This is a genomic window from Microbulbifer maximicatervae (SeqCode), from assembly GCF_056232625.1.
Genome location: NZ_CP174324.1, coordinates 4531373 through 4646715 on the forward strand (window position 1 = coordinate 4531373; position 115343 = coordinate 4646715).

The 115343-nt window shown below is 49.3% G+C and carries 96 protein-coding genes (2 of these 96 running past the window's edge); 48 read left to right on the top strand and 48 right to left on the bottom strand.

What is annotated here, in order from left to right; all coding sequences use genetic code 11:
* A protein-coding gene (gene radA, locus ACJJI6_RS19790; RefSeq protein WP_444896030.1) for a DNA repair protein RadA crosses the window boundary here: on the top strand, positions 1 to 480 show its 3' portion. Its footprint begins 915 nt before the window's first position; 480 of the gene's 1395 nt are visible here — the last part of the coding sequence; its start codon lies off the left edge, out of view; its stop codon occupies positions 478 to 480.
* Between the two features lie 82 nt (positions 481 to 562).
* On the opposite strand, the gene ACJJI6_RS19795 is transcribed toward radA, so the two are convergent.
* The 4 genes from ACJJI6_RS19795 to ACJJI6_RS19810 all read right to left on the bottom strand — a co-directional run bounded on the left by ACJJI6_RS19795 (position 563) and on the right by ACJJI6_RS19810 (position 5769).
* A complete protein-coding gene (locus ACJJI6_RS19795) occupies positions 563 to 1669 on the bottom strand; it encodes a YHYH protein (protein ID WP_445355615.1) in 1107 nt (368 codons plus the stop codon).
* 52 nt (positions 1670 to 1721) lie between these two features.
* On the bottom strand, positions 1722 to 1976 hold the full coding sequence (locus tag ACJJI6_RS19800) for a hypothetical protein (RefSeq protein WP_475711844.1): 255 nt from the start codon (positions 1974 to 1976) through the stop codon (positions 1722 to 1724).
* A 396-nt stretch (positions 1977 to 2372) separates the two neighbouring features.
* Positions 2373 to 3431 (bottom strand): AraC family transcriptional regulator, encoded by a 1059-nt coding sequence (locus ACJJI6_RS19805; protein ID WP_475711845.1) that lies wholly within the window; start codon positions 3429 to 3431, stop codon positions 2373 to 2375.
* A 736-nt stretch (positions 3432 to 4167) separates the two neighbouring features.
* The gene (locus ACJJI6_RS19810; RefSeq protein WP_444896033.1) at positions 4168 to 5769 is read right to left on the bottom strand and encodes an AbgT family transporter; all 1602 of its coding nucleotides are present in this window, start codon (positions 5767 to 5769) and stop codon (positions 4168 to 4170) included.
* 315 nt (positions 5770 to 6084) lie between these two features.
* On the opposite strand from ACJJI6_RS19810, the gene ACJJI6_RS19815 reads away from it, so the two are divergent.
* Positions 6085 to 6786, top strand: a complete 702-nt coding sequence (locus tag ACJJI6_RS19815) for a glutamine amidotransferase-related protein (protein WP_475711846.1) — start codon at positions 6085 to 6087, stop codon at positions 6784 to 6786.
* A 573-nt stretch (positions 6787 to 7359) separates the two neighbouring features.
* Complete coding sequence (locus tag ACJJI6_RS19820; RefSeq protein WP_475711847.1) at positions 7360 to 10347, top strand: TonB-dependent receptor; 2988 nt, start codon at positions 7360 to 7362, stop codon at positions 10345 to 10347.
* A gap of 83 nt (positions 10348 to 10430) precedes the next feature.
* Here the strand turns inward: ACJJI6_RS19820 and ACJJI6_RS19825 are convergent, their stop codons facing one another.
* Positions 10431 to 10748: a hypothetical protein gene (locus tag ACJJI6_RS19825; RefSeq protein ID WP_475711848.1), complete on the bottom strand. Its 318-nt coding sequence runs from the start codon at positions 10746 to 10748 to the stop codon at positions 10431 to 10433.
* Positions 10749 to 12289: 1541 nt separating this feature from the next.
* Here ACJJI6_RS19825 and ACJJI6_RS19830 point away from each other — a divergent pair.
* From ACJJI6_RS19830 to ACJJI6_RS19840, 3 genes are read left to right on the top strand one after another with little or no spacing between them, the layout of a single operon-like run.
* Positions 12290 to 13417 carry an HlyD family secretion protein gene (locus tag ACJJI6_RS19830; RefSeq protein ID WP_475711849.1) on the top strand — a complete coding sequence of 376 codons (1128 nt, stop codon included), beginning with the start codon at positions 12290 to 12292 and terminating at the stop codon, positions 13415 to 13417.
* A gap of 2 nt (positions 13418 to 13419) precedes the next feature.
* Positions 13420 to 16152: an ATP-binding cassette domain-containing protein gene (locus ACJJI6_RS19835; RefSeq protein ID WP_475711850.1), complete on the top strand. Its 2733-nt coding sequence runs from the start codon at positions 13420 to 13422 to the stop codon at positions 16150 to 16152.
* On the top strand, positions 16142 to 18259 hold the full coding sequence (locus ACJJI6_RS19840) for an ATP-binding cassette domain-containing protein (protein WP_475711851.1): 2118 nt from the start codon (positions 16142 to 16144) through the stop codon (positions 18257 to 18259). Before ACJJI6_RS19835 ends, ACJJI6_RS19840 begins: the two co-directional genes overlap by 11 nt.
* Positions 18260 to 18900: 641 nt before the next feature.
* On the opposite strand, the gene ettA is transcribed toward ACJJI6_RS19840, so the two are convergent.
* Complete coding sequence (ettA, locus tag ACJJI6_RS19845) at positions 18901 to 20565, bottom strand: energy-dependent translational throttle protein EttA (RefSeq protein ID WP_444911565.1); 1665 nt, start codon at positions 20563 to 20565, stop codon at positions 18901 to 18903.
* 180 nt (positions 20566 to 20745) lie between these two features.
* Here ettA and ACJJI6_RS19850 point away from each other — a divergent pair, with 180 nt between their 5' ends.
* From ACJJI6_RS19850 to fnr (ACJJI6_RS19870), 5 genes are all read left to right on the top strand, one after another.
* Positions 20746 to 21852, top strand: coding sequence for an enoyl-CoA hydratase/isomerase family protein (locus ACJJI6_RS19850; RefSeq protein ID WP_444907209.1), 1107 nt, complete (start codon positions 20746 to 20748; stop codon positions 21850 to 21852).
* A 72-nt stretch (positions 21853 to 21924) separates the two neighbouring features.
* The gene (mmsB, locus tag ACJJI6_RS19855) at positions 21925 to 22830 is read left to right on the top strand and encodes a 3-hydroxyisobutyrate dehydrogenase (RefSeq protein WP_475711852.1); all 906 of its coding nucleotides are present in this window, start codon (positions 21925 to 21927) and stop codon (positions 22828 to 22830) included.
* A gap of 397 nt (positions 22831 to 23227) precedes the next feature.
* The gene (locus ACJJI6_RS19860) at positions 23228 to 23926 is read left to right on the top strand and encodes an OmpW/AlkL family protein (protein WP_444896042.1); all 699 of its coding nucleotides are present in this window, start codon (positions 23228 to 23230) and stop codon (positions 23924 to 23926) included.
* Between the two features lie 123 nt (positions 23927 to 24049).
* Positions 24050 to 25432 (top strand): oxygen-independent coproporphyrinogen III oxidase, encoded by a 1383-nt coding sequence (gene hemN, locus ACJJI6_RS19865; RefSeq protein ID WP_475711853.1) that lies wholly within the window; start codon positions 24050 to 24052, stop codon positions 25430 to 25432.
* A 73-nt stretch (positions 25433 to 25505) separates the two neighbouring features.
* On the top strand, positions 25506 to 26231 hold the full coding sequence (gene fnr / locus ACJJI6_RS19870) for a fumarate/nitrate reduction transcriptional regulator Fnr (RefSeq protein WP_444916193.1): 726 nt from the start codon (positions 25506 to 25508) through the stop codon (positions 26229 to 26231).
* A gap of 52 nt (positions 26232 to 26283) precedes the next feature.
* On the opposite strand, the gene ACJJI6_RS19875 is transcribed toward fnr (ACJJI6_RS19870), so the two are convergent.
* Positions 26284 to 27348 carry an adenosine deaminase gene (locus tag ACJJI6_RS19875; protein ID WP_475711854.1) on the bottom strand — a complete coding sequence of 355 codons (1065 nt, stop codon included), beginning with the start codon at positions 27346 to 27348 and terminating at the stop codon, positions 26284 to 26286.
* Positions 27349 to 27607: 259 nt separating this feature from the next.
* Here ACJJI6_RS19875 and ACJJI6_RS19880 point away from each other — a divergent pair, with 259 nt between their 5' ends.
* From ACJJI6_RS19880 to ACJJI6_RS19895, 4 genes are all read left to right on the top strand, one after another.
* A complete protein-coding gene (locus ACJJI6_RS19880) occupies positions 27608 to 28474 on the top strand; it encodes an SDR family oxidoreductase (RefSeq protein WP_475711855.1) in 867 nt (288 codons plus the stop codon).
* A 217-nt stretch (positions 28475 to 28691) separates the two neighbouring features.
* Positions 28692 to 29414, top strand: coding sequence for a fumarate/nitrate reduction transcriptional regulator Fnr (fnr, locus tag ACJJI6_RS19885; protein ID WP_444896046.1), 723 nt, complete (start codon positions 28692 to 28694; stop codon positions 29412 to 29414).
* Between the two features lie 400 nt (positions 29415 to 29814).
* Positions 29815 to 30477 carry a putative adhesin gene (locus ACJJI6_RS19890; RefSeq protein WP_444907215.1) on the top strand — a complete coding sequence of 221 codons (663 nt, stop codon included), beginning with the start codon at positions 29815 to 29817 and terminating at the stop codon, positions 30475 to 30477.
* A 362-nt stretch (positions 30478 to 30839) separates the two neighbouring features.
* Positions 30840 to 31541: a putative adhesin gene (locus ACJJI6_RS19895; protein WP_444896048.1), complete on the top strand. Its 702-nt coding sequence runs from the start codon at positions 30840 to 30842 to the stop codon at positions 31539 to 31541.
* Positions 31542 to 31609: 68 nt separating this feature from the next.
* On the opposite strand, the gene ACJJI6_RS19900 is transcribed toward ACJJI6_RS19895, so the two are convergent.
* Together ACJJI6_RS19900 and ACJJI6_RS19905 are read right to left on the bottom strand one after the other, a co-directional pair.
* Entirely contained in the window at positions 31610 to 32053 is a 444-nt protein-coding gene (locus tag ACJJI6_RS19900) for a SpoIIAA family protein (RefSeq protein WP_282931190.1), read from the bottom strand.
* 29 nt (positions 32054 to 32082) lie between these two features.
* Positions 32083 to 32658 (bottom strand): hemerythrin domain-containing protein, encoded by a 576-nt coding sequence (locus ACJJI6_RS19905; RefSeq protein ID WP_444896049.1) that lies wholly within the window; start codon positions 32656 to 32658, stop codon positions 32083 to 32085.
* Between the two features lie 480 nt (positions 32659 to 33138).
* On the opposite strand from ACJJI6_RS19905, the gene ACJJI6_RS19910 reads away from it, so the two are divergent.
* From ACJJI6_RS19910 to ribA, 13 genes are all read left to right on the top strand, one after another.
* Positions 33139 to 33627 carry an outer membrane beta-barrel protein gene (locus ACJJI6_RS19910; protein ID WP_475711856.1) on the top strand — a complete coding sequence of 163 codons (489 nt, stop codon included), beginning with the start codon at positions 33139 to 33141 and terminating at the stop codon, positions 33625 to 33627.
* A 152-nt stretch (positions 33628 to 33779) separates the two neighbouring features.
* Positions 33780 to 34274 (top strand): porin family protein, encoded by a 495-nt coding sequence (locus ACJJI6_RS19915; RefSeq protein WP_445355629.1) that lies wholly within the window; start codon positions 33780 to 33782, stop codon positions 34272 to 34274.
* 219 nt (positions 34275 to 34493) lie between these two features.
* Positions 34494 to 35762: a serine hydroxymethyltransferase gene (glyA, locus tag ACJJI6_RS19920; RefSeq protein WP_475711857.1), complete on the top strand. Its 1269-nt coding sequence runs from the start codon at positions 34494 to 34496 to the stop codon at positions 35760 to 35762.
* Positions 35763 to 35915: 153 nt separating this feature from the next.
* A complete protein-coding gene (nrdR, locus tag ACJJI6_RS19925; RefSeq protein ID WP_108734577.1) occupies positions 35916 to 36383 on the top strand; it encodes a transcriptional regulator NrdR in 468 nt (155 codons plus the stop codon).
* Positions 36380 to 37525 (top strand): bifunctional diaminohydroxyphosphoribosylaminopyrimidine deaminase/5-amino-6-(5-phosphoribosylamino)uracil reductase RibD, encoded by a 1146-nt coding sequence (ribD, locus tag ACJJI6_RS19930; protein ID WP_413663386.1) that lies wholly within the window; start codon positions 36380 to 36382, stop codon positions 37523 to 37525. Before nrdR ends, ribD begins: the two co-directional genes overlap by 4 nt.
* Positions 37525 to 38187 (top strand): riboflavin synthase, encoded by a 663-nt coding sequence (locus ACJJI6_RS19935; RefSeq protein WP_108734575.1) that lies wholly within the window; start codon positions 37525 to 37527, stop codon positions 38185 to 38187. The genes ribD and ACJJI6_RS19935 overlap by 1 nt, the downstream gene beginning before the upstream one ends.
* A gap of 78 nt (positions 38188 to 38265) precedes the next feature.
* Positions 38266 to 39387, top strand: coding sequence for a bifunctional 3,4-dihydroxy-2-butanone-4-phosphate synthase/GTP cyclohydrolase II (gene ribBA, locus ACJJI6_RS19940; protein WP_413663385.1), 1122 nt, complete (start codon positions 38266 to 38268; stop codon positions 39385 to 39387).
* Between the two features lie 77 nt (positions 39388 to 39464).
* Positions 39465 to 39935 carry a 6,7-dimethyl-8-ribityllumazine synthase gene (gene ribH, locus ACJJI6_RS19945; RefSeq protein WP_108735355.1) on the top strand — a complete coding sequence of 157 codons (471 nt, stop codon included), beginning with the start codon at positions 39465 to 39467 and terminating at the stop codon, positions 39933 to 39935.
* A 69-nt stretch (positions 39936 to 40004) separates the two neighbouring features.
* Entirely contained in the window at positions 40005 to 40448 is a 444-nt protein-coding gene (gene nusB, locus ACJJI6_RS19950) for a transcription antitermination factor NusB (RefSeq protein WP_282931196.1), read from the top strand.
* Between the two features lie 10 nt (positions 40449 to 40458).
* Positions 40459 to 41400, top strand: coding sequence for a thiamine-phosphate kinase (gene thiL / locus ACJJI6_RS19955; protein ID WP_444907218.1), 942 nt, complete (start codon positions 40459 to 40461; stop codon positions 41398 to 41400).
* A gap of 42 nt (positions 41401 to 41442) precedes the next feature.
* Positions 41443 to 41931: a phosphatidylglycerophosphatase A family protein gene (locus ACJJI6_RS19960; RefSeq protein ID WP_413663383.1), complete on the top strand. Its 489-nt coding sequence runs from the start codon at positions 41443 to 41445 to the stop codon at positions 41929 to 41931.
* An 18-nt stretch (positions 41932 to 41949) separates the two neighbouring features.
* Positions 41950 to 42585: a retropepsin-like aspartic protease family protein gene (locus ACJJI6_RS19965; protein ID WP_444925963.1), complete on the top strand. Its 636-nt coding sequence runs from the start codon at positions 41950 to 41952 to the stop codon at positions 42583 to 42585.
* 17 nt (positions 42586 to 42602) lie between these two features.
* On the top strand, positions 42603 to 43220 hold the full coding sequence (ribA, locus tag ACJJI6_RS19970; protein WP_475711858.1) for a GTP cyclohydrolase II: 618 nt from the start codon (positions 42603 to 42605) through the stop codon (positions 43218 to 43220).
* A gap of 50 nt (positions 43221 to 43270) precedes the next feature.
* Here ribA and ACJJI6_RS19975 read toward each other — a convergent pair whose 3' ends face one another.
* Together ACJJI6_RS19975 and pulA are read right to left on the bottom strand one after the other, a co-directional pair.
* Positions 43271 to 43945, bottom strand: a complete 675-nt coding sequence (locus tag ACJJI6_RS19975) for a M35 family metallo-endopeptidase (protein ID WP_475711859.1) — start codon at positions 43943 to 43945, stop codon at positions 43271 to 43273.
* 786 nt (positions 43946 to 44731) lie between these two features.
* Positions 44732 to 48058 carry a pullulanase-type alpha-1,6-glucosidase gene (gene pulA, locus ACJJI6_RS19980; RefSeq protein ID WP_475711860.1) on the bottom strand — a complete coding sequence of 1109 codons (3327 nt, stop codon included), beginning with the start codon at positions 48056 to 48058 and terminating at the stop codon, positions 44732 to 44734.
* Between the two features lie 590 nt (positions 48059 to 48648).
* Between pulA and rsgA the strand changes: the two genes are divergently transcribed.
* The gene (rsgA, locus tag ACJJI6_RS19985; protein WP_475711861.1) at positions 48649 to 49767 is read left to right on the top strand and encodes a ribosome small subunit-dependent GTPase A; all 1119 of its coding nucleotides are present in this window, start codon (positions 48649 to 48651) and stop codon (positions 49765 to 49767) included.
* A 39-nt stretch (positions 49768 to 49806) separates the two neighbouring features.
* Here the strand turns inward: rsgA and ACJJI6_RS19990 are convergent, their stop codons facing one another.
* The gene (locus tag ACJJI6_RS19990; protein WP_108734565.1) at positions 49807 to 50124 is read right to left on the bottom strand and encodes a DMT family transporter; all 318 of its coding nucleotides are present in this window, start codon (positions 50122 to 50124) and stop codon (positions 49807 to 49809) included.
* Positions 50106 to 50375 carry a hypothetical protein gene (locus ACJJI6_RS19995; RefSeq protein ID WP_475711862.1) on the bottom strand — a complete coding sequence of 90 codons (270 nt, stop codon included), beginning with the start codon at positions 50373 to 50375 and terminating at the stop codon, positions 50106 to 50108. The genes ACJJI6_RS19990 and ACJJI6_RS19995 overlap by 19 nt, the downstream gene beginning before the upstream one ends.
* 43 nt (positions 50376 to 50418) lie before the next feature.
* Here ACJJI6_RS19995 and ACJJI6_RS20000 point away from each other — a divergent pair, with 43 nt between their 5' ends.
* On the top strand, positions 50419 to 52467 hold the full coding sequence (locus ACJJI6_RS20000) for a TonB-dependent receptor (protein ID WP_475711863.1): 2049 nt from the start codon (positions 50419 to 50421) through the stop codon (positions 52465 to 52467).
* Between the two features lie 91 nt (positions 52468 to 52558).
* On the opposite strand, the gene ACJJI6_RS20005 is transcribed toward ACJJI6_RS20000, so the two are convergent.
* From ACJJI6_RS20005 to ACJJI6_RS20025, 5 genes are all read right to left on the bottom strand, one after another.
* A complete protein-coding gene (locus ACJJI6_RS20005) occupies positions 52559 to 54409 on the bottom strand; it encodes a DUF885 domain-containing protein (protein WP_475711864.1) in 1851 nt (616 codons plus the stop codon).
* Positions 54410 to 54549: 140 nt separating this feature from the next.
* Positions 54550 to 56466, bottom strand: a complete 1917-nt coding sequence (gene dxs, locus ACJJI6_RS20010; protein WP_475711865.1) for a 1-deoxy-D-xylulose-5-phosphate synthase — start codon at positions 56464 to 56466, stop codon at positions 54550 to 54552.
* A gap of 95 nt (positions 56467 to 56561) precedes the next feature.
* Positions 56562 to 57455, bottom strand: a complete 894-nt coding sequence (locus ACJJI6_RS20015) for a polyprenyl synthetase family protein (protein ID WP_444942577.1) — start codon at positions 57453 to 57455, stop codon at positions 56562 to 56564.
* A 15-nt stretch (positions 57456 to 57470) separates the two neighbouring features.
* Positions 57471 to 57785 (bottom strand): exodeoxyribonuclease VII small subunit, encoded by a 315-nt coding sequence (locus ACJJI6_RS20020; RefSeq protein WP_413663362.1) that lies wholly within the window; start codon positions 57783 to 57785, stop codon positions 57471 to 57473.
* A gap of 50 nt (positions 57786 to 57835) precedes the next feature.
* Positions 57836 to 59323 (bottom strand): PQQ-dependent sugar dehydrogenase, encoded by a 1488-nt coding sequence (locus ACJJI6_RS20025; RefSeq protein WP_475711866.1) that lies wholly within the window; start codon positions 59321 to 59323, stop codon positions 57836 to 57838.
* Positions 59324 to 60119: 796 nt separating this feature from the next.
* Here ACJJI6_RS20025 and ACJJI6_RS20030 point away from each other — a divergent pair.
* Positions 60120 to 60689, top strand: coding sequence for an HNH endonuclease (locus ACJJI6_RS20030; protein ID WP_475711867.1), 570 nt, complete (start codon positions 60120 to 60122; stop codon positions 60687 to 60689).
* A 52-nt stretch (positions 60690 to 60741) separates the two neighbouring features.
* Here the strand turns inward: ACJJI6_RS20030 and ACJJI6_RS20035 are convergent, their stop codons facing one another.
* From ACJJI6_RS20035 to ACJJI6_RS20060, 6 genes are all read right to left on the bottom strand, one after another.
* Positions 60742 to 61752, bottom strand: coding sequence for a D-alanine--D-alanine ligase (locus tag ACJJI6_RS20035; RefSeq protein ID WP_475711868.1), 1011 nt, complete (start codon positions 61750 to 61752; stop codon positions 60742 to 60744).
* 4 nt (positions 61753 to 61756) lie between these two features.
* On the bottom strand, positions 61757 to 62698 hold the full coding sequence (mepA, locus tag ACJJI6_RS20040) for a penicillin-insensitive murein endopeptidase (protein ID WP_475711869.1): 942 nt from the start codon (positions 62696 to 62698) through the stop codon (positions 61757 to 61759).
* A 76-nt stretch (positions 62699 to 62774) separates the two neighbouring features.
* Complete coding sequence (gene hisC, locus ACJJI6_RS20045; RefSeq protein WP_444915501.1) at positions 62775 to 63848, bottom strand: histidinol-phosphate transaminase; 1074 nt, start codon at positions 63846 to 63848, stop codon at positions 62775 to 62777.
* Positions 63845 to 64885, bottom strand: coding sequence for an FHA domain-containing protein (locus ACJJI6_RS20050; protein WP_475711870.1), 1041 nt, complete (start codon positions 64883 to 64885; stop codon positions 63845 to 63847). Before ACJJI6_RS20050 ends, hisC begins: the two co-directional genes overlap by 4 nt.
* Complete coding sequence (locus tag ACJJI6_RS20055; protein ID WP_475711871.1) at positions 64876 to 66174, bottom strand: S1C family serine protease; 1299 nt, start codon at positions 66172 to 66174, stop codon at positions 64876 to 64878. The genes ACJJI6_RS20050 and ACJJI6_RS20055 overlap by 10 nt, the downstream gene beginning before the upstream one ends.
* Before the next feature lie 110 nt (positions 66175 to 66284).
* On the bottom strand, positions 66285 to 68066 hold the full coding sequence (locus ACJJI6_RS20060) for a trans-sulfuration enzyme family protein (RefSeq protein WP_475711872.1): 1782 nt from the start codon (positions 68064 to 68066) through the stop codon (positions 66285 to 66287).
* An 883-nt stretch (positions 68067 to 68949) separates the two neighbouring features.
* Here ACJJI6_RS20060 and ACJJI6_RS20065 point away from each other — a divergent pair.
* Together ACJJI6_RS20065 and ACJJI6_RS20070 are read left to right on the top strand one after the other, a co-directional pair.
* Positions 68950 to 69141: a hypothetical protein gene (locus tag ACJJI6_RS20065; protein WP_475711873.1), complete on the top strand. Its 192-nt coding sequence runs from the start codon at positions 68950 to 68952 to the stop codon at positions 69139 to 69141.
* Positions 69142 to 69183: 42 nt separating this feature from the next.
* Complete coding sequence (locus ACJJI6_RS20070; protein ID WP_475711874.1) at positions 69184 to 69681, top strand: hypothetical protein; 498 nt, start codon at positions 69184 to 69186, stop codon at positions 69679 to 69681.
* On the opposite strand, the gene ACJJI6_RS20075 is transcribed toward ACJJI6_RS20070, so the two are convergent.
* From ACJJI6_RS20075 to ACJJI6_RS20085, 3 genes are all read right to left on the bottom strand, one after another.
* Positions 69662 to 72223 carry a protein kinase domain-containing protein gene (locus ACJJI6_RS20075; RefSeq protein WP_475711875.1) on the bottom strand — a complete coding sequence of 854 codons (2562 nt, stop codon included), beginning with the start codon at positions 72221 to 72223 and terminating at the stop codon, positions 69662 to 69664. The two genes, ACJJI6_RS20070 and ACJJI6_RS20075, sit on opposite strands and share 20 nt — an antisense overlap.
* Positions 72224 to 72349: 126 nt before the next feature.
* Positions 72350 to 74935 carry a protein kinase domain-containing protein gene (locus ACJJI6_RS20080; RefSeq protein ID WP_475711876.1) on the bottom strand — a complete coding sequence of 862 codons (2586 nt, stop codon included), beginning with the start codon at positions 74933 to 74935 and terminating at the stop codon, positions 72350 to 72352.
* A gap of 107 nt (positions 74936 to 75042) precedes the next feature.
* Positions 75043 to 76017 (bottom strand): FHA domain-containing protein, encoded by a 975-nt coding sequence (locus tag ACJJI6_RS20085; RefSeq protein WP_475711877.1) that lies wholly within the window; start codon positions 76015 to 76017, stop codon positions 75043 to 75045.
* A gap of 711 nt (positions 76018 to 76728) precedes the next feature.
* On the opposite strand from ACJJI6_RS20085, the gene ACJJI6_RS20090 reads away from it, so the two are divergent.
* Positions 76729 to 78123, top strand: a complete 1395-nt coding sequence (locus tag ACJJI6_RS20090; RefSeq protein ID WP_475711878.1) for a cytosine permease — start codon at positions 76729 to 76731, stop codon at positions 78121 to 78123.
* A 48-nt stretch (positions 78124 to 78171) separates the two neighbouring features.
* Here ACJJI6_RS20090 and ACJJI6_RS20095 read toward each other — a convergent pair whose 3' ends face one another.
* From ACJJI6_RS20095 to ACJJI6_RS20105, 3 genes are all read right to left on the bottom strand, one after another.
* Positions 78172 to 78735: a YceI family protein gene (locus ACJJI6_RS20095; protein ID WP_108734532.1), complete on the bottom strand. Its 564-nt coding sequence runs from the start codon at positions 78733 to 78735 to the stop codon at positions 78172 to 78174.
* 12 nt (positions 78736 to 78747) lie between these two features.
* Positions 78748 to 79353: a cytochrome b gene (locus ACJJI6_RS20100; RefSeq protein ID WP_475711879.1), complete on the bottom strand. Its 606-nt coding sequence runs from the start codon at positions 79351 to 79353 to the stop codon at positions 78748 to 78750.
* A 134-nt stretch (positions 79354 to 79487) separates the two neighbouring features.
* The gene (locus ACJJI6_RS20105; protein WP_413663348.1) at positions 79488 to 80156 is read right to left on the bottom strand and encodes a hypothetical protein; all 669 of its coding nucleotides are present in this window, start codon (positions 80154 to 80156) and stop codon (positions 79488 to 79490) included.
* Between the two features lie 570 nt (positions 80157 to 80726).
* Between ACJJI6_RS20105 and yihG the strand changes: the two genes are divergently transcribed.
* On the top strand, positions 80727 to 81629 hold the full coding sequence (gene yihG, locus ACJJI6_RS20110; RefSeq protein WP_444934191.1) for a 1-acylglycerol-3-phosphate O-acyltransferase, YihG family: 903 nt from the start codon (positions 80727 to 80729) through the stop codon (positions 81627 to 81629).
* A gap of 52 nt (positions 81630 to 81681) precedes the next feature.
* Here the strand turns inward: yihG and ACJJI6_RS20115 are convergent, their stop codons facing one another.
* Positions 81682 to 82119, bottom strand: coding sequence for a host attachment protein (locus ACJJI6_RS20115; RefSeq protein ID WP_413663346.1), 438 nt, complete (start codon positions 82117 to 82119; stop codon positions 81682 to 81684).
* Between the two features lie 315 nt (positions 82120 to 82434).
* Here ACJJI6_RS20115 and ACJJI6_RS20120 point away from each other — a divergent pair, with 315 nt between their 5' ends.
* From ACJJI6_RS20120 to ACJJI6_RS20130, 3 genes are all read left to right on the top strand, one after another.
* Entirely contained in the window at positions 82435 to 82863 is a 429-nt protein-coding gene (locus ACJJI6_RS20120; RefSeq protein ID WP_282931225.1) for an Hsp20/alpha crystallin family protein, read from the top strand.
* Between the two features lie 74 nt (positions 82864 to 82937).
* Positions 82938 to 83354 (top strand): CBS domain-containing protein, encoded by a 417-nt coding sequence (locus tag ACJJI6_RS20125; protein WP_108734525.1) that lies wholly within the window; start codon positions 82938 to 82940, stop codon positions 83352 to 83354.
* A gap of 272 nt (positions 83355 to 83626) precedes the next feature.
* Positions 83627 to 84202 (top strand): PhnA domain-containing protein, encoded by a 576-nt coding sequence (locus ACJJI6_RS20130; protein ID WP_475711880.1) that lies wholly within the window; start codon positions 83627 to 83629, stop codon positions 84200 to 84202.
* A gap of 146 nt (positions 84203 to 84348) precedes the next feature.
* On the opposite strand, the gene ACJJI6_RS20135 is transcribed toward ACJJI6_RS20130, so the two are convergent.
* The gene (locus tag ACJJI6_RS20135; protein ID WP_444911533.1) at positions 84349 to 84591 is read right to left on the bottom strand and encodes a DUF6868 family protein; all 243 of its coding nucleotides are present in this window, start codon (positions 84589 to 84591) and stop codon (positions 84349 to 84351) included.
* 233 nt (positions 84592 to 84824) lie between these two features.
* Here ACJJI6_RS20135 and ACJJI6_RS20140 point away from each other — a divergent pair, with 233 nt between their 5' ends.
* From ACJJI6_RS20140 to fghA, 3 genes are all read left to right on the top strand, one after another.
* A complete protein-coding gene (locus tag ACJJI6_RS20140) occupies positions 84825 to 85838 on the top strand; it encodes an AraC family transcriptional regulator (RefSeq protein WP_413663343.1) in 1014 nt (337 codons plus the stop codon).
* A gap of 174 nt (positions 85839 to 86012) precedes the next feature.
* Entirely contained in the window at positions 86013 to 87146 is a 1134-nt protein-coding gene (locus ACJJI6_RS20145; protein WP_475711881.1) for an S-(hydroxymethyl)glutathione dehydrogenase/class III alcohol dehydrogenase, read from the top strand.
* Positions 87147 to 87160: 14 nt separating this feature from the next.
* Complete coding sequence (gene fghA, locus ACJJI6_RS20150) at positions 87161 to 88018, top strand: S-formylglutathione hydrolase (RefSeq protein ID WP_475711882.1); 858 nt, start codon at positions 87161 to 87163, stop codon at positions 88016 to 88018.
* A gap of 137 nt (positions 88019 to 88155) precedes the next feature.
* On the opposite strand, the gene ACJJI6_RS20155 is transcribed toward fghA, so the two are convergent.
* A complete protein-coding gene (locus tag ACJJI6_RS20155) occupies positions 88156 to 88593 on the bottom strand; it encodes a hypothetical protein (RefSeq protein ID WP_413663340.1) in 438 nt (145 codons plus the stop codon).
* 412 nt (positions 88594 to 89005) lie between these two features.
* Here ACJJI6_RS20155 and ACJJI6_RS20160 point away from each other — a divergent pair, with 412 nt between their 5' ends.
* Complete coding sequence (locus ACJJI6_RS20160) at positions 89006 to 91213, top strand: S9 family peptidase (RefSeq protein ID WP_413663339.1); 2208 nt, start codon at positions 89006 to 89008, stop codon at positions 91211 to 91213.
* A gap of 71 nt (positions 91214 to 91284) precedes the next feature.
* Here ACJJI6_RS20160 and katG read toward each other — a convergent pair whose 3' ends face one another.
* The 11 genes from katG to ACJJI6_RS20215 form a co-directional block, all read right to left on the bottom strand.
* Positions 91285 to 93558, bottom strand: a complete 2274-nt coding sequence (katG, locus tag ACJJI6_RS20165) for a catalase/peroxidase HPI (RefSeq protein ID WP_475711883.1) — start codon at positions 93556 to 93558, stop codon at positions 91285 to 91287.
* 375 nt (positions 93559 to 93933) lie between these two features.
* A complete protein-coding gene (locus ACJJI6_RS20170; protein ID WP_475711884.1) occupies positions 93934 to 96282 on the bottom strand; it encodes a DNRLRE domain-containing protein in 2349 nt (782 codons plus the stop codon).
* Positions 96283 to 96370: 88 nt separating this feature from the next.
* A complete protein-coding gene (locus ACJJI6_RS20175; protein WP_444911528.1) occupies positions 96371 to 97012 on the bottom strand; it encodes an Lcl C-terminal domain-containing protein in 642 nt (213 codons plus the stop codon).
* Positions 97012 to 98595: an ethylbenzene dehydrogenase-related protein gene (locus tag ACJJI6_RS20180; RefSeq protein ID WP_475711885.1), complete on the bottom strand. Its 1584-nt coding sequence runs from the start codon at positions 98593 to 98595 to the stop codon at positions 97012 to 97014. Before ACJJI6_RS20180 ends, ACJJI6_RS20175 begins: the two co-directional genes overlap by 1 nt.
* 292 nt (positions 98596 to 98887) lie before the next feature.
* Entirely contained in the window at positions 98888 to 99490 is a 603-nt protein-coding gene (locus tag ACJJI6_RS20185; RefSeq protein ID WP_444911526.1) for a glutathione S-transferase N-terminal domain-containing protein, read from the bottom strand.
* An 83-nt stretch (positions 99491 to 99573) separates the two neighbouring features.
* Complete coding sequence (locus ACJJI6_RS20190) at positions 99574 to 99825, bottom strand: HP1242/YdcH family protein (protein WP_282931240.1); 252 nt, start codon at positions 99823 to 99825, stop codon at positions 99574 to 99576.
* Between the two features lie 315 nt (positions 99826 to 100140).
* Positions 100141 to 100893: a TetR/AcrR family transcriptional regulator gene (locus ACJJI6_RS20195; protein ID WP_444896086.1), complete on the bottom strand. Its 753-nt coding sequence runs from the start codon at positions 100891 to 100893 to the stop codon at positions 100141 to 100143.
* A gap of 145 nt (positions 100894 to 101038) precedes the next feature.
* Positions 101039 to 102058 (bottom strand): cytochrome d ubiquinol oxidase subunit II, encoded by a 1020-nt coding sequence (gene cydB / locus ACJJI6_RS20200; RefSeq protein WP_475711886.1) that lies wholly within the window; start codon positions 102056 to 102058, stop codon positions 101039 to 101041.
* Entirely contained in the window at positions 102055 to 103443 is a 1389-nt protein-coding gene (locus ACJJI6_RS20205; RefSeq protein ID WP_444896088.1) for a cytochrome ubiquinol oxidase subunit I, read from the bottom strand. Before ACJJI6_RS20205 ends, cydB begins: the two co-directional genes overlap by 4 nt.
* 317 nt (positions 103444 to 103760) lie before the next feature.
* Positions 103761 to 104318 carry a GbsR/MarR family transcriptional regulator gene (locus ACJJI6_RS20210; protein WP_282931244.1) on the bottom strand — a complete coding sequence of 186 codons (558 nt, stop codon included), beginning with the start codon at positions 104316 to 104318 and terminating at the stop codon, positions 103761 to 103763.
* Between the two features lie 125 nt (positions 104319 to 104443).
* Positions 104444 to 105397, bottom strand: coding sequence for a DUF1853 family protein (locus ACJJI6_RS20215; protein ID WP_475711887.1), 954 nt, complete (start codon positions 105395 to 105397; stop codon positions 104444 to 104446).
* 263 nt (positions 105398 to 105660) lie between these two features.
* Here ACJJI6_RS20215 and ACJJI6_RS20220 point away from each other — a divergent pair, with 263 nt between their 5' ends.
* A complete protein-coding gene (locus tag ACJJI6_RS20220; RefSeq protein WP_413663327.1) occupies positions 105661 to 106563 on the top strand; it encodes a bile acid:sodium symporter family protein in 903 nt (300 codons plus the stop codon).
* A gap of 211 nt (positions 106564 to 106774) precedes the next feature.
* Positions 106775 to 107692: a glycosyltransferase family 2 protein gene (locus ACJJI6_RS20225; RefSeq protein WP_413663326.1), complete on the top strand. Its 918-nt coding sequence runs from the start codon at positions 106775 to 106777 to the stop codon at positions 107690 to 107692.
* A gap of 80 nt (positions 107693 to 107772) precedes the next feature.
* Here the strand turns inward: ACJJI6_RS20225 and ACJJI6_RS20230 are convergent, their stop codons facing one another.
* The 3 genes from ACJJI6_RS20230 to ACJJI6_RS20240 form a co-directional block, all read right to left on the bottom strand.
* The gene (locus ACJJI6_RS20230; protein WP_475711888.1) at positions 107773 to 110133 is read right to left on the bottom strand and encodes an autotransporter family protein; all 2361 of its coding nucleotides are present in this window, start codon (positions 110131 to 110133) and stop codon (positions 107773 to 107775) included.
* A 152-nt stretch (positions 110134 to 110285) separates the two neighbouring features.
* The gene (locus ACJJI6_RS20235; protein ID WP_413663324.1) at positions 110286 to 111080 is read right to left on the bottom strand and encodes an OmpW/AlkL family protein; all 795 of its coding nucleotides are present in this window, start codon (positions 111078 to 111080) and stop codon (positions 110286 to 110288) included.
* Positions 111081 to 111373: 293 nt separating this feature from the next.
* Entirely contained in the window at positions 111374 to 112303 is a 930-nt protein-coding gene (locus ACJJI6_RS20240) for a LysR family transcriptional regulator (RefSeq protein WP_413663323.1), read from the bottom strand.
* 113 nt (positions 112304 to 112416) lie between these two features.
* Between ACJJI6_RS20240 and ACJJI6_RS20245 the strand changes: the two genes are divergently transcribed.
* The 4 genes from ACJJI6_RS20245 to ACJJI6_RS20260 are packed head-to-tail and all read left to right on the top strand — an operon-like array spanning position 112417 to position 115178.
* Positions 112417 to 112635 carry a hypothetical protein gene (locus tag ACJJI6_RS20245; protein WP_413663322.1) on the top strand — a complete coding sequence of 73 codons (219 nt, stop codon included), beginning with the start codon at positions 112417 to 112419 and terminating at the stop codon, positions 112633 to 112635.
* A 2-nt stretch (positions 112636 to 112637) separates the two neighbouring features.
* Positions 112638 to 113567, top strand: a complete 930-nt coding sequence (locus ACJJI6_RS20250; protein WP_413663321.1) for a sodium-dependent bicarbonate transport family permease — start codon at positions 112638 to 112640, stop codon at positions 113565 to 113567.
* Positions 113568 to 113573: 6 nt separating this feature from the next.
* Positions 113574 to 114065, top strand: coding sequence for a 5-(carboxyamino)imidazole ribonucleotide mutase (purE, locus tag ACJJI6_RS20255; RefSeq protein ID WP_282931253.1), 492 nt, complete (start codon positions 113574 to 113576; stop codon positions 114063 to 114065).
* 12 nt (positions 114066 to 114077) lie between these two features.
* A complete protein-coding gene (locus ACJJI6_RS20260; protein ID WP_413663320.1) occupies positions 114078 to 115178 on the top strand; it encodes a 5-(carboxyamino)imidazole ribonucleotide synthase in 1101 nt (366 codons plus the stop codon).
* A 3-nt stretch (positions 115179 to 115181) separates the two neighbouring features.
* Here ACJJI6_RS20260 and mnhG read toward each other — a convergent pair whose 3' ends face one another.
* Positions 115182 to 115343: the end of a monovalent cation/H(+) antiporter subunit G gene (gene mnhG, locus ACJJI6_RS20265; RefSeq protein WP_413663319.1), read on the bottom strand. The gene runs 183 nt beyond the window's last position; the window shows 162 of its 345 coding nt (coding positions 184–345); the start codon falls outside the window, past its right edge; the stop codon is at positions 115182 to 115184.

A 115343-nucleotide genomic window follows, 5' to 3' on the forward strand; every position in this document is an offset into this window, starting at 1 on the left:
TCGGTGTGGGAGGGCACCCGGCCGCTGTTAGTGGAGTTGCAGGCCCTGGTGGACGATAGCAGTCTCGGCAACCCCCGCCGGGTAGCGGTGGGCCTAGACCAGAACCGCTTGAACATGCTGCTCGCTGTGTTGCATCGCCACGGTGGGGTCTTGGTGGGGGACCAGGATGTCTTTATCAATGTGGTCGGCGGGGTAAAGGTAATGGAAACCAGTGCCGACCTGACACTGTTATTGGCGGTAGTCTCCAGTTTCCGCAACCGTGTCCTGCCCCGGGATCTGGTGGTATTCGGGGAAGTGGGGCTGTCAGGCGAGATTCGCCCAGTGCCTTCGGGCCAAGAGCGTTTGCGCGAGGCCGCCAAACACGGTTTCCGCAAAGCCATTGTGCCTGCAGCCAACCGTCTTAAAAACGATATCGAGGGAATGGAAATGCACTCGGTCAAAACCCTGGCGGAAGCGCTGGCGGTAATTGATATGAGCTGACACTCCAGTTGGGGACAGCTGTTTTGACAGGGGAATACCTTGCGTATTCCCCTGGAGAAGTGAGTTTTCAGAGCCTCCTGCGCTAGGGGCGCCTAGTTGCTCCCTTGCGCTGGTTGTTACCGGGGCCCCGACGAAAATCCTCTGACGGAGTGCCCTTGTAACAGCGCGGGATAATGGGCCAGTCCTCTGTTAGAAAATAGGCATAGGTGCCCTTGGGGAATTCCGGGGTGCGAACCATTCTGCCGTTGCACTCATCCAATGTGCCGGAGCCAGCCACATAGTGGTAATCATCCACAAAGGTACCATCGTAGTAGCCTCCAGGTTCTTTACTGCCCTTGGGGCGTTTCCCGGATTTCACCTGATAACTTGAAGTCATTGCCGCAATCCCGGATTTCGGTTCCCAACCATCGGCATAGGCGTACAGGGCATAAATGGGGAATCCATCGGCAGCCCAGCCAATCAGTGGCGAATGCCTTTCCTTAGATACCCCCAGGCGCTGCAGCAAACCGGTGGGAATGCCGTGATAGTGGTAGGCGCCATTGGGTTGAACGTGGGCGTAGTTATCGTCTACACCCAGTTGAATCGCACCGGATAGGGCTTCGTAGCGCCAGCGCCCCCGATTGCCCAGGTACCATTCCGCAGCACTGGGGTCGAAAGGCACTCCGTTCAGTCCGATACCAAAATTCTGCAACGGAACCGGTGTAGATTGAGCGGCAATTTGGGGAATAGCCGGAACTCGGAAACGGTAGCGCTGCACCTCGATTTCATGGGGATTGCCGCGATTGGGGAAGGTGCCAGTCTTGTGCTCGGAAATACCGTTGGCCTCAATAACGCGCCAGGGCCCTTGAATACTGATACTCACTTCACTAAAGGTGATGGGCGCCTCGGTAGCAGGGACTGTGTGCTGCAGGCCGTCGGATTGTACCACTGTATGTTTGCGAGCGGTGTGGCGTCCACCAGTGGCGCCCCCTCCTGTAGAGCGCGCAGTCAGTTTGCGCTCGGGAACACAAGCTAGGCCATGTGATTGGGGGTGGTTGCGGCAGCGACCACTGACTCGGCCATTGGGCAGTTCCATTGAGCAGCTGGCGCCACTGGACAGGTTTCGACAAGCCTCCAGGGCGCTATCGGGTACGTGAGCCAGCGAGAGAGGCGCAATACTGCAAAGCCCCACAAATAACCACTTCTTCATAATGACATCTCAAGATTTACAGTACCGCTGGCCGGTTGCGATTAATTGGGAGTTACTGTTCTTCATTTTCCATGGGGCGAGGGCCACCTTTGCCCTTGCCGCCGGCAGGTACACAGACCAGCTGCTCAATCTGCGGGGGCATACGGCAGGTGCCCTCCAATGTGCCTCTGGGTGTCTCGACAGTACAGGCGTCTCCCTCTGCCAAGCTGCTGCAGGCATCAATCGCTTCCTGCGGAGGCTGGCGCGGCTGTGCAGATACATTTGTGGCCAGTAAGAGGGCTGCTACTGGGATAAATATTTTTTTCATCGTGTTCTCCTGTCGTAGGCACTTTGAGGGGAGTCCCTGGAGCCTCAACTTCGCTCATTGGGTTTTGACAGAGGTTATTGCTGTCGCCCGAAACTATAGACTCGGGAAATGGCGATTACCGCTCAGCGAAGGGCTGGCTTCTCGGTACCGCCCTGGACTGCCATCGAAAATAGTCGAGGAATGAGTAAGTAATGTGGATAACTTGTAAAGAAGTGTGGGGCTGGAGAGCTCACTTTACGACTAATGATCCAGAGATCTGACAGGCTCTAATTGATCAGTGGTGGAGGTGGGAATTAGGGGGTGAGTAAGTAGGAAAGGCTGGGTATTTAATCAGTCGTGACACAAGCTAAAATCTGGCTTGTGTCACGACTGATTCTGTATTTTTCTGAAGGGGCTTTAACTTTCAGTTTCCAGTGCAGCTTTCGCCGCAGCTTCACTCAACAACCTGCGGCGAACTTTCATTGGAGTGGTACCAAACCAGCGGTCGCAGGCCCGGTTAAATGAGCTCTGCTCCCGATACCCCAGCATATTGGAAATCTGGGCCATAGGTGGCAACTTTCTACTGAGGTAATGTTCTGCGCGTTCGCGGCGAATACGGTCGAGAATATCCTCAAACACCAATTCCCGATCTCGCAACCTGCGCTGCAGTGTGCGCTTGTGCATACCCAGCTGATTGGCGACTTCCTGCAAACTGCAGCGCTTTAGCGGCATCAGGCAATAGATCAGCTGTTCTACCTGGTGAATCAGGTTTGATTCACCTTGTTCCAGTACTTTGTCGATATAAGACTTTAAAAGAGGCCTTAAAACCGGGTTGCACTTCTCGGTCGGTTGGGCCAACTGGCCGCTACTTAGAATCAAGGTGTCGCTAATTTGTGAAAACTGTACATTTGTACCAAAAAAGTTTTCATATTGGTCGTGGAGCGGCTGTTTGGACTTTAAATGAACCGCCTCCAGATTGAACTTTTCACCACATAATATTTGTAGTGCGACAACAGAAACCCCAAGGAGAAATTCCCGGAATAGCTCGAGAGGTAATGGAGAGTCCGAAGGTATATAACTTTCTAAATCATTTAAACAATGAAAAGTTATAAACGTTTGGAGCCCTTTAACTTCCAATTCAACTCGCAGGTTATAAGGAGGGGCGGCGAATTGCTTTACGGCAGCGTTGAGGAATTCCCCGAGGGTCAACGACTGCAATACTGCTGCTCCAAGAGAACTGAGGGCGGCAGCCCCCTGGCTTTTTGCCAGTCTCAATCCGAAATCCGCGCAATTGAGTTGTCGTGCGGCCTTTTCAACAAGGTCAGTCACTTTACTCAACGGGAGATACCCCTCGAGTTTTTCAACCTGCTCGGGGTTAATACCGGCGCTATTAAGCAGTGTTTCCGGGCAGCCGTTTAGCTGGGATACTTGGTCATAAAAGCCGGTTAACAGCTTAGCTCTTATTTGTTGGGTCAATTTCTTCCAAATCCTTCCAAGAACCCAGCCTGATTTAATTATTAGGCGTGCCGGGTCGCAACTTCTATTTGAGCGGAAATATTCAACTGATAGGCGCGCCCGATAATTTTAGGAATCTACAAATAAATGCAAATTCCAGGATTACACATTCCTGGGCATTGTCTGACGGATTTGCAAAACCGTCATATTGGCGAATGCCTGTTTTATTTCGAATTCCTGATATGTATTGTGCGCTATGGATAACTGTTACTGCACTAACTACCACAAAGTGCACACGACTCATCCTGAGAAAATAATATATGAGATTAAAACAAGGCAGCCGAAACTGGCGTAATCCGCCTATCAGTCTCCGCTAAGTATTATTTCAAGGCCTATATTACTTGTTTTTTTTTGTGGATTCGAAGGGCTTTTGGCTTTTGCTCATAATCAAAATGTCACCTAATGAAAAAAAATACCAATTAAAGTTAATACATTGAAACTTTATTCCCTTATGACAGCAAAAAAATTTTTTTGTTTTATGGTGACTCCATATCTGGGAATAATAATTTTTTCTTAATTTATCCACTTTTTTACCCTTGCCTAAAGCTATCTTGAATGACTGGTGATTTCAGGAACGCTTTAACACTTTTTGGGTAGTTACCAGCGGATATAAATGACCATTTCAGAGGTATGGTCATTTTGGGGAGACAAAAAAGCCCGCATAAGCGGGCTCTAGGATTACTGATTAATCAGTGGATTAGCCACCATAGTAGGTAGCTGCACCGGGGCCGACGGGCAGTCCCAGGGCAAAAACCCAGATGAAGAACAGGGCTGTCCATCCGATAAAGAAGAAGATGGAATAGGGAATCATAGTGGCGATCAATGTACCCATGCCCAAGTCTTTCTTATAGCGCGCAGCAAAAGTAATGATCAGGCCAAAGTAACTCATCATCGGTGTGATAACGTTGGTCACAGAGTCACCGATACGGTAGGCCGCCTGGATTACTTCGGGGGCGTAGCCCAGCAGCATCAGCATGGGTACAAAGATGGGAGCTGTCACCGCCCACTGAGCAGAGGCACTGCCCAGCATCAAGTTCACAAAGCCACACATCATGATGAAGAACAGGAACAGTAGTGGCCCAGTGAGGCCGATGCTTTGTAGCGCATCAGCACCTAAAACGGCAAAAATGGTGCCCAGGTTGGTGATCTTAAAGAAGGCGACAAACTGTGCAGCAAAGAACACAAGTACAATGTACATCCCCATACTGTTCATGCTCTTGGCCATGGCATCAATGACATCTCGGTCATTCTTCATGGTGCCGACAACCTTACCGTAAACAAATCCCGGGATAGCGAAGAACACCAGGATCAGTGAGACGATACCCTTAAGGAACGGAGAGCCCGCGACCAAGCCTGTCTCGGGATTACGTAAAACACCCCACTCAGGCACCACCGTCAAAGCGAGTACTGCAGATACGCCCAAAACAGCCAAACCTGCGTACTTAAGGCCGCGTTTCTCGGCGTCGGTCAGGGTGCCAACTTTGTCTTGAGTCAGGTCGACAGATGCTTCACTGGGATCATATTTACCCAGCTTGGGTTCTACGATCTTCATGGTCACCCAGCTACCAACTCCGGTGATCAGGAAGGTACTGACAATCATAAAGAACCAGTTTACTTCCGGGCCCACGGAGTAGGTCGGGTCGATCATATGGGCTGCTGATTCTGTGATCCCCGATAGCAGCGGGTCCACCGTTCCCAGTAGCAAGTTAGCACTGTAGCCGCCAGAGACACCGGCAAACGCGGCGGCCAGGCCAGCGATAGGGTGTCGACCGAGGGAGTGGAAAATCATTGCGGCTAATGGGATCAGTACCACGTAGCCCAATTCAGAGGCGGTATTAGAGATGATACCGGCAAAAACCACTATGACAGTGACTGTGCGTTTGGAAGCCTGGAGTACCAGGCCGCGAACAGCGGCACTTAACAGGCCGGAGTGCTCGGCAATCGCAACCCCCAATAGGGCCACCAAAACTGTCCCTAGAGGAGCAAATCCGGTGAAATTCTTAACCAGACTGGTAACGATCATCCTGAGGCCATCGCCACTCATAAGGTTGAAAACCTCAATAACGCCATCTGGCGCTCGGCCAGCAGCGCCTACCGGGCGGGGGTCGGGGACAGACAGGCCAAAGTAAGAAGCGATACCACTAATGACTATTACGCTAACGGCGAATAGTGCGAACAGTGTGATTGGGTGGGGGAGAAGGTTGCCGAGCCATTCCACTGCATCTAAGAAGCGGATAAAGGCTGTCTTGCGCCCTGGGGGACTATCCTGCCGATCACTCGGGGAGGTTGTTGTGGTCATTGTTGGTCCTCAGTCGTTACTGCAAGCGACCCTAATTGCCTCTGGGCCGCCTTGTAGCCGAAGGGTTGGCTGAAAAATGTGCTAAAGCCGAGATCATACACAAAACTACTTCAGCTAAGAATGCCCAGAGAGAAATGTTGCTCCTAGGCGGCGGGCCAAAGAGCTATCAGGCGACCCGGATAGGTAAAAGATCTATGATGAAAGATGTGCTGTTATGGCGCTTGTCATATCAGGGTAAGTCTTTCTGATAGCGGTCTCAGATGACTGGATATGCCATAATCCCAATACTATGTAGTCAATTCAGCGGTGAAAATAATGAAGATTGGAATTTTAAAAACCGATGATGTGCGCAAAGAGCTTGTCGGCGAATTTGGGGAGTACCCGGAGATGTTTGCCGACTTGTTGCGCGACCAGGACTCCAATTTGGAGTTTAACACCTACGAAGTCCAGCACGGCCAGTATCCCGACCATATAGATGAAGTAGATGCTTACCTGATTACCGGTAGCAAGACAGGCGTTTATGACGACAAACCCTGGATTGCGCCCTTAATGGATTTTGTACGCAAGTTACATGGTGAGAAAAAGCCGACCATTGGTATTTGCTTTGGTCACCAGTTAATTGCCCAGGCACTGGGAGGCCGGGCCCGTAAGTCGGATAAGGGCTGGGGGCTGGGGGTGCACACCTATGAAATGCAGGAGACGCCTAGTTGGATGTCTGAACCCGCCCCCAACTTTAGTCTCTTAGTAACGCATCAGGATCAGGTGGATCAGCTGCCGCTTGGTGGGCGAGTACTGGCTTCCAGTGAGTTCTGCCCAATGGCAATGGTGCAGGTGGATGATCATATGCTTAGCTTCCAGGCGCACCCGGAATTCACTAAGCCCTACTCGAATAGCTTAATGGAGCTTCGACGGCAGGCTTTTGGTGAAGCTGTGGTTGATAAAGGGCAGGAGTCGCTCAAGAACGATATCCATGAAAATACAGTTGCCAGATGGATGTTGGAGTTTTTACGGCAGTAAATTTTTCCCATTAAAGAAAATTGAAAACCTCCATATAGCTATTTTCTATTTCTCATTCCAATAGTGTCTGACCTTTTGAAACCCCGCTTACTAAGTGGGGTTTACGCTCATACATGCATTAAACTGCACCGTTATTCACCTTTGTTCTATATGTCTTAAAGGGCATATAAACTTCTTATAGGATTATATTTTTTAATTTTATTTGAATATAACGATTTAACTGCAAAAATATAATTTTCTCCGGCAACTGGCAGTTATTTTTGCATTCATGTTTATGTTTGTCACTACCTCTAGATTTATATGTCGATAACATGAACTTTTAAGGTTGTTTTAAAAAGTAGTGGGTGTTTAATATGGGGTTCTTCATTTAAAGGTTTTTGTTTAGGGCGGGTATTCAATTAAATAACATACTTGTGCCAGTTTTATTTTTATGGGGGCGTGTATGTATTCTAATTGATTTAAATGGAGGTCTTGGGTGTTCGCAATTAGCTCAGGGAGGATGGATTAATAATTAACACAGCTTTTTAATCTAAAAAAATCTATAAATATTTCTATAAGCAAAAGGATAGGTTTATGAATTTATTTAAAAGGGCAGTATTGGCCAGTGCCATTGGCTTGTCAGTATCTAGCACTAATGTGCTTGCGGCTGGAAATGTAAACGGGGGAATTGATGGAAGGCTTATTGGAGCAGATGGTAGTGAGATTCCTAACGTAACTATTCTTATTGAAAATGAAGAAAATGGCTTCAAAAGGACTATATCAACTGGTGATGATGGGGATTTCAAGGTCAAGTTACCCAGTGGAGTTTATAAAATAACCGCGCAGAAGTCAGGGTACCAACCGGCAGTAATCGAATCAGTACTAGTGTCTATCGGTAGTACAGGTAAATTAAGTATCCCTTTGAGCCAAGGCGATATGGAAGAGGTTTTGGTTGTAGCTGAGGCCTTACCACAAATACGTACAGGAACAGCTGAATCTGCTCTCAATATCAGTTTAGAGGATATTGAGATGTTGCCTGTAGGAAGAAATATAGAATCTGTTGCCTTGCTTGCTCCGGGAACTGTATTGGGGGATAACACATTCAGAGAGGATAAAGATCTTATATCATTTGGCGGAGCCTCTGTCGGTGAGAATGCTTACTATATTGATGGCTTGAATGTTACCAATTTTCGCAATGGCTTAGGTGGTTCTTCTGTACCCTTTGAGTTTTATGATCAGTTTCAAATCAAAACTGGTGGATATAGTGCAGAGTTTGGGCGGTCTTTAGGTGGCGTTTTAAATGCTGTTACAAAGCGTGGAACCAATGATTTTAAATATGGTGTAGTTACTTACTTTGAGCCTGGATCATTAAGGGAAACAAGCCCGGATACATTATCCACAGATGGAACGCTCTATGATCTCAATTCGGAGAATGAACAGTCTAGATATACTACGGACTACTATATAAGTGGTCCGATTGTAGCGGACAAATTATTTTTCTATGCGCTCTATGAACAACAGGAAACTGTTGAAGAGTATAACACTCTCCAGGCCCCAGATACCTTTAATAATAGGGAAGTGGCTGATGACTTTTGGGGAGTTAACTTAACTTGGAATGTGACCGATGATCACATCTTAAGTTATGTTCATTTTTCCGATGAGCGGACTCGAGAAAATAAACAGTCAAACTATGACTACTACAACATGGACAAGCTTGATTATAAAGGCACGATCAGTGATTATCGAGGAGGAGAGAACTGGTTGTTGCGCTACGATGGTCAACTAACTGATAATTTCAGTATGTCTTTGTTATATGGACAAAACGAATATGAGTTAACAACAATTGGAACCACCGATGTTGAGTGCCCTTTTATTATTGATGCTAGTGATGGGGCGCTACCAGGAAATTCGTCTTATTATCCAGGCTGTAATACAAACTCCAGAATTCAAACCGGTGGTGATGAGCGCGAAGCAAGTCGAATAGATTTTGAGTGGGTACTTGGAGATCATACTGTCCGCTTCGGATATGATCGTGAAGATAATTCTTCCTCTTCTGCTGAGACCTATGCGGGCACCGGATTAAGGGATGGAAAAGGGGTCTATTACCGCTATATATCTGCCCTTCCTGACTCCAAGCTTTCTAATGGAGGTATTGTTCCCGATGTGAATGGCGATGGTAGCACGGTTCACTTGGTACGGTATCGAGTAAGCGATGTTTCAGGATCCTTTAAAGTTGAGTCTGAGGCTTTTTATATCGAGGATACGTGGGATATCACTGATAACTTAACCGTCAGTGCTGGGCTTAGGAGTGAGATTTTCTCCAATTACAATGGTGAGGGTGATGTATTTATAGAAATTGATGATCAATGGGCTCCTCGTCTCAGTTTTTCTTGGGATCCTAGTGGCGATGGAGAGACGCGCGTTTTTGGTAACTGGGGTAGGTACCATATGCCTGTTGCTGCTAATACTAACGTGCGTTTATCTGGAGGAGAATTGGGCTTGGAGCGTTACTTCATTTTTAATGGAAGCTATGATCCAGTAACTTATGTCCCCACAGATATTGATGCAGAAGGGATACCTACAACTGAAGAAATAGGTCCTGTTCAGATTAATTCGAGCGGAGAAGTTCCCGATAGCCGACAATTATCTGATCGGGATTTGGAGGCTATGTATCAGGATGAATATATTCTGGGCTATGAAAAGGTTCTCAATGAAAATTGGAGTGTGGGTGTTAAAGCTACCTATCGTGATCTAAAGTCACATATTGACGATATCAGTATTAACCATGCGGTTGACGCATTAGGCTATGCTCATACTGGGGATGCTCATGGTTATGTTCTCGCTAACCCTGGAAGTGATGTAACAATTCCTTATGATAGGTATGGTACCGGTGAGTTGGAGATGACAACTTTCTCTGCTGAATTGCTCGGGTATCCCGAAGCTAAACGAACCTACAAAGAGCTAGAGTTTTCCGTTGATAAAGCCTTTGACGGCGTTTGGGGTCTAACAGCCAGTTACGTGTGGTCTGAAAGTAAAGGTAATACAGAGGGGTACGTTAAATCTGATAATGGTCAGGATGATGCGGGGATTACTCAAGACTTTGATTTCCCTGAAATTATGGACGGTGCCAATGGCTTTCTCCCTAATGATCGCACCCATAAGTTTAAGATATATGGAAGCTATCAGATAATGGAAAACTTACTATTAGGCGCCAATTTCCTTTTGCAATCAGGAAGACCGATAAACTCCTTTGGCAAAGGGCACCCAGATGGCACTCCCTACTATGGCGATACCTACTATTTGACAGATCCAGATGGTAATTTAGTGCGAACTGAGCGCGGTAGTCGTGGCCGGACGAGCTGGGTGAATCAGATTGACTTATCATTAATTTATAACACTGAAATTGGTTTGGCTGATGTCGAGTTAAGGGCTGATGTCTTTAATTTATTAAATGCAGACGCTGAAACAGAAGTTGACGAATTTGCAGAGATTAGCCCCGGATTATCTGACCCTGACTGGGGGTTGAACCAATACTACCAAACGCCCAGATATTTTAGGTTAGGCGCCAGCGTACGTTTCTGATTTCAACTTTAATGGGCCGCCAATGTGGCGGCCTTAACTTCAATAGATATAACTTAAGATAACGCTTCCTATTAATTGGATGGCTAATTGACTCCATATACTGAATCTTCCTCGATCTGAATAATTCTTACCCGGATAGGGTCTTCAATCTGAAAATATCGTCTCGCGCTTTCATCAAGTTGAATGGCCAAAGCTTGAAGTTTTTGGTGTGTTCGATCTGGTCTCTTTAAACAGGATACTTCAATATAGCATTCATCGGGTGTAATTTGATGAGTTGTAATAAAAGTTATATTTGGGTCTTCTTCAGTTTCAAGTTCTTTGGTAATCAATTTTTGAAAAAGCGCAGGGGTTGAGTCCGGGACTAATTTAAGTGAGTTTAAAAAAATCTTGCAGCTGATCATGTATTGATTCCTGCTTAATACAGATGGAGGTGTTTATTACTATCTGCTTTAGGGGTCGGCGTTATGACCTCCAGGTTTCAATGTATAGTTGCCAATAGCTCCAGCCATTCTCCTGCCTGTTTCTATGTTTGGTATGTAGTAAATTATAGGTCAAAAGTGCGATTCTACTGCGGGAAGTAAAGTCATTATAATATTTATAGTGGCTGCAGCATTTTATACATTTCTTTAAGTTGTAATTAAATGTCTGTTTTGCATATTTTGCTTTATCAGCGTGTAGGTTGGTAAGGGAGGAAAGTAGCTTAGATTTCTTTGGGTTTATAACTCTCCCGGACATTGGGGCAGGTTTCGGTGGTGAAGTGTCTTAAGATGTCAACATTGTACTCTGAGTGGAAATCTTCTATTGAGTAGAATCTCTGATTCTAGAGTTGATATATTTAATTTCTAATATTATATGGATTTTAAATGTTGATGGATGTTGGGGTAGATGGCTTTTAGGGGGGGCGATATTTGGTATGTCTGGGAGCAGGTAAGTGAGCTTTATTAGATTAAATACAGTAATGCGCATTTTTACGGGGCAGATAGGCAGCTTCTTAGCTATGGTTGTGCGTTAGGTTATCTGAGTTGGTGAGAGTAGATATTGTGATTATCGTCTGTACAGTAATAGTCAAATGAATAGCCAAGGAAAGTAATCATGCATGCTTGAATGCCGTATTTGTAGTCGATAAATGGGGATGCAAGCTATAGTCTAATCAATCCACTATGCAAGAGAGCTTAGGGTTTGTTGAGCTAGTAAGTTATCAATGCGGTTGGGTTTAGTATAAAAGCTCAAAAGGTCTCTATTAAGGCCATTGGTGTTTATGATAAGCAAGTTTTGATACGAGCCTCGTAGTTCACCTTCAAAGCCATAATTGAAGGGCTAGGACAAAGTACACTTTTACTTTTAATATCAGCGGTTACTGATGCTGAGTTACTTATTTCAATCTATATTTAGTGGTTAATAACAGTACACGATGAGTCACCTATTGATAAGTCTGCATGATTGGGATGGGGTGCAGAATTGATTGACATATTTTATACGGTAAGGGCAGTCATTATGTCCGGGTGTCTATTGATCCTTTTACATTGGAGGTGGAAGGGATAATCAATGGAGGTGAATAGGTTGAAGTTATCACTAGTGGAACCATCAAGAGGAAATAGTTGATTCTATCTATCAAGGATGATTGCGATAACAAAAATAAGAAATCACTTTACTTACAATAAGTTGTATATAAATGCATGTAATAAAGAGCTAATTAAATTCCATCGAGTTTAAGGGGTGAGCGCTATCAAAGGTACAAGGTGGGCTTGATCAAAATAAATTGACTCTAAGATGTGAAAAAATTACCTTTGTTTATCTTGAGTTTTTAAAGAAAATTGTAAAAAGATCAGTGGCAAAGTCAAGTTTCGCGACTTTTTTGCACGATAAATACTAATGGGTTTTTATATTGTCAACGCCTTTTTTTCACACTACTCGTTCTATTACTTCAGACTCTATCCGTGCCTTGGTTGCCGCTACTGCTCTAGGTGTCTTACTTCTGGTGGCATGGGCTATATGGTTCTTCACAGTAGAAGTTACAACCTATAGCGTGACTGAAGATGCGAAATTAGAGCAGGAACAAAATACTGTTCACGTGAGTACCCAACGGGTTGGGCGTGTTGTTCACATTGAAGCAGAGTTGGGAGATACATTAGAGAAAGATGATGTATTAATTAAACTTGATACTTCCGTACTTAATTTGAATTTGCAGGGGGATAGTAAAATATCTGAAAGCCTGCGAGATCAACTAGAATCAGTTCAAAGGGAAAGAGAGTTACTAGATAAAAAGTTCGGTGAAGATGAAAAGGCCCTTAGCGACCAATTGAATTTATTGGAGCAGCAGTACCAACTTCAAATTGATAATCAAGAAATTCAAGCAGATGTTACCGATCGCTATGAGCGATTGTTGCAGAAACAACAAAGCTCCGAATTGGATTATCTGGCTGCAAAACGAACGTACCAGCAAATGGCAATGGCAACTCTAAAAGTGCAAGCAGATATCCATGCTTTAGAGGATCGCCGGGCACAACTGATTAGTGAATATCAGCTTGAATTGAGTGCGTTAGAGCAGCGACATCAGGAGCTTGGTGCCAAGCTTGCAGAAGTAGATACTCGCATTGAGCAAAGCTATCTTGCAGTACGTGAACAGAATCTGCGAGCGCCCATTACTGGCGTGTTGGCCTCGCTAGCAAAAATTCGCGAAGGTGAAGTTCTAGTTAAAGGACAGCAAGTTGCAACGATTCAAGCAGAAGGTGATATTTCTATACAGGCATTTTTCCCACCCGCATTAGCATTGGGGCATATCCAGCCCGGGCAGAAGGCCCAAGTAAAACTGGATGGATTTTCCTGGGCCCGTTATGGGCAATTGGAGGCCCGAGTAGAACGGGTCGCTAGTGCCGTCCAGCAAGGCAAAGTTCTTGTACAGCTATCCTTACAAGGTGAAGCACCGCCCCATCTCCCTTTACTGCATGATTTACCGGCCAGGGTAGAAATTGCCACAGGCAAGAAAACACCATACCAACTGCTTCTACAAAGGACGGGTGAGATACTCTCGGCCAAAGCTCCCGCAGAGACCGTGGAAGAGGGAGCGTAGCAGTGAAAAACAAAAGACGCTGGTTAGTTCCTGAGGTAGTTCAGACCTCTAATATGGACTGTGGTCCGGCTTCCCTGAAGTGCTTGCTCGAAGGTTTTGGTGTAAATACACACTACGGCCATTTGCGCGATGCCTGCCAGACTGATGTAGATGGAACCTCGATAAATACCCTGGAAAAAATTGCGGTAGAGCTTGGGCTAGAAGCTGCCCAGATGGTGGTTCCCGTGGATCATCTCTTATTGAGCTCCACCGGCTACTTGCCGGGATTGGTTGTGGTACGGCTACCAAACGGTAACACTCATTTTGTCGTGGCCTGGAAAAATCATCGCGGTATTGTGCAGGTGATGGATCCCGCCAGTGGTAGGCGCTGGCCCAGCGCACGTCGTTTTTTGGATGAGTTGCATGTTCATACCGCACGGGTGCCCCCTCAGGGCTGGAGAAACTGGGCAGGTGGTGATGATTTTATTGCCCCGCTGAAAGAGCGTATTGCTCAGTTAAAGGTTGGCAATAAAGAGGCCACCACGCTCTGTAAAAAAGCGCTAAAGGATGAGAGTTGGCTCTCGTTGGCATTTCTCGATGCATCTGTTCGAATGCTCTCCTCATTGGTTACGTCCGGGGCGATAAAGCGCGGAACTGAGGTCAGTGGTATGTTGCAGCGGCTGTCTGTTGAATTTACTACAGATACCACCCAAGCATTTTCTTTAGTACCAGAGAATTACTGGTGTACTCGACCGTCCCGTCCCCGTGGAAGTGAGCCTGCAGAGACAATTGAACTGTCGCCGGAGCAGTTGGAGTATAGTGGCGCGGTCATCGTGAGCGTAAAAGGGGTTCGCGATGTCAGTGAAGTCAAACCGAAATCGGAAGCGCTATCCAGGGCTTTGCGGGAGCCACCGGTTCAACCTCTCAGGCAGCTCTGGGGGTTGATGCGCGAAGATGGATTGATTGCGCCATTCACTATATTTATTGCTCTGCTCGGAGCGGTATTGGGGCTGATGTTCGAAGCCTTGCTTTTCCGTGGCCTGATTGATATCCACAGCGAGTTAGCGACAGAGATACAGCGAGCAGGCACGATTGCATTGCTGTTGGTCTTTATGATCACATTAATGCTATTGCAGTTTCCCGCAGCAAAAGTCCAAATGGTGGTTGGGCGCCGTTTGGAAAATCGTTTCCGCATACGGTTTTTAGCGGCCCTACCCAAAATACCTGATCATTTCTTTCAGAGCCGTCCCACCTCTGATACAGCCGAACGCTCACATCGTATTACCGCCTTGAGAGATTTGCCTGTTCTCGGGACGAGTCTCATTTTTAAAATTTTCTCCCTGTTCGCTACTGCACTCGGAATAATCTGGCTTGCTCCAGCTGCCGCTCCTTTGGTGCTAGTCATGTCGGTATTGCAAGTCGCTGTACCCTTGATGTTCCATCCAGTACTCACTGATTACAGTATGAGAGTACAAACTCATGCGGGAGCCCTGGCTCGCTTCTATATGGATGCGCTGCTGGGAGTTATTCCAATCCGTACGCACGGCGCTGGTGAGTCTGTACGGCGTGAGCATGAAAACCTGCTCACTGAATGGATAAGAGCTGGATACTCATCACTGAGTTTTCAGCTCAATAGCCAGGCGGTGCAGCTGTTGATTAATTGTACCCTCAGTAGTGTATTGGTGATTTATTGTGTTAATGCACGAGGGGCAAGTCCCGATCTGCTTTTATTGATTTATTGGGTATTGGCACTGCCACCGCTGGGTGAAGAAATTGCGGGACTGATGCGAAGTTATCCACGGCAACGGAATTTTTTACTGAGAGCCCTCGAACCGCTGCAAGCAGTCACTGAAACAGACACAGAAAAAAGTTCTGCTGATAGTGTGGAATTTTCTCCGGCAAAACCGGTGGGTATCAAGTTTGAGAATGTCAGCGTTAATGCCAGCGGTCGCACTATTCTCGACAGGGTAAATCTGGAAATCAGCCCCGGTGAGCAAATTGCTGTGGTCGGAGCATCCGGCGCTGGCAAGTCGAGCCTTGCCGGATTATTGCTGGGGTGGCACAAACCCGCCAGTGGCCGTGTGATGCTCAATGGTGGAGAGTTGAAGGGAGAATTACTGCATCGTTTTCGCCTTCACTGTGCCTGGGTTGATCCCGCAATTCAGCTGTGGAATAGCAGCCTTCTGGAAAACTTGAGTTACGGCAATAAGCCCGGAGCTCCGCTTTACCCCATTTTACAGCAAGCGGATTTGCTCAAGCTGGTAGCAGCGCTACCGGAGGGGCTGCAAAGCCCGCTAGGCGAAAGTGGTGCCCTGGTCAGTGGTGGTGAAGGGCAGCGCGTACGTCTGGGACGCGCACTTGGCCGCGAGGAAACTGCTTGTGTGATTCTGGATGAACCGTTCAGGGGGCTTGATCGCCAACAGCGGCAGCGCCTGATGAACCGGGTGCGGGAGGTTTGGCAGGGGGTCACCCTGATCTGTATTACCCACGATATCAGTGAAACCCGGGACTTTCCTCGTGTTTTGGTCGTGGACGAGGGCTGCATTATTGAAGATGGTAAGCCCACTGAGCTTCAAGCCCAGGGCGACACGCGCTATACGCAGCTACTGGCAGCTGAAAGCAGTCTCTGGCAAGAGTGTTGGCAGAGTAGCAGTTGGCGTCACTTGCGCATGGCCAGCGGTCAATTGACAGAAGTACAAGGAGTTCCTGGGGCGACACCGGCCTCCCGGTTTACGGAGGTTGCCAGTGAGCAGTAAAGAATTAATGCCCTATTGCTGGCCAGTGTCGCAGCTGGAGGCCGCCTTACAAGCGTTGGCAAAATACAGCGGCTTGGAGCCTGAAGTAGCGGAGCTCAAATCCCTTGGAAGCACCCTGGAGTTGAATGCCAGGTTGCAAGCAGGTGCTGAAGCTTTGGACTTGCAAGTGGAGCAGGTGAGTTGTAGCTACCCAGAGCTGGAAACCATGCTGTTGGGAGCCGCCCCGGCGCTGTTACGGGTTCGCTTTCCCGAGGGGGAATATTTTATCGCACTGTGTGGTGGCAGGGGGCATAAGTTACAGCTGCTCACACCGGCACTGCACCTGGAGAAAGTTTGCCTAGAGCTGGTTATTCAGCAGCTGGCTCGCGAGCTTGAAGGGCCCCGGCGCGAGCGTATCGAACAGTTGCTGGATAGTGCACACATTCAAGGGCGCCGGCGCAAGAAAGCCATGACTGCCCTGCTGCGAGAAAATCTTGCCGGCGTACGCCTGGATGATTTCTGGTTGTTGCGTCAATCCTCTCACCGGTCTTTCCGCCTACAGCTTCGCCAGCGCGGGTTGTATTGGCGCTTTGCCGCCATGCTTGCCTGTCACAGTGCCCAGATGGCTATTTTTCTGTGTAGCTGGTGGGTGATAGGTAGGGCCGTGCTCGAGGGCCATATTGATACGGGCTGGCTATCTGCCTGGGTATTGTTATTGGTGACTCAGGTTCCCCTATCCCTGCTCACGGCTCGGCTGCGAGGTGTGGTCTCCGTTGAGACCGGCGCACTCTTGAAACAGCGATTACTCGCCAGCGCGCTGCGCGTTATTCCCAGTCGTATTCGGAATATGGGGTCAGGTCAGGTATTGGGCAGGGTTTACGATGCGGAGAATATAGAAGCCAGTGCATTACAGGGGGCCTTTTTATTATTGCTAGGCGTTGTAGAACTGTTAATTGCAGCCTCAATTTTACTGATGGGAGCTGGTGGCCTTATCTATGTAGCAATTTTGCCCCTATTTTTAGCGGTTGCATTTTTTCTCGGGCGGGCACAGTACTACGGCCGCAAAGAGTGGACAGCACAGCGTCTGTCAATGACTCACCGTTTGATTGAGAAAATGATCGGTCATCGCACCCGGCTCGCGCAGCAGGCACCTGGCGAGTGGCACCGGGGCGAAGACAGTGAGTTAAATGACTATCTGGAAAGCTCCTCTCACATGGATAACACCATGGTGCGTTTACAGGCTTTTTTGCCGCGCCTGTGGTTACTTTTAGGGGTCGTGGGGCTGGCCCCTATATTTATTAGCGACAGTGTCAGTAGCACCCAACTCGCAATTGCCTTTGGAGGCATGTTGTTGGGATATCGCGCAGTTTCAAAGTGTATGAATGGTTTTTCCAGCGCCTTAAGTGCCGCAATTTCCTGGGAAAAAGTACGTGAACTATTTTCCCTAGAGGATCGCCACTTAAGGGGCAGTGCCGGTTTGGCAATGGCCGCGTCGGCCGGCCAGCAGGATTCCTCGCAGCCGCTGTGTTATTTACGCGATATCCGTTTCACCTACGAGGGAAAAGATCAAGCAGTGTTGGCGGGATGCAACCTCAGCATTTATCCTGGCGACCGGCTTTTACTGCAGGGCACTTCTGGTTCAGGGAAATCCACATTGGCGAATGTCCTCACCGGTATTCAACGACCGGATGATGGGCTGTTACTACTCAATGGCTATGATCGTGCGAGCATCGGTGTTGAATCTTGGCGAAGGATGGTTGCTTCTGCTCCCCAGTTTCATGAAAACCATGTGTTGGGGGATTCATTCTTATTTAATTTACTGATGGGGGATCAGTGGCCGCCCCGCCCGGAGAGCTTGCGTAGAGCTTATATAATCTGCGAGGAACTGGGCCTCACACCGCTTTTAAGGAAAATGCCGGCGGGAATTCTACAGACAGTGGGGGAGATGGGCTGGCGATTATCTCATGGAGAAATGAGTCGATTATTTATTGCCCGCGCGCTGTTACAAAACGCTGAGCTAGTAGTACTAGATGAGAGCTTTGCTGCACTCGATCCTGAGAACCTAAGTATGGCGCTGGCTTGTGTACAAAGAAACTCGAAAACATTAATTGTTATTGCTCACCCATAGCTGATCATGGAAGTGAAGTTTTTATGAAATTTTAGTTTTTTAAGGGATTGCTCAGCCTAGGAGTGGCCCTGTATTGGTGGTGCAGCTCGTAGCTAATTGCAGCGGTAGTAATATGCTATTAAAAATATTTTGATTTGCGGGATTTTTTGAGAAAGCTATTGCCAATAGAAAAGTTAAAAAGGATTGGAAAAAATTTCACTATATGAGATGCAAGGTTTAATGCTTGCTACGTTTGTACCATTTTGGTGGATAATTGGGGTTTTACAAGGTGGTAATTTATCTTTGTTTTTTAGCTGGAATAACGGCAGGAGTTAAGTCGTATTTTGTGCCAAATGAAAAATTTATTTGTGATTGCTCCCCCATAATTATTGATTATTAATGGTGTAATCTAGTGTAATCAGGTTAAGCTTGGTAGCATCCAATGACCTAATTGGATATTTGTTGAGAACAAATTATACGACAGGAGATTTATATGAACATCGAAACTGATATCACTGCTGGACCTGATGGCGGAGCAATCGAGCCACCTCGTCTACAAAATTAAGTTGCTTGATGAATTTATACGAGTTTCAATAATCAGCTCGTATTTATTTCTTCGAAAGTAAAAAAGCCCGCTTTTGCGGGCTTTTTTACTTTTAAAATCAAGTCTTAAGCTTCTTATAATGCATGCGATGGGGTGTTGCATCCTCACCTTTGCGCTGCACAAAGTCCTCGTGGTACTCGGTGTAGTTACCCTCAAAGAATACCGCTTCACTCTCACCCTCATAGGCGAGGATATGGGTGGCAACGCGGTCCAGGAACCAGCGATCGTGCGAGATTACCAGGGCACAGCCGGGGAAGTTGAGCAGGGCTTCTTCTAGGGCGCGCAGGGTTTCGATATCCAGATCGTTGGAGGGTTCATCCAGCAGCAGTACATTGGCGCCCTGCTTGAGGGTATAGGCCAGGTGCAGGCGTCCGCGTTCACCGCCGGAGAGTTCGCCTACGCGCTTCTGCTGGTCACTGCCCTTGAAGTTAAAGCGGCCAACATAGTTGCGCGAGCCCACTTCGTAGTTGTTGATCTTGAGCATATCGTGGCCGTCTGAGATGGCTTCCCATACGGTCTTGCTGTCATCCAGATTTTCACGACCCTGTTCAACGTAGGCGACCTTAACGGTTTCACCCATCTTGATCTCGCCGGAGTCCGGCTGCTCGGTGCCGCTGATCATACGGAACAGGGTGGACTTACCGGCACCGTTACCGCCGACGATACCTACAATTGCGCCCTTGGGCACGCGGAAAGACAGGTTGTCGATCAGCAGGCGCTCGCCGAAGCCTTTGCTCACACCTTTAAACTCAATCACATTGTCGCCGAGACGCTCGCCGGGCGGAATGTAGATTTCGTTGGTCTCGTTGCGGGCCTGGAAGTCCTGGGACTGCATTTCTTCCAGGCGGGACAAACGGGCCTTGTTTTTGGACTGACGGCCCTTGGGATTTTGGCGGGCCCACTCGAGTTCCTTTTGCATGGCTTTGGCGCGGGCCTGTTCGCCGCGCTGTTCTTGCTCCAGGCGCTTTTCTTTTTGTTCTAGCCAAGTGGTGTAGTTGCCTTCCCAGGGGATGCCGTGGCCGCGGTCCAGTTCCAGAATCCAGCCGGCAACATTGTCGAGGAAGTAGCGATCGTGGGTGATGGCAACCACAGTGCCAGTGAAATCGTGTAGGAAGCGCTCCAGCCAGAATACGGATTCCGCATCCAGGTGGTTGGTGGGTTCGTCGAGAAGCAGCATATCCGGGCGGGACAGCAGCAGGCGGCAAAGGGCCACACGGCGCTTTTCACCGCCGGACAGATTGGTTACGTCCGCATCCCAGGGGGGCAGGCGCAGTGCGTCTGCGGCAACTTCCAGGCGGTGCTCCAGGTTGTGGGCGTCCCAGGCCTGGATAATGTCTTCGAACTGTTGCTGTTTCTTGGCCAGGGCATCGAAGTCCGCGTCGGGCTCGGCGTAATCGGCGTAGACCTGTTCCAGGCCGGCGAGGGCGTCGATGGCTTCGCGTACACCGTCCTCTACGTTGCCGCGCACGGTCTTGCTGGCATCGAGTTGCGGTTCCTGGGGCAGGTAGCCGACCTTGATGCCGGGCATTGCGCGGGCTTCGCCGTTAAAGTCCTGGTCGACCCCAGCCATAATGCGCAGCAGGGTGGACTTACCTGCGCCGTTGAGGCCGAGTACGCCGATCTTGGCGCCGGGGAAGAAGGAGAGGGAGATGTCCTTGAGGATCTCGCGCTTGGGGGGCACTACTTTGCCCACCCGGTTCATGGTGTATACGTATTCGGCCATTTGGGGTTCCGTAATGGGTGTTGGAATCGGTCAGATTTTGCGCGCAACTTATCAGTTTGCGTAAAAAGTGCAACCGGGCATGTCTGTGGTAGCCCGCTGTACTCGCGTGTGGCTGACGTCAAATGTGATCTGTGTTTAACTGCGACACTATCTAGTACAAGAGCTATAAGACGAATAAAAATGGATCAGGATTCCCCGGTGTTGTTTTCCCGGCGCGGCGCCCTGGCGATCGCGACACTAAACCTCCCCAAGGCTCTCAATGCCTTAAATTCATCCATGATCGATCTGTTGTCGGCCCAGTTGGACCGCTGGGCTGAAGACACTGAAGTCGCAGCAGTCTGGATCGATGGCAGTGGCGACAAGGCGCTGTGCGCTGGCGGCGATGTGGTGGCGCTGTATCGGGAGTCCGCCGCCTATGGTGAGACACCGGACTACGGATTCACCACCGACTTCTTCTCCCGCGAATATCGCCTGGACTACCAGATTCACACTTACGCCAAGCCCGTCGTGGTGTGGGGCGGTGGCTTCGTGATGGGAGGCGGTATCGGCATTATGGCGGGAGCCAGCCACCGGATTGTGACCGAAACCACTCGTATGGCAATGCCGGAGATTACGATTGGTTTGTTTCCCGATGTGGGGGGCAGCTGGTTCCTGAATCGTATGCCCGGGCGCCTTGGACTTTTCCTGGGGCTGACCGGTGCGCAGTTTAATGGCGCCGATGCCCTGTTTGCCGGTATGGCGGACCGCATGATAGGCCAGGACCAGCGGGAGTCAGTCTTGTCTGCGTTAGCGGGGCTCAGTTTTGGTGAAAACCTGGAAGCCAATCACCAGTTAATTAGCAATTGCCTTAAATCCCAGGAGCTGCCCCTTCTGGAGCGGCCTGAGTCTGCTCTGCGAGAGCATTATGACCAAATCCAGCAGCTTACCGATTTTGCCACCTTGCCAGAGGTTTGTGCCGCCATCAGTGCATACCAGGGTGTGGATAAGTGGTTGCAGCGGGCAGCTGCCACTTTGGCAGGTGGCTCTCCGCTGACCCCCTGGATTGTGTGGGAGCAATTACAGCGGGCTCGACACCTGTCCCTGGCGGATATCTACCGCATGGAGTTGGCACTCGCGGTAAACCTCTGTGCCAGTGGCCACTTCAAGGAAGGGGTGCGCGCGCTGTTGATTGATAAAGACCGCGAACCCCAGTGGCAACCTGACAGCTTGGAACAGATTACACCTGCGCAGGTGGAGAGTTGCTTTGAGGGACCCTGGGGCGGTGAGCACCCGCTGGCCGACCTGTAGATATCGTATTTACCGAGCGTCCCGGGCTGTTAATCGCCAGGGATACCAACAACAAAATAGGGAGTGGCTTTTATGGAAAAGATAGCCTTTTTTGGTTTGGGTAATATGGGTGGCCCCATGGCTGCCAACTTGGCGAAGGCCGGCTATACCGTAGCGGCATTTGATTTGAGCCCTGTTGCTCTGGAACAGGCACAGCGAGACGGCTGCCTGCCCTGTGACAGCGCCCAACAGGCTGTTGAGGGCGCGGATATCGTAATTTCCATGTTGCCCAGTGGCGACGCGGTGAAAGGGCTCTACCTAGGAGAGGCTGGGTTGTTGCAGCAACTCCCGGCCGATACCCTGATTATCGACTGTTCGACTATCTCCGCAGAGGATGCCTGCCTGGTCAGCCAGGCTGCCGGGGAGCGTGGGTTGAGAGCGATAGATGCTCCGGTATCCGGTGGTACAGCTGCAGCACAGGCGGGGACGCTTTGCTTTATGTGCGGCGGGGATGAAGCGGCATTTGATGCAGCGCGGGCCCCGCTGCAGGTGATGGGCAGTAAGATATACCTCGCCGGTGCTGCCGGTGCCGGGCAGGTGGCAAAGATCTGCAACAATCTGTTGCTCGCGATCCATATGACCGGTACCGCAGAAGCTTTACAGCTGGGAGTGGATAAGGGGCTGGATGCCAAGGTACTGAGCGATATCATGCGGGAAAGTTCAGGTAATAATTGGTCCCTGGCTAACTACAATCCCTACCCGGGCACTATGGAGAGCGTGCCTTCGGCAAAGGGCTATTCCGGCGGTTTCAGTGTGGCATTGATGCTCAAGGACCTGGGACTGGCTATGGATGCCGCCTCAACCAGTGCATCCTCTACTCCGATGGGAGCCCTGGCGAAAAATCTTTTCCAACTGCATGGCGCCAGTGAGGAAAACCGGCAACTGGATTTCTCCAGTATTCAGAATATGTTCCGGCGCCCGGCGGGCAGCCTTACTTAGCGCCTGTTTAAAGGCCTTGCACCACAGTCTGGCAATGTCGGCAGTGGTGCAGTTTTGGCCTGGTTTGCTTGCCCTCAACCTTGTCACCTAAAGAAAAAATTTGCGGTAGTTCTCAATTTGGCAAGATCGTATCAAATACCATTGAGTGCTCGGTTCCCTCGGACTTTCTGAGCCGCTATCTTCCCCGCCCCTTCCCGGAAACGGGTCTCCCTTAAACAGCGCAATTATCTTGCTGCTGCACATTCCAATGGATTTTTTTCCAGGTAATTCGGCAGCTTGATTTGGATCAAGCAGCCTCAGGCAGCCAGCGAGTAACCTGTCCGCGACTTGTGATTGTGCCTGGAGGGGGGCCCTTCCTGAGTCGGGAAAAATGCCTAATCGCTTTATGGAGAAGTTAATGAATCGTATAACTGCTTGTGCGACAGCCGCTTTGACCGCCGTACTTTCTGCACCCGCACTGGCCTATGAACAAGGCAGTTTAATTCTGCGCGGTGGCATGGCCACTGTAGCACCCGATGCTAATTCCAGCGTACTTTCCTTGAATGGAACCGGCATCGACCAAACTGGTGTTGATGTGGATAACGGTTCCGCACTGGGCCTGACCGGCGTCTACATGTTCCGCGATCATTGGGGTTTGGAACTGGTTGCCGCAACGCCGTTCAGCCACGATATCGAAGTTGTTGGCGAGGGCCTGGGCAGTTTCAACCTGGGGGAAACCAAGCACTTGCCGCCGACTCTGTTGGTTCAATGGTATCCGATGGAGCCACAGTCCAACATTCAGCCGTATGTTGGCCTGGGTGTGAACTACACCGCTTTCTTTGATGAAGAAATCAGCAGCACCGCCGATAGCGCTTTCGAAGGCCTTGGCGCCACCGGTGATGCAGAACTGTCCCTGGACAATTCATTTGGCCTGGCAGCAGAAGCCGGTATCGATTTTACCTTCGGTGCCGATCAACGCTGGCTGTTCAATATGTCTGTGTTCTGGATGGACATCGAGACCGACGCCAAAGTCAAAGTACCTGGCCTGGGTGAAGTGACTGCCAATGTGGATATTGATCCGCTGGTTTACATGGCTGGTCTGGGCTACCGCTTCTAAAAGGTAGCAATAAATAGGTCTGGGGTAGAGCAGTCACTGTGGTTTTCTGGTCGAAGACCCGGTGGCTGCTTTTTTGTTTGTGTCGGATTTCCAAGCAAACTACCGAACGAGGTGTGAATGAATATGAAGCAAGAGATTAAAAGCCCCGTGGGAGGGTTGTCTGAAGAACTCTTATCCCGTTATAGCGGACCCTGCCCGCGCTACACTTCGTATCCTACCGCCGATCGTTTTCACACATTAAATGGAATTGAGCCCTGGGCAGCACTGCAGGATATTCGTAGCTTGTCCCTTTATGTTCATATTCCTTTTTGCCGTTCTCTCTGTTACTTCTGCGCTTGTAATAAAGTAATCACTCACCAGTATGGACTGGCTTCCAGTTATCTGGATCACTTGCTGCAGGAAGCCCAGTGGTACCGGGATAAGGTGGCTGATGTCCCCGTTACCCAATTGCACTTGGGCGGTGGTACGCCGACATTCTTGAGTGATAGTGATATGCGTCGCTTAATGGGAGGGCTGGCTGAAGTTTTTGATTTGCGCCCAGGCGACGGGGTTGAATACAGTATTGAGGCCGATCCACGTACCCTTGAGTTAGAGACCCTGGATACCCTGCGAGAACTGGGTTTTAACCGCTTGAGCCTGGGGGTGCAGGATTTCGATATCGAAGTTCAGCGTTCAATCAATCGTATCTGCAGTGCCGACCAAGTCACGGAGTTGACCGTAGCGGCGCGTGAGCGCGGGTTTGAGTCCATTTCCTACGACCTGATTTACGGACTACCCAAGCAGGGGCTGAGCAGCCTGCACCGCACTTTGGATAAAGTGCTGGAGCTGCAACCGGACCGCATCGCTCTCTATCACTATGCACACCTGCCACACCGATTTAAGGCCCAGCGCCTGATTGATACGGATTTAATCCCTTCTGCTGCAGAAAAAGTGGCGATGCAGCTGGCGGCTGTAGAGCACCTGGGTAAGGCGGGGTATGAATTTTTGGGGATGGATCACTTTGCCCGTCCTGGGGATGAACTGGCTAAGGCAGCCCATGCCGGTATGCTGCAGCGCAATTTCCAGGGTTACACCCTAATGCCGGCAGATGCTTTGGTCGGTCTGGGGGCATCGGCGATCAGCTACAGTCGCGATGGCTATTGGCAAAATTTACATCGCTTAAAAGAATATACTCAGGCGATTGGAGAAGGAAAATCTGCAGCCTGCCGCGGCTGGTTAATGGATGATGAAGATCATTTGCGCCAGTGGATTATTAGTGAATTAATGTGTCGTTTGCGCCTGGATAAAAACCTTGTTGAACAGCGTATAGGTGCTTCCTTTGAGGAGTATTTCTCTGAGGAATTAGCGCGCTTACAGCCTATGTTTGACGATGGTCTAATTTATCAGGATAACGAAAATATTATTGTTACCGAGGAAGGCCGCTGGTTCGTGAGAAATGTTGCCGCTGCATTTGATATGTATTTGCACAGTCAAGAAACAGATGCGAAATATTCACGTGTTCTATAGCTACCGGCAGGAGACTAACGGCTCGACAGCCGTTACAATTGCGGCAAATTAGTTTACCGACCGGTTTAGTATGATGGATTCCTCTACAGCTGTTAGTTGCGGCAACTGTTCAGTCAGGCGTTTGTGCTTGCCAGCTGGTTTGTGTCAGTCTGATATTGATCGGCTAGAGCAGATCACGCGTCGAAAGAAAATAATTAAAGCGGGGGAGACCCTTTACCGAGCTGGCGATCCATTTGCCAATCTCTATGCAATTCGCTCAGGTAGTTTTAAAACTGTGGTGATTGCCGCAGATGGTGACACTCAGGTCACCCACTTCGCTTTACCTGGGGAACTGCTCGGTCTGGATGCCTACAGTACTCGGGTACATCCGAGTTATGCGGAAGCATTGGAAGACAGCAGTGTTTGCCTGCTGCCTTTTACTCAACTGGAAATTTTGGCCCAGCAGGTGACAGCCCTGCAACAGCAGATTTACAGCATTTTTTCTGAAGAGTTGCGCCAGGAAAATGATATTTTAATGTTGTTGGGCAAGCGCTCTGCCGATACTCGTTTGGCGGCTCTTCTGATTAATATTTCCAGCCGTTACGCTCGCCGTGGATACTCTCACAGTGCGTTTGTTTTATCGATGCCGCGCACTGATATCGCTAATTATTTGGGTTTGACAGCGGAAACTGTCAGCCGGCTTTTCTCGCGCTTTCAGCGAGAAAAATTAATTAAGGTGAGTGGCCGATCAGTTGAGATTATTAATTTAATTGAACTCAGTGAGCTAGCGGGTACTCACTGCGGATATGATGAAGACTGAATTTTGAAATAGTGTCCTGGCTTTATGGTCAGTCAGGACACTACCCAATCCACTAAACTTCAGCAACCGTTTCGATTGCTGATATTGCCTCCGCCCACTTTTCTTTATCTGCCTCTGAAATGTAGCTCGCTTTAAAACTATTCAGGGCCAGTTTTTTAGCCTGCTCTTTAGTCATGCCCAGACTTTCGCTAAGGGCCAGATAATTTTTATTAACGTAACCGCCAAAGTAAGCGGGATCATCTGCATTAACAGTGACACACAGGCCGCGCTCGAGGAGTGACAAAATGGGGTGTTGGCTCATATTGTCGTACACACAGAGTGCGGTATTGGAGAGCGGGCAAACGGTCAGGGGGATATTTTCCGCTTTCAGGCGCTCAATTAGTGCTTCGTCCTCAACGCAGCGAACCCCATGGTCGATTCGGCTCACGTCCAGAAGATCGAGAGCCTCTACAATATAATCGGCAGGCCCCTCTTCACCAGCGTGGGCAACTCTCTCAAGCTCTAGCTCTTTGGCCATAGCAAAAACTTTCTCAAATTTGCTGGGTGGATGACCCAGCTCAGAAGAGTCCAGCCCTACACCTTTTATTAAGTTCAGGTATGGTTTTGCCGCTTCCAAGGTGGCAATTGCTTCTTCTTCACTCAGGTGGCGTAAGAAGCACAAAATAAGGTGACTACTTATTCCCCACTCATTTCTTGCATCATCAAGAGCGCTGTTAATACCCTTGATAACCACACCGATATCAATGCCCCTCTCTGTATGGGTTTGGGGGTCAAAGAAAATCTCTGTGTGGACAACATTGTCTTCACGACAGCGCTTGAGATAAGCCATGGTCAGATCATAAAAATCCTGCTCATGGATCAGGACCGAAGCGCCTTGATAATAAATATCGAGGAAGGACTGTAAATTATGAAATTTATAGGCTGCTTTAATTTCCTCAATACTGGAAAAGGGAATTTCAATATTGTTGCGCTTGCTCAACTCGAACATTAGCTCCGGTTCCAGTGAACCCTCGATATGGAGATGAAGCTCGGCTTTTGGCAGTGCTTTCAAAAAGTTCAAATCGGCAATGGACATAGAAATACCTTGTTGCGGGACTACCTGTGAACGTGAATGCACCTGAGGCTATCCAACATTCCGACTCACAGAAACTGTCTGGGCTATAAAAGGGCGCTAATGGTATCAGGTTACGCCCTCTGAGAATAAAGCTGGCGGAGCTTATTTTACGGCTTACTCTGACTCGCCAGCCCTATTGTTCAGCCGCAGCCAGATTCATCGCCAAAAATACACCGGTCGGTTTACTTAATGCCATTCACGTGTATACTGCACTGAGTAGTTTACATTTTGAGATTGATTAACGGATACTGAGGAGAGAGCAATGAGTAAGGTTGCCTTGATTACCGGGACTTCCACAGGGCTGGGGCAGAGTCTGGCGCTGCAAATGGCTAAGCAGGGGTTTAGGGTCTTTGCCACCATGAGAGATCTCTCCAAGGCCGACCAGCTGATAAATGCGGCTCCTCAGGGGGCGGCTCTCGAAGTGATGGAATTGGATGTAACAGATTCTGACAGTATTCAGAACTGCGTAGATACCATTATCCGGCATGCTGGGCGTATCGATTTATTGATCAACAATGCTGGCGCTGGTTTTGTAAAGACCACTGAACACGCCAGCGAAGAAGAGATACGCTGGGTGACGGATGTGAACTACCTCGGTGTAGTTCGCTGCACTAAAGCAGTCTTACCCCATATGCGCGAAGCTCGTAGTGGACACGTTATCAATATTTCATCAGTGGGTGGGCTAGTTGGGCAGCCGTTCAATGAGCTGTATTGTGCGGCAAAGTTTGCTGTTGAGGGTTATACAGAGGCCCTGGCAAGTTATATTACCCCTGCCTTTAATATTAATTTTACCGCTGTCGAGCCCGGTGGAATCCACTCAGAGTTTGCCAATAATGTGCTTTCGCAGTTGGAGCGGAGCCAGGGGTATCCCGAAGATGAATACCAGGGGGTCTTCAATCAGTATATTGGTGGTATGAGGTCGCGAAGCCCAGAGCAGACAGCTGAGATATACCAGACATCTGACCAAGTAGCCGAGGTGGTTTTACAAGTGGTACAGGCTGAGGAGCCACCTATTCGGGTCAGAACATCCAAGTGGGCCAATGAACTTTGCAATTTTAAGAGCGGTATGGATCAGGATGGCAAAAAACAGCAACGAATGGTAATCGAAAGCTTTTTACCTGAGTTTTAATCTTTTAACTTTTAAAGAAATATAAAAGTTGCTTTTAATGTGAAACTATCTTTTAACTTTACGAATTTAGCACATAGGGCAAGTTACTAACTACCATGTGTGTCGCTTAGTATTATGGAGTGTGTTTAGCAGGACAAGCCGGTTACGAAAGAGTCAAAAAGCTGATTCATGGCCGGTAATAGTATTACTGTCAGTAAAAGAATTTGGTTGCCTAGCTATGACCAAGTCAGCGCAGGCCGTAAGTTGTAGTAACTGTTCAGTCAGGCGTTTGTGCTTGCCTGCAGGGCTGGTGCAGGCAGATATTGACCGGCTTGAACGGGTTACCCGCAAGAAAAAGGTAATTAAAGCGGGTGAAACCTTGTATCGAGCAGGTGATCCATTCCAAAATCTCTATGCGATTCGCTCTGGAAGTGTCAAAACGGTAGTCATTGGTGCAGATGGGAATATCCAGGTAACACATTTCGCCCTTCCTGGTGAGCTGTTGGGGCTCGATGCTTATAGTAGTCGGGTTCACCCCAGTTATGCGGAGGCGCTGGAAGACAGCAGTGTGTGCTTGTTGCCATTTGACCAACTGGAAACCTTAGCTCAGGAAGTTCCAGCACTGCAGCAGCAAATCTATAGCATTTTTTCCGAAGAGTTGCGGCAGGAAAATGAAATCTTAATGTTGCTGGGAAAGCGTGCTGCTGATGCTCGCTTAGCGGCATTGTTGATTAATATTTCCAGTCGCTATGCATGTCGTGGTTACTCCCCCCGTGAATTTGTACTCTCTATGCCGAGAACGGACATCGCCAATTACTTGGGGTTAACAGCGGAGACGGTGAGCCGTTTATTTTCGCGTTTTCAGCGAGATGGACTGGTGAATGTTAGTGGTCGAATGGTTGAAATCCTTGACTTGCTGGCGTTGAGTGAATTGGCTGGAACCCATTGCGGCTACGACTGATAGCCGTACAGGTTTTTCACTTTTCCAATTGATTTTCTGGAACCTAACGCTTCTTTTTTATATCGGCTATTGAGCACGCTGGCGCATAAAGCCTCCTAATTTTAATTTTTATTCCTTGTCTATTTCGGCAGTATCTGGGTCATTTTGGCCAGAATAGCTGCGAATACTGCCGCCTCAAAAGGGTACGATGGTTCTAATTGAGTGCCGCTATTTTGGAAGTGTTTTCTTTTCTCCTTTGTTTAAGAGGGTTTGGCTGTATAGCCTGGATATTTGTAGTTCTCTTGCCTGGTATTTTTTGTATTTCACACCTCTAGCAAATATCCAATAAGCCATAGTAGCCTTTGTCACAGAGCGCTAGTCAGTAAGCCTCAAAAAAATAAGAAGTGAGAGGAAGGGAAGTATGCCTGTCAGAGAATTTGATCTAGTTAAGATTTTTGCAGCGGAAGGAACACAAGTGGGAGATGCTCCCAACCTGGTAATTTCTGCTCACGGTGCAACAACCAAGCAAATTTTTTATCCCAAAGGGCACGGAGGGGATAACCTCTTTTTCTTTTCTCCCCATGGTTATTCTCTAAATGATCCAGGTATTGGTAGCGTCTTGAGTGGCAATGCCAAATATCATGAGTGGGTTGGTAAGGGAAAGGTTTGTCATAACTATACCCTGAGCAAATATCAGGGGTATCACGGGTCAACAACCGGTCAGATTCTAGGCCGCGTTACTCGCCATTTTATTAAAGGTGAGAGCTATGCTGATGTGCAAAAGGCTGTAGATAATGCCCATGAGCACAATGAGAGGGTGCGAAATCTGGATCCCAATAATCCCATGCATCAACCTTATATTAAGAAAGGGGTTAAGCCGGTAATGTCGGCGGACTTATTGACTATTCGCAATAGAGTAAAAATGGATAACCCCACCTTAGTGGATGTTCTAAACATTCTGCATAGAAATAATCTTCACTATGAAAATATCTATTGTTCTTTTTGTCGAAGCGAAGTGAGTTTTAGCAATATCCTTATTGGAACTCCATCCTGGGACAGCAAAATGCAGCGACCAACCACCTAAACGGTGTCTTCTAACTTCGTATTCAATTCTTAAGTAGAGAGAAGATGGTGCCCGTTAAGCTAGAAATGTGAATGCATTTTTATTATGGGTCACCATCTACCAATTTGTTACAGCTCACTTCCTTGAGCTTGCCGGGCCTAAACTGTTTTCCTCAATTCCTCCTTATTTTTGTCATATTTATTTCATACCTCACTTATTTGACTAATACTTAGTCCAAAAAATTTTCCTCTTCGTGACTAATGTCAAAAATCATGCAATAAAACTTGAGTATGGATGATTGGTCATAGTAGGTTGTTAGTACGGTTGTTTTGTTTGGAGGGGTGACCCTCTTATTTCTGTACTCGACGTTAGATAGGTGTCATATGCCTGTTCGTGAATTGGATTTAGTCAAAATTTTTGCACCGGAAGGTACCAATGTTGGGGATGCGCCGTCCCTGGTGATTTCTGCCCACGGTGCCGCAACCAAGCAGGTTTTTTATAATAAAGGCCACGGTGGCGACAACCTGCTTTTCTTTGCACCTCACGGTTACACGTTGGAAGATCCTGGACTACAAGATGTTGTAGATGGGAAAGCAAAAGTTCATGAGCATATTGGCAAGGGTAAGATATGCCGTAACTATATGTTGAAAAAATTCCAGGGGTACCACGGCAGTACAGCCGGACAGATTTTTGGTCGCCTATCGCGCCGATTTATTAATGATGGTGAGAGTTACGCTCAGATTCAGAATGTTGTGGATGAAGCCCATAATCACAATGTGAAAGCTATTCGGAATCAGGCAAGACTGCAGCAATATGACTTAAATGATCCCTTTCAAAAGTCTCTGTATGACGCAAAAGTTGGTGCTTCTTTGTACACCACAAAGATGGAAGCTAACTTCTTGACGATTCGAAATAGGCACAATCAAAAGAGTCCAACCCTGGCTGATGTGCTCAATATTCTGCATCGGAACAACTTACACTATGAGAATATTTACTGTTCTTTTTGCCGTAACGAGTTGAGCGTAGGTAATCTTATATTGGGAACGCCTTCCTGGGACAGTAAAAAGAGGAAGGTGAATACTTAGAAATAAGTAACTGAGTAATTTACGGGTAAAAAAAGGGGGGCGTAAACGCCCCCTTAATCCACTACTTATCAGGAGTGTGTGGAGAAAGCTAATTCCTTTTCAGATTCCTTGTGACCAATACCCGTCTTCCTTGTTTCCTGTAGCCAATCCATGGCCTCTTGTTGCTGTTTGAAATAGCGGACTTCACCGCTAACAAACCAGCTCCCGACTTTTGTGGCTATTTGCTGCCACTCCTCATCCCCAAGTACAGCGACATGCGAGAATTCATTGCCGTGCTTTAAGGCCAGCTTGAACTCATCCCAGATCGCGTGCATCCCCCAGCCCTCGAAATCCCGAAGATCAATCAGCAATTGAACCTGAGGTTTTTTTACCCCTTCCAGAGCATATTCTAATAGTGGTGTTATATGCTCATAATCCTCATGGGTTAACTCACCAATTGCCTTTATGTAAAGGAAAAACTCATCATTTATGCGTTCCATGCCAATGGATATGCCGTGGCGTTTAAACTGCATTAACATTTCCTCCCTGCTGTTTTGGTGACCTAAGCTAATGCCTGCGCGGGCATTTGATGTTGTGTCAGATCTTCGTGCAGGGACTCGTAAATTTTTCTGGTTGCCCTGTCGAAATATCTGCAGCTTAATTCACTGACCTGTTTCTGAATATAAATCCAGTCGGTAGTCCCCAGGTACTGTTCGATCTGTGGGAAAATAGATTTATTTTCCAAGTCCATATGCTTGCGTTGCAGCTTCAGGTAGGTGTTGCAAGCTCCTTGCAGCACTCTCCGTTCAACGGTCGCATCATTGGCAATAGCATAAAATAAAGCGCACATGTGTTTTGTCGCTGCGGCTATATTTTCATGCTGCATTTGCGCTTCGTAAATTGATTCCCTGTCATGTACTGGCTTAGTCAACAGCCGGGAAAATATTAAGTCCTCAACTGGGTGGTGATATCTATCCGGGTACGCCGATAAATAATCCAAAGCATCAAGGATCAGTGACAAGGTGTTTGGATCGCGGTCGCCGCAGCCAAAAAGATCCAGGAGTAATTGCTCAAAGGCGTTGAGCAACTCTTGCATATGTTTATGGTCACAGCACAGTTGTCGGTAGATGGCATTCATCCCAGACCTCCGCGATTTGTCGATGGGTCTATTGTTGCCATATGTACCAATCCAAAGTTGATTTGGATCAAGTGAGGGGGACTTAGTGGGACTCAAGGTGGAATTTACCGCTACCTACTCAGGGGAGGACTGGGGTTATCAATAGGTATGAGGCTGACCATGCCGCTGAATTCCTTGGTTCAACTCTTATCTGTACCTCGTTGTATTTGACCACAAGATAAATTAAACCTATTTTCGAGTAGCCCTTTCTTCAGTTTTTTCCACAAGTACGCTCTTCTGTCGGACCTAGATAAGGGTGTGTTTGATCCTTCATATTTTAATAATTTCTAATGACGTGTTGTTGCACATTTAAGCATGCTGCGATGTTTCCCGTTGTTCAATAAATTTATTGGTGTTGAAGTCGTAGGTTGTCATCGAATTATTCCGCAGCGCCCTATTTGTGTGTCACGACAAAGTTAATGCAACAGGATGGGAGTGTTAATGAAAATAGTTAAGGCTGGTATAGGTGTGCTGGCACTCGTTGTTTCAGCGGGCGCAATTGCCGAGGGCGTCTACTGGGGGGGTGTGGCCGGAATAGCTGATTTTGATTTCAAGGGGGTCGATAATCCACTGAATTTGGGACTGCGAGCAGGTTATGTGCGGGCCTCGGGTTTTGGGGTGGAAGGTGAATATACCAGTTCACTATTAAGTGGTGAGACTGAGGCTTATGGTCGGAATGTGGATGTAGACATACGTACTCTTGCTACTTATGCGACTTACAGAACAGAGGGGGACTGGTACCTGAAAGGACGCCTGGGCCTTCTCTATGAAGACGTTTCTGTTGGCAGCGAAAGTAGTGATGACTTGGGTGTCAGCTTAGGGGCTGGAATTGGTTATAGCCTGAATGAAATTTATCACCTGGAGCTTGAGTACACCGTATTAGAGAAGGATGTCAGTTATTGGTCAGGCGGGTTTAGGCTGAGATTTTAATTGTCCCTTTCCTAAATTTAACTAATGGAGACATCTCTTTTTAGAAGCTCCTAGGTTACATTCTGACTTGTCTAAGTGAACACTTGTGCCAATTGATCATGTCCCTATAATCCCTGCCCTTTGATCAGACTTCGAGATTTAAGGGGAAGATGGTGGGCTTTAATCTCAAGGCAATGGCTGCAGTTACCGCTCTGTTGTGTTCCGCTACCGCTTATGGGCAGGGTGCGTATATCGGTGGCGTTTTCGGTGTTTTGGATGTTGATGCCAGGGGGGAGAGTCCTTTAAATGGGGGGATTCGAGCCGGTTATACCTGGGGTTCTGGCTGGGGATTCGAGGCAGAAGTCACCGACTCTGTCATTGATGGTGAGTTCGACTACTACTGGTACGATTACAACTACTCCCTGGCAACACAAGCTGTTTATGCCACCTACCGCAGCCCGGGCAACATTTATCTGAAAGGTCGTATCGGCTACCTCCATGAGGAGTTGGAGATAGATAATTGGGAGAAAGAGTACTCGGATAACGGGGCATCTGCCGGGCTCGGGGCTGGTTTCAAACTGACCGACGAGGCGACCCTGGAACTGGATTACACCATCATTGAGTCCGACGTGAATTACTGGTCTGGCTCTGTGGTGTACAAATTCTGACCGTCTTTTCAAGGTGGACGGGTTGGTCCCGCCACGTCTCTGCATTTGCGCATTCATGCTGCCCTTGGTGTACAATGCGCGCCTTTCTAAAATGCCCAGAATGCATTGAGCAGTAGGGCCATCCCACGCTGGGAGCCTTTGGTCCTACTCATAAGTCTGGGCGCTGTGGTATCGAGTTTTACAAGCCTCTACTCAAGCCCGCTTTACCGAGGGAACACCATGTTTGATTCATCTGTCACTTTAGCTTCTTACGACCCGGAAATTTGGGAAGCCATCCAGGAGGAAGACTCTCGTCAGGAAGACCATATCGAGTTAATCGCCTCTGAGAACTACACCAGCCCAATGGTAATGGAAGCTCAGGGCAGCAGCCTGACTAACAAGTATGCCGAGGGCTATCCAGGCAAGCGTTATTACGGCGGTTGTGAGTACGTGGACAAAGTGGAAACCCTGGCCATTGAGCGCGCCAAGGAGCTGTTTGGTGCTGACTACGCCAATGTGCAGCCGCACTCAGGATCACAGGCTAATGCGGCTGTTTACCAGGCGCTCTGCGCCCCAGGTGACACTGTACTGGGCATGAGTCTGGCCCACGGTGGCCACCTTACCCACGGTGCCCGCGTTAACTTTTCCGGCAAGATCTACAATGCAGTGCAGTACGGTCTGAACCCGGAAACTGGCGAAGTGGATTACGAGGAAGTTGAGCGCCTGGCGCTTGAACACAAGCCGAAGATGATCGTGGCTGGTTTCTCTGCCTATAGCCGAGTGATGGATTGGGCGCGTTTCCGCGAGATCGCTGACAAAGTGGGAGCTTACCTGTTTGTGGATATGGCTCACATTGCGGGCCTGGTTGCCGCTGGTGAGTATCCCTCCCCAATCTCCCACGCCGATGTTGTGACTTCTACTACTCACAAAACCCTGCGTGGCCCCCGCGGCGGTATCATCCTGGCGCGCGCCAACGAAGAAATTGAGAAGAAGCTCAACTCCGCCGTATTCCCCGGTGGTCAGGGTGGCCCGCTGATGCATGTGATCGCGGCGAAAGCGGTTTCTTTCAAAGAGGCCATGACCCCTGAATACAAGGCCTACCAAAAGAAGGTTGTGGAAAATGCCCGCGCAATGGCGGAGACCTTCCTCGATCGCGGTATCAACATTGTATCCGGTGGAACCGATGATCACCTGATGCTGGTTGACCTGATTGGTAAAGAGTACACCGGTAAGGATGCGGATGAAGCCCTGGGTAACGCCAACATCACCGTTAATAAGAACGCAGTACCCAACGACCCGCGCTCTCCTTTCATTACCAGCGGCCTGCGTGTCGGTACCCCGGCAATCACTACTCGCGGCTTTGGTGTAAAGGAAACCCAACAGCTCACTCACTGGATCTGCGACGTGCTGGACGCACTGGAGAATGGTGATGTTGAAGCCACTATCGCCGATGTGAAGCAGAAGGTTCTGGGTATTTGCGCAGAGTTTCCTGTGTATAAAAAAGGCTGATCAGCATTGCTGACAAAAAAGCGGCTCATAGAGCCGCTTTTTTTATGTGTCCCTGTTGAACTTGCGATGCACTGTGGCTGTGCGTGCCGCGGTCACACAGTGCAACGGCTGTGGTAAACTGCGGCCCATTTTCCATTCCGGGGATAATCCCACATGCACTGTCCGTTCTGCAGCGCAGAAGAAACAAAAGTAGTCGATTCCCGATTGGTGGCTGAGGGCGACCAAGTACGCCGCCGGCGCGAGTGCCTGGAGTGCCACGAGAGGTTTACCACATTTGAAACTGCGGAGCTGCTGCTGCCGCGAGTGATCAAGCAAAATGGCCAGCGCGAGCCGTTTAATGAAGACAAGTTGCGCGCGGGTATTCAGCGCGCTGTGGAAAAGCGCCCGGTGAGTATTGAGCGGGTGGAGTCGGCGGTATCTCAAATAAAACACGCCCTGCAGGCGACCGGAGAACGGGAGTTGCCGGCGCGTGCTATTGGTGAATTGGTGATGGAGCAACTGCGTGAGCTGGACCAGGTGGCCTATGTGCGCTTTGCTTCTGTCTATCGCCGTTTTGAGGATGTCAGCGAGTTTAGAGAAGAGATTGAACGCCTGACCAGTAAGGGATCGAAGACAGAATGAGTCAAACGGTTGTACACAGTGCGGAAGCACTGATGGCCCGCGCTATTCAGTTGGCAGAGCGCGGTCTCTACACCACTATGCCGAATCCGCGAGTGGGCTGTGTGATTACTGACGGGGATGGCAATATTGTCGGTGAAGGCTGGCACAAGCGGGCCGGCGAACCCCACGCTGAGATCGAAGCCCTGAGTGATGCCGGCGACCTGGCTCAGGGGGCTACGGTTTATGTCACTCTTGAGCCCTGCAGCCATACCGGCCGCACAGGTCCCTGTGCCGAGGCGCTGGTAAAGGCCGGCGTGGCCCGGGTTATTTACGGAATGCAGGACCCGAATCCGAATGTCAGCGGTGCCGGATTGCAAATATTGCGCGATGCTGGGATTGAAGTGGAAGGTCCCATCCTGGAAGAGAGGTGTCGCGCTCTAAACCCTGGCTTTATCAAGCGTATGACCCTGGGACTGCCCCTGGTGCGAAGCAAATCCGCCATGAGCCTGGATGGGCGCACCGCTATGGCCAGTGGGGAGTCAAAGTGGGTATCGGGCCCTGCGGCTCGCGCCGATGTACAGCGCCTGCGCGCTCGCAGTTGTGCAGTGATTACCGGGGTTGAGACGGTGCGCTTCGACAATCCCAATCTCAATGTGCGCGCCGATGAAATGGCACTGGAAATGCTGGCCGCAGAGCGAGCCGCCGAAGTGCAGCCGCTGCGAGTAATTGTTGACAGCCAGCTGCGTACCCCAGCGAGAGCCTTTATTTTGCAGGGGGATGCCCCCACATTGGTGTGCACGACAGAGCGCGCGGAGGCCGAGCGCCGCGAGCGTATTGAGAAAACGGGTGCGGAAGTCGTGGTTTTACCCCACGACAAAGAGGGCCGCGTAGACCTGCTCGCCCTGCTCAAGGAGTTGGCGCGACGCCAGTGCAATGAAGTTTTGGTAGAGAGCGGTGCGACCCTCTCTGGTGAATTCCTCTACCGGGGCCATGTCGACGAAATAATTGTTTATATGGCGCCAAAACTGCTGGGTAGCACCGGGCGACCGCTGTTTGAACTGCCTATCGAGCGTATGGGCTCGATGCTGCCGATTACGATTACCGATATGCGCGCAGTTGGTCACGACTGGCGCATTACTGCAACAACCGATATCGAGCGCTGATGTTTACCGGAATTATTGAAGCCTTAGGCGAGATTGCAGAGTTAAAACCCCAGGGCGGCGACCTGCGTGTGCGTGTGCGCAGCGGTAAGCTGGATCTGGGTGATGTGCAACTGGGGGACAGTATTGCCACCAATGGTGTTTGTCTCACGGTTGTTGACCTGCCCGGTGATGGTTACTGGGCGGATGTCTCTGCGGAAACCCTGGATGTGACAACGGTGGGCCGCTGGAAAAAAGGCGACCGGGTCAATCTGGAAAAAGCACTAACACCCCAGACCCGCCTGGGTGGACACATTGTCAGCGGCCATGTGGATGGTATTGGCGAGGTGGTATGGCGCAAGTCCGAGGCTCGCGCCGAGCGATTCCGCCTGCGCGCACCGGAAAACCTGGCTCGCTATATTGCCCATAAAGGGTCTATCACCGTCGACGGCACCAGCCTCACGGTCAATGCCGTGGATGGGGCTGAGTTTGAACTCACCATAGTGCCACACACGTTGCAGGAAACGATTATGGCCGGCTATACCGCCGGTACTCGGGTCAACCTGGAAGTGGACCTGATTGCGCGCTACTTGGAGCGGCTACTCCTCGGTGATGAGGCAGCCAAGCCTAGTGGTGGGGGCATGACCCTCGAATTTTTGGCCCAGAACGGGTTTTACAAGCGCTAAAGATGGGCCGTGCACCACGGCGAAAACAGCAGCGATAGCCGCTCTATTTGCAATTGATAAATTTATCCAGAGTTAACCATGGAACTAAATACGGTTGAAGAACTGATCGACGATATCCGCCAGGGCAAAATGGTAATCCTGATGGATGATGAAGATCGCGAGAACGAGGGCGACCTGGTGATGGCTGCGGAGCAGATTCGCGCTGAAGACATCAACTTTATGGCCACTCATGCCCGTGGCCTGATTTGTATGCCCATGTCCAAAGAGCGCTGTGAGCAGTTGGACCTGCCGCTGATGTCGCGGGACAACGGAGCCCAGTTCAGCACCAACTTCACCGTATCCATTGAGGCGGCAGAGGGTGTCACCACCGGTATTTCCGCCGCCGATCGCGCGCGCACGGTTCGCGCCGCTGTGGCCAGAAATGCCAAGCCCAGCGATATTGTACAGCCCGGCCATATTTTCCCCATTATGGCCCAGCCCGGCGGTGTATTAAGCCGCGCAGGCCACACCGAAGCCGGTTGCGACCTGGCCCGCCTGGCGGGTTTTGAGGCGGCTGCGGTGATTGTTGAGATTATGAATGAAGACGGCACCATGTCCCGCCGCCCGGACCTGGAAAAGTTCGCGAAAGAGCACAACCTGAAGATCGGCACTATCGCCGACCTGATTACCTATCGCGCCCTGAATGAGAAAACCGTTGAGTGCGTTAATGAGCGCAAGGTGCGCACCGAGTTCGGTGAGTTCAAGCTGCGCACTTATCTCGATAAGGCCCGCCGCGAGCGCCACTTTGCCTTTGTTAAAGGCGACCCCACCCCAGAAGAGCCGACCCTGGTTCGTGTGCATGTGGGAAATACTCTGCGCGATGTGCTTACGATTCAGCGCGGCGATGAAAAATTCACCCCGTGGACCTTCCGCCGCGCGATGCAGCGTATTGAAGAAGAGGGCAAGGGTGTTGTGGTACTGATCTGCCACAACGAAACCACCGAAGAAATCGAAGAGAGCATTGATTGGCTGATCAGCGGCAAGCAACAGCGCCCCAGCCAGGACTTGGTGTACAAGCAGGTAGGTACCGGTTCGCAAATTCTGCGGGATCTCAAGGTGCGCAAAATGCGCCTGATGAGCGCACCGTTCAAGTTCAGTGCTATTTCCGGGTTTGACCTGGAGGTAGAGGAATACCTGAACGTGGAAGCGCCGCAACCCTAGTAAAAGAGTAACAATACTGAAGCGCCGCTACTGTCCTGATAGCGGCGGCGATGGACAAGAAATACGGATTGAAAATTATGAGTAATATTCAAGTGATCGAAGGGGACTTTGTCGGCAGTACGGGCAAATACGCACTGTTGGTGAGCCGCTGGAACAGCTTTGTGGTTGAAAGCCTAAAGGATGGTGCACTGGACACCCTGCGCCGCAAGGGTATCAAGGATGAAGATATCACTATCTACTACGCCCCGGGCGCATTCGAATTTCCCCTGGCGGCACAGAAGTTGGCTGAGACTAAAAAGTTCGATGCCATTATTGCCCTGGGCGCGGTTATCCGTGGTGGCACCCCGCACTTTGAGTATGTGGCTGGCGAGTGCACCAAAGGCCTGGCTCAGGTATCCATGAATACTGGCATTCCCGTCACCTTTGGCGTGCTGACTGTGGACTCCATTGAGCAGGCTATCGAGCGCTCAGGCACCAAGGCTGGCAACAAAGGTTGTGAAGCCGCCGAAACCGCCCTGGAAATGGTTTCCCTACTCGGCAAGATTTAATTGCCGGCGCGCCGGCACAAAAGGTGTGTCGGTGCAGCCCATTCTGTGAAGTATCTACCGGAAAAGACAATGACCGTAACTGCATCCGCCCGCCGTAAGGCACGTCACTACGCCATGCAGGCGCTCTATCAGTGGCAGATGGCCGGCGCCAGCCTTAATTCCATTGAGGCCGAGTTTCACGCCGATAATGATATGAGCAAAACCGACGTGGAATATTTTCGTGATATTTTCCACGGCGTAGCGAAAAACCTTGATGAGGTAGAGGGCGCTTACACGTCGCACCTGGATCGCAAAGTGGAAGACCTGGACCCTGTATCCCGCGCGCTGTTGCGCATGGCCACTTACGAGCTGAAAAACCGTATCGATGTGCCTTACAAGGTTGTCATTAATGAGGCGGTGGCCCTGGCGAAAAAATTTGGTCCCACCGATGCCTTCAAGTTTATCAATGGCATTTTGGATAAGACCGCTGCGGACCTGCGCTCGGCAGAGGTAGCCGCAGACAAGAAGGGCTGAGCCAGCAATTATGTCTAAAGCGCCGGGGGAGTTTGAGATCATCCGCGATTACTTCGCCCGCGCTCCCCAGGGCGAAGGTGTAGCCCTGGGGATTGGCGATGACTGCGCGCTATTGCAAGCACCTGTCAGCGGGCAGCTGGCCACTTCTATGGACACCCTGGTAGCAGGCCGTCACTTCCCCGCAGGTGCTGACCCATTCATGGTTGCGAGCCGTGCACTGCGTGTGAATATCAGTGATCTGGCGGCAATGAATGCCCGCCCCCTCTGGTTTACCCTTGCCCTGACCTTACCCGATAGCGACTCCGTTTGGCTGGAGAAATTCGCCAGTGGCCTGCTGGAAACTGCCGGCAAGTTTGGGGTTTCCCTTGTGGGTGGCGACACTACCGCTGGCCCCTTGTCCATTACGATTCAGGTGATCGGCCATACCGAAAAGCCCCTCCGGCGGGACGGCGCTTCTGTCGGCGACAATATTTATGTGAGCGGCCCACTGGGCGCTGCCGCAGCAGCCCTGCCCGTTATTTTGGCAGAGCGGAATGTGACTGAGTCAGTGCGGCGGGAGGCGGAGCAGGCTTTCTATTTTCCCGAGCCGCAATTAGAAACCGCCAGCGCGATTGCAGGCATTGCTACCAGTGCGTTGGATATTTCCGACGGATTATTGGGGGATCTGGGACATATCTGCAAAGCGAGCGGTGTGGCAGCAGAAATAAACCTGGAATCTCTGCCCATAGCACCCCTGGCCAATCGATTGGCAGCTGATACTGCCGTAGAGCTGGCGGCCTGTGGAGGGGATGACTATCAGCTCTGTTTTACTGCACCGGCAGCCGCTGTTGATCAAGTTCGTCAGCTGGGTTTCACACCCATAGGGAAACTCGTTGAGGGGGGGGCGCAGGTACGCTGCTCCTATCACGGGAACCCCTGGGTTGCTCAATCGCCAGGCTATAGGCACTTTTAAGTCATTGTGTAGACCATAGTGCCTTTGTGAGAATTCAATAACATGAGCATTAACAACCCGACATTTTCTCAGCTGTTGCGCGATCCCACTCTTCTGTTGGCATTTGGGTTCGGCTCCGGGCTGGCACCCAAAGCGCCGGGTACGTTTGGTACCCTGGCAGCGATTCCTTTTTGGTGGTTGATGAAGGATTTGCCTCCATTCTGGTATCTGGCCATTGTGTTTGTTACCGGTGTGGTAGGTTGCTATCTATGTGGTGCAGCTGCCAAGAAAATGGGAGTTCACGATCACGGCGGTATTGTTTGGGATGAAATGGTGGGCTACTGGCTCACCATGTTTATGGCTCCTGCAGGTTGGGCTTGGGCGCTATACGGTTTTGTCCTCTTCCGGATATTTGATATTGCCAAGCCCCCGCCCATTGGTTGGGCTGATCGCAAGGTGCAAGGTGGCGTTGGAATTATGCTCGACGATATACTGGCCGCCGTTTACGCGTCACTGGTGCTGCAATTAACCGCATGGGTACTGGGTGTCTAGGTTGGATAGGGAAGATCAATGCGCAGCTATTTTGCATTTGTAGTTAGCTTTTTACTTGCACTGAATGTCAATGCTCAGCAGGTGCAGCTAAAAGGTCTGTTTGGCGATAGCGCCATGCTGGAGATTGATGGCCGCCAGAAAATCCTTAAGGCGGGACAAAAATCCCCAGAGGGCGTCACCCTGTTGGAAGCGACTACTCGTTATGCACGGATCAGTGTTGCTGGGCAGGAGCAAAAGCTGACTTTGGCGGCTCCTATCGCAACCAGTTTTGCCAAGGCGGCAAAGGCTGAAGTACGGCTTTCCGCTGATAGCCGGGGTCATTACATGACGGATGCCTGGGTTAATGGCATGAGAGTGCCGATGATGGTGGATACCGGTGCTACCAGCATTGCCTTCAATTATCCCACCGCTCGCCGTCTCGGTTTGAATTTGGATACTGCACAAGAAATACGGGTTTCCACTGCCAATGGAGTTACCAGGGCTTACAAAGTGAGCTTGAACAGTGTAACCATTGGCGGAATCAAGCTTCACAATGTTGATGCGACTGTACACTCCGATGATTTTCCCAGCGTAGTGCTTCTCGGCAATAGTTTTCTCAGTCGGGTTGATATGGAACAGCAGGGCGGCGTGCTGCTACTGCGCGCTCGACACTGATTTAAAGAGGTATTAAGTTGACCATTCGTTTTGTGGAATCCTCAAAACTGCCCACCTCTTGGGGTATGTTTGAGATGCACGGTTTCGAGGAAGTGGAAACCGGAAAAGAGCACGTGGTACTCACCATGGGTGACTTCGATACCGAAGAGCCTCTGTTGGCCCGTATTCATTCTGAGTGCCTGACCGGAGATGCACTATTCTCCCTGCGCTGTGATTGTGGTGCCCAGCTACAACATGCGATGCATCGCATAGCGATGGAGGGGCGTGGAGCTATTTTCTATCTCCGCCAGGAGGGCCGCGGTATCGGTCTGTTAAATAAGATTCGCGCTTACCACTTGCAGGATTGTGGTGCGGATACGGTGGAAGCCAATGAGCAGTTGGGCTTTGGCGCGGATATGCGGGATTACTCGATTCTGAAAGCAATGATCGAACACCTGGGTATTCATGCCATTCGCTTGATGACCAATAACCCGCGTAAGGTAAAAGCGCTGGAGGACTTGGGCATCAATGTGACTGAGCGCCTGCCGCACCAGTCCGGTCGCAATCCCCACAATGCCAAGTATTTGTCCACTAAAAAAGGCAAACTTGGTCACTTGATTGAAAACGAGGATGAAGGGAATAACGAGGCCCGTTAAGACATAGAGGGCACGACGTGATTGGTTCGCGAAGTGCCCAATGAGATCTGCTAACGCACTAGCTTAGATGGTTCAACAACTGCCCATTTGCGACCGCTACCAATTGGTGCTCTCTGAGAGTGCACTGGTATTTCACCGCCGACAGCGACTACAAAAAAGCCATAATTTTCAGCATTATTTCTTGCATAAGCTCTTTGCGTATTGTCGCCACTTGCCAGGGCTAAGGCGTTGATGCGCCCATAGCATGACCCGTTGGGAGCATCTGCTGTACCAGCTGCTAAGTGTGATAATTCGTGTATCAGCGTTTCAATTTGAGTTTGACAATTACTTTGGATTCGTTTTAGTGAATTAAAAAAGCGATCTGTCAGGTCAATCTTAACGCCGTTTATACTGCTGTAGTCTTTTCTTTGTTTGTAGCTGCTATTGCCGATGCTGGTGACGTGTGTCGCCATTGCATTGGTATTTGAGCCGAGGGTGGCATGAGCATCATTGATGGTAATAGGAAGATTATTGATATAATAGTTCATGCGATATATCTTAGATGAAACTTCTTCCATTTCTTCTTTTGAGGCGGTGCCAAACCACTTTTTAAATAGTGTTTTTGTTTTGTCGTCGCGGTTGGCCATGCCTTTCTCTGCCAATGAAATACAGCTGGCCGCACGCCTGAAGCAGTCCTTTGCGGTAGCTTCACGCTGCTTATCGGTAAATCCGGTGTAAGTTTCCATAACTGCTCCCTGCCTGTTTATGTTGCTGAATATTATTTGGTGTTTATTGCTTAAATGTCCGTTCGAATTTGTTGAATTTTATTGAGTAAGCTCGCATCGGGCCTTTTCGTTTTTCTTCAACTGTCATTTGTTATTGTTTGGCGGCTCTTTTTTTACATCGGAGGTTAATTATAAAGTTGAAATTTAAGGTGGGGTATATTGAGGTAAGGAGTAGGGCGCCATTTTAAAACAAAAATAATCTATTAGTGTGCGGTGGATTTTTATTTGGGGTTGTTGTTTTTCTAAGGGGTGAGGAAGGTGGTGGAGTTTTTGGGGGGGCGGCAAGGTTAGCGGTATGGAATTTCTAAAATTCTCGGGGCCATTTGTTGGTTCTAGTCCATTTTTCTCAATGAATTTACCTAATAAAAGCATCTGTATAACTATTAAGGTTATTACTTTGATATTATCCTTAGGCTAAATTTTCAGTATTTTACTAATTTTATTTGGCTGTGATTGCTTAGATAATAATGTTTTTTTCTTTTAAGGGTTTTTTGTTGGTAGTGAATGATAGGGTATTTGTATAGACACAAGTGGGCCCATTTTGGTGTCGCGTATAAGGGAAGAGTTAATGGAATGGTGCGAAAGGAAGATTTTTCGTAATTAGAGCTTATATCTATTACTTCGATGCACGCTAATCAAAATACGCAGTGTGATAATTGTGTGTTTGATTAATTGTCAAGAGCTGAGTCAGGCCGTCTAAATAATAAAAAAGGCCGGAAAATACGGCCTTTTAAAATTTATGAAGAATTAATATCTACGGCGTGGTTGCACAAATACTGCGGTAGTTCGGCCGGGCAGAGTAAAGGTGCCGCTGCTCCTATCAAATTTTACTTTGTGCAGGCGTAAGTCTACTGATCGGCGCTGACGTGGGTGCTTGAACAGGTGCTCACCAATAAGGTTTTCGCTGGTAAATTCCAATGATTCGTCATCGCCATTAAACAGCACCACAATACGTTCAAAGCGGCGATCGATGCTGCCATTGGAATCGGATAACTCCATCACAATCAGCCCAGGAATCTGGTCGGGTCCGGTGTTGAGGAAATTAAGGTGTGCCTCTACGGACTCTGCATCAGACAAGCGGAACAGGGGAGAGCTGTTGCGAATCGCCAGCTGCTCGCGGAATAGAGCAGAGCTCCACAAGCGGTGCCGGCGCTCGGGAGCCAATTCCGGGTTTGCCAGTAAAGGTTGCATCAGGGACCAGTTATCTTCGTTTTTATCTGCGATAGGTAAACCCGCAGCCCAATTATCGGTGGCGAGGCTGAAGTCCAGTGCATTAAACCAGTCACCGGAGTTGTAACTGTCCCGATCCATCGACTTTGAGCGCAGGAAATCCTGACCTGCGTGGATAAACGGCACTCCCTGGGCGAACAGAACCAGGGAATTACTGAATGCCTGGATACGCACTCGTTCAGCCAAGTCGGCGCTGTCGTTGGCTTTGATCTGTACTCCGTCGAATAGCGTCTCGTTGTCGTGGGCGGCAATATAATTAATGGATTCCTGCGGGTCGGCAGTATAGCCGGTGGGCTGGCCGTTATAGACCAGCTCGCTGCCGGTAATGATATTGCCGTTGGCATCTTCAAAAGGATAATCCGCCAGGTTGCCGGCGAGGGAAACGCGGACTTTATCTGCCAGGGTCAGCAGTGTGGCACGCTCATCTTCTCCCTCAAACTTACCGTTGCTGTCGGTGAACAGACCGGTACCAAAACCCTGCTCCTCAAAGCCTCCGAAGGGGTTGCCACCACGCACGGAATCGCGCAGGCGATCGTTAAAGGTGCCGATACCGCTGCCTGCCATATTGCCCTGGCGGGCCTGTACAAAGCGAGCATCGTCAGCCACTTCGCCAAAATTCCAGCCCTCGCCGTACAGATAGATAGCGCTGCCATCGACACCATCGGCTGCCGGGGTCAGTGATTGCAGTGCCGCTTGCGCTTTGAGGATATTGTCGAGGCTGTGATGTCCCATCAGATCGAAACGGAAGCTGTCCACCTTGTAGGCCCGGGCCCAGGTGACCAGGGAATCGATCATCAGCTTTTCCATCATGGCGTGCTCACTGGCGGTATTGGCGCAGCAGCTACTCATTTCCACACCGCCCTCCAGATTGCGGCGGTGGTAATAGCCGGGGACGATTTTATCGAGTACGGAGTTGTCGTATTGGCCATAGGAGCTGGTGTGGTTGTAAACCACATCCATTACCAGTCGCAGGCCGGAGCGGGATAGCCCCTGCACCATTTGACGGAATTCGCGAATGCGTGCAGGTCCATCGGGAGCGCTGCTATAGCTGCCTTCGGGGACCGTGTAGTGCAATGGATCGTAGCCCCAGTTGAAGCCATCGGTATCGCGAATTGCATCTACCTGGGCCTGCTGCTCGCTGCTGTCCGATGCGTAGTCTGAGAGGTCCGGTGTTTGCTGCTGCTGCATGTGATCCTCATTGACTGTGGCAAAGTCAAAGGCCGGCAGCAGGTGGATATGAGTGAGGCCGGCGCGGGCCAGTTTATTGAGGTGGCGCATGCCGTCACTGTGCTTGCGGGTGAAAGCCTTGAAGGTGCCGCGCTCTGCTTCGGGGACAGTTTGATCCGCAATACTGAAATCGCGTACGTGCAGCTCGTAGACACTGATATCTTCCGGCTGGGTTAACTTGGGCTTGCGCAGGCGGTCCCAACCGTGTGGCTTCAGGTCCCGGTCATCCAGGTTGACGATCTGGCTTTTGCCGCTATTGATGGAGAGACTCAGGGAGTAGGGGTCGGTGACCAGGTTGGTTTCAATCTGACGGCTGAAGTAGGAATACACCTCGACCTCATAGAGGTAAAAGCTGCGGTCCCACTGCTTATCGATATCGGTACTCCAAACCCCGGTAGATTCATCGCGTAGCATGGATACCACGTGATCGGCGCTATCGCTGCTGGGGTCTGTAAACAGGTGCAGCTTTACTGCCCGTGCAGTGGGCGCCCAAAGATCGAGCTGGATACTCTCCTCGCCGACACGAGCACCGAGTTCACCGTCGTAGTAGAAGCGATCATCGAGCGCGCCTGCCATCTGCACACCAGTCGCATCCAGTAACGTGCCCTCCGCGTCGTAGGCGGCGAGTGCGAATTGCTGGGTGACCAGATCACTAGTGGAAGCCTGCCCCGGCAATTGCCAGGCACTGAAACTGGCCAGGTGCGGGAATTTTTGTTGGGCGCTGTCGGGCAGGGTGGCGAGAGGGGTGAGATCGATGGTGCCATCGGAACGGATATCACCGTCCTCCAGTTTTAGCTCGGCGCTGTTGCTGTAGTGCAATTTAACCTTGGTGCCTTCCTGCACCTGGATATCCCAGGCAAAGCTGCTGGTATCCACCCAGTGAGCTTTATCGCTGCTCAGGTCACCCTTGGCGAAGCCATCACTGCTGACGGTGACTTCTTTACTATTCGAGTCAAAAGCAAAGTAGATTTCATCGTAATCGGCAGCCACGTTAAAGCTGATGTTGGCTCCATTGTTGCCGTAGCTCTCCTCCCAGCCTTCGTCCAGGGCTACCTTGAATTCATAGGGGCCGGCAGGAAGCGCTGAGGTGATAAAGGTATAGGTGCCATCTCCATCGGCATCCTGCATCCAGCTGCGCAGGCAACTGGGTTGCCAGTCTCCCGGACACCCGAGCAGGGATTGGAAGTTGCCGGCTACAGCGGCGACCACGCTATTGTGGTTGTCGGTGATCCAGTGAGTCTCGTGGTCGTAGATAAATTTAACTTCGCGGGCCTCATCCAGGCTGAGGGAAATATTACCGCCGTCCCGCTGGCCACCCGAGCCATAATTTTCATCCCAGCTGTTGTTGAGAGCGGCTTTGTACTCCCAGTTGCCGGCGGGTACCCAAAAGCTACCTTGCCATTTGTCGTCTTCGCTGTCATAGCTGAGCAGGGTGGCGACACAACCTGGTTGCCAGTCGCCATCGCAGCCCAGTTGGCTTTGTAGGTTGCCGGGAATATTGACCTCTGTGGGATCTGGTGTGTCAGATGCCCAAACCGGTAATTGGATGGAGCAGAAGACTGCCCCCAGAATCAGCCCCGCCCTTGTGCTGGGGCCTGTAAATTTTGTTGCTGGCATAGCGCTTCCCATTTTTTGTTGTACTTGTTGCGGTTCTCTCAGTTGGTATTGAATCGCAGTCACGCATTGACGGCCTCCCACCCCGAGGAGGTGGAGGTCTGGGGGAGGTGGTTGGGGGTGTCATAAAACCTTTATAGATTCGTCACTTGGTGGAAATACCCGCAGGAGAAGATGCTTCTCGAGTAAACGCGATGGCGAAAGAAAAAGCCGGATCTATACTCAGCTGATCGGGTTATGGTGAGTCGAGAAAGGTGATGCACTCGCTGTAATCGGATTCGAAGGCCGGCTTTTGCCGGCTTTGCTTTTTGTGGCGGGGCAATTACTAAGAGGCTTCCCGGGATTATCCTTGCTCCTATCCCCGGGTAGTGCTAATTTGCCCATAACCCGCCAGGTACTTTGGCGGAATCCAGAACTCAATGACTGCGGAGGATGATTGATGATTGTTGCAACCCTCCGTCGGGTCCAGTAGCAGCCTCCAGCTGCCCACGCCCGGCGATAGATTCCTAGACGTCGGGCTTTCCCTGGGAAAGCTCTGTTGGCCGCGTATCTGCGGTCGCTTGGTGCTTTATTGCGCCCAGAGGGTTTCAATCTTGAGTAAATCTAACTTTACCCGCCGGTCTGTTAATAGATTCGGCACTAAATCCGCATCTATCAAAATTGAGCGGGAAGCTTCTCCGCTACAAAAGCTCGGCTGGAAGCCTTTTTTCCAACAGCAGCTGACGCTTGAAGAACTCGAACAGTGTTTGCCGCTGCGGATTATGGCTGTACACCGCAGTCGCCTGGAATTGGCCGGCGAGCAGGGGGCTGTGTCCCTTCCGCTAACCGGGAGTCTTGTGGCTAATTTGCCCGCGGTGGGGGATTGGCTGTTGTTAGAGAAGAGCAGTGGATATTTCGTGCGTTTGTTGAGCCGCAGCAGCCAGTTTGAGCGCATGGCACCTGGGGGGCATCAGGTGCAGATGATCGCCGCCAATGTCGATAGTGTTTTTATTGTTTCGTCCCTGAATGATGACTTTAACCTCTCACGTATTGAGCGCTATTTGGCTCTGGCTCGGGAGTCCGGTTGCAGCCCACACCTGATACTGACTAAGGCCGATCTGTGTGAAGACATTGCCCCTTTTCTTCAGGCTTTGCGCCCATTCGGCGAATTACCTGTTGCAATGGTAAATAGCCTGGATCGAGAAAGCGTGGCACAGCTGCGCCAATGGTGCTTACCTGGGGAAACTATCGCGCTGTTAGGTTCTTCTGGAGTGGGTAAATCCACTTTGCTAAATGCGCTGTCTGGCGAATCCCTGGCTGAGACTGGGACCATTCGCGAAGCCGATAGTAAAGGGCGTCACACTACACGGAAACGCTCTCTTCACTCCCTGAGTTGGGGAGCGCTGTTACTCGATAGCCCTGGAATGCGGGAGCTGGGGTTGGTGCATGTTGAAGATGGCGTGGCGGAGACTTTTTCTGATATTGAGGCCTTGTCCAGAGAGTGTCGCTTCTCTGACTGCCAGCACCAGTCGGAGCCAGGCTGTGCGGTACAAGAGGCAATAATGGGCGGTTCGCTGGATGATCGGCGCTTGCGCAATTGGCAAAAACTGCAACAGGAACTAAGCCGTAACGGTCAAACTCTCGCGCAGAAACGGGCAGGGGAGAGAGCGCTATCCCAGATGTATCGATCTGTACAAAACCAGGCGCGTAAACACAAATATTCAGAGGATTAATAGAACTGGCGCCCGGGAATTTCCCCGGGTGCTGCTCAATTAATGAGAGAGTTTTAACGTGACAACGCCTAAGATAATGAGCAAAACTCCCAGGTAGCGTCCAAGGCTGGTGGAGTCTCCAAAGAACAGCACCCCTACCGCAAAGGCTCCGGCGGCACCAATTCCTGTCCAGACCGCATAGGAAGTACCAATAGGTATCTCCCGCTGCGCCAGCCACAGAAGAAATCCACTGACCCCAATAAATACCACAGCCATAACCACACCCAGAAGGCGGGTGTTACTTCCCTGTGAAATTTTCAGTCCCAGCACCCAACCAATTTCGCATAGTCCGGCGAGTATTAAGTAGAACCAGGCCATGATATTCCTTTAAAAATAGCTTTGAGGATTTCAACTTTTGTACCGCTTGTGACGCTTTCTTGTTGATAAACATATTGGGCGGTCAATAGAAAAGATATAGCTGAGAATGGAGGAAACGCTTTTAATGAGGCTTGGGGCAGACTAAGCGGCAGACCACACTTTTCTTTAGCCGCTGTAATTTCCGATATAATCAGGTTTGAAGGGAAGTATCCGATGATAAAAATAAAATCAGTTATAAGGAGTTTGGCCAAGTTGAAAATGATCCATGGAATGAAAGGAGCCTCATTATTTTTTGTGTTTGTCTGGTTATGTTTCCCCTCTGACTTTTCGTATGGTAATGAGACAAAGATAGAGGCCCTGGTTGTTACAGCGGGCAGGTATGCTCAGGGCATTGCGGAGCGGGTAGAGAGTATTTCTGTTGTCGATAATGATGTACTCAAGAAAGCGGGAAACGCCCATATCCAACAAAGCTTGGCGAGTGTGCCCGGAGTAAATCTGGCTCGAGGAAATGGGCAGGAATATCTGCCCGCCTTGCGCTCCCCAGTACTGACGGGTGCGGGAGCTTGTGGGGGAGTTCTGACAGCAGAGGATGGCATTCCACTGCGAGCAAATGGCTTTTGCAATATCAATGAGTTATTTGAATCTTTTAGTGAGACAGCACGTCATATCGAAGTCATAAGAGGGCCTGCTGGTACGCTATATGGATCAAATGCCCTGCATGGATTGATCAATGTTATTAGCCGTGACCCTGTTGAGGATGAGGGTGGATTACTCAATGTTGAGACGGGGCCTCACGATTATTACCGAGTGGGTGTGTCGGCGAATCATCGTTTTAATAATGAAGGTGATGGAATAAGTACGGATTTGTATCTGACAACCGATAGTGGCTATAGAGATCACTCCGGTGTGGACCAGCAAAAAGCCAGTGTTCAGTATGTTAGCCACATCGGAGATAGCAGGGTTCGAACCCGTTTGGTAGCTACAAACCTGAACCAGGAAACTGCGGGTTACGTTGAGGGAGAGGGCGCTTATCGAGATCCTCGATTGAGCCGTACAAACCCCAACCCAGAGGCATTTCGGGATGCCTATGCTATCAGGATGTATTCCCTGATCGATATACCTATTAACCGTGATAGCCAAATCCAGTTGTCGCCGTATTTTCGAAAAACCAAAATGCGTTTTCTGCAACATTATTTACCGGGCCAGCCTTTGGAAGAAAATGGTCAGGAAAGTATTGGAATTAGAACTAGTTATTATCTGGAGCTGGATAAAAAACTGAATCTGGTTTCGGGTATTGATACGGAATTAAGCGAGGGATATCTCTTGGAGGTGCAAGAGAGTACTACCGAGGGATCTGAATTTCTTCAGGCGACGATTCCAGTGGGGAAGCACTATGATTACGAAGTGACGGCTTGGAATCTCGCTCCTTACGCATCGGTAAACTGGCAGGTTAGTGATAAATTAGAAATTACTGGCGGAGTGAGGTTTGAGTCTGCACGTTACAATTACGACAATAACATGCTCTCCGGTCGTACCGACGCAAATGGAATAGCTTGTGACTTCGGCGGTTGCCGGTTTAGCCGACCGAGTGACCGAAAAGATAGATTTAGCAATATATCCCCCAAGCTGGGTGCTCTGTTACAGTTAGATAGTGAATTTCAACTATTTACCCAACTCGCTCAGGGATATCGGGTACCCCAGGCGACAGAATTATATCGCTTACAGAGGGAGCAAACAGTTGCAGAATTGGACGCTGAAGAGCTCAATAGCTTTGAAATAGGACTGAGGAAGCTGGGTGATTCCCTATCATTTGAGTGGGTGGCCTATGCAATGGAAAAGGAAAATGTAATTTTTCGCGATGCTGATTACTTTAACCAGTCCAATGGAAAGACCCGGCACTGGGGACTGGAATTAGCGGTTAATTATGAGTTTTCTGAAAGTCTGCGCTTTGAGGGTAGTACCAGCTATGCTGAACATCGCTATGACGATCAACGGGAGTTAGAGGGCGTAGAACTGGATGGGAATTTTGTAGATTCCGCACCAAGAACTTTTGGTAGCTATCGCCTGCAGTGGTCGCCCGGCTCTCTTATATCGGCGGAACTGGAGTGGTTACATCAGGGCAGTTATTTTACCGATCCTCAAAATGCTCACCGCTATCCGGGGCATGACTTGCTCAACTTTCGATTGGCCTGGCAGTGGGATCAATATGGATTTTCGACACGATTATTGAATATTACTGACAGAGCTTATGCTGAGCGTGCCGATTACAGCAGCTTTAGTGGCAGCCGGTATTTCCCCGGAGAACCTCGCTCAATTTATTTTGGAATTGATGTTGAGTGGTAATGGGGTAACTAGGGTTGTTTTATCGAAACTTCCTTTTTGCAAAAGGTTTGAAATCTATTGCAAAAAGGAAGTAGAAGCCGACAGGTCTGGATTAACTGGTAGCGGGCTTTTCGATCTGTTGCGCATCGATATGGGCAGATACAGAGGCCTGGCTTTCCAGCCAGTTGTCCATACGCTCTTCAAGAATATTCAGTGGCAGTGCTCCAGATCCCAACAGAGCGTCATGGAAACTACGAATATCAAAATTGCTGTCCAGGGTTTTCTCCGCTTCCGCACGCAGCTCTTTAATTTTGAGCTGCCCCAGTTTGTAGGCCAGGGCTTGGCCCGGCCAAACCAGATAGCGGTCGATCTCGACGGTCACATCGTGGAGTGGTTTGGCGCTGTTTTCCATAAAGTACTCGATCGCTTCCTCGCGACTCCAGCCCAGCTGGTGCATACCAGTATCCACTACCAAACGCACTGCACGCCACATGTCGTAAGTGAGTGCACCGAACTCGCTGTAGGGGTTTTTATAAAGGCCCAGGTCGTAACCGAGACTTTCTGAGTAAAGGCCCCAACCCTCCACAAATGCGGTGTAGAGGGCCATACGGCGCAGCGGGTGAATATCAGTTTGCTCTTGTGCCAGGGCGATTTGCAGGTGGTGACCTGGCATTGCCTCGTGCACTGTGAGAGCCTCCATTTCCCATTTCGGGCGGCTGGGCAGGTTGTAGGTATTGGCAAAGAAAATACCTGCACGTCCAGCCTCATTGGAGCCCGGTTGGTAGTAGGCAGTAGTTTGGGCCTGTTCTGAGTAACCGGGAATTGGTTTCACCCCATAGGGCAGGCGCGGCAAGGTGCCAAATAGGGCGGGCAGCTCTGCATCAATACGCTTGGCGATATCGCGGTAGTCCCGCAATAAGCCTTCCCGGCTGGTGTGGTAAAAGCGCGGGTCGGTACGTAGAAACTCGGTGAATGCTTTGAAGCCTCCCTGGAAGCCCGTCTTCTGGATGATTTTATCCATCTCCCCGCGAATTCGCTTCACTTCCGCAAGCCCAATGCGGTGGATCTCTTCGGGGCTAAGGTCGGTGGTGGTACTCTCTTCTACTTTATGGGCGTACCAGCGCAGACCGTCAGGGCGGCTGGTTAAAGCTGTATCCACCTGGGCCTCGGGAATATATTTTCGCTCAACAAATTCAGCCATACCCTGCCAGGCCGGTACCAGTTGTTTGCTGTAAATGGCATAGGCGCGTTGCTGCAGGCTTTTCCGTTTGGCCGCAGGAATGGACTCGGGCATTTGGCTAAAAGCTGTCAGCAGCGGGCTGTGCTCCGGCGCGGCAGGTACCAGTGCGCGTATCTGACGCGGCAGGTCGCGCAGGGTAATTTGTGGTGGTGTGACTCCTTTGCGCAGACCCCGGCGCATCAATCCCTGGGTTTGTTCAATCAGGATTGGCAACCTTTCCAAGCGGCTGATTATTGTCTCGTAATCGGTTGCAGTGCTCTTGGGCATGCTGTTGATAACAGCTGGCACATTGCGCTGGATACCGCTCATATGGGTAATTGGTTGCAAGTGCTCTGGAAACTGGAAGCCTTTCACTTCTCCCAACAAGTCTTGGTAGAGCAGTTGGTAATCCAATTGCTGCTCGGCAGGCAGATCACTTTGATCGATATTACGTGCAGCCCCCAAAAGGATTCGTGTCTGCTTCTGCCTGAGTTCCACTGCCTTGAGGGAGTCATCTACCCAGCGATGATTTTGCCCAGGATAGCCCTCGTAGGTTGCCTGGCTGGGGTAACTCTCCATAATCCAGCGATAGCGCAAATCCTGCAGGGCGGTGAGTCGCTCTGAGGCACTGTTCTCCGGAAGAGACTTGTAAGCTTTTCGGAAGGTGTCCTGGTCCATCGCCGAGGCATTGAGGCTCACAACAAGTCCCAGGGATGTAAATAGGGCTTTTCTGATAAACGACATAATCCCCTCAAGTGAAAACGTGTGGCTCAAATAGTGGCCGGATTTAGTCTATGGGTGGTTTGTTACCACTGCCGGCAATTTATTGCCGGGCATTCGAAGAGCAGCCAGCCGCATTAGCTGGCTGCCAAAGGTGGGCTGGGTCAGTTGGCTGCCGCTGTGCGACTGCCAAACTCCTGGTGATTGATCAGTTGCAAGCGCCTGCGAATTTGTTCCTCAATACCAGAGGCATTGAGGCCGATGGCCGCCAGCAGGTCTTTGTGCTTGCCGTGCTCAATTATTTGATCTGGAAGCCCCAGTTGCAGCACCGGTACCGACCGCGCAGTGCTATTGAGGTATTCGAGTACGGCACTGCCAGCGCCACCAGCAATAGTGTTCTCTTCGATGGTAACTAAGAGTTGGTGACTCTCGGCAAGTTCATCGATCAGTGTCTCGTCCAGGGGTTTTACCCAGCGCATATCGGCTACGGAGGCCCCCAGCTGCTCTGCAGCGGCCATAACGGGGCCGAGTAAGGTTCCGAAGCTGAGGATGGCTACACCACTGCCCTGGCGCAACAGGCGCCCCTTGCCGATCGGTAGCTCTGTCATTTCCTTGTTGATGGCGGTACCCATACCAGTTCCGCGTGGATAGCGCACAGCAGTGGGGCCGCTGTGTTTGTAGGCGGTATAGAGCAGCTGGCGGCATTCGTTTTCGTCACTGGGCGCGGCGATAGCCAGGTAGGGCAGGCAGCGCATAAATGTGAGGTCAAAACTACCCGCGTGCGTGGGGCCGTCTTCCCCAACCAGGCCGGCGCGGTCGATGGCGAAAGTGACATCCAGGTTTTGGATTGCCACATCGTGCACCATTTGGTCGTAGCCGCGCTGTAAAAATGTCGAATAAATAGCAACTACCGGCTTCTGGTCTTCACAGGCGAGGCCCGCAGCGAGAGTGACGGCGTGCTGTTCGGCAATGGCTACGTCGTGGAAGCGGTCCGGGAAGCGCTTGGAGAACTCCACCATACCGGAACCCTCGCACATGGCCGGGGTAATAGCGACCAGGCGCTCGTCCTGTTCTGCGGCATCGCACAGCCACTGGCCAAAAATATCCTGGAACTTGGGCAGTTTCTTCTTGCCGGGTACGGCTACTTGCACCTTGGCTTCCGGCTCCAGCTTGTTCAGCGCGTGGTAGCCCACCGGATCCTCTTCAGCAGGGCCGAAGCCTTTGCCCTTGGTGGTGGCAATATGCAGGAGTTGCGGGCCCGGCTGGCTGCGCAAGTTGCGCAGGGTGTGCACCAGGTCGTGCATGTTGTGGCCATCCAGGGGACCCACGTAGTTAAAACCCAGTTCTTCGAACAGGGTGCCCGGCGTGATCATACCTTTGACGTGCTCTTCAGTACGTCGAGCCAATTGCCAGGCTTTGGGGATGGCAGACAGTATCTTACGGCTGCCCTCGCGCATGTTCAGGTAGGTTTTACTGGCCAGGATTTTGGCGAAATAGGTAGCCAGGCCGCCGACATTCTTTGAGATAGACATACTGTTGTCATTGAGAACAACCAACATGTCCTTGCCGGTATGTGAGGCGTGGTTCAGGGCTTCGAAAGCCATTCCCGCCGTCATGGCGCCATCGCCAATCACCGCCACTACCTTGCGATCGTCAGGGGAGCCCAGGGCCATACCCAGGGCGGCGCTGATCGAAGTGCTGGAGTGACCAACACCAAAGGTATCGTAGGGGCTCTCACTGCGTTTGGGGAAGCCGGACAGGCCCCCTTGCTGGCGCATGGACAGCATCTGTTCGCGGCGACCGGTGAGGATTTTATGGGGGTAGGTCTGGTGGCCCACATCCCAAACCAGCCGGTCCTCCGGGGTATTGAATATGTAATGCAGGGCGATGGTCAGTTCCACCACACCGAGACCGGCACCAAAGTGCCCGCCGGTCTGGCCGACACAATACAGCAGGTACTCACGCAATTGGCTGGCGAGTTCCGGCAATTGGCGTTCATCGAGGGCGCGCAGCTGCGCCGGGTCGTCGATCGAGTCGAGTAGCGGTGTCTGCGGGCGTGTGCGTGGAATTTCTTCGAGCATCAAATGTATCAGTTGCAACAGATGGTGATATTGAGGGGGATTGTATGCCCGTGGCGGGCATATTGCATCCCAAACCCCACAGGCAAGGCTGTGACTTAGTGTCCGCGCTGCACGATATAGTCTGCGAGCTGCTGCAGTAGCAGGGTATCGCCATCGAGACTTTGCAGTGCCTGGGAGGCCTGGGCGTGCAGTTTTGTCAGCTTGTCCCGGGCGCCGTCGACGCCGAGCAGAGAGACATAAGTGGGTTTGTTGCGCAGGGCATCGGCGCCCTGGGTTTTGCCCAGAACCGCGGTTTCAGCAGTGATATCGAGAATATCGTCCTGAACCTGGAATGCCAGGCCAATAGCTTGGGCGTAGCGGGTAATAACCTCCAGCTCCCTCTCGCTGGCCCCCCCCAGCAGTGCGCCCATACGTGCGCTGGCACAAATCAGAGCCCCGGTCTTCAGGCGGTGCATGGGCTCCAGCTGATCCAGGGTCAGGGTTTGGTCAACGGAGTCCAGGTCGATAGCCTGGCCGGCGACCATACCTCGGGCCCCCGCCGCAGTGGCGAGCTCACGCATTAGCTGTAACTGCAATTGAGGCGCGAGCGGTTCTGCGAGAAGCAACTCGAAAGCCTGGGTTTGCAGTGCGTCGCCGGCGAGAATGGCTGTGGCTTCGTCATAGGCGATATGACAGGTGGGGCGACCTCGACGAAGGTCGTCGTCATCCATTGCCGGCAGGTCGTCGTGGACCAGGGAGTAGGCGTGAATGCACTCCAGGGCCGCCGCTGTGCTATCGCAATAGGCCAGGTCAAAATCGACACCCCGAAAAACCTGGGCACAAGCGTAGACGAGAGCGGGGCGCAGGCGTTTGCCGGGGCCCAGTGCGGCATAGCGCATTGCTTCGAACAGCTTTTCTGAGCCGTCGATCGGGGTGTTGAGCGCCTGCTGGATTCTGCTTTCGACGCGTGTGGAGGAGGCCTGTAGAAAGGCTTTCAGCTCCTCTGGCAGGTTTGCGGAACTCACTTAAACTGGGTCCCCGGAGTTGTCGTCGGCATCAAAGGGGAGCTCGCGGATATTGCCGCTCTCTTCAATTAACAGCTTCACTTTCTGCTCGGCTTTGGCGAGCTTCTGTTGGCACTCCCGGGTGAGTTTCACTCCCTTTTCGAAATCAGCGAGAGCCTCCTCCAATGGGAGATCTCCGCCTTCGAGTCGCTCAACCAGCTGTTCCAACGCCTCGAGACTCTCTTCAAAAGTTGCTGTTTTTTTCTTTGCCGCCATAGCATCGCCTCTTAATTGCGGGGCAACCTTAGCGGCTGGCGCTGCGGGGGTCAATTCCATGGCCCCCTCATCCGGGGGCCTCTTCTCAGTGTTGTTTAGGCGTGCAATTCCTAGAGGCTCGACTCCCGAGATAAAAGATAGTGCGCCAGGGCTTTTTTCTGCACCGCCGTAAAGTTGTAGTTAGGCATTGGTGGTGTTGGGGCATCGAAGTAGTCAGCCAGAGTCTGCGCTGTGTATTTAGCGGACAGGTTGCGCAGGGGAAACTGGGCCTGATGGCAGTGGGCACAATCGTTAGACCGATAGAGCTGCGCGCCCAGTTGAACCACCTCGGCATCTATTGAAAGCGCGTTGGCCGTGGATGTTTTTTGCAGTTGTGGCTGCTGTGTTGTCAATACAGCTTGGCGAGAGGCCCCTTGGCTCACACGATAAACTGCACCGGCGTAGTCATCGGAAATATAGATATTGCCCAGTTTATCCTCGGCGATGGCGACAGGGCGGCCGTAAACCGTTTGGCGGTCATTACTGAGAAATCCCCACAGGAAATCCCTCTGTTGAATTTCCCCGTCGTCACTCCAGTGTAGGGAGACAACTTTATAGCCATCTTTCACGCTGCGATTCCACGAGCCGTGCAGGGCGACCAGCGCTGCATGGCGATAATCCTTAGGCTGTTCCACACTGCGCAAAAATTTAATCCCGAGTGGCGCGTTGTGAGCGCGAAATTCGTACACAGGAGGAATTGAGTCAGCAGTCTTTTGCTGGATTTCAGGGCTTGCATCCACCCCAAGATCCGGATCGGGAACCCGGTCACCGTAGGCGTAGGGCCATCCGTAGAATTGGTCTTTGCGAATCAGGTTGAGCTCATCTGGCGGCAGGTTGTCGCCGAGCCAATCGCGGCCATTATCTGTTGCGTAAAGTCCGCCATCTTTTGGAGACCAATCGAACCCCACACTATTACGCAGGCCGGTGGCGTATATTTCAAAATTATCTCCGTTTGGTTTCATTCTCATGATGGTTGCGCGGCGAGGATCCTTTTCAATACAAACGTTGCAGCTGGAACCACTGCTGAGAAAAAGCCATCCATCGGGACTCATATCAATAGTTTTTGTCCAGTGTCCATCGTCCTCAAGATTTTCAATAATTCTCTGGTAGCGCCCAGCGAGTCGCCCATCGGAATGATCAAAGGGAACCCGTCCAACTGCGTCACTTTCGGCAATATATAACCAGCCGTCGTGTAGCAATAATCCGTGGGGCCGTTGAAGATTATCAATTAGGGTCTTTTGCCCGTCACTGCGGCCGTCGCCGTCTTTATCTTGTAATAAAAGTGAAACTTTGCCATGTTTAGGCTGAGAGACGATGATGTCTCCATTGCGGGTCACTGTGAGCCAGCGTGCGCCGGGAACATCCCCTGCAAATAACTGGACCGAGTATCCATCTGCTGCGGTCAGCCGGCCTGTCACTTCTTTTTCTGTTGTTTTGACACCACCGACCAGTTGGCGCCAAGGCACGCTGACGCTGGATTTAAAGGTGGCTAAGGCGGTAGAAAGCACCGCGCCGAGGGCGATAAAAAATATTAGCGTATATTTCAACGTTTTCTTCATGGTATCGATTGAACTTGAAATAAAGATGTTTATAGTTGCCGCGCTTATCTATTTACCCCTATAGTTAACACGGGATTAATTTCCTGTCTTCCCTCCCTTTTGTAACAGGTAACTCAGTTTGTGAGATATCTCTTACACAAAATTCAGCAGATTTCCCCTACTTTTTTCTCCCTTGATGTCCATAATTAACTTGCAAGGACGCGAAAGGGACTGCACTACTGCGGCAATGGATAAATGGATTGCGCCGCTCGCCCTAGGGATATGGGCACCATCCTGTGAGACGCACCGCCCGGGCCGGATTGCCTGGGCGGTGTTTTACATTCTGCTTTAACCTGCCTGTTGCTGCCTGCAACGCTTTCCACAATTTACACCTTTCTTTTGTAATTTGCTGTTATTCCATCAGCGGCATGTCGCTGTCTGGAATTTGTAATAGTTATCCGCTTTAATGTTGATAGGCCGGCCAAATTACCCATGGGCCGGCGGAGGGTGGCGCATTCAGTAATCTACCAGCAGAAGTGCCCGTATTACCCAAGGCAAAACTACGCCTGTGGGCATCTGTATTTTCGTTGGTAAAAAAGCTTTCAGACTCCTCCATCTTGTCTGGGAGCAAGCTTTTACTTTCGAAGGTGGCAGTTTTTTCTAATGCTGCGAATCGCGCCAGCTTCTGTCATCGTCATCCAGTCCCTTCGATCTGTCACTCCAAAACTTCTTTTTTCTTCTTTATAAAAACCGTTGTGATTACACGGAAACAGTTCCGGGGCTGCCTTGTTCTATTCGACTGTGGGGAGGCGAGGTTATGCACGCGAGAATATTGCGTTTAAACCTGGCGGGACAACCGCTGGAATGGCTGAGTTGGCAAGAGGCATCCTGTCTGTACGTGCGGGAGCTGGTTACATGGTCGCTGGGAGGTGTTGTCCAGCGGGTGAGAGGAGGCTTTAATCGCGATGGCGATCGTTCCAGCCTTGATCTGGCCGCTATTATCGCCTGTGGCGGTGCACGTATGGCCCGTCCGCGCCGGCGCCCACCTCTAACAAATCGAGCACTGTTTTTTCGCGATTCCCATACTTGTCTTTATTGCGGTAATTTCTTTAAAAGTGTGGATTTGACACGGGACCATGTTATTCCTGTTTCCAAAGGCGGAGTTGATTCTTGGGAAAATGTGGTTGCGGCCTGCAGGCGCTGTAACCAGCATAAGGGCAATCAATTATTGGAAAATATCGACATGGAGTTGTTGGCCTTGCCCTTCTGCCCCAATGCAGCTGAATACCTTGCCCTGATTAACAGTGAGCGGATTCGCGGCGATCAGATGGAGTTTCTGCGTGGCCAGTTTTCACGGCGACGTCAACAGGGGTGGTTGTTGCACTAGCCCGTCGGATCAAAATGAGCAAAAAAGAAAAGGGGCCAACAGGCCCTTTTAATTATGTCTTGTCGTTAGGTGAAGATACTGCAGAGCGGATCAGGCCGGCTAGGTATTCGGTGAAATTGTGCCCGTGGTTTTCCATCATTTTGGGGAACATGGAGTTAGGTGTCATACCGGGAAAAGTATTGACCTCATTGAGGTAGAGTTCGCCGGTCTCTGTCAGGAAAAAGTCTATGCGGGACAAATCCTTCAGCTTTAGGGCTTTAAAAGTGCGCAGGGATACTTCGGCTATCCATTGAAGCTGTTCTTCGTGAAGATCAGCAGCTTCGATAAAGGTGACCGCGCGGCTGCCCTCGGCATACTTTTCCTTATAAGTGTAAAAAGTATCCGTTGGGGCGCGTACTTCTCCCGGGCGGGTTGCGATCACATCATCATCGTAGTGGTAAACCGCAACTTCCAGCTCTCTGGCTTTCAATGCTTTTTCTATCAGCACATAAGGGGAGAGTTTAAAGGCGTCCTCGATTGCGGCCTCTAAGCCCTCTTTGTCACGGACCTTAAAGCAACCTACGGAAGATCCCTGATTGGAGGCTTTAACAAACACCTCGCCCCAGTTCTCCAGGGCATCGTGAGCTTTTTGTAGCTCCTCGACTTCAGTGCTGTGCAAAAACTCGTAAGGTGTGTTTTCAATACCCAGAGCGCTGAGCCACATCTTGGTTTTAATTTTGTTAAAGCAGATTTTGCTGGGCTCAGGTGCAGAGCCGAAATAGGGGATGCCGAACATATCCAGTTGCGACTGCAAATCGCCGGTCTCTCCCGGGTAGCCGTGAATTGCAGGAATTACGTAGTCCACATCCCAGGAGTTACCTTCTTCATCGCGAATTTTGCGATCGTAAAAGATATGGTAAACCCGGCCCTGGCTGTCGGTAAGGCAGCCACTGCTATCCATTTCCACCCGCAATAGGGCGATGTCCTCTGCCGCTGACAACTTGTCCTCGATAAAATCAGCAGTTCTGAGGGATACGTCGTGCTCGCTGCCGCCACCGCCGCAGATAAGCAAGGTGTTAATCATAAAATTATTCCGTCGTAGTGCCTGCCGAAGGTGCGGTTAATACCTGTTCGCACTGTTGAGGCAAGGTCTTTGGTTTCGGCTTTTTCTGTTTCGGCTGGGGTTTAGTGCCATTGAGAATTGCATAGAAGTCATCGCTAAACCACCAATCCAGGTCACTGCCACAGGCTGCAGTGGTCACTGGTGCCTGGGGCTTACAGTTGGTGCTTCCCTCTGGGCAGGCCAGGCGCACATGAAAATGGTAATTGTGCCCCCACCAGGGGCGCACTTTTCGCAGCCACTCGTTATCTTCGCCGGATATTTCGCACAGGTGGCGCTTGATGGTCGGGTGTACAAAAATTCGTTCGACCCGATGGTCCTCTGCGGCCAAGCGCAGGATTTTGGGAACCCGGTCGTCCCAGTTTTCAGGGATTAGGCGGTGTTTGCGCTCATCAGCCAAGGCAACAGCAGAAATATTATCACGCTCCCACGGGGTGAGGGGACGCTCTGCGGCTCGCCGATCCTGGGAATACCAGATGTCTACGTCCAGGCCAGTTTGGTGGCTGTTGTGCCCACCACTGCCGAAAGGGCCCCCTCGAGCCATAGACATGTCACCGATCTGGATTCTGCCCAGATCTTTCTGCGCCACGCTCTGGGAAAACTCCTTCAGGAAGTTAATGGTCTGGGGGTGGGCAAAATGTCGGTCGCGGCCAGTCCTCACCAACTGATAGCCCTCTCCCCTCAATGGCAGGGTTTCCCCGCCACTCAGGCAGCCATTGGTATAGGTGCCAATACTCGATGGTGTCTGTGCACTGGGCCCTTCGACCTTATCCCAGTCGTTGGCACTTGCGGCGCCGCTCGCCAGGGCCGAGGCGAGAATCAGGGAGTGGGTTAGTTGCCGTAAAAATCCCGCTTTAAAGGGGCTAACGGCCTCGGTAGTGGATACTGAATTTTGAGCTTTCGGGTGCATAGGTCCCTGGATACCAATAAGTCACAGTTGTCGGGCCACCTCAAGTGGCGCCCGACGAGTATAGACAGACAGAGTGCTAGCTCTGTGACGCAAGTATCTCTTTGCAGTTCCGTATCAGCTGCTCCATTTCCTCATCGGTGCCAATAGAGATACGCAAGTACTCACTGATCCGGGGCTTGTTGAAGTAACGTACGAGAATATTACGCTCCCGCAGTGCCAGATACAGGGCTTCTGCGCCGGGCTCCGGTGGTTTGGCTAGAAGGAAATTGGCTTGGGAAGGAATCACTTCGAACCCCAGGTCTGTAAGCGCCCGCTCACAGCGCTCGCGGGTGGCGATGACCTTGCCGCAATTGTCGCTGTGCCAGGCAGTATCGCGGATCGCTGCAGTGGCCACACGCTGGGCAATGGCATCAATGGGGTAGGAGTTAAAGGAGTTCTTGGCTCTCAGCAATCCTTCAATCAGGTGCTTCTGCCCCATGGCAAAGCCGAGGCGAAGCCCTGCGAGGGCATAGGACTTTGACAGTGTGTGTATCACCAACAGGTTGGGGTAGCGATCGATGAGTGTTGCTGCACTCTGTCCGCCAAAATCGATATAGGCCTCATCAATAACCACCACTCTCTCAGGCTGTGAGCGCAATAGCTGCTCAATCTGCTCTAGTGGGAGGTACCGTCCTGTGGGTGCATTGGGGTTGGGAATAATTACACCGGCTGCGGGAGCGGCATAGTCCTCAAGCTGGATAGAGAAATCACCGTGCAGGGGAACAGTGCGGCTTTTGATATTGAAGAGCTGGCAATAAACCGGGTAGAAACTGTAGGTGATATCCGGAAATAGCAGGGGCTCGCTGCGGCGAAAAAAACTGTAAAAACTCAGAGCCAACACTTCATCGGAGCCATTGCCCACAAATACTTGCTCAGCAGAGAGATTGTGCTTATCGGCAATAGCGCGGCGCAATTCACAGGACTCCGGGTCGGGATAGCGGCGCAATGCATCGGCAAAGTCGTGTTGCTCCAAGAGCTTTAAAGCTTCGGGAGAGGCAGGGTAGGGGTTCTCATTGGTATTGAGCTTTATCAGGGTTTCACTCTTGGGCTGCTCCCCGGGTGTATAGGGTTCCAGCTGGTCGAGCCCTGGGCTCCAATAAATCTTGCTCATGATTCCACCTCTGCGGTACTACTTTGATTGTCGCTGGAGGAGCCTTCAGCGCCTTCTTTAGTTTCTTTTTTCTTGATGGGGATATCAAACAGATCGGCCGAATTTCCAATAAATTCCTGCATGGGAACAGGGTTGCGGAATAGCATATTATCGTATTTCAGCTCTGTGGATATCGGCGGAACCTCGCTGAATTCGTCCATGTTGTTAACGCTTTCAGCTAAGCCCAGGCCGAGGAATGCCAGTGGCAGTGTCAGCGCCACTGTCCAGCGCCAGCCCCTGGCGAGGTTGGTGGCCAAATAGCAGGCGGACCAGAGCATTGCCGGTAATATGATGGCGAGTACCAGGAAGTCCAGGACCTGAATAGTAGTGCCGATGGCAAAATTGAAATTGATTAGCCCCCTCAGCCATTCCCAAAAAGTGTAAGTTAGTGCACCTATGGCGGCGATGGATAGATGGGTGAAAAAGTGCGTTTCATGCCTGACAACCCTGCCGATAAATGCCCAGACTCCGGCGTAAATCACCATACCAATTATGGCCGTGGCAAGAATGTTGACGGCAATAGTCCATTGATAGTTTCGGGCGTAACCGAGGTAGCTCATCAGTACGCTGGCGAAGCCAAAACACAACAGCAGCAGTATTGCTCCCAGGGGGTGGGACAAGCTGGAAAACAGGTTCTCCAGTGAATGGAGAGGGGTAGCTTCAGGTACCGGGTCATCCGTATGGAAAACCCGGAAGCGTGACTTCCCACACTGCAGCAAGTCACCGGAGGAAATCCTGTGTTGAGCGATGGTATCGGGTTTAACAGACTTGTCTTTCAGGTTTCCCAAAAGCTGGCAGCCGTTGATCGAATTGAGGTCGTGTAAGACGTACTGGCCGTCCTCTCCCCGCTTGATTTGGGCATGGTGGGCATCGGAATGGATGTCCTCCAGAATTGCATCATTGTCATAAGCGCGGCCCAGGGTAAATTTATCCCCGTCCATTCGGTAGCGCAGCTGCACCCGGTGGGCGCGATTGAGTTCTTCAATAATCAGGGCCATTGGATCTCGCTCGTAAACTTCTGGGTAAAGGCGTCGGCGGACTCCTGGGTAAAGCCGGACAAGGTAAAGTGGCTGACCAGTGCGCGATTTTTCTGATCCACACTTAGGCTCAGGAAGAAAATATCGTAGAGGTCAGGAAAGTCCTTGTAGCGCCTGACACAGTAGCTGGTGCGCGCGATCAGGGGCTCGCGATTGCGATCCGGCTTCGATACCGAGGTTTCATTGCCGCGCTCCTGAGAGGTAAATCCTTGCTGGCAGCGGAAATTGGTTACATCTTCTTCTCCAGCGCTATTGCCTGGGTAAAAGGAGTCCATCTGCCCTTCGTACTCGGCATAAAAGCGCGCGGGCAGAAGATCCTCGGCTTGCAGCCAGAAAAATTCGTACTCTACCCGCCCGGTGTTGAAGTCGTCGGACAGGAAAATAACATCTTGTCCGGTGCAGCCTTTATCAATTCGTTTGATCGGGTTAGTTTCGCTCTCTTGGGTGTTTCCCCAGCATTTAATGGCTGGAATTATTTCGCCGACAACCTGGGCCTCACCGAGGGCGCGACGCTGCCAGTCGGCCCTAAGTATTGAGTCGATAATTTTTTGCTGGTTATCCAAAAGCTGTTGATAAGTTACTTGCTTCAGGTTGAGGGTGCCGCCCTCGGTGCGGTAGTGTTTTAAAAGCGATGACAGCTTATCCACTGGCACCAGAAAGCTAACCTGGTTGCCCGCAGTTGCCACATTAATGCCGACTACCTGCCCCTGGGTATTGATCGCTGGCCCGCCGCTCATTCCCGGATTAATAGATCCGGCAAAGTGAATGCGATCGTAGAAGCTACCGCCGGCAATACCGTTATAGGTCCCGGGAATCAAGGTCATGCCCAGGTCCAATGGGTTGCCCAGGGAGACAATGGTTTCCCCTTTTTTGGGGGTGTCTGTCGCCAATTCCAGGTATTCGTCTCCCGGTTTCTCCTGGCGCAGCAGCGCCAGGTCATTGACCACATCAATATCCAGTAGAGTTAATTTTCCCCGGGTGCCATTAACTGCAAGATATTCCAGGGAGTACTCATCTGGCTCACTAACCGCTTGAGCCACTACGTGGTAATTGGTGGCGATCAATCCATCGGGGGAGATTTGAAAGCCTGACCCTAGGCCGGCTTTTGAATTGGAGGATTTTTCGATAAGTCGAATTTGATAGAGGCTGCCGCGATAATCACTGTAGAGCTTTTCATAGCCTTGCGCCATTGCAACAGTGGATAAGCAGCACAGAACCCAGGCGAAGAGGCACGTGGAAAGTTTCGGCATTTTAAATTGATTAAATTGTGGACAGGAAGCGTGATACTACGGGATATAGGATAGTGCAACAAGCGCCCATCACCGGCGCTATCTACCGGTGATGGTTTTGTTTTGGATGGTTAGAGATAGTCCACAATTTTTGGCTGTGTCTCTATCACTTTTTGGTGCGACTCGAGATAAAAGCGGCTGAAGAGTTTGTCGGCTTCTTCCGGAGCGATAAAGCCCTCGCTAAAACCAGGGCTAACTGGATCGAGATGCAGGCGCGCGCAGTTGATCACATGAGCGGCCATCTGCGCCATATTTTCATCCCCAACAGAAATTCGGATAGTGGTTGGGAATATACCCGCCGCTTCCATTGCTTCAGGTGATAGCTCTGAGTGAGATGTCAGGGCGGGGCACAGCACCATGGTATTTGTCTGGCCCAAGCTCACCATCTGCCCGAAAGCGGGCTCCAGCGCGTCAAAGAAACTTTTAAAGGCTTCGGTGGGAATCTGCGCAGCTTCCATATCAATGCTGAATAATGGTGTGGGGAACTGGTAGCGCATCAGCGATTCTCGCAGCCCGGAATTGGGATGGGTTTCCACTGCATGGCTATTGACACGAATCTTGCTGTGACTGGCAAAGAAATGGCTGAGGCTCAAAGTATTAATGCACTTGGTGAGCATGCGCATTTCCAGGGTGCGCATACCGCAATGCACTTCCCAGGCCTTGTCTGCATCCAGGAAAGCCCCTTTGATGTAATAAACATCCCAGAACATGCATTGATCCCAATTAAGGCCTTTTGCGCTGTCGCCTTTAGGGATAAACATGCGGTGGTTTTCGCCGATAACCACACCGGCAGTGGCGGCACCGGTGCCACCGATATCCTTGGTGTAGGAGTGAACAACAAAATCCGGTCTCTCTTCCCTATTTTTGCGGCGTAGTGGCTGGTATAGGAAAGGGGTTGCCAGGGTGGCATCCAGGCTTACCAGGATATTTTCCCGGTGAGCGGTTTTACAAATAGCCGGTACATCCAGCATGATCCCGTGGGGATTGCATGGCGATTCAATATAGACATGTATTTTTGCTCCGGCACTGATTGCGTCTGCGTATGCTTGCTGGGTATCAGCCAGTAGCTTTTCGAACTCTTCACCGGTAGTGCCATCAAACCAGGCCAGATTGATAGACAGTTTATCTTTGCGGGCGTAGAAATCCTGTAATAGCTGGTGAGTGCCGCCATAGATATTCCTGGAAACAATTAAGATATCCCCGTGGCGCAATTGATTTGACAGGAGTGCATCGATTGCAGCCATACCGGAATTAAAATTCCAGGCCATATATTCACTGGCTTCAGGTCCGCATTCCAAATCCACAATAGCATTGGCCAGGGAAATGGAAGTGGGGTTGAGTAAACGTGAATAAATATCGTGGCTTGGCTCGCGCCCACGGAAAGCATCGTCCACCCACTCGGTGCAGGCATAAATGTAAGTTGCTGTGCGAGCAATTACCGGGGTTGCAGAAAAAATAGCGGGAATATTATCGAACAGGGGGTAACCACCCCGTGTGGTGATATTAAAGTCGTCCCCCTGTAGGCTTTGAAAGCTGGCTCGCAATGGGTTTTGTAAGGTGTCCAATAATTTCGCCAGCTGGAAACTCATAAAGCGTTTGGCATTGAAATAGGCAATCTTGTCAGACTTGTCCAAGCATTGGAGTGTGTCCGTTACCTGGCTCCACAGCTGGCTTAGATTGCCCTGTGCCTGGTAGAGCAGGGTTGCGGTCTGTTCTAACAGTTTTCCATGTTCTGATTCACTATCAATACAAAAGTGCTGCAATTGCTCTTTTGCCAGTTCATCAATATTTTTTGCCTCGGTGCTGTTGCGGCGGGGAGAGAGAATTTTTACATCTTCTAGGTTCGCTTCCATTGTGTCCTCACTATGTGATGCTTTTTGTTATATGGCGACTCTAACAGTCCTGTGCGGCGCATAAAACACTTGGCGGACAATTAGTATGTAATTTGCTGTGTTTTGGCGTGATCGATCTGTAATTTGGAAATCTGTACAGTAGCTTCCAGTTGAGGGGGTAGGTGGCTGTGGTAATGGTTGCCGGCCATGGAAAGGCAGCCCCCACAACATTTAAACAGGATTTAATTTCCTCGTAGCCTTAGGTGGTGCGATGAAATAAAGGGATTCAGCGCAAGCTGAACGGTCAAGCTGGAATCGACAGGTGTAGAGTCTTAGTCGATTCTCTTGGATGAGCTTGTCCGGGCATGGATGCCAAATTTTGCTCTTGATAGTGTTGTTGTAACCGTCGATGGTTGGGACCATCATTTCAGGCCGGCAGTTTTATTACTGCCGGCTTTTTTTTATTTATTGCTCTGCTGTGAAGACTGCTAATTCTGAAAATATTCGACTTCCTTAAGCCTTTTGGGCCATCATTTATCGATTCGTCTGATGTGGCTCAGTTAAGATTAAATCATTATTCGGTTTCAACAAATGCTCAGCATATCTCCAGTGAAGCTCCATATGAGTCGACATTTTTTCATTTGGTGACTCCTAGAGGTGTTCCCCCTTAAAGATATTTAACTTAGCGTGAAACACCTGTAATGGGGTGTGATCGACCTGTAATGCTTAAGTTTGTACAGTGAGCACCAGTTGAGGGGGGATAGGTGATTGTGGAAACAATTACTTCGCCATGGAAAGATAGCCCCCGCAACGACATTTTGGATAGATTTAATCCCCTAGTGCCTGAGGTGTTAGGGAGTAGAGGGATTCAGCCTAAGCTGAACGGTCAAGCTGGAACTGGCAGGTGCAGAGTTCAGTCGATTCTATTGGATATGCTTGTCCGGGCACGGATGCCAAATTTGCTCTTGATAGTGTTGTTGTAACCGTCGATGGTTGGGACCATTATTTCGGCTCGGTAGGTTTAGTTCTGCCGGCTTTTTTTAAGGCTGAAGCCGGTTATGATTACACAGTCACGGACGTATTTTACAGAAAATAAATCGTCCTTTGGTGACACCATATAACAAATTTAGATATAGGGATGAAACAGATGAAAACTTGTGCTGAGCGCCCCCTCCTTAATCTTGAGGTGCCCAAAGAGGGGCTGACCGTTGAGCTAATGTTGCAACCGCAAGAGCAGGTCGACAAAGAGCCCCAGTACTGGCCTCTTTTTAATGCTGGAAATGACAGTGAAGAAGAGTATTTTGGTAACTGGAATATTGATATCAAAAGTGGTGGTGTACTCACTTTAAAAGTAATCCTAGACCTTTCCAAGGTTCCTGGCAGAAATCTTGAGTTTGTTCGTTACCGCCAGAATCATAAACTGGACGGCTTAATCGCATTAACTCCAGATTTTCGCCATCAGTTCCGCGCGAGAGCTAAGGAAGTCGATGGCGAATATACGACTTTGATCATCAAAATCAAAGATAAGGAAGAGATTCCGGATAACTTTGCCTTTTTATGGATGTGTGTAGATGCCGAGACAGGCATGCACTTTGTTTCTGGGGACCCAGAGGCTGTTATTTGCCCTGTTCCGTAACGCATAAAAAATTTTTAACGGTATCTGAAGCTTGGGGTTGGGTGCATAAATTCTGAAATGCGGGCATTGAAAACCAGTCTGCACTCATCCCTTGGCTTATAAGCTCCTCTGTATGGTAATTAGCGGACTGCCACTCTTCTGCGAGAGCGTATACTTGTGCGGCAGTGTGTTTGATGTATGTACTTTCAGGAGCCTCCTGTAATAGATCTTTGATGAGAGAGATTGAGCCGGCTGTTTTACCTAAGTAGGCCAAAGATTGAGCTTGGTAGCGTCTTTCCTTTAGGCTATCCCCACGCAGGCTGATCTCTAGAGCTTTTGAAAAGTATTTTTTCATTTGTTTTTCATCGGAAAGCATTAAGTATGTTTCTGCAACATAAATGTTCATCTGAAGGTTTTCAGGAGCTGTACTCAGTACGTCTAGATATTCATGTAATGCTTCAGGGTACTTTCCGCGCAAGAAAAATACAGTTCCAAGGTTAGACTTGGTTGACCAATCCCGAAGGTCTTTGGGGACAGATGATATAAATTTCTCTGCCTTTTCAAGATTTCCTGTTTCAAGTTCAACTACACCCAATAGGTTATGTGCCGACCACTTCGTAGGGTAAGTTTCTATTAGTTGTTCAAGAATAATTCGAGCAGAATCATAATCGCCTAGTGAGACATGATTCATAGCGATGTAGTAGTTGTTATTAAATGAAGGATTGAGCCCTGCAGCTTCTATTGCATATTTCAAGCTTTCTTCATAATCCCCCTGCACCCAAAGAAAGCGGGAGAATTGTGATAGATTTGCCGCTGATGGATATCCCCGATTTTCAAGTTTCTTACGTATTGAATCGAAACCAGCTTTATCTGTACTTAAAGATTTTATTGTAAGTTTAGCTTCAAGAATTGCTAATTCATCAGCTCCAAAGCCTTCTGCGCTGGTTAGTATACCTAGTGCACCGGATAAAAATTTTGTGTCGTTGGTATTTGCAAAAAGTGCTCCAGCAGCTTTAGCGTAAGCGAGATAGAGGTTGGTGTTTACAGGATATTTTCCAATTAATATATTTAATGTTTTTAAATCAGCTTCGCTAATGCTTGTCTCTCTATCTGTCTTAATGAGGATTTCTAAGAAGCTATTGTAATCATCTGAATCCATTAGGACTGATTTACTAGACTCTTTCCGGTAGCTCTTGGGAAAGAGTTTGAGGGCGATATTACTTATCGTATATTGAGATTCTTGACGTTTGTCACTCAGAAATGCAAAAGTCGCCTGTTCTTTAATTTGGCTATTGGAAGGGTTAATTCTTTGAAGCTCTATATTGCAACGAGCCTGTATACAGTTTGCACGTGCTAATAAAGCATCAGTTACCCCTTTATTGTGAAGCGCTATTATATGATCTTCATTAGAGGTGTCTTTTAGCGTCATATAGCTCACCAGTGCAGAAGATTCAAGTTGAGAGGGTGTGCTCAGCAGGGCCTCCCTTATCATAGCCGCTATCATCATTTTTTCGTTTTGCCCATAGCCTGTCCCGTTGACCTCTACGGGTAATACAGCTATATATTGAGCGGGCTGCTGGAGATAGGTTTTCCACCCCCAGAGAGCTACTACGCAGGTTGCAGCTAAGGTAGCTAGTGCAACACCGATTCGGCTATGTTTTTTACGCGGTTTAATTAAGAGCTGCGTGATAGTTTCTGAATATTGATCAGTTTTATCATCAATACCGTGTTTTCGTAGCAGCTCTAGGGCTTCAAAAACCTGTTGTGCTGATTCAGGGCGCTGTTGTGGTCGCTTGCTTAGCAGCCGGTCTAAAAGTGCAGCAAGTGGCTTAGGTATTTCGGGCCATGATTCCTGTGGGGGAATATGAGGGCTCTGAGTAATTTGCTGAGCAAAAGCTAAAGCACTTTTATCTCCACGATCAAAGGGCTTTGAGTTACACATCAACTCGTAGGCAATGGTCCCGAGGCTAAATAGGTCACTGCGAGCATCGAGCTTGGCTCCTTGTAGCTGCTCTGGAGACATGGCTTGAACACTACCGGCAATATGATCCTCTCTGGTCAAATCTTGGTCGCAATCCAGGGCCTTGGCAATACCAAAGTCACTAATCTTGGCTGTGCCATCTATTGTGACTAAAATATTTTCCGGCTTAAGATCTCGATGAATAATGCCAAGGCAGTGGGCCTTGCCTAGACCTTGGCAGATCTGCATCAGCAGATCTAGCTTTTCTGCTAGCGTTGGTGAATTTTCACGCATCCATTCCTTTAGAGTAACTCCCTCAACAAGCTCCATTACCAAAGCAATGCTGTGATCTTCCTCGATAACATCGTACAGTCGTACAATATTGGGGTGGTTTAACCGTGCCAGTAACTGCGCCTCACTACGAAAACGAGCCTCAGCGGAGTTGCCGGTCATATCAGATCGAAGTTGTTTAATGGCAACTTTGCGCCCGAGTTTTATATCCTCAGCCAGGTAAACAACACCCATACCTCCGGCACCCAAGGTGCGCTCAACCCTGTAACGGCCTTGATATTTCTCAGTTTTCTCTAACGCAACTACGTCCATTGTAATCTGTTCTTTTCGGATAGATGGGTGATTTTACCTGATAGTACAATTTCGTGAAGGGATCTGTCGCCTTGTAAAGGGAAATGGTTCACGTTATTCCATTCTGTTTGATTTGCTTTTGGTGACTTAAGTGTCAGTTCTGTCAGGGCATAAGGTTGGATAATTGGCACGTAAGTCATCAAAACTGGCGATAGTGCAAATAGGTTGAAAGCCAATTGTGGTGAACCACACTGGGGCTGCGCCTAACTCCAAGGTCTTTCGTATATAGGCTTTGGCGGAGAGTATCTCACCACTTGCCATATAAACCTGAGCATGGATGTAATTTACAAACAAGCCGTTGCTTGGGGCAGTGTCGTCAATCTTTAATAATGTTTCAATGGCTTGTTCTGCCTGGCCCAGCTCTGAGTAGGCCCTTGCCCGGAGTAATAGACCAAGCGAATCTTGTTGATTCTGTGTCAGATTCAGAGCGTGCCGGGCAAGCTCTAATGATTCCGCTTGCCTGTTTTCTAGGCGAGCAATTTCTGCGAGCATTAGATATACATGAGGGGCGTTTGGGACGCGTTCAGCGATATGATTAAGGCAGCTTTTGGTGTCCTCGAACTGCTTCTCGATATAGTAGGATAAGCAGAGATTGAAAGTATCCCAATCCCCCAGCTGTTTTAGGCCCAGTTCTCTAAGGAATCGGATAGACTCCTTTGGATGGCCTGAGCCTAGCTCAATAGTTGCGAGTAGGGAAACAGCATCATTATATTGATTGTTGAGGCGAATAGCGTGTAGAAGTTGGAGTTTGGCGTTCTCCATTTGCCCCATTAAAATCAGGGTTGATGCCTTTTGGTGAAGATAAATGGGGCTGGTACGAATATCAAGTGCCTGATTAATGACATCCAAAGCACGCTTGTAATCCCCTCCCCGCTGGTAGGCTTTCGCGCGCAGAAAGTAGTAGAGCGCCTGGTCGGGCGATTGCAATTTTAACTTTGCGAGTAAGGTCTCTGTGCGCTCAGTATCTCCCAGGTAAATGGCAATACGTATTTTAGTAGCCAATACAGATGGAGAGTTGGAAATCTTTGCAGGTATATTTTTTAGGAGCTCATTGAGCCTGCCCCGTATTTTGACTTTCCGTGAGTGATAGAGGTGGGTGACTAGCAGATCCGCCAACAACTCATAGTACGGGGGGAAATAGGGATTCTTCTCTAGCAGCATTTCTATTTTGGTAATTGCATTAGCAACATTTGCTTCATTATTGCGCTGCTCAAATATCTCGAGATAAAGTTGGTAGTCTGCTGGGCGTAAGGTGAACTGGGCTCCTTGGTTTTCTATAGGGTAGTTGGGGAGCAGGTATTGCAGTTGCTGAAAAACGCGTGCACGGCTCTCTAACGGTGCATCTAGGTTCAACATGGTGCTACGGTTGGAGGTCTCGACGAAATTTTCGGTTTCTATTAAAGCGAATGAAGCTTCGCACAGAGTCGCTTCACAGTTCAAGGCGAATTGCAGTAGTAGTTGTGCGTTGAGCGCTTTCGCTTGCTCACGCAGGGGCTTGTCTTTTAGCTGTTGCGACTCCGAATAGGGAACTAGCAGTAATGCTGCTTGACCGGACAATCCCTGCTTGATGGAGCTGAGAAGATTGCTGGCCAGTAGCCTTTCCTCGCGGTTATGTAGGTTGGATAAATCTGGCTCAATAATCGCAATATATTTTGCCGGGGGCTCTTTGCTGCTTGGCGGGAAAAACCGAGGGAAAGCCGCAGCGGCTAAGCCTAATAGTATTGCTCCGGCAGCCAAAAGTATTCCAGCTAGGAGTTTGTGGCTTTTGTTTTTGCGTCGGTGCTGTACATGAAAATCTTCAGTTGTGACCGTTATTTCGTGTTCATCGGTATTTTGTTGAGTCGATGCTAGTTGACCTAGTATCACATCTAGGTCGCTGGCTACAGCAACAGCACTGACGGGACGCTTGTCAGGGTTTTTGGCTAGTAATTTATCTAGCAGTTTGCATAGTGCTGTAGGAAGACCTGTATTAATTACTCCTGCAGGAGGGTGCGGATTGTTGATAATCCGATCGATAATAATATATGGACTTCCGTGCTTGCCAAACGGTGGTTGGCCACATAGCAAGTGATAGGCCAGCATCCCCAAAGCAAATAAATCACAGCGGCAATCCAGTTTTTCGCCGAGGGCTTGCTCGGGGGACATGGCGTACCAGCTTCCGGCTATATGCTGCTCTCGAGTGAGTGCTATTGTATCCTGCCAGCTACGAGCAATGCCAAAGTCCGCGATTTTAGCGATATTATTGTTATCAATAAGGATGTTGTCAGCTTTTAGGTCGCGGTGAATAATGCCGGCGGCATGTGCCCGGGCCAACCCTACAGTGATTTGCTTGAGCAGTTGTATTTTCTGGCGAAGACTGGGGTTGAATTCCCGTGCCCAATAGGTGAGCGGACGGCCATCAACATACTCCATGACGAGGGCTACATCGTCCTGTTCTTCTACAACATCGTAAATTTGTACAATATGGTTGTGGTTCAGCTGAGCGAGCAGTAATGCTTCCTGACGAATTCGCTGTGAAGCAAGCTCATTGTCGGGATTATTGAGCAGCCGCTTTATGGCGACTTGTCGGTTGAGCCGCTCATCTTTGGCAAGATATACAACCCCCATCCCCCCAGCTCCAATCTGGCCGATGATTTTGTAGTGCCCGATATAAGAAGGTGGTTGCGATGACATTGTAAATCTTGCTAAGGGGTGAGAGATTCAGTTCCGCCACCCTGGCAAGTAATGACTGAATAGGTAAATAGGAGGCTTAGCCTTAAGCCTCCTTAATTAAGATAAAATTATACTACTTCCGGCTCTGCTTTCGCTTCAAGTTGGTTGCCTTTGTATATTTCGAACTGTGGGCAGCCGATGCGGATTTCCCAGGAACGGCGCTCTACCAAACTGGAAGTATCCACAGCGTCAGGTAGTGACTCTGAAATTTGTTTGCGAGCACGGAAAATTTGGGTGTTTAGATGGTTTACTGTAATACCTAACTCATGAGTGGCCACTTGAATAGAAACCCAGCCCTGGGAATCTGTATCCATACCGCTCTGCATATCCTTGTAGCGGGCACGGGCGAGATATAGTAAGAGGTAGTTATGAATTCTTGCGGGTAGGGACTGCTTCATACCCTCACGTTGAAGCTGTAGTTGTACATGCTCTTCGTGAGAGCTGACAGAGAACCTCAATTCAAAGTCGACAATTGATAGTTGCTGAAGTGATAGTTCCTTTGTGGCCCCTTGGTTATCTGCGAGGAAAAGCTGCCAGCTATTAAGCCCACAATCGATACGATCGCCATGGTTGACCAGGATCTTATCGCCATCATCAGCAGATGCACCAGTAAACTCGTATAGCCACTGCCCAGTGAGGGGACTGTACTGCAAGCTGGCAAGAGGCTCATTTTCATTAGGCAGCAGGTGAAACTGCTCTAGCTGCTGAGCTTCACCGGACTGGATATCAATCAGTAAATTCTCTGGCCCGTCGAGGTTCTCAACAATCCAGGCTGGATTGTTGGCTCGTCCAAACGCGAGCTTGTCGCCAGTTTGAAGTGGATAACTCTTCGCTGGCACTAGCTGCTGGCCGTTCAGCCAAGTTCCATTTCGGCTGAGGTCGCGGATATTCCAATGTGTGCCTGTCCACTGCACAGCAGCGTGAATCCCGGATATTTCAGCACTTGTGATTCTTGTGTCTACTGCACCCTGCCGGCGCCCAATGGTGTGGTGTGCCATTAAGTAAACTGGTTGTTCCCTATCTGGATGCTGAAAGCAAGCCATATTCCTACCCTTATGCCGTGGCCAACCTAACTTGTGGCCTGATTGCGACAAAATTCACTCAAGCTAGCGTGATGCCTGCCGTCTTTGTTCCGCAACATCTCAACAGAACAAAGTATCTCTTATCACTTACAGCAGCTACCTCTCTCTGGCTGCAGCACTACATGCGATGAGGGACACGAGAGTGTGGTGCTGCCTCATTGGTAGGCTTGGAGAGAATTGCCCCGGTCTTGAGTGATTTAGCCACTAAGACTTATGAAAATTGTTTTTTTTTGCTCTCGCCTTATTAAGGTTTAGAGAGAGCAGAATAGATGTCAGAAATTGCGCCTATTTTCGCTGAAAAGTTGTGCTGCCGTCAAAAAGCTTGAAGGCCTTTTCGGGATATTAGTTGTGAACTGGTTAATGTTACCTGTGTACACCGTTGTACACCTATTTTTCAATACCTATGAGCAGACCTGTCGATTACATCTTCTTCTATCAATGGTGACACAATATATTTCATTGGAGTGCGACAGTACCAGCTGGAATGGTACTATTTCAGTGAATAAGTGCCGTCTTGATTTTTATTGAAAATAAGTCTCAATTGTAAAAGGTAATGGATATTGTTTACCGTAGAGATTGGCGCTTTTTAGCGACTCACTTGTCGTTGCCTGTGGGATGTTTATGGTGTATGCGGGCTGGCGCATTGTTAATCAGATGCACTTAGGTGACACTTTGCAGCTAAAGAATGAAAATTTAGCGGTAGTGAAGTCCGAAGCAAAACGCTGGGGCACTCTGACGATATTTAACCTTTGGGCCAACGCTGCACAAAGTCTCGCTGGCTATACCCTGGCGGCAACCCTATTCCTTGGTCCCAATACGAATGCTTGGCTGGTTCTCGCTGGGATCGCTATTGCAGCAATTTTAATTATCATCTTGTTAAATTTAATCGGTGAACCGAGTGTTAAATACGGTATACCGTTTCCTGTATTGGCCAGGGCGAGTATGGGGGTCCGAGGTGCTAACGTCCCTGCGTTGCTTCGGGGGAGCGTGGCAATATTTTGGTACGGTGCGCAGACTTGGTTTGCTGCCCATGCCATGTCTTTGTTACTGAGAGAGTGGTGGCCACAAGCTGTCGGAGGGCAGTGGCTGGCAATGGACCGGATCGATTGGGCTTCCCTCGTACTTGTCTCCTTATGTCAGGCTCTTCTATTTTTCAAAGGTATCAATACGATCCGTTGGTTTATCAACCTGGCTGCGCCATGTGTCTATGGAGTGATGCTCGCGCTGTTGTGGATGCTAGTAGTTCGCAGTGACGGACAGTTTGTATTTGCAGTTGCTACTTTCTTTGATCGGTCTATAGCATCCTGGGGCGATGGCTTGGTCCAGCTCATCAAAGTCACAGGTACTATGTTGGCTCTCTATGCGCCGATAATCCTAAGTTACGGAGATTTTGCTCGTTTCTGTAAGAACGAGTCTGTTATGCGAAGGGGAAATTGGCTGGGAATCACTATAAACATGACTGGCTTTGCAATAATTGTTCTGTTCACCACTATCGCCGCCCAGTCAGTTTTCCACCAGAACTTGGCAAATCCCACTGATATTGTGCAGAAGCTTGGGAATCTGGAGCTGTCATTGATCGCTGCGGTTGTTTTTTTTACAGCAACGGCCGGTATCAATGTGGTGGCGAACTTTGTGGCTCCAGTTAACGATATTTCAAATCTTCTGCCAAAGTACCTGGGGTTTCGCAGGGCAGCATTGATAACGCTGTTTCTGGCCTTTCTGATTAGTGCGTTGTGGCCCGCTGTTATCAAACAAATCGGTTTAGTGGCGTTCGTAAACTGGATGGGGGTTTTCCTGGCGCCTGCCTACGGTGTCATATTGTCTCACTACTACTTAATAGAGAAACGCCAGATGGAGGTTGAGCAGTTGTATTACAGCGATAGTGATGGGCGTTATTACTATTTCTGTGGCTGGAACCCGCGAGCACTGCTGACTTTATTGGCGACATGTATTGTTATCACAATGTTGGCTCTTTTCTTACCGAGAGGGTTGATGGCAGGCGTCGACTGGCTATTGGCTGCGGCTGCTGCTTGCGTTGTTTATTGGAGTGTTGCGAAGCGCAGTTAGGGGGAGCCCGGAGGTATTTCCGGGCTCAGGGGGCGTACTTTTTTGTTGTTAGATACGGATACCTTCGATATCCAGGATCATCTCAACTTTCTGGGAGGCTGGGCCTAGGGATTTGATACCGAATTCTTTCAGCTCGAACTCAGTGGTTCCACTGAAGCCCTGGCGGTAGCCGCCCCAAGGGTCTTTACCGCCACCGATATTGGTAACGTCAATTGTGATTGGCTTAGTGATACCGCGCAGAGTCAGTTCGCCATTTAGACGGGCTTTGCCGTCTTCCAGAGGTTCAAAGCTAGTGCTCTTGAAAGTAGCAGTGGGGAATTTTGCGGTGTCGAGGAAGTCATCACTGCGCAGGTGCTTGTCTCGCTCAGCGTGATTGCTGTTGAGGCTGGTTACATCGATGTCGACATTGATAGAAGATTTTTCTGGCTGCTTTTCATCGTAAAAGAAGGAGCCGTTGAAGTCATCGAAACGGCCGTACAGCCAGCTGTATCCAAGGTGCTTGATACGAAACTGCACAAAAGCGTGAGCCCCTTTGGTGTCGATTTTGTATTCCGCTGCTTGAGCTACAGTCCCCATCAGAGCTGCAATAAGAAATACAGAGAGCTTCTTCATGTCATTTTTTCCTTATTTGGTGGTTGAGAGTGTTGTTTGTACGTGTGAGTGATCGTCTGTAGAACCCTTTACACGGATGCCGATGATTCTGCGCAGCGTGCCGTCACGGTCAATAAAGTGATGCTTGAGGGCTGCCAAGATATGTGCTGCTACGAGTCCAATCAGGCCCCAAGCAAGGATTTCGTGGATAGATCCCGCAATGTCTTCCTGATTGGGAATTCCTTGTAAGGTTGCAGGGATGCTCACTATGCCGAAGACATCGATAGGGCGGCCATCGGCGGTAGAAATCAGATAGCCGGAAACCATGATTGCCAGTAGTAACAGGTAAATCAGTCCATGAGTGGCGGTGGCGGCAAACTTCTGCCAGCTGGGTGTTTGGGGGTTGCTCGCCGGAGGTGGGTTGGCAAAGCGCCAAGCCAGCCTGAAGAGTAGAAACACAAGCAGGATGATGCCCACCCCTTTGTGAATTTCAGGGGCTCGTTGATACCAGGGATCGTAGTAGGATAGCTGGCGCATCCACCAACCGAGAATAAAAGTCCCTATGATCGCAGGGGCCATTATCCAGTGGAGGGCGATGGCTACCCAGCCGTAGCTGGAGGAGCTGTTTTTGGCCTGCACTTCTCTCTCCTATTGGTAGTACGTCACACTTAGATTTGCTAAGTGCCACTAGGGTACAGCCTTTGGGCTCTACCACCAATGGGGAGTTCCTGAGTATGGGAAAGGAGTCAAAGGTGTTAGTAGGAAATGCCGCGCTATATCGAGCGTCCCGGAGAGCTTTCGCGCTCGGCCGCCTGAAGGATGCGCTCACAAGATAGCCGATCCAGCGCGGAAGAGCGCTGTGCCAGTTGGTCCGCCAGCCAGCTGGTGGAGTGCTCTTCATCCCCAAGGGCTAGTTGTTCCAGCTGCCAGATAACATTCAGTAGGGTCTCACGCTCAAACCCGGTCTCAACCGCCTGGCTGGTAAACAGATGGGGTTCCAGTTGTTCCAAATCGTTGCGCTTGAGCACTAACTCCGCATAGGTAGGGTACCAGCGGCTGCTAAACGGTTCTGGCCGCTGGTGGTAGTCGAAGGTGATTCGCAGCCGGTTTCCGTCGGCATCTTCCAGAAGCGGGGTGTCATGTTCGTAGGCGGGCAGCGCTGGATTGTTCCGCAAGATATCCACGATGGCGTGCCAGTCACTGGCATTTTCGTAACAGAGCCTGACGGGCTCTACCAGTTCACGGGTCCCCTTGTGATCTTCCAAGGACAGTTTTTGACCTGGACGGTACCAGTACAGGTTAAGAAGCTGCTCATCGGCCAGGTCTGCAAGATGCGCACTGGTTAGTGGCTCTTCAGACAGTGCACTCAGGTGGTCAACGGCTTGCTGTACGCTGAGCCATTGCTTGCGGTGGAAGTGTTGCTTATTACCTGTAATTCCCATTCTATTCTCCCGGCGCAATTCTACGACCTGGAGCCCCAAGTTTAGCAGGGTGCAACGCTGCTCCAGTTACTATCGTGCCTTTGCGGCGTGGGAAGATAAAAGTTGCTAATCCATGATTATAGAAAGGGTACAATGGCGCCTTTTCATATCCAGGGCATGCTGAAAAAATGAGGCCGCTCACTGGGCTGCTGTCACTGGTTTTATTCGTGCAGTTTGCGCTGATGTATCGCCGATAGATTAAGACTATTCAGTCAAAAAATATGGGGTTGAAATGCGTGTTACTCTCCCAGAGTTGCTGCGGTTTGATATTGCCTCTGGCGCGGCTAAAGCCTAGGCGCTCGGCGCATGAATTTATTGCAGTGGAGCAGTTTCCCATGAGCCATAAATATACACAGCCATGTTGATTGCGATAGGCAGCCTGTAGCCCGGATTATGTAAATATACTGATGAGAGCAGAGTCCGCTTAGTTTGTGATAAGTGGATTTCAAGATATTAAAAAAGAAACGGGTAACCTGTGAATATGGCGTGACAGCCTGACCTGTAAACCCGGAAAATTAAAAGAGCCTTTAGATGTTTAACTTTCTCCCCTCGTTTTTACTGTTGGTCATATCTTCGGTGTTGCTGGCCGTTAGCACATTGGTTTGTGCAGCCCCCATACTCTTGTTTTCAGTTTTTAGGTTTATTCTCCCTTTTGCCTTTCTGCAAAAACTTTTCATGGGTTTTTTTATTTCTTGGGCAGAAATGTGGATAACCCTAAATAAAGGCTGGATGAAGCTAACCCAAAGAACCCAGGTGGATGTACAGGGGATAGAGCATCTCGATAAACATGGATGGTATCTGGTCACAGCGAACCATCAAAGCTGGGTTGATATCTTTATTATGCAGTCGATTTTTAATCGAAGAATTCCATTCCTGAAATTTTTTGTGAAGCAAGAGTTGATCAAAGTTCCTGTGATTGGAATGTGCTGGTGGGCACTCGACTTTCCATTTATGAAGCGTTACAGCAAAGAGTTTTTGAAAAAACATCCGGAGATGCGCGGTAAGGATCTTGAAGCGACGAAAAAATCTTGCGAAAAATTTAAGCTAATACCCACCAGTATTATGAACTTTCTTGAAGGAACAAGGTTTAGTAAAGAGAAGCATCAAAGACAGCAATCGCCCTTCAAACACCTTCTAAAGCCCAAGTCCGGAGGGATTGCCTTTGCAATGCACTGTATGGGTGAGCAGCTGAACCAGCTACTGAATGTCACCATTGTTTACCCGGATGGTATACCTACCTTTAAAGATTTCCTTTCCGGTAAGTTAAAGAAAGTGATTGTTCGCATTGAGAAAGTCCAGTTGCCGAGCCGGTTTTTTGAGAGAGACTACGCAACCGATCAGGAGTTTCGGGTGGAGTTTAATCAGTGGGTAAATGAGTTATGGACTGAAAAGGATGCCCTGATTGATAAGCTTTTAATGGAAAGCAGGGCTTGAGCGGGGTCCGTAGAGAGGTTCACTCGTGACCCTCTCTACTGGCTGAACGTCACTATAGCCAAATAGGAAGCTGAGCCCGGATCTCCTCGGGTTCACAAGCCACCAGATTTTTTCCTGTTTCTCCTGCTATTGTTGCGCGGGTTGGAGTTTTCAAGGCATCCCTCAAGCTGCCAACCATATAGGGTTCTGCGACAATATACAGTTTTTCGTACTGGCCCTCCTGTCTTCCCCTCTCCAGGGTATGTGCAATTTCTCTGGCAAAATTCTCACCTTCACGGCGATGTAATCCTGCAGAATTACCTACTGAGTGCCTTCCTTGACCATAGCTGTCGAAAGTGCGTCCGGGCGCATCACTCTCTTGGTCTCTGCCAGAGAGCCGTGATTCTGGATGGAGAAGTGCCTGGATTTCATTGAGATTTCCCGCGCGTTTGTTGGCTTCAAAAATTCGCGCTTGGGACTGGTTCGCCACAAGGACCCATGCTAAGGCCATGAACATATCCTCGTTTAACTGCCTTATTCAATCCTAGTAAATAGCCATATTGGCCACGAGCCCCGGTTGCTTATTGATGGATATGGAGGTGGAAATTCTCTTTAGGTGCACTTGGAAAGGAAGTTATTAATATTTATATGTACAAAAGAAATATACGACAGCTCTCATATTCAATTTGTAATGGCTTTTATCGGCACTTAATCCCTTCGTTTGTCGCAGTATTTCCTAGACTGTACTCAAGATGTAACAGGCGCAAGACAGACTCTTGAGTTTTCTGGCGCCTTTTGCGGCTTAGCGTAAAAAGAGGTTGTAGATATGAGTCTGATCCCCAGAGGGTCCCTATTGGACCTTGATAATATGTTTGAACAAATGCTCTCACCGACCCGTGCAATCGGCTCTGAACGCGAGGGATTTTTTTCTCCGCGTATCGATGTGAGTGAGCGCAAGAATATGTATGAAATTAGCGCTGAGCTGCCGGGAGTGGGTAAGGACGATATCAGTGTAACTCTAGAAAATGGGGTTTTGACCCTTGAAGCTGAGGTGCACCGCGAGGTTAAGGAGAAGAAGGATGGCCGCGTGCTTCGTCAGGAGCGGCGTTACGGCAAATTCTTGCGCAGTTTCAATCTTGGTGAAGATGTTCGCGAAAGTGAGATTGATGCAAATTTCAAAGATGGGATTCTCACGCTCACGGTACCAAAACATGAGGGGCATCCCCCGCAAAGAAAGCGGATTGAAGTGCACTGATCTATAGGGGTTAAGGGTGATGGGTTTTACCCGTCACTCTCTTTGGCATTTGTCTAAAGAGCTTTGAGGTACCTATGAAAGTTAAACACGCAATGCATGAGGGGGCTACCTGGTGCACCCCGGATACTCCATTACAGGAGTTGGCAAAAATTTTACGAGATGAAGATATTGGTGCAGTGCCGATTGGAGAAAATGACAGGCTTGTAGGAATAGTGACTGATAGAGATATTGTATGTCGCGGTGTGGTTCAGGGGGGTAATCTCAGCTCTCTGTCTGCCCGAGATGTTATGACAGAGGGGATTGAATGGTGCTGGGAAGAGGATGATCTGCTGTCTGCTGTCCACAAAATGGAGCAACAGTTGTTACGGCGAATGCCGGTACTCAATAGTGAAAAGCGTATGGTCGGTATTCTCAGTTTAGGGGATATTACCAGTGCCATCGCCAGCAAGCAGGGTGGGCAGTTCGCAGCAGCGGTCTCCTCGCACCACTGAGTGTGGGACTTAACGCATAATGCTCTTTACAGTCGTCAATCTATATTGGCGGCTGTTGGAAGTTTTAGTGCTCTAGAGTGTCTTGTCTGAAGCCTGTGAATCCCTCGGAATCCTAATGGCTCCATCTACTACTGGGCTGTTGATAGTCTTATTTACTTCCTGCCTGAGCTTGATCATGTTCACGGTCGACCCCGATGTCCGTTAAATGTGATTATTTGGGAGGCGTGCAGGAAGAATCAGTCGTATAATCCCTACTTTTTTTGAGGTTACTTATGGCTGTGACTCAGGAGCAGTTGGCACAACGCAGTGGAAATCAGTGCGAGCTCTGTAAAGCAGAAAATGGCTTGGCGGTTTATGACGTACCCCAGTCAGAGGGCTATCCAGATGCGGCAGTACTATTGTGTCAAACCTGTAGGGACCAGCTGGAAAATCCTGCACAGCTGGAAAGTGCGCACTGGCAGAGTCTGTCGGAGTCTATGTGGAGTACCGAGCCGGCAATTCAAGTGTTGGCATGGCGTATTCTAAAGCGCTTATCTGGCGAGACCTGGGCCCAAGACTTGTTTGACATGTTGTATTTGGATGGCGATTTGCTGGCCTGGGCAGAGGCTGGGGCAATACCAGAGGCTGGTGAGTTGGTGATTCATCTGGATAGTAATGGTGCCCAGTTACAAGCTGGAGATAATGTAGTTATTATCAAAGACTTGGATGTAAAAGGAAGCAGTTTGGTTGCAAAACGGGGAACGGCAGTTCGCGGTATCAGCTTAAGCGATAACCCTGAGCATATCGAAGGACGGGTCGAGGGTCAGAGAATTGTAATTCTGACAAAGTTTGTGAAAAAGAGTGGCTGATAAATATTTCAGAAATAACTTCATTTTCTGAAAAGGGAATCTGCCGGCGGACCCGAAATACTCCCCTGTCCGTCTTAATTATGAAAATAAGAAAGGTATAGTTTACCTTTCTTATTTTTTTTGCAAAATATTTCCGCTTTTATCAATTAACTGATAATTTTTAGAGCAAAATACGGTGTAATATTGAAGACGATAATAGCAATTTTGTATTGTGCTAGATATTGAAAATATGCACGGCCTAAATCTTGTTCATTAAGCTCAAATATTCGTGCGTGAATCCTGGTAATCGACTTCCTCAGGCAGACAAGTCCAATAGTTGATAGCAGTAGTATCAATATGTTTATAATCGAAGCCCAGCCTAAAAATAGTGTTAGATTTTCAGTTTCCATGTGAAATTTCCTTGCAGTTCTTTCTCGTATAAACCGATAGTTTTATGAGTAGATAGTGGAAAGTGCCACAATAGTCAGGCACTAGCCTTCAAATAAGTTGCGTTTGTGGATAGGGGTAGTCCCAGTTAGTTGAAGAGCTATGTTATATGATATAGCTATTGTCCGATGCTCATTATTCCTAGACACTGTGTGATAGTGCAAATGAGAGGTTGGCAATATGGTAGCTATAAAACATGAAGCCTATCTATGAAATTCGCAGTGGTGCGCTGGCTGGGTTTAATCTATTGGTGCCACAGCTCGGTGGTCAGTCATCAGATTTTTTAGCGCAAGTGGGGCTTCCTGCGGATTGTACACGTCGTCCAAATATCTTGATCCCCATTGCAACGCTGGTGGACCTCCTTAATTTGTGTTCACGGGACTTGTCCTGTAGTGACTTTGGCTTGCGATTGGCGGGGAAGCAAGGGCTACGTATGCTGGGCGTCCTTGGTAAGCTGATACTGGAAAGTGAGAATCTATCCAGTGCTTTGACAGTAACTCATCGGTATATGGTGTTACACAACCAGGCGGACCACTGGAAAATTTACCAAACCGATGACTGCTTGATTGCAGAGAGAGTTAATCACTTCCCCGACGCAATTCCCGCGCAACAGTATACTGAACTTTCAGTAGGCGCTGCCTATCGCCTGATACAGGAGATGGTTGGCTCTAAAGTATCTCCCCGCTCTGTTTCATTTCGGCATAAGCCCCAATCTCCGCTGAGTAGTTACCAAAATTTTTTTGGCATTGAGGCTAGTTTTGAGCAAGATCGAGATCGCTTGGTTTTTGATGGATCATTGATGAACTATCCCCTCGCTAAACCCAGCAGCGGTCTTATGAGATATTTTGAGGAGTTTTCCAAGTGCTTATTGGCAGAGCACAAGGGTGATATCAGCCGACAGGTTCAAGTCTTAATCCTTCAAACTCTCGGGGCCCAGCAGCACTCCCTGGAGCAAATTTCTCGCTTACTCGGTATGCCAATGAGAACGCTTCAGCGCCGTTTAAATGAAGCGGGAACCTCCTTTAAGCAGTTGGTGCAGGGGGCGCGAATGAAGACTGCTCGCTGGCATCTACGGGCCTCAAGTATTGATGTGGGATTACTATCAGCAAGTTTGGGCTACACCGATATCAGTGCTTTCTCAAAAGCATTTCGAGCCATTCATGGAAGCTCCCCACTGCAGTGGAGGAAGCGACAAGCTATTAATTGTTAATCAATTAAAGGAATTATTTTGAATAATTGTTCGGCGCTACCAATTATTACTATAAGGGTGAGCTTTTAGATTTTTCCTGATTTTACTTCAGCAGCGGCGCTTGGCTTTGCACCAATAATCTTAGGGGACTATGCTGGGCGCCACTGGAACGAATGATGAAAGGCAGAATTGAAAATGAGTGCAGAGACAATCCGTTGTAAAGCAGCTGTAGCTTGGGGGCCTGGGGAGCGTTTGGTTATTGAGGATGTCGATGTTATGCCTCCCCAACGGGGTGAAGTTCGCGTGAAATTACACGCCACCGGCGTTTGTCACACAGATGCGTTCACTTTGTCAGGAGATGATCCTGAAGGGGTATTCCCGGCAATCCTCGGTCACGAAGGTGCGGGTGTTGTTGAATCCGTTGGTGAGGGGGTGACCAGTGTCTCTGTCGGGGATCATGTAATTCCTTTGTATACCCCTGAATGTGGCGAATGTAAGTTTTGTCTCTCTGGAAAGACTAATTTGTGCCAAAAAATCAGGAGCACCCAGGGCAAAGGATTAATGCCTGACGGTTCGACACGTTTTTCGGTGAATGGGAAACCCATTTTCCATTATATGGGATGCTCTACTTTTTCTGAGTACACAGTCCTTCCTGAGATATCTGTGGCCAAAATTAATCCCGAAGCCCCCTCAAATGAGGTTTGTCTGCTGGGTTGTGGTGTTACTACGGGAATGGGAGCCGTTACCAATACCGCCAAGGTTGAGCCGGGCTCCTGTGTGGCAATTTTTGGTTTGGGCGGAATTGGTTTGTCCGCAGTGATCGGAGCCAAGATGGCTGGCGCCTCACGAATTATTGGTGTCGATATTAATGAGGACAAATTTGCGCTGGCGAAGAAGTTGGGAGCCACTGAGTGTATTAACCCCAAGGCTTACGATAAGCCTATTCAAGAGGTTATCGTAGAGCTTACCGATGGCGGAGTGGATTATTCTTTTGAGTGTGTGGGCAATATTAACCTGATGAGAGCTGCCTTGGAGTCTTGCCACAAAGGATGGGGGGAATCCATTATTATTGGAGTGGCAGGTGCCGGACAGGAAATCAGTACCCGCCCATTCCAGTTGGTTACAGGGCGGGTTTGGAAGGGATCAGCATTCGGCGGTGTAAAGGGGCGCTCTGAATTGCCTTCTTTCGTAGAGCGTTACCTGGCTGGAGAATTTAAATTGAATGACTTTATTACTCACTCAATGCCCCTTGAGCAAATAAATGATGCCTTCGATTTAATGCATGAAGGTAAAAGTATTCGCAGTGTTATTCATTTCCAGCAGGCTTGATAGGACCACTTAAAATGTCGATTGAATTGGTTGGCAGTACTAAATCTTTTGACGGTTTGCAGCAGCGTTACCGACATAAATCCAGCACGCTCAACTGTTCTATGGTCTTCTCCATTTTTTTACCACAGGATGCAGAGGGGAATACACAGAGGAAATATCCTGTTGTTTATTGGCTATCGGGCTTGACGTGCACGGATGAAAACTTCAGTCAAAAGGCTGGTGCTCAGAGAGTCGCTGCAGAGTTAGGGATTATCTTAGTGATACCCGATACCAGCCCCAGAGGAGACGATGTGGCGGATGACCCGGGTTATGATCTGGGGCAGGGGGCTGGTTTTTATGTGAACGCGACTCAAGAACCCTGGAAGCAGCATTATCAAATGTATGACTACATCGTGGATGAACTTCCAAGCCTGGTAGAACTTCATTTCCCCACCAATGGTCGACGCGGGATTTGCGGGCACTCCATGGGCGGGCACGGTGCCCTGGTCATCGGTCTGCGAAACCCCAAGCGATATCAATCAATTTCTGCTTTTAGTCCAATTTGCAATCCTATTGCTTGCCCTTGGGGAGAAAAGGCGCTGGGAACATACTTGGGAGCTGATCCCAAGAGCTGGGAACCATATGACGCAACAGTGCTAATGGGGCGCGCTGTAGAGAAAACGCCGATTTTGGTTTCTCAGGGGGAACAGGATGAGTTTCTTGAGGAACAGCTGAGACCACATTCCCTGCAAACAGCTGCTGAAGCCAGTGATTATCCTCTTCGGATAGAGCACCATGCAGGTTACGATCACAGTTACTATTTCATCGCTTCATTTATTGAGGAGCACTTAAGGTTCCATGCAGACTCATTGTTGAGCAGGCATAGGTATTAGGCAGTGTAAATCGCGGACTAGTGAAGTTAGCCCCTCAGTTGAGGGGCTATTTAGGCAAAGGGCTTTGCGCCCTGGCAAGTTGCTATGTATAAAGCGATACGAGCAGAATACATAGAGCGAAAGTGAGAGGTGTAAGCTTATCGTGCAACCGCCCGACACTCGCCAATAATTTCAGCTCTGTTCTGGTCAAAAGTTTGTTCGATCAGGAACCAGCCATTGGGACAGAAGCCACTTTCGGCTAGCAAGAGTTCCATTCTCTGCCGGGCAACTTTCTTCACATCTCCAGAATTGGCGCCGCCGGGACCGCCACCTCCTGGGCCACCACTACCCTTACCACCGCCGCCGGGACCACCACCACCGGGACCACCGCCACCTGGACCTCCACCACCCGGACCACCACGCTTACCGCCTTGGCCCTTGGGGCCAGCTCCAATGGTTGCCTTGTAGGTAAAGCGACGATGGCCCAGTTCGGTGATGTCAGTGACAAACGATTCAGTGGTGGGGATCTCTGGTGTAGAGCTACAGCCAGCAGCGATCAAAATCACAGCTGCAGATGCAAAGAGATGAACCTTCATTATTCTTACCCCATATTTTGATAAAAGCTTTAGTCCGACATTAGCTAACCACAAATGTTGGTTAAGCAGAGTAAACATTTGTAAAGGGGGGCTATTGCAGCAGGATTGTTTGTGCGCAAACCCAAAACTGTAAGGTACTGCATGTCCCGGAAGGTTCCGTTGTAGAATCCTTCACCGGTTTGCTCTATCCACAATATAGCTGCATTTTTTAGAGGGCTTCCGATAAATTTGAGATACTTCTGGTGATCAGAACAAGTCCCAAAGAGAAGCTATGGCTTACCTGGATGTCATTTAGGCCGGCTCCTAGGGAAGCCGGAGATAACATGGAATTAATCAGAATTTTCTAAATAATACCCCTGCTAGCAAAGTGGTACGTGAATTGCCAACAATACTTAATATAAAGAGTTTTCCTATGAAACAAGCACTGCTTGCATTACTTGGATGTACTTTTGCAGGAATATGTTCTGCAGAGTCACTCAGCATTGAACGGTTATTCTCCGACCCGGCTCTGAGTGGTACCGCTCCCCGAGCGCTGGAATATTCACCTGATGGGCAGCGTGTAACTTTCCTCAAAGGTAGAGTTGAAGATTACAACCGTTACGATCTTTGGGAGTACAACCTGAAAGACGGTCAGTCCCGAATTTTGGTCAATTCCGATAGTCTGCACAGCGGTAGTGAAACTCTTTCGGATGAGGAAAAGGCAAGACGGGAGCGCCAGCGAATTTATGGTAGTGGAATAATGGAGTACAGCTGGTCAGAGGATGGTCGGTCTCTGTTGTTCCCTTTGGCCGGCGATATTTACTATTACGATCTCAAAGACCGTTCTTCGCGTCGACTGACTGAAACGGAAACCTTTGAAACCGATGTAAAGGTTTCTCCCGAGGGGCACTTTGTTTCGTTTATTCGCGACCAAAATATCTATATTGTCGATCTGAAAACCGGTAGGGAAAAGCAGCTAACCAGCGACGGCAAAGATCATATTAAAAATGGAATGGCTGAGTTTGTTGCCCAGGAGGAAATGGACCGGATGACCGGTTATTGGTGGTCTCCTGATGATCAGCATATTGCTTTCCTGCAAGTTGATGAGTCGCCAGTTGATCAGGTAACCCGTAGCGAAATCTATGCGGATCGTATCGAAATGATACAGCAACGTTACCCCGCTGCTGGGCGTGCGAACGCAAAAATCCGACTTGGCCTTATAGATATTGATTCGGGGGATATCCGTTGGGTCAACCTGGGAGATAATCAGGATATTTATATTCCCCGAGTAAAATGGGCCCGTGATCACCTGTTAACTTTCCAGTGGCAATCTCGAGACCAGCAAAAGTTAGAGCTTCGTGCTTACAATCTCAATACGGGAAAAACCCGAACGCTCCTTACCGAGTCCAGCGATACCTGGGTTAACCTGAGCCATGATCTCCACTTTTTGGAAGATAGCGATGTATTTATTTGGTCATCGGAGAGGGATGGCTTCAAACACTTGTATAAATATGATTTTGGCGGCAGATTACAGGCACAATTGACTAAGGGAGATTGGGTGGTTGACGAGTTAGAGGCTGTTGATGAGCAGGCTAACCGTCTGTATTTTACCGCACGAAAAGATACTCCAATCGAGAGGCATCTCTATGCAGTCTCCCTGCAAGGGGAGAGCGACATTAAGAGAATTTCACAGCGTAGTGGTATGCACTCTATCGAATTTTCTGAGGATGCCTCTGGATATATTGATAAATTTTCCAGCGTTACCACGCCGCCTCAAGTGAGCCTGCACAGCAGCTCAGGGGCCAGAATCACCTGGCTTGAGCAGAACGCTGTAAATCGTGTTCACCCTCTCTATCCTTATAAAGATCAATGGATCACTCCGGAATTTGGCAGTATTGAGGCGCCCCATGGCCAGGAGCTTTTCTACCGCTTGTACAAACCTGCTAATTTTGATGCGAAGAAAAGTTACCCGGTAATGGTGTTTATCTATGGTGGTCCACACGCTCAGGTGGTTACCAATAGCTGGGATAAACTATTCAACCAGTATATGGCCCAACAGGGTTATATTGTTTTTTCCCTAGATAATCGTGGTTCAGCAAACCGCGGTACCACTTTTGAGAATCCTATCTTTAAGAATATGGGATCTCCTGAAGTGGAAGATCAAATTACCGGCGTTGAATTCCTGCGTACCCTGCCTTACGTTGATAAAAATAAAGTAGGTATCTTCGGTCACAGCTACGGTGGTTACATGGCACTGATGAGTATGTTCAAAGCCGGAGACTACTTTAAGGCGGGGGTATCGGGTGCGCCGGTTACGGACTGGACGCTGTATGATACCCATTACACTGAGCGTTATATGGGCAATCCAACCAAGGATATGGATGCCTATGAGGCATCTTCTGTGTTTCCCTATGCGAAGGGCTTACAAGGTGATCTGCTGATTTATCATGGCATGGCGGATGACAATGTGTTGTTTACCAATACCACTAAACTCATAAAACAGATGCAGGACAACGGCCAACAATTTGAGCTGATGACTTATCCAGGCAAGAAGCATAGCTTGCACGGTAAGCAGACTCGCATCCACCAATACAGCATGATCAAGCGATTTTTTGATCGGCATTTAAAGGGGCAGGATTAAAACTTAAATAATCTCCCAGAAGAAAAAACCGAGGCTAGCCTCGGTTTTTTCTTTATTGAGGTATATGATTCTTAAGACTGAGGCTGATCAACCCGATCCAAATTCATTACCTTGGTCCAGGCCTGCACAAAATCATTTACAAACTTGTCAGCGCCATCACTGGAAGCATAAACCTCTGCGACTGCCCTTAATTCAGAGTTTGAACCAAAAATCAGATCTACAGGTGTGGCTGTCCACTTTGCCTGGCCACTTTTGCGATCTTTTCCTTCATAGATACCCTCTGACTTTGCCGACTTGGACCAGACAGTAGACATATCGAGCAGGTTCACAAAGAAATCATTCGTCAGTGTGCCGGGGCGCTGAGTAAGTACACCATTCTGTGAGGAGTCGGTATTTGCATTAAGTGCGCGCATTCCTCCAACCAGAACAGTCATTTCAGGCACACTCAGGGTTAACAGGCTGGCTTTATCAACTAATAACTCTGTAGGGGTTCTCCCATAACCATCGCCAAAGTAGTTGCGGAAGCCATCGGCCAGAGGTTGTAGTACCGCAAAAGAATTAATATCTGTTTGTTCCTGGGAAGCATCGGTGCGTCCAGGTTTGAATGGGACCTGAATTTTATATCCGCCTTGCTCTGCTGCTTTTTCAATGGCTGCTGCGCCTCCAAGTACAATGATATCTGCCATTGAGATTTTTTTGCCCCCGGATTGGGAACTGTTAAATTCCTGCTGGACTTTTTCCAGCGATGCCAGGACTTGTGATAGTTCAGAGGGATCATTTACCGACCAGTCCTTTTGGGGTTCCAGGCGAAGACGGCCACCATTGGCGCCACCGCGAAAATCTGAACCACGGAAGGTAGAAGCAGAGGCCCAGGCAGTCCTCACCAGATCGGGAACGCTAATGCCTGCCGCCAGTATTTTTGCTTTGAGAGAATTTATATCCCGGCTGTCAATCAGAGGGTGATCAACTTTGGGGATAGGGTCTTGCCAAATTAAATCTTCTTCGGGCACCTCCGCTCCCAAATAGCGCGCGCGAGGGCCCATATCCCGATGAGTCAACTTGAACCAGGCTTTGGCAAAGGCGCGTTGAAATTCTTCCGGATTTTCCTGAAACCGCTTGGCAATTTCTTTGTAGCTGGGATCGAACTTAAGGGATAAATCCGTGGTAAACATGATGGGGGCATGGCGCTTGTTCTTGTCGAATGCATCGGGCACCAGGTTTGCCGCGCTCTGATCATCGGGAATCCACTGAACGGCACCAGCTGGACTTTTTGTTTTGACCCAATTGAATTTAAACAGGTTGTCCAGATACTGCTGACTCCAATTGATCGGGGCGGCAGACCAGGCCCCTTCCAGGCCGGATGTCATTGTGTCGTCGGCATTACCTTTCCCACACTTATTTTCCCAGCCAAGCCCCTGCTGCTCAATTGGGGCGGCAGCGGGCTCTGGGCCGAGGCAATCAGCTTTCACTGCACCGTGAGCCTTACCAAAAGTATGGCCTCCGGCAATCAAGGCTACTGTCTCTTCGTCATTCATCGCCATGCGGGCAAAGGTTTCGCGGATATCTGTGGCGGCAGCCACCGGATCGGGATTGCCATTGGGGCCCTCCGGGTTGACATAAATAAGCCCCATTTGCACAGCGCCCAGGGGCTTGTCCAACTCTCGGTTGCCGGTGTAACGCTCATCTGCGAGCATCTTGGTTTCGGGCCCCCAATAAACCAGGTCGGGCTCCCAGTCATCCTGTCGCCCCCCGGCAAATCCGTAAGTGGGGAATCCCATGGACTCCAGGGCTACATTGCCGGTTAGCACCATAAGATCAGCCCAGGACAGTTTGCGCCCATATTTTTGTTTGATGGGCCAGAGTAGACGGCGGGCTTTATCGAGGTTGGCATTATCAGGCCAGCTGTTGAGGGGATCGAAACGCTGTTGGCCGCCACGGGCACCACCGCGACCATCACCGATCCGGTAGGTGCCAGCGCTGTGCCAGGCCATTCGGATCATAAATGGGCCGTAATGACCGTAGTCTGCGGGCCACCAGTCCTGTGAAGTTTTGAGCTGAGTTTCGATGTCCTGTTTTACCGCTTTAAGGTCCAGGGTTTGGAATTCGGCAGCGTAATCAAAGTCGTCACCCATTGGATTGGATCTTGGAGAGTGCTGCCTGAGGGGACGCAGATCCAGCTGATCAGGCCACCAAAACCGATTGGACTTTGGCTGTCCTTCTACTGCACCCTCAAGAATTACTGGATCAGTGACGACTTCCTCATGGGTATCTGCGACACTAAATGGCGCGACTATAAATATTGAGATCAATAAAGCGACATAACTACGATTATATTTTATTAACATTTACAGTATCTCCGTACGATCGTTGGTACATCCTTTGGCTCATTATTTATTTGATGATGAAATACCTGACTCTATTCCTTACTGCTGATTTCTTTTGCCCTTTGGCTGAAGCGTAGTCTTGGACATGGGATTAATAGTATATAAATTTTATAGCGTCAGGTTTAAAAGGAATTAATAAGGTAGATTGGTAAACTTAATTACTGGTTCTTTTATTTAAAGGAATTATGGTTTTGGGGTAGGGCGACGTGGATATTTTTATATTTTGAAGAAGTTCGTGCCAAAAAATTTGGATTGTAAATCTAAACCAGTGTTGGAGAAATAAGATACACAGAACGGGATAAATAAGGCTCTCCGGACAGAGAGCCCTGAAGGCAATTAATTGCAGAGTGTCTGTAAGGTAAGAAGAGGGCTCTGCCCGCTCTCTTTGGAGCTTAAATCCAGACCGTTAATGCCCCGTTCCGATGCGATGACCAGGCCGTTATTATTATCGTTTAACCAGCTGTCGACGATTCCTGAGGCTCCCAGGTCAATGAGATGCCGGCCGGTAGAGGAGGGGATAAAACTGCCCACCTGGAGTCCGAGAATAGAACTACCCCCGACAGAATCCCAAGTGGCCGACTCTTCCCGCCAACTTTGTGTTGCCATGTAAATGCCGTAGCTATTGCTGGAGGTATTGGTTACATTCAACTCGAGTGTCGCATCAATATACTGGCGACAGCTTAAATCTGATAAGTCAAAGCGAATGAGGCTATAGAGAGTTCCATAGGTTAGATCACTGCCGTCGGCGAGGAGTCCATCGCTATCAGCATCGAAATTATCATCCTCTTTTCTAGATGAAATAAACACATCGTCTGAAGCAACTTGAGATACCTCTTCACTAATAGAATCGCTGCAATCGGCGGTTACCCTGAGGGCTGGGGCAATACCGGTTTCTTGTGAAGAGATATCTACCCCATCACTGCCACTCAGTGAGGCAATGACCAAGCCAGTATTTTCATTGTTCAGCCAACTATCCAGAAGACTTGATGAACTCAAGTTCACCACTTGGGTTCCAGTAGACGACGGGGTAAAGCTGGCGGCCAACTGTGAAAGCACCGTTGATCCACCGACAGAATCCCAGGTGGCTGATTCCTCACTCCAGTTGGATTCAGCCAAGTAAATACCATAACTATTGCTGGACCGGTTGGTGATATTAAATTCGATCTCAACTGAATTTATCGTCGAGCAGTGAGATAAATTGGAGAGATCAAATTTAATCAGTGAATAAAGCGTTCCATAGGTGCTATCACTGCCATCTGCGAGAAGGCCATCTGAGTCATTGTCAAAATTGCTGGAAGAGTAGCGCGATGAAATAAATGTGTCATCAGTCACTGGTAGTGAGAGTTCGCCATTACCACTGTCGTCCTCAAGCATAACGCTCCTGCCAACGTTATTTTGTGCGAGAACCATAGCTTCACCAATTCGGTTGGCGCTCCACCAATTGATATTTTCCGGTAATACAAGAGGATTATTGGCTCGATCTTCTCGCGTCAGGGTACTTGCGCTGTTATCGAACTGTGCTGTGCGTACAGTGAGTTGGTCAAAGCTGACCTGGATAACTTTGAACTGCTGGATGCTGGCCATATCTATGGTCCAAAACTTGGCATCATTTGCTGAGCGAGCTGGTGCTCCCCAGCTTCCCTCACCAACGTAAACGGTACCGCCGGTTTCGTTGGTTGAAAAATCGCTATTACCGGGGGCAACGACTTCGGTGACTTTGGTGAGATGGGTATCTGATTCGACCACCATATTCATGGCGTAGTCATAAAAGGGTTGTGCCCACCAATTAAATAATGTGGGGTTGTCAGATTTACCGCTGTAGTGGGGGAACATGGGCTTGTGGTACTGGGCAAAGCGCCAGTGACTGTAGGCGCCAATCCCAGCTAAATCACTCTCAAGCCAATTGTTCATGGCGGTAGCATAAGATGACCAGCCGCTTTCCTGAAACTGGCTGTTTAGTGTGTAGACACGCAATAGGGGGGAAATTTGTACTGCGCCGTAGGTATCACTGGGGCTACAACTACCATCCGCATTGAAGTCCACACCAAAGACCTGGCAGGTGGTTGAATAGTTGTCATCCTCATGATTTCCATGGGTAGGTATTAGAGGGTAAATACGTTGATAGCTATAGCCATCAATTTCGTCGTTGGAGTAGGTCAGCGTCCAGTCTTGTAAAAAGTCATCCATTTCCGATGCACTGTTGGCGTTGGTAAAATCACCGCCATGCATAACGGCCAGCGGGCGAATTTTGGCTAGTAAAGCATTGCCCTCGCGCCGTGTTGTATGCCCCGTGCGGGTATCTCCCCCAGCGACTATGACGAAGGGAGATTCCTCCGCAGGAGCCGTTTTAAACCAGAACCTGTCGCCACAGCCGTCCTGATCACACACACGATAGTAAACTGCAGAATCCGGTGTTAGGTTTTCCAATCTGACAAAGTAGCTATCTAAGCTGCCATCGAAGGTAGATGTTGAATCAACCCCTTGACTGCTCCAGCTAGTTTCATTGGTTGAATAGCCAAAATTAATGTAAGGATTACTCGTGTGGCCGTCTGGCGAAAAACCGATAACGGCACTGGTGGATGCATCACCATCCCAGGCCAATCTGTGGTGTTTAGTTGCTGAACTGGCATCAATTGCCAAACATAGAGTCGAGATAGCAAAAGCAGTGCTTAAGAACCGTCTCATCGGGGGTTTCCTGTAAGTAGTGGTTATTATTTTCAGGCGCAGCAGCTATAGAGATTAGTCGCAAAAAAAATTGTGCGGCGCGCCGGAATTATTGTGGATCTTTATTACAGGCCGTTGAATGATTGGAGACTAAACGAACGAAAGCGGCGTTTCGGTAGGGAATTGTGACGGTTTTTGCATTCATAAAATTAATTGCGCCAGCACCTGTTCCCAGGTATTGGTAGATGCCATATAAAGGCCTGTCAAAATTACGGGTCCAGTAATCTCCCCTTTGAGTTTTCGGGAAAAATTCAGTCGCAATTAGAGGTCTGCCAGATTTACTCTCCTGCAGGATAATGGATCGTAACTCTGTAATATCGGGGAGTCTCCAGTTTTGCGTTGCACACAATTTCTGTTGATTGGTATTGCGAATCAGGTCCTCGGTATCACATCGCTCTTCTTCAAAATAACAATCTCCATTATTTTCTATACCCTCTTCATATTGATACCATGAATAGGTCCACCTTCCATCGTGAATTCCTTCATCGTCGGTTTTAACTTCCCAAAGAAGCCCTGTATCGGTGTCGCAGATACAGGACCAGGGGCCTGCCCAAGCCTCGATAGGCTCCCCATTTTTATCAATTTTAACTAAGTGGTATTCCCTTGGTAGAGGTTGTGATGGTTGGTGCAGTATGGCTGCACAGACCGTGATTACAGGAAAAATGAATACCCAAAATATGCGCACAAACATTATTGATCTGCCAACTTGATTTTGACGGGGAGGGCGTGGCGAGTGTGGGCGATTTGCGAGTGATCAAAGGCAGAAACCCAGAGGCAAATACCGTCTTTTATTTCTACATCTAACGCTGACCCAGTATTTAATTTTCGCACCATCTCCATAGACCATTGGCCGTCCTGCCAAACAGCATAGGCCCTGACATCGGCACGATCTCCCTCAAAGCGATTTGAGGTATAGAGGACTGAAGGCATAATCGTATTGATAGGATAATTGTCATCTTCAGCCGTGTATGGCTGGTAATCAAACCAGGAAATAGTCCAATCGCTCTTTGTATCCTCGTTTTGATATGGCGTCAGGCTGGAGGGACTTTTGGGTAGTCGTTTTGGTGTAACGTTTTTTGAGGAGTACCACTTCCAGTTCATTAAGTATGCCCCGGACTCTTTGCCATCCTGGAGATATCCTGCGGTATAGCGGCGAGCTCCTGGCCTTACAATATCAGGCTTGCCAATATAATTGTCATCTGCCAAGTGCATTTTATTGGTTCTTACTGCTTTCCAGTGCCAGAGATCGTGTATTTCATCGGATGAGCTGTAGTGGTAGCCCTTGCCATGCCAATTTGCGGGCAACTGTGCTGATGGTTTGCGGCCCAGGTGAGAGGTTCCCGAAGCACCGAAATCACAGGAATTGGAAAGCAGGATGGCAAACTTATCTTCATAGTGACGGGTTTCATTAAAATTTTGAAAACCTTGCTGTTGTATTTCCCAGCCAGAACCAATTTTTTTCAGTGGTAGGTGTTTCAGGCTTTCAGTGGGATCTTCCCAAGTGATATGAAAAAATATTTCCTGTTGGTTATGCAAGGCTCTCAAGTTGACGGTTGAGCTACCATCAATAAAGTTAGCACCTCCGTCAGTATGGATTTTAAGTGATATGGTTGAGGACCATGCGGATTCTTGGGGGATGCCATCTATGTTTATAAAGGTTTCCGGACTTATTTTCTCAACTGTAAGATCGTGGTAACTGTTATTTGTAACAATAATCCAAAGTAATAAAGTGATACAGCCGGTAGATAAGTAGGTAAAAATTGAAGTTCGATAGCCCGATCGAGCATTGGGAAGTAAATAACTCAAAGTCTTCAGGCCATAGGTTGTTAGGTAAACGCCAGCGTGAAGGAATATATAGAGTAAGATCGCAAAAGCACTATAAAAGTGTGCCTGGCGAAAGATAGAAGGATTGCCGGAACCAATAAATAAAATCCAGCCACTTAAGATCATGAGTGTTAAAAAAAATGAGCCAATGCGTGTTACTACTCTATGGTAGCTAATTGATGTTTTATTAGCTTCGCTGGATGAGTTTGTATTTTTTAATTTAATTGTTACTTTATAGAATAAGTAACAGAGAAGGATGGTTGAAGTAACAATTGCGACAAAGAAGTGAATATCATGAATCTGTCCCTGGGGTAAAAGTTCTTCGATATTTCCAATACTTGGCTTAGTCAAGGTGGAGATACGGAGCCCCGTTAGCAGACTACATAAAACTGCAACAATGGCCACGCTGTGCAGAATTATCCAAAGAGTACTCTTCGGTTGTTTGGCCATGGGAGTATTCCAAAAGGGTTTAGGCTAGTAAAAAAGTGTGGCATTTATATTAATTAAAATAGACTACATTCTGCTGATGGAGTCACGGCGCCTAAAAAATGAGGAATGCGCTGCGCTGTAGTAACGCATAAAGGATGAATGCCGATTCCGAGCTTACCGAGATATAATCACAGCGAGTCTCAGTTGTAGAGTCTCCTTTCCGCCTGACCCAATAGTGTACTACTCAGTATTTTGACCTGTTCAGAAAAAATAGCGGGATAACTTATTCTTGTTGGTATTCGGCATTCTGTAACTACTCATGCAGCTGACACTTATTCAGGCTTTCACTTTTCTCCAAATCTTCCGATATGGCCATAAGTTTCGGGTGGTCACTTCTCCAGTCAAAATCTTCATGGCGAAAATCAAGATAGGATAGTGCTGAGCACAAGTTAATATGTGGCAAGCTAAGACTGGCGGGTAATCGATCCAGGTGCTTTTCCAGGTAATCTAGAGATCTCTCAATAGCACTGAAGTAGCGCTGCCACCAAAAATCAGACCTGAGTTCTTCCCGTGCGCGCAGCTTTTCCATTTGCAGATGCACTGCTGCGTCCATTAATCCAGAGCTGATACTGTGAAAAGTATACAGATCCCAATTGTTGTCCAGTGGTGCAGATAAGTGACCATCCCCTAAGCTTTTATCAAGAAATGCACAGATGACTTCGCTGTCAATGATCGAGGAGCCATTATCCAGGGTTAGACAGGGGACTTTTCCCAAGGGGTTGCTGGAAATAAGTTCGTCGTCATTGTGAAAGGGGTGAGAGAAATGCTCTGTTACCACAGAGTGCAGGCGCTGTTCTTGCACAACAATGCGCGCCTTGCGCGCAAAGGGGGAGGAAAAGGTCAAGTACAGTTGCATAGGCCAAGCTCTTTTAGGCTGCGTGCCCTTTCAGCAACTGCAGTGACCGCTAGTGCTGCTACGAGCAACTGTTAACGCGTACTTTAGTGATGGGTAATCACTGAAGTAATGCGGTTATAGAGGTGCTGTTTTAAGTAGGCTCTCTGTTTTTTGAGGCTGGAATAGTGATCGTCGTCGGTGCCAATACCACTATCCTGAAGGCCTCTTATTTGTTTATCCAGTTTGCTGTAGATGTCGTTTTCAAGTTTGAATTGAATATCGTCTTCGATGAGCTGCTTGATTGTGTCTGCATATTCTGGGAAATCCACCGAGAGCTCGTGTGAAGCAATGGGCATAAGGGACCTCCACAATCGATATTAGTTAATGAAGTGTAGGTTCAGTCTTGCCAGTCACAAAAATGCAATTCTAGCGCTGCTTCCCTTAATCAACATAGTTATAAAGTGAAGTTAATATAAGTCTGTATATAGCCATTTGATATATATAAAAGTTGAAGCTATTTTATTAGCAAATATTTTTTACCCTCTTTTTTTTGATTATTGGTAATTGTTAGTCAGGTGAGGCTTAAACAGAGGGCTGGGTGGAAATGACGGGCACAAAAAAGCCCGACAATTACTTGTCGGGCTTTTTTGTTAGCGGTTCTGCTACTGGGCTTAGGCCGAAGCCTCCAGTGGGGCAAAGCGCAATTGGCGCCTCTGCAAAAGCTCACCGAGGTAGAGTTTTAAGTAGGCTGCAGCGGCCCGCTTCCCCTCTGCTGCGGAGTCTTCTGTTATTTTCCCAAAGCGGGAATAAGACTGGGAGCAGAAAGAGTCGTTAATGTTGATGGCACACATAAACCGGTCTCGCCAATCCTGAGAGGGTGGTAACTCAAACTCCCGAGACAGGTTCTTGATCAGAGTATCTGCCAGGCGCCAATTGTTTTCCATTTGTAGTTGGCGTAATGCCCAACTGGACTGAGGTCCAAAATGTACTTTTAGTGCCGCGAGATTCTCTTCATAGTAGCCGCGCACAAGGTCGCACAGCTGATTAAGCATATCCTGCCAGCTTTCTGACGGAGAAAAATCCGAATGGCCCAATACTACGTCACCGAAAGACTTATAGTGACGCTCGGCCAGGGCGGTTAAGCTGGCATCTACACTTGGGAAGAAATGATAAACAGACGCTGCTGGAACACCTGCAACCTGACTAAGGTTTGCGAGGCTAATATCCGTAGAGTCTTGTTCAGTAATTAATACTTCAAGGGCGTCAAGAAGCTTTTCATACTTCTCCCGACCATTTTTGCGTTGTGGTTTGCGCGGACTGGCGGTGTCGCGCCGGCTGATTGCTCGTCGATCGATTTGGTTCAAACTACCTCCCCCTTTAGACAAGCGGTACTGGCCATGGGCTAGCATACGCTTTACTTCCATGTAAAAAATTGTCTTTTGGAATTGATTATTATAATCGTACCAAATTCGGGCGAGCAAGAAGAACTTGTTTGATTTGTGGGGTAGTTCCATCTTAATTAATTAAATTCGGCTAACAGGTATTTCTGCCAGCCGAATGGAAATGCAGCTAGTGATAATGTAGCTCTGTCGCCTTTCCTCGGAAGACGTAATAAGAGAAAACGGTATAGGCGAGGATGACGGGAACCACTATTACCGCACCCACAAGAATAAATTTTAATGAGGCGGTGGCACTGGCTGCCTGCCAAATATTTAGTTCGCCGGGAACAATATCAGGGAAAAAGCTGAAGGCCAGGCCGATAAAGCACATCAGGAAAATAACGACGACCGTAAAAAAAGGAACCGCTTTATGTCTATCTGCAGGCTTAGGCATTCTCGCCAATAGAACATCATTGGAGACAAAGGCAATAAAGCACAGGGTGGGGACGAGTAGTACAAACATAACCAGAGGGTAGGTAAACCATCGGTCGAATACTGTTGGGTTTACCAGTGGATTGATGGCCGATACTGCAACCACCCCAAGCAGGGTGGCCCGCCCTGCGTAACGGGTCCATGTGGTCGCTCGTTTTTGCAGCTCCGACTCGGTTTTAAGAACCAGCCAGGCGCCGCCAATATAGGCATATGCGGCGGTAACTCCCAGAGCGCTGAGCGCTGAAAAAAGCTGTGCAGACCAGTCGGGCTTAAAGCCAATCACGTACTGCCCCAGCATGTACCCCTGCGCAAGGCTGGTAATAATAGATCCCGCTTTAAACGTTCGATCCCAGGTTAGCTTTTTGTCGATGGCAGCTTTTGCACGAAAGTCGAATGCCACTCCTCGCATGATTAGCCCGACCAGCATAATCGCAGCTGGTATATATAGGTGCATTAACACCAGGTTGTGTGCGATTGGGAATGCAATCAGGAGCAAACCGATTGCCAGCACTAGCCAGGTTTCGTTGGCATCCCAAAAGGGGCCAATGGATGCGATCATGGTATCCCGCTGCGATTCCTCCTCTTCTCCCATGGGGAGCAAAATGCCCACACCAAGATCGTAGCCATCCAGAATTCCGTAGACTATTACCGCCAGGCCCATAAGGGCGACAAAGGCGACAGGCAGCCAATAGGCCGCTGCAGAAGCGCTACCGGTCATTTGCCTTCTCCCTTGTCATTTTTCTCGGTATCTTTTGGGCGGTTGGTTAAGCTAGTGCCGGCGAATAGTTCCTGAGTTTCAAACTCCTCGACTTTTACAGACTTCAGGGCCATCACTTTCAGGGTTCTTATGTACGCATAGAGCAATATCACGTAGACAACCAGATAAAGGGTTAGGGAAAAACCGACATGAGAAGGTGGTACTGGAGTAACAGCGTCGGCGGTTTTCAGTACTCCTGTTACGAGCCAGGGTTGGCGTCCAATTTCTGTGACATACCAACCGGCCAAAGTGGCTATCCAGCCGGAGAATGTCATCGCGACCAGGGTTTTGAGCATCCAGCGAGGCAGCTCACCTTTACGCAATAGGTAGACCCCTCCCCAAGCGGTTAGCAGCATCAATATTCCTATGCCGACCATAATGCGGAAGGCGAAAAATACGGGGGCTACCGGTGGGTGATTATCGGGGAATTCATTTATTCCCTTGATCTCACCATCCCACTCATGGGTAAGGATAAGGCTGGCCATCTTGGGAATGCCGATCGCCAAATGGTTGGTTTTTTCTTCTCCGTCGGGTATCGCAAATAACAGCAGGGGTGCGCCGCGCTCTGTTTCCCAGACCCCCTCCATTGCGGCGACTTTTTGCGGCTGGTGCTCAAAAGTGTTGAGTCCGTGTAAGTCACCCACATAGATTTGAATCGGAATAAAGATGGCAGCAAGAATCAGTCCCGTTTTAAGGGCGAGCCGGGGCGCGCGTTTGGGGTCTCCTTTAAGAATCCGATAAGCGGAAATCCCCGCAACAAAGAAAGATGCCGTCAAACCCGAAGCCAGCAGCATATGTGTAAGTCGGTAGGGGAAAGAGGCGTTAAAGATAATTTCCATCCAGCTTGCCGGGTAGGCGACTCCATCCCGTAAATCGAATCCGGCAGGTGTTTGCATCCAGGAGTTGAGAGCAATAATCCAAAAAGCGGATAGAGTGGTTCCTGTTGCCACAATAAAGGCAGATAAAGTATGTATTTTGCTTGGCACCTTATTAATGCCAAACAACATAATGCCGAGAAAGGTTGCTTCGAGAAAGAATGCAGTAAGTACTTCGTATCCGAGAAGCGGGCCGGCGATATTGCCGACCTGGGCCATAAAGCCGGGCCAGTTTGTTCCGAACTGGAATGACATGGTGATGCCACTCACTACGCCGAGAGCAAATGTCAGGGCAAAGACTTTTACCCAAAAACGATATGCGCGCATCCAGACCGGATTATTAGTTTGGTCGTAGCGTAATTTAAAAAAGAAAACGATCCACGCGAGTGCGATGGTGATGGTTGGAAATAGAATATGAAAGCTGATATTTGCGGCAAACTGTATCCTGGAAAGGATCAGGGTATCTAGCATGAGAGCCTCTGCTGGTCTGAGATCTTTGAACCAGTGAGCCGATTAGCACCTCCTGTGCTAATCGGCACTGCAAGAAAATATAGAGGCAGGTGTGTGTTCCCGCGTATACAATCCTGCAGGAGCCGACTTTGGATCGGCTGCGGCACGGCCTTGTGCCGTTTTTAATCCAGCACTATGGGCTGCTGGATTAAAAATATGCCGGGGCTTTTAGCCATGGATTTGGCCCTATGGGTTTCTCCCCGGAATAAGTACTTCAGATGAAGGTGTTATTTCGCTTTGAGTGCAGCGGTATATTCCTCGTGCTAGCGTTTTTTTCGCTAGTTTGAGGTGTTCTGTCCACCTGTCATCTTACTTTTGAGTTCCAGTAGCTTGACGATACCGGAGCCTAGCTTCATCAATTTAAGCAGGTCCTGGTGTTCTAGCTTGCTGAGTGTGTTGGCAAATTCTTCGAGCAGCTCCAGCAAGCTGTAAACTTCCTGGATTTTTTCTTGTGCCTGGGCATCCAGCTCATCTTGGGGTTCATTGAGCAGCAGCTGGCGAAGCAGACTTAATGTAGGGTCGAGCTCTCGCTTGCGGCGCTCCTCGAAGACAGTGCGAGCGAGGTCCCAGATTGACCCAGCTGCAGTGAAATAATCTTTGCGATCGCCCGGTTGATGATGCAGCTCAACCAAGCGCCAGGCCTGTAGCTCTTTGAGCCCCATACTGACATTGCCACGACTGATCTTCAGTGCCTGGGCCAATTGCTCGGCATTGAGTGGCGTGGGATGAATGGTGAGTAGGGCAAACATTTGCCCCACCGTGCGGTTGAAGCCCCAGCGGCTACCCATTTCACCAAAGTGCAGTACGAATGCCTGGGCTTGACTCGATAGTTTCATTTACTTCTTAAGTTTCAGAAATTTCTGAAAATTGTAAATGTAAATTGATCTATGTCAATCACCAATTTAGAAAATAATGTGAGGCCAGCGAAAGGCTCCCTGATTCTGATCTGGGGAGAGGCTGGTTATATGCTTAAGCTACTTTTGGCTCTTTGGTACCAGTTGTCGGGCACGATAAAGCCTCTGCGGGCTTCGCCATTTTTATCAACGGCGGCGATGCACAGGGGGTGGATAAAACTTTCGGGCAGCAGCGCTTCTAGTAATTGATCGGCAGTCATGCCGGTGGTGCTGCTCTGAGGCGCCAGCCAGGCTTGCTTGGGGAGCGCCAGCCACTCGAGAGTACTGCGGTTTACCTGGCTCAGGGAGAATGACCGAAACTCAGATAACGATACCCACCAAAGATCATGACTGGAGGGCCGGCGAAATGTATCCAGCGGTTTGAATAGTCTCCCGGGCATTAGCGCCCACTGGCGATCTATCTCTAGGCCGTGCTTTTTCAGCATTGATTGAACTGCCGGCATTTCAATCAGTGGTAGTTGATGATCTGCCATTCTTGCCAGTTTGATATCCAGTCGGTCCTTGATTCCAGGCCCTACCCAATGGATATCGGTAACCTGGAGATAAAATTTTACGGCAATTTCCCAGTGTTCACACTGGTTGCTGGGCAGGTGTTGCACGACGAAGTCGAGTTCCCCCAGTGTCTTGCCGCCGGACCTTAGAGGGAGGTTTTGGTAGAGCAGCTGGTAGTCGGGATGTTTGTCAAAGGCAAATGACCAGAGCCTTTCAAAGTAAGTGCCCAAGCGGTTATTGGGTTTGTTGAGGCTGAGTTCGTGCAGGTAATTATCCAACTCAGGGGAAAGTGCATCTTTTACTTTTGGGCAGGAGAAGTATTCCAATAAGGACGTTCGTCGCGTGGGGAGAAGCCAGGGGAGTTGATTAGCTGCACTAAAAGCTGTAACGGAGTCCTCGCTAGTGGGAGTATCCGAACTTCCCACGGACCACATTAAGTTGTCCCAATTATCTACCTGTCCGCTTTTCAGGGAGGAAATCATGGCCTTCTGTATCGTTTCCTGAGTCATTAAACTTCTGTATATTGCTAAAATACAAGACAGATTGGTGAAATCATCTATGATTGCTTTACCATCTGAACTAAAAATAATAATTACACTTATAAGAATCGATCCGAGCACCAAGAAAATCAGCGAATTACCGATGTCGAAATAAGTCCCCTGGCAGTGGAGTTTCTGCCTTGATTTCGTTATCCATCTCCAGTGCCAGCTTTAATCTGGGAGTTGATTTTGCTCGGGTATTTTTCTTACAGTGACTGATACTGGAGAAAATCATGGAATCAGGTCCCCTTATTTCGATCGGCTTGCCTATCTCGCTGTTTATCATCATGGTGGGAATAGGGATGACCCTAACTGCCAGGGATTTCCATCAGGTAACGGTAAAGCCTATTGGCCTTATTATCGGAACTTTTACCCAAATTCTCCTGATGCCAGCTATAGCAATTGGCCTCTGCTGGGGCTTAAATCTACCACCGGCCATTGCTGTTGGCCTAGTCATTATTGCCGCCTGTCCGGGAGGCACAACATCGAACCTGTTTACCTTGATGGCTCGCGGCAATGTGGCGCTTTCTATTGTATTAACAGTTTCTGCCAGCCTGATTACTATTGCCAGTTTACCGCTTTTCGCAAATTATGCGCTTCGAACTTATTTCGGAGCTGACCAGACTGTAACTCTGCCATTCGCCAGTACAGTGGTGATGTTATCCAGTATTGTCCTCTTGCCTGTTGTGATAGGGATGCTATTTCGTGCTTGGAGACCGCACCTGGCTCGCCGCGCAGAGGGAATAGTCAGTATTTTTGGCGGGGTTGTATTGCTTGCACTGGTAGCAGGCCTTATCTGGGGAATTCGCGATCGCCTTGCAGACTTGATGGTTCAAGCTGGACCCTCGGTCATTCTATTGAATCTCTGTGGTGTGCTATTGGGGCTTCTTATCAGCCGGGTTGTTGGCCTGCCAAAGCGGGAAGGGGTTGCGGTTGCAACGGAACTCGGTATTAAGAACAGTACCATCGGAATGATGGTAACCCTCACGCTCTTACACTCGAGTGAGATGTCCGTGCCCTCAGCAGTTTACGGTGTATTGATGTTCCCATCTGGCGTTCTTTTGGCGTTATATGGTCGCCGTGGTGCAACGAAAAAACTGGCCTCAGAGACGGAAGGAGCAGGTGAAGTAGGGTAGTAAATGTTGCATTTACCGAAAACTAGACCATACCTTTACTATTGAGGGTGTGGTCGATCTTGGAAAAGTGAGCTCGCCTATACCAATTTCTGTTACTGCACTATGAATTTCAATAATTCTAATGTGCGGCCACGGATTACTGAATGTCCTTTTTAGGTATATGTCTAAAACCAGGCATTGAGTTGTCTCAACCCCAGATTGTAAAGTCAATATGTTCAAGGGTTTTACGGCGAAGCGCAGCAAGAAAAATACAATCAACAACAACCTAAAATTAGATGCTCTGGTCTGGAAGAGAATATTGGAGCAGTCGACCCTCAGTGGTAATGATTCTGGGGTAGGTAATGCGGCTAAACACAGTATTGTTGTTTCTCTGACTAGTTATGGAAAGCGAATCCATGATATCCATTTATGTATCGAGAGTTTATTTCAGCAGTCGCTAAAGGCGGATTTAATTGTACTTTGGCTATCGACCAAAGAATTTCCAGATTATATGTTGCCCAACATTTTAATGAGGCAGGTGGATCGTGGGTTGAGAATTGAATTTGTTGATGAAGATCTAGGACCTTACACAAAGTATTATTACGCGCTTCAAAAATTTCCTGATAGCCTGATAGTCACGGTGGATGACGATATCCTCTACCCGATGGATGCCATCGATATGCTGTATCAGTCATATTTAAAGTTTCCGTCACATATTTTCTGTCATCGAGCTCACAGGATAGGTGTTGATAAAAAAGGTAATGTATTACCTTACAATAAATGGAGGACAACGCGGGAAACTTGGAAGTGCAGTATGAATATCAAACCTTCTTATCGCGTTTTTCCTACTGGAGTTGGGGGTGTTTTATATTATCCCGGCTCTTTACATCCCGATGTTCTGAATAAAGATAAGTTTTTGGAGTTATGTCCTAATGCGGATGATATCTGGCTTAAAGCCATGAGCATGAGGCAAGGAGTCCGTTGCGCAAGAGTGCCAGATGTTCGTTTCTGGAGGGATAGGTTTTTAACAATCCCTGGGTGTCAGGCTAGCGGCTTGAAGAAACAGAATTTAAAGGGAAAGTGTGGTAACGATAAGAAAATACGCAGAGTATTCTCTGAATATAATTTATCTCAGTTACTGTTAGAGTGAATAGGCGCTGCTTAATCTAGAGTTAATGTAGCTGTCGCACTCTAAGGTTGATATTTTGCTTTCAGTTTAATCTCAAATTGCTACCACTTATAACGAAACCCTAATTCCAAGCCTCCGGAAAAACTATTCCCCAGGTTTTCCAAACTGCTGCTGTAATAAATTTCTGAATAGATAGAACAGTGATCACCGCACTCATCGTAGCTCGCGCCCAAGCGCAATTCACCGTACCAGGTATCAGGTTTTTGACTAAGTCGGGTTTCCGATACGAGTAAATTAGTCCTCTGGTCGATATTGTAAATAAGGCTTGGAGTTGCGAACAGAGAGAACCTTTCCAAGGGAATTGAGCCATACATATTGCGACTACTCTTACGTTGGCTCTTGCGCTTTTCAAAGATGGTTCCCAAGCGTAAGAGGAAGCCATTGTTATTGATATCTGTAGCTTGTACTGCATAGATATCCTGCAAGTTATTGGCTTCCTCCGAGGTGTAAATCAATTGCGCATGGGGTGTCCAGGAATAGTAATCATGCAGTTTAAAACTCTTGCCGCCCTCGATAGACAAGGCGTAACCAAATGCTTCATCGCTATTATTGAGTTCGCGCAGTGATTTGGCATCCATTTCAAAGTCAAACCAATTTAGCTTAAGTTGACTATCAATAAAAATGCCATCCAATCCATACCAGGTGACAAATGCGCTGACGCCGTAGTTACTCGCATCGATTGAGCCATCACCAAAAAATGAACTCACATCGTTATTTGAATCGCCGTAGTGCAAAGCGGCGCTGCCAATAAGTTGGCTTCCAAATACGGAGACTTGTATTGGTAAATCAAAGCCCACTTGTACTTGATAGTAAGTCTGTTTCCAGTTTGCACGGGTACTGGACTCATTGGGGTCAAGGGTAATATGCCGGGCAGAGTTCCTGATCCAAAGTCCACGATTATCAATTGCCTGCTCTTGGGCATCGCTATACTCGCTACTGGCCAAGTCCAAATAGCTTGTACCTACCCAATAGCGATTGCCCAGGCGGCTGCGCAGTGAAGAGGGAATATTGAGTGTTCTGAGAATTTGCGGGAGGGCTTCGTAGAGTACTGCAGTAGGTTGCCAGCGGATCATTCCGCCTTCAGGAAATACTGAAGAGTTATCCACAGTTGAACGCAAATACCAGCTGCCATCATCACTTCCTCCTGCGCCGTTCTGGTGCAATGTGTAAGCATAGGCTCCACCTATCACTGCCTGCTGATCATCTTTACTGACAAAGTCCCCTGCCAGGGTGAATTGTGCATTTGATTCGCCTTTAACGGAAACCACCTTAATGCCATTGCCTTTTGTCCTCTTTCCTTTACCTGAGCGGTTAAAGACAGAGATAGTGGTAGTGCCAGAGCTGTCTCCTTCTACAATTAGTTGATCGCTCTGTGAGAAATCATCTTCAAGGATGGCGTCTACCCATAGGCGCCCATTGTCAGAGCGGTACTGCCCATAGTTTCCATTATCGTCTTTGGCTATGGTGAGGGTGTTGAACCTATTGTTGGATAGATCAATGGTTCCACTATTGGATACATCTCCTGAAATTACATAACTGTCGCTATCAAAAAATGCCTGTCCACCCCAGCGAATATCCAGGCCGAGGGAATTTCCTTCCGAATCGATACCTCCTCCGACAGCTAAACTCCCAGTGAATGTCATTTTGGAGCTACCCCAGATAACGACTCTTTCCCAATTGTTTAGAAGAGTCCCATCAACAGAGTAATCCAATTTAAATATTAAATTGTCGACTTCACCATCATTTGCACTGAGATCATCACCACCATCCAGTATGACGTCTCCATCGAAAGAGTGTGAATCTATCAGTAGGGTGTCTGATCCGGAGCCGCCTCGAATTTCGTTACTGATGCCCTCATCCCAATAGATATAGTCATCGCCGTTTCCGCCATCCAGGTAGTTAAAAATGAACCCTCCATCCAAGGTGATGGTATCGTTTCCTTCTCCTCCCCAGACGTGAAAGGACAGCCCATCGAGTAGAATCAGGGTGTCATCTCCATCGCCTCCATGAATGCCTCCTCCCCCGAGATAATTCCCTACATCACTGGATCGCTCATCGAGAGTTATCGTATCGTTGCCAGCGCCACCGTCGGCAAATAAGGTAACAATCCCTCCCGTGATAGTAATTTCGTCATCTCCCTCTCCCGCAAGTACATTTTCCGCCGTTCCACCGTTAAGAATGATGGTATCGTTGCCGGCATAAGTTTCTATGTCCGCACCATCGGGGTCATTGTCTTCGTCACAGGTGATTTCATCTGCGGCAGTGGTACCACTATTGCCGGGGGTACATTGTGCTAGAGAGTGGCGGCTAAAAATAAGCAGTGCAGAAACCGTCATAATGAGTAGGAATATTTTTACGAATCCTACAGGAGAAAGCTGGAAACCAGTTTTTTGGGGAGACACAGTTATTCCTTTATATTGTGCCAGATAGTTGTAATACCGATTAAGTTTTTAGCGGCGAAGTTATAGTTGGGGACAACGCAGCTCGAGTGTGACTTAACTTCAAATTTTAAGAGTATTCACTGTCGCCCAACTGTATGAAATTGCTCCGGTAACTAGAATTTAACGCCTACCCCGAAATTTATGATCCAGGGGTTGTAGTCAAAATGGGCATAGAGGCGATCCCTGCCCAATTCAGTAGGGAAGTCGATAGTGGCATCGGTGTCTGCCAGGTAATAAATCGCGGATGCGTTAAGTAGTAGAGGATATCTCCAGTCGCGGAAATCAAAGATATAATCCAGGCCGGCTTGCAGCCCCCAATCCCACGAGTGCCCCATATTAAATGATCCCGGTGCGACCGAGAGCTCTGAATCTATCAGGTATTCGTTAAACTGGCGGCTGATTTCAACGGTGTGGAAATTGGTGTAATTGATTCCTGCACCGATATAAGGGCGAGCGCGATAGGATGGATCTAAGAAGTACCAGTTGCCGAAAACCATTGTCGTTGTAGTGCTAAAGTCGCCGAGCTGGATTTGGTTTCGCCCAGGGTTGCCGGTGAAATTATCCAGTTTTGTACCATAGCTGGCGCCATTAATATGCATTAATTCTATGCCCCAGCGATCGCTGGGCCGCCACACTCCCGATATTTGCCATGCATGGGTCGAGTCGATTTGCCAACTGCTGTTGTATAAATCCCATTGCTGTAAAACTCTGTATTTAAGCGCGGTGCCCTCATCGTTTGGCTGGACATAAGTCAGGCCAAAACGAACAATAAATTCACCCCATTCGATATCACGCCAATCATCCTGGGCATGGGTCGATAGTGCTGAGAGAGTGAAAAGTAGAGTAATAATTCCTTTATTAATTCCTTTTGAGGTCATCTCGATATCCATCTCTGAAAATCCGGACACAGGCAAAACAGCTTATCTGCCATAGGTGGCTGTGGTTGATAATTATTGGCAGTACATGGGCCAAGTACCCCAAAAAGTAGCAGGACTGAAAAAGACCGTAGGGAATTTTTCAAAATTTGAGGCCTAAATTATCTAGCCAGGTTTACAGGGAGAAGGGAATTTATAAGAAGAGAAAGAATAATGCGCTTGGTGCCTTTGGGGGTATAAGTGTCTATTCGGGTTTACAGGGAAATTTCCACTGCGTGTCTTGGGTACAGTGTATTCTTTCCCTCTTTTCCAATGATAAGGCTGGGCTATGGGAGATTACCCAGGGGCACTTTTTCCAGATTGCGGGCGTACTCCAGGAACTTCTGTGCTGCTGGTGATAGTGGGCGTGATTTGCGTCGAGCTAAATACCAGTGGGTGACAATAGGAAGCTCTTCGACATCGAGAATTGACAAGCCTGCACGCCCGCCAAATGCCAGGGTATGCTCCGACAATATAGAGACCCCCAGACCGGACATAACCGCGTGCTTAATGGCTTCATTGCTCTCAATGGTCATACGGAGCTTGAGGTCTACATTACGTTTGCGCAGGAACTGTTCAATGGCATGGCGTGTACCGGAGCCCTCTTCCCGATGTAGGAACTGACATCCTGCAAATTCTTGCAGGGAGATTTTCTTGCGGGAGGCCAGTGGGTGGTTCTCAGGCGCTATAGCCAGTAATCGGTTGGGTAGAAACTCCACCAGCTCCAGGTCCTGGCTCTTTGGAGGGTGGCTGAAAACGTAGAAGTCATCTTCATCCTCACCAGTGTAATCAATGATCTGTTGGCGGTTGCCCACCCTGAAGTGGATATCCAGTCGCGGATGCTGCTGATAAAACTCCCCGATCAGGTGGGGGATAAAGTATTTGGCGGTGGTCACTACTGCCAGTTGTAGGCTGCCGGTATCCAACCCTCGCAATTGGGCCAGTTTCAGGTCCAGATACTCGTAACTCTTCAGGATTTCCCGGGCACTTTCTACCAGGGTTTGCCCGGCCTCCGTAAATTGCAGTTGCCTGCCCACCGAGTAATACAGAGGTAAACCCACCGCATCGGAGAGTTTGGCCAGTTGCATCGATACGCTCGGCTGGGTTAGGTGCAGTTTTCTGGCTGCGGCGCTGATATTGCCCAACTCATAGACGCAGAGCAGGATCTCCAGTTGTCGAACGGTTCCAATGCGGGCATGGGCACGAGTTAGGGGCACAAAATCACCTATATAGGTTTTGGTTTATAGTTTACATAATAAATATCTATTTTTATCTATCAATAGCAATTCCGATAATGCGTCAATTTCAATAACCAGTGGGGGCATTATCAATGCAGAGATCACAACTCTTCTTTGGCGTGGTTGTCGGCTTGTTAGTTTTATGCGCAGGCTTGTCAGTAAATCTTGCCGGTATAAACGGGGTTCCCTTGATGGCTGTAGGCCTAGTAGTGGTTCTGGCCAATGCTGCTTACTGGCTGATGGCGCAGCAAACCCCGAAACGCATACGTATCTCTAATAATCGCTCCAGACAGCGCCGGGGACAGCGATAGAGATGCAGTTGGATATTGTTGTTGGTTTCTTTCTGCTGGGCGCCTTTGCCCAGCTGGTTCGCAGTGACCTGCGTTTACCCAAAGGTCTTTACCAGAGCTGCGTTATCTTCCTGCTAATCGCCATCGGCCTGAAAGGTGGTGCTGCTTTAAGTGCGTATTCCGCTGCCACCCTGGTTCCCCAGTCCCTGGCGGTGGTGGCTTTTGGTGCCCTGTTACCCCTGGTGGCTTTCCCTATCTTGCGCTGGATTGGCAAGTGGTCACGTGTGGATGCGGCGGCAACGGCGGCGCACTATGGGTCTGTCAGTGTTGCCACCTACGCGGTGGCTGTAGCCCTGCTACAGTCACAGAATATTGAATACGAAGCGTATTTCCCTCTGTTTGTAGCGCTTCTTGAAGTCCCGGCAATCATTGTCGGCATGTTGTTGGCGCGGCAATCGATGGGCAATTCGAGCAAGCGCCGGGTGTTTCACGAGGTCACCTGCAACCAGGGAGTACTGTTGCTCCTGGGGGGAATCGTTATCGGAGCCTGGGCTGGAGAGCGCACCGCTTCAGTAATGCCTTTGTTTGGGACCCTGTTTCATGGCATATTGGCGCTCTTTCTGCTGGAAATGGGGCGTGTCGCTGCGGCGCGGTTGGCCGATGTTAGAGGGCAGGGTGCTTTCCTGCTCAGCTTCGGCATTTTTATGCCGCTGATTGGCGGTGCCGCTGGCGGTATCTTGGGGAGTTTGTTGGGTTTGTCGCCTGGTGGTATCTTTCTGCTCGCGGTGCTCGGTAGCAGTGCCTCTTATATCGCTGTGCCTGCGGCTATGTCCGTTGCCCTGCCGCAGGCCAATGCTAGTGTGTCCATCACTTTGTCCCTGGCAGTTACCTTTCCTTTCAATGTGCTGGTGGCGATTCCCGTCTATCTGGCGCTCGTTCAATATTGGAGTTAATCGCAAGTGAAGCCGATTCCCTTTGAAAAAGTCACTATCGTAATGGGTTCCCGCTCGGATTGGGCCACCATGAGCAACGCGACTAAGCCTCTGGAAGAGCTCGAAGTTCCCTTTGCTACTGCTGTGGTTTCGGCCCACAGAACTCCCCAGCGCATGGTTGAATTTGCCAGCCGTGCCCACGAATCCGGTACCGAAGTGATTATTGCCGGCGCCGGCGGCTCCGCCCACCTGCCGGGTATGATCGCTGCTTTGACTCCCCTGCCTGTGATCGCAGTGCCGGTTGAGAGCCGCTTTATGACGGGTATGGACAGCTTATTATCCATTGTGCAGATGCCTCGCGGTGTGGCGGTAGCAACCCAGGCGGTCGGTGCTTCCGGTGCCTACAATGCAGGTTTAATGGCTGCGCAGATGTTGTCTTTGGCTGATGCGGAATTGCAGAAGCGCCTGATCGCCTGGCGTGAGCGCCAGACCGAGCAAGTCCCGATCACGGTTGAGTGATAGGAGATCGTTGTGAGTAAGAGACGAGTTGCCATTATTGGCTGTGGGCAGTTGGCACAGATGATGGCTCAAGAGGGGCAGCCCCTCGGAGTGGAGTTCAGTTTCCTGGCTGAGACCGGTGAAAACACCGACTGTGTGAAGGGACTGGGGACTATCGTGGAGATGGAACCGGGACAGGACCCTGAAGCCTTGTATCAGGCATTGGGACGCCCGGAAGTGATCACCAGTGAGAGGGAGCAAGTGAGTGTGGACTTGCTGCGCTCATTTCAGCCCTTCTGTCCGGTATATCCGGACCCGCATATTACAGAGAAGGCCCAGCACCGCTTGCGTGAGAAGCGAGCACTCACAGACGCTGGCCTGCCTGTTGCACCTTTCGCAGCAGCACAGGGTGAAAAAGAGCTGCGGGAAGCGGTCGACCAACTGGGATATCCGGCGTTTATTAAGAGCTGTGAAAATGGCTACGACGGCAAGAACCAATGGTGTGTGAAGAGTGCTGCAGACTTGGATGCTGCCATTCCCCAAGCTGGAGATCAGGAGTGTGTGGTTGAGGCTGGGGTGAATTTCGCCTGTGAAGTCTCCATTATCGGTGCTCGTTCGGCATCCGGTGAAATCAAAGCTTATCCGCTGACGGAAAACCGCCACCGCAACGGCACCTTACTGCTGTCCACCGCTCCCTACGACAACCCGGAGCTGCTCAAGGCCGCAGAGGGTTACCTGGCGACCCTGCTGAAGGACTGGGACTATGTGGGTGTATTGGCCGTTGAGTGTTTTGTCAGTGAGGGCGGCCTGATTGTCAACGAAGTGGCACCGCGAGTTCACAACAGCGGTCACTGGACCTTTGTCGGCCCTGAGGCTAGCCAATTTGCCAATCATATCCGCGCGATACTGGATATGCCCCTGGGCGATACTGCCTGCCCGGTGCCAGTTGCGATGGTCAATATGTTGGGGGTTGATGTAGCTCCGAAGCAAGATAACGATGGTGTTTGGCTGTACGGCAAAGCACTTCGCCCTGGGCGCAAAATGGGTCATGTCATTTTACAGGACCCGGATATGGAGCACCTGCGTCAGCGCAGCGAAAGTATGATTGAAGAACTTTACGGCGAAAAGATTTAGTGCTTACTGAATATTGCGCATCGGGTTCTTGAACTTGAGTTTGTAGCCGGTACCCCGCCACATGGGAGTGCCGGCTCGATAAGCCGCCCGGGCAATCATATGGACACCAATTGGCACTGTAAGTAATAAGAATAAAATAGCGGCTATGGCCCTGGCTGTTACCTG

Bases quoted from the DNA above. Each gene is read 5' to 3' on its own strand.
- hemN (WP_475711853.1), top strand. From the start codon at position 24,050: ATGAAGCAAGAGATTAAAAGCCCCGTGGGAGGGTTGTCTGAAGAACTC.
- ACJJI6_RS20210 (WP_282931244.1), bottom strand. From the start codon at position 104,318: ATGAAACTATCGAGTCAAGCCCAGGCATTCGTACTGCACTTTGGTGAA.
- ACJJI6_RS20030 (WP_475711867.1), top strand. From the start codon at position 60,120: ATGCACGCGAGAATATTGCGTTTAAACCTGGCGGGACAACCGCTGGAA.
- yihG (WP_444934191.1), top strand. From the start codon at position 80,727: ATGTTTAACTTTCTCCCCTCGTTTTTACTGTTGGTCATATCTTCGGTG.
- ACJJI6_RS20155 (WP_413663340.1), bottom strand. From the start codon at position 88,593: ATGAAGGTTCATCTCTTTGCATCTGCAGCTGTGATTTTGATCGCTGCT.
- ACJJI6_RS20080 (WP_475711876.1), bottom strand. From the start codon at position 74,935: ATGTCATCGCAACCACCTTCTTATATCGGGCACTACAAAATCATCGGC.
- ACJJI6_RS19850 (WP_444907209.1), top strand. From the start codon at position 20,746: ATGGATCAGGATTCCCCGGTGTTGTTTTCCCGGCGCGGCGCCCTGGCG.
- ACJJI6_RS20055 (WP_475711871.1), bottom strand. From the start codon at position 66,174: ATGCCGAAACTTTCCACGTGCCTCTTCGCCTGGGTTCTGTGCTGCTTA.
- fnr (WP_444896046.1), top strand. From the start codon at position 28,692: ATGACCAAGTCAGCGCAGGCCGTAAGTTGTAGTAACTGTTCAGTCAGG.
- ribBA (WP_413663385.1), top strand. From the start codon at position 38,266: ATGGAACTAAATACGGTTGAAGAACTGATCGACGATATCCGCCAGGGC.
- ACJJI6_RS20145 (WP_475711881.1), top strand. From the start codon at position 86,013: ATGAGTGCAGAGACAATCCGTTGTAAAGCAGCTGTAGCTTGGGGGCCT.
- ribH (WP_108735355.1), top strand. From the start codon at position 39,465: ATGAGTAATATTCAAGTGATCGAAGGGGACTTTGTCGGCAGTACGGGC.
- nusB (WP_282931196.1), top strand. From the start codon at position 40,005: ATGACCGTAACTGCATCCGCCCGCCGTAAGGCACGTCACTACGCCATG.
- ACJJI6_RS20140 (WP_413663343.1), top strand. From the start codon at position 84,825: ATGAAGCCTATCTATGAAATTCGCAGTGGTGCGCTGGCTGGGTTTAAT.
- ACJJI6_RS20050 (WP_475711870.1), bottom strand. From the start codon at position 64,885: ATGGCCCTGATTATTGAAGAACTCAATCGCGCCCACCGGGTGCAGCTG.
- ACJJI6_RS19800 (WP_475711844.1), bottom strand. From the start codon at position 1,976: ATGAAAAAAATATTTATCCCAGTAGCAGCCCTCTTACTGGCCACAAAT.
- ACJJI6_RS19935 (WP_108734575.1), top strand. From the start codon at position 37,525: ATGTTTACCGGAATTATTGAAGCCTTAGGCGAGATTGCAGAGTTAAAA.
- ACJJI6_RS20120 (WP_282931225.1), top strand. From the start codon at position 82,435: ATGAGTCTGATCCCCAGAGGGTCCCTATTGGACCTTGATAATATGTTT.
- ACJJI6_RS20225 (WP_413663326.1), top strand. From the start codon at position 106,775: ATGTTCAAGGGTTTTACGGCGAAGCGCAGCAAGAAAAATACAATCAAC.
- ACJJI6_RS20060 (WP_475711872.1), bottom strand. From the start codon at position 68,066: ATGGAAGCGAACCTAGAAGATGTAAAAATTCTCTCTCCCCGCCGCAAC.
- ribD (WP_413663386.1), top strand. From the start codon at position 36,380: ATGAGTCAAACGGTTGTACACAGTGCGGAAGCACTGATGGCCCGCGCT.
- glyA (WP_475711857.1), top strand. From the start codon at position 34,494: ATGTTTGATTCATCTGTCACTTTAGCTTCTTACGACCCGGAAATTTGG.
- ACJJI6_RS20075 (WP_475711875.1), bottom strand. From the start codon at position 72,223: ATGGACGTAGTTGCGTTAGAGAAAACTGAGAAATATCAAGGCCGTTAC.
- ACJJI6_RS20130 (WP_475711880.1), top strand. From the start codon at position 83,627: ATGGCTGTGACTCAGGAGCAGTTGGCACAACGCAGTGGAAATCAGTGC.
- ACJJI6_RS19795 (WP_445355615.1), bottom strand. From the start codon at position 1,669: ATGAAGAAGTGGTTATTTGTGGGGCTTTGCAGTATTGCGCCTCTCTCG.
- ACJJI6_RS20125 (WP_108734525.1), top strand. From the start codon at position 82,938: ATGAAAGTTAAACACGCAATGCATGAGGGGGCTACCTGGTGCACCCCG.
- ACJJI6_RS20115 (WP_413663346.1), bottom strand. From the start codon at position 82,119: ATGGCCTTAGCATGGGTCCTTGTGGCGAACCAGTCCCAAGCGCGAATT.
- ACJJI6_RS19890 (WP_444907215.1), top strand. From the start codon at position 29,815: ATGCCTGTCAGAGAATTTGATCTAGTTAAGATTTTTGCAGCGGAAGGA.
- ACJJI6_RS19880 (WP_475711855.1), top strand. From the start codon at position 27,608: ATGAGTAAGGTTGCCTTGATTACCGGGACTTCCACAGGGCTGGGGCAG.
- ACJJI6_RS19910 (WP_475711856.1), top strand. From the start codon at position 33,139: ATGAAAATAGTTAAGGCTGGTATAGGTGTGCTGGCACTCGTTGTTTCA.
- ACJJI6_RS19810 (WP_444896033.1), bottom strand. From the start codon at position 5,769: ATGACCACAACAACCTCCCCGAGTGATCGGCAGGATAGTCCCCCAGGG.
- ACJJI6_RS19825 (WP_475711848.1), bottom strand. From the start codon at position 10,748: ATGATCAGCTGCAAGATTTTTTTAAACTCACTTAAATTAGTCCCGGAC.
- ettA (WP_444911565.1), bottom strand. From the start codon at position 20,565: ATGGCCGAATACGTATACACCATGAACCGGGTGGGCAAAGTAGTGCCC.
- ACJJI6_RS19815 (WP_475711846.1), top strand. From the start codon at position 6,085: ATGAAGATTGGAATTTTAAAAACCGATGATGTGCGCAAAGAGCTTGTC.
- ACJJI6_RS20035 (WP_475711868.1), bottom strand. From the start codon at position 61,752: ATGATTAACACCTTGCTTATCTGCGGCGGTGGCGGCAGCGAGCACGAC.
- ACJJI6_RS19975 (WP_475711859.1), bottom strand. From the start codon at position 43,945: ATGGAAACTTACACCGGATTTACCGATAAGCAGCGTGAAGCTACCGCA.
- ACJJI6_RS20220 (WP_413663327.1), top strand. From the start codon at position 105,661: ATGGAATCAGGTCCCCTTATTTCGATCGGCTTGCCTATCTCGCTGTTT.
- ACJJI6_RS20005 (WP_475711864.1), bottom strand. From the start codon at position 54,409: ATGTCGTTTATCAGAAAAGCCCTATTTACATCCCTGGGACTTGTTGTG.
- mepA (WP_475711869.1), bottom strand. From the start codon at position 62,698: ATGCACCCGAAAGCTCAAAATTCAGTATCCACTACCGAGGCCGTTAGC.
- ACJJI6_RS19860 (WP_444896042.1), top strand. From the start codon at position 23,228: ATGAATCGTATAACTGCTTGTGCGACAGCCGCTTTGACCGCCGTACTT.
- mmsB (WP_475711852.1), top strand. From the start codon at position 21,925: ATGGAAAAGATAGCCTTTTTTGGTTTGGGTAATATGGGTGGCCCCATG.
- ACJJI6_RS19900 (WP_282931190.1), bottom strand. From the start codon at position 32,053: ATGCAGTTTAAACGCCACGGCATATCCATTGGCATGGAACGCATAAAT.
- ACJJI6_RS20020 (WP_413663362.1), bottom strand. From the start codon at position 57,785: ATGGAATTGACCCCCGCAGCGCCAGCCGCTAAGGTTGCCCCGCAATTA.
- ACJJI6_RS20185 (WP_444911526.1), bottom strand. From the start codon at position 99,490: ATGCAACTGTACTTGACCTTTTCCTCCCCCTTTGCGCGCAAGGCGCGC.
- ACJJI6_RS20190 (WP_282931240.1), bottom strand. From the start codon at position 99,825: ATGCCCATTGCTTCACACGAGCTCTCGGTGGATTTCCCAGAATATGCA.
- thiL (WP_444907218.1), top strand. From the start codon at position 40,459: ATGTCTAAAGCGCCGGGGGAGTTTGAGATCATCCGCGATTACTTCGCC.
- ACJJI6_RS19990 (WP_108734565.1), bottom strand. From the start codon at position 50,124: ATGGCCTGGTTCTACTTAATACTCGCCGGACTATGCGAAATTGGTTGG.
- nrdR (WP_108734577.1), top strand. From the start codon at position 35,916: ATGCACTGTCCGTTCTGCAGCGCAGAAGAAACAAAAGTAGTCGATTCC.
- ACJJI6_RS19895 (WP_444896048.1), top strand. From the start codon at position 30,840: ATGCCTGTTCGTGAATTGGATTTAGTCAAAATTTTTGCACCGGAAGGT.
- fghA (WP_475711882.1), top strand. From the start codon at position 87,161: ATGTCGATTGAATTGGTTGGCAGTACTAAATCTTTTGACGGTTTGCAG.
- ACJJI6_RS20085 (WP_475711877.1), bottom strand. From the start codon at position 76,017: ATGGCTTGCTTTCAGCATCCAGATAGGGAACAACCAGTTTACTTAATG.
- ACJJI6_RS20175 (WP_444911528.1), bottom strand. From the start codon at position 97,012: ATGTTTGTGCGCATATTTTGGGTATTCATTTTTCCTGTAATCACGGTC.
- ACJJI6_RS19960 (WP_413663383.1), top strand. From the start codon at position 41,443: ATGAGCATTAACAACCCGACATTTTCTCAGCTGTTGCGCGATCCCACT.
- ACJJI6_RS20105 (WP_413663348.1), bottom strand. From the start codon at position 80,156: ATGGGAATTACAGGTAATAAGCAACACTTCCACCGCAAGCAATGGCTC.
- ACJJI6_RS20195 (WP_444896086.1), bottom strand. From the start codon at position 100,893: ATGGAAGTAAAGCGTATGCTAGCCCATGGCCAGTACCGCTTGTCTAAA.
- ACJJI6_RS20095 (WP_108734532.1), bottom strand. From the start codon at position 78,735: ATGAAGAAGCTCTCTGTATTTCTTATTGCAGCTCTGATGGGGACTGTA.
- ACJJI6_RS20070 (WP_475711874.1), top strand. From the start codon at position 69,184: ATGAAACAGATGAAAACTTGTGCTGAGCGCCCCCTCCTTAATCTTGAG.
- ACJJI6_RS20250 (WP_413663321.1), top strand. From the start codon at position 112,638: ATGCAGTTGGATATTGTTGTTGGTTTCTTTCTGCTGGGCGCCTTTGCC.
- ACJJI6_RS19905 (WP_444896049.1), bottom strand. From the start codon at position 32,658: ATGAATGCCATCTACCGACAACTGTGCTGTGACCATAAACATATGCAA.
- ACJJI6_RS20160 (WP_413663339.1), top strand. From the start codon at position 89,006: ATGAAACAAGCACTGCTTGCATTACTTGGATGTACTTTTGCAGGAATA.
- ACJJI6_RS20170 (WP_475711884.1), bottom strand. From the start codon at position 96,282: ATGAGACGGTTCTTAAGCACTGCTTTTGCTATCTCGACTCTATGTTTG.
- ACJJI6_RS20205 (WP_444896088.1), bottom strand. From the start codon at position 103,443: ATGCTAGATACCCTGATCCTTTCCAGGATACAGTTTGCCGCAAATATC.
- cydB (WP_475711886.1), bottom strand. From the start codon at position 102,058: ATGACCGGTAGCGCTTCTGCAGCGGCCTATTGGCTGCCTGTCGCCTTT.
- ACJJI6_RS20025 (WP_475711866.1), bottom strand. From the start codon at position 59,323: ATGAAGAAAACGTTGAAATATACGCTAATATTTTTTATCGCCCTCGGC.
- ACJJI6_RS20180 (WP_475711885.1), bottom strand. From the start codon at position 98,595: ATGGCCAAACAACCGAAGAGTACTCTTTGGATAATTCTGCACAGCGTG.
- ACJJI6_RS20245 (WP_413663322.1), top strand. From the start codon at position 112,417: ATGCAGAGATCACAACTCTTCTTTGGCGTGGTTGTCGGCTTGTTAGTT.
- ACJJI6_RS20215 (WP_475711887.1), bottom strand. From the start codon at position 105,397: ATGACTCAGGAAACGATACAGAAGGCCATGATTTCCTCCCTGAAAAGC.
- hisC (WP_444915501.1), bottom strand. From the start codon at position 63,848: ATGAGCAAGATTTATTGGAGCCCAGGGCTCGACCAGCTGGAACCCTAT.
- ACJJI6_RS20135 (WP_444911533.1), bottom strand. From the start codon at position 84,591: ATGGAAACTGAAAATCTAACACTATTTTTAGGCTGGGCTTCGATTATA.
- fnr (WP_444916193.1), top strand. From the start codon at position 25,506: ATGGATTCCTCTACAGCTGTTAGTTGCGGCAACTGTTCAGTCAGGCGT.
- katG (WP_475711883.1), bottom strand. From the start codon at position 93,558: ATGTTAATAAAATATAATCGTAGTTATGTCGCTTTATTGATCTCAATA.
- pulA (WP_475711860.1), bottom strand. From the start codon at position 48,058: ATGCCAGCAACAAAATTTACAGGCCCCAGCACAAGGGCGGGGCTGATT.
- ACJJI6_RS19820 (WP_475711847.1), top strand. From the start codon at position 7,360: ATGAATTTATTTAAAAGGGCAGTATTGGCCAGTGCCATTGGCTTGTCA.
- dxs (WP_475711865.1), bottom strand. From the start codon at position 56,466: ATGCTCGAAGAAATTCCACGCACACGCCCGCAGACACCGCTACTCGAC.
- ACJJI6_RS19965 (WP_444925963.1), top strand. From the start codon at position 41,950: ATGCGCAGCTATTTTGCATTTGTAGTTAGCTTTTTACTTGCACTGAAT.